The sequence below is a fragment of the Paenibacillus sp. GYB004 genome (assembly GCF_036577605.1).
Taxonomy (GTDB): domain Bacteria; phylum Bacillota; class Bacilli; order Paenibacillales; family NBRC-103111; genus Paenibacillus_AB; species Paenibacillus_AB oceani.
In genome coordinates this window covers 230,687-346,029 of the sequence record NZ_JARBDB010000040.1, presented here as the reverse complement: position 1 = coordinate 346,029, position 115,343 = coordinate 230,687, and the positions used below count along the sequence as shown (strand labels likewise).

86 protein-coding genes, 1 pseudogene and 1 riboswitch (2 of these 88 running past the window's edge) are annotated in these 115,343 nt (G+C 56.9%); of the genes and pseudogenes, 68 read left to right on the top strand and 19 right to left on the bottom strand.

The annotated features are described in order from the left end of the window. Window positions 1-78, bottom strand: partial view of a staphylopine-dependent metal ABC transporter substrate-binding lipoprotein gene (gene cntA, locus PV433_RS17715; protein WP_332073388.1) — the 5' portion only. It extends 1,530 nt beyond the left edge of the window; only the first 78 of its 1,608 coding nucleotides appear in the window; its start codon is at window positions 76-78; the stop codon falls past the left edge of the window. A 268-nt stretch (window positions 79-346) separates the two neighbouring features. Here cntA and PV433_RS34145 point away from each other — a divergent pair. From PV433_RS34145 to PV433_RS17700, 3 genes and pseudogenes are all read left to right on the top strand, one after another. Further along, window positions 347-446, top strand: a pseudogene (locus PV433_RS34145) (Rpn family recombination-promoting nuclease/putative transposase); the annotation flags it as partial. 111 nt (window positions 447-557) lie between these two features. Next, window positions 558-1,349 (top strand): aminoglycoside phosphotransferase family protein, encoded by a 792-nt coding sequence (locus tag PV433_RS17705; RefSeq protein ID WP_332073387.1) that lies wholly within the window; start codon window positions 558-560, stop codon window positions 1,347-1,349. Between the two features lie 38 nt (window positions 1,350-1,387). Next, entirely contained in the window at window positions 1,388-1,960 is a 573-nt protein-coding gene (locus PV433_RS17700) for a DUF1697 domain-containing protein (RefSeq protein ID WP_332073386.1), read from the top strand. Window positions 1,961-2,104: 144 nt separating this feature from the next. Here the strand turns inward: PV433_RS17700 and PV433_RS17695 are convergent, their stop codons facing one another. The 3 genes from PV433_RS17695 to PV433_RS17685 all read right to left on the bottom strand — a co-directional run bounded on the left by PV433_RS17695 (window position 2,105) and on the right by PV433_RS17685 (window position 4,565). Beyond that, the gene (locus PV433_RS17695; protein WP_190931959.1) at window positions 2,105-2,857 is read right to left on the bottom strand and encodes a suppressor of fused domain protein; all 753 of its coding nucleotides are present in this window, start codon (window positions 2,855-2,857) and stop codon (window positions 2,105-2,107) included. 442 nt (window positions 2,858-3,299) lie between these two features. Beyond that, a complete protein-coding gene (locus PV433_RS17690) occupies window positions 3,300-3,905 on the bottom strand; it encodes a pentapeptide repeat-containing protein (RefSeq protein WP_190931976.1) in 606 nt (201 codons plus the stop codon). Window positions 3,906-3,926: 21 nt separating this feature from the next. Then, complete coding sequence (locus PV433_RS17685) at window positions 3,927-4,565, bottom strand: pentapeptide repeat-containing protein (protein ID WP_332073385.1); 639 nt, start codon at window positions 4,563-4,565, stop codon at window positions 3,927-3,929. Window positions 4,566-4,763: 198 nt separating this feature from the next. Between PV433_RS17685 and PV433_RS17680 the strand changes: the two genes are divergently transcribed. From PV433_RS17680 to PV433_RS17670, 3 genes are all read left to right on the top strand, one after another. After that, a complete protein-coding gene (locus PV433_RS17680; RefSeq protein ID WP_332073384.1) occupies window positions 4,764-5,285 on the top strand; it encodes an ankyrin repeat domain-containing protein in 522 nt (173 codons plus the stop codon). Next, on the top strand, window positions 5,285-5,851 hold the full coding sequence (locus PV433_RS17675) for a 5' nucleotidase, NT5C type (RefSeq protein ID WP_332073383.1): 567 nt from the start codon (window positions 5,285-5,287) through the stop codon (window positions 5,849-5,851). The genes PV433_RS17680 and PV433_RS17675 overlap by 1 nt, the downstream gene beginning before the upstream one ends. 92 nt (window positions 5,852-5,943) lie before the next feature. Next, window positions 5,944-6,813, top strand: a complete 870-nt coding sequence (locus PV433_RS17670) for an ornithine carbamoyltransferase (protein ID WP_332073382.1) — start codon at window positions 5,944-5,946, stop codon at window positions 6,811-6,813. 88 nt (window positions 6,814-6,901) lie between these two features. Here PV433_RS17670 and PV433_RS17665 read toward each other — a convergent pair whose 3' ends face one another. Beyond that, complete coding sequence (locus PV433_RS17665; protein WP_332073381.1) at window positions 6,902-8,191, bottom strand: S8 family peptidase; 1,290 nt, start codon at window positions 8,189-8,191, stop codon at window positions 6,902-6,904. 200 nt (window positions 8,192-8,391) lie between these two features. Between PV433_RS17665 and PV433_RS17660 the strand changes: the two genes are divergently transcribed. From PV433_RS17660 to PV433_RS17650, 3 genes are all read left to right on the top strand, one after another. Continuing rightward, on the top strand, window positions 8,392-8,724 hold the full coding sequence (locus PV433_RS17660) for a hypothetical protein (RefSeq protein ID WP_190931954.1): 333 nt from the start codon (window positions 8,392-8,394) through the stop codon (window positions 8,722-8,724). Window positions 8,725-8,885: 161 nt separating this feature from the next. Next, window positions 8,886-9,701 carry an aminoglycoside N(3)-acetyltransferase gene (locus tag PV433_RS17655; RefSeq protein ID WP_332073380.1) on the top strand — a complete coding sequence of 272 codons (816 nt, stop codon included), beginning with the start codon at window positions 8,886-8,888 and terminating at the stop codon, window positions 9,699-9,701. A 128-nt stretch (window positions 9,702-9,829) separates the two neighbouring features. Continuing rightward, on the top strand, window positions 9,830-10,690 hold the full coding sequence (locus tag PV433_RS17650; RefSeq protein WP_332073379.1) for a DMT family transporter: 861 nt from the start codon (window positions 9,830-9,832) through the stop codon (window positions 10,688-10,690). Window positions 10,691-10,724: 34 nt separating this feature from the next. Here the strand turns inward: PV433_RS17650 and PV433_RS17645 are convergent, their stop codons facing one another. Next, the gene (locus PV433_RS17645) at window positions 10,725-11,333 is read right to left on the bottom strand and encodes a transglutaminase-like domain-containing protein (RefSeq protein WP_332073378.1); all 609 of its coding nucleotides are present in this window, start codon (window positions 11,331-11,333) and stop codon (window positions 10,725-10,727) included. A 167-nt stretch (window positions 11,334-11,500) separates the two neighbouring features. Next, window positions 11,501-12,241: a WecB/TagA/CpsF family glycosyltransferase gene (locus PV433_RS17640; protein ID WP_332073377.1), complete on the bottom strand. Its 741-nt coding sequence runs from the start codon at window positions 12,239-12,241 to the stop codon at window positions 11,501-11,503. Between the two features lie 625 nt (window positions 12,242-12,866). On the opposite strand from PV433_RS17640, the gene PV433_RS17635 reads away from it, so the two are divergent. The 9 genes from PV433_RS17635 to PV433_RS17595 all read left to right on the top strand — a co-directional run bounded on the left by PV433_RS17635 (window position 12,867) and on the right by PV433_RS17595 (window position 25,814). Further along, window positions 12,867-13,706, top strand: a complete 840-nt coding sequence (locus PV433_RS17635; protein WP_190931949.1) for a DegV family protein — start codon at window positions 12,867-12,869, stop codon at window positions 13,704-13,706. 422 nt (window positions 13,707-14,128) lie between these two features. Next, complete coding sequence (hisD, locus tag PV433_RS17630) at window positions 14,129-15,466, top strand: histidinol dehydrogenase (RefSeq protein ID WP_332073376.1); 1,338 nt, start codon at window positions 14,129-14,131, stop codon at window positions 15,464-15,466. 419 nt (window positions 15,467-15,885) lie between these two features. Next, complete coding sequence (locus PV433_RS17625; protein ID WP_332073375.1) at window positions 15,886-17,010, top strand: glycosyl hydrolase family 8; 1,125 nt, start codon at window positions 15,886-15,888, stop codon at window positions 17,008-17,010. Between the two features lie 20 nt (window positions 17,011-17,030). Beyond that, window positions 17,031-18,578, top strand: a complete 1,548-nt coding sequence (gene wsfD / locus PV433_RS17620; protein ID WP_332073374.1) for a glycan biosynthesis hexose transferase WsfD — start codon at window positions 17,031-17,033, stop codon at window positions 18,576-18,578. Next, window positions 18,565-20,127 carry a hypothetical protein gene (locus PV433_RS17615; RefSeq protein ID WP_332073373.1) on the top strand — a complete coding sequence of 521 codons (1,563 nt, stop codon included), beginning with the start codon at window positions 18,565-18,567 and terminating at the stop codon, window positions 20,125-20,127. The genes wsfD and PV433_RS17615 overlap by 14 nt, the downstream gene beginning before the upstream one ends. A gap of 10 nt (window positions 20,128-20,137) precedes the next feature. After that, window positions 20,138-21,388, top strand: a complete 1,251-nt coding sequence (locus PV433_RS17610) for a glycosyltransferase family 2 protein (RefSeq protein WP_332073372.1) — start codon at window positions 20,138-20,140, stop codon at window positions 21,386-21,388. Window positions 21,389-21,448: 60 nt separating this feature from the next. Beyond that, window positions 21,449-23,509: a cellulose biosynthesis cyclic di-GMP-binding regulatory protein BcsB gene (locus tag PV433_RS17605; protein WP_332073371.1), complete on the top strand. Its 2,061-nt coding sequence runs from the start codon at window positions 21,449-21,451 to the stop codon at window positions 23,507-23,509. A gap of 11 nt (window positions 23,510-23,520) precedes the next feature. Continuing rightward, on the top strand, window positions 23,521-24,375 hold the full coding sequence (locus PV433_RS17600; protein WP_332073370.1) for a diguanylate cyclase domain-containing protein: 855 nt from the start codon (window positions 23,521-23,523) through the stop codon (window positions 24,373-24,375). A 563-nt stretch (window positions 24,376-24,938) separates the two neighbouring features. Further along, window positions 24,939-25,814 carry a radical SAM/SPASM domain-containing protein gene (locus PV433_RS17595; protein WP_332073369.1) on the top strand — a complete coding sequence of 292 codons (876 nt, stop codon included), beginning with the start codon at window positions 24,939-24,941 and terminating at the stop codon, window positions 25,812-25,814. 119 nt (window positions 25,815-25,933) lie between these two features. Here the strand turns inward: PV433_RS17595 and PV433_RS17590 are convergent, their stop codons facing one another. Beyond that, window positions 25,934-26,371 carry a Ger(x)C family spore germination C-terminal domain-containing protein gene (locus PV433_RS17590; protein WP_332073458.1) on the bottom strand — a complete coding sequence of 146 codons (438 nt, stop codon included), beginning with the start codon at window positions 26,369-26,371 and terminating at the stop codon, window positions 25,934-25,936. Window positions 26,372-26,484: 113 nt separating this feature from the next. Between PV433_RS17590 and PV433_RS17585 the strand changes: the two genes are divergently transcribed. Next, a complete protein-coding gene (locus tag PV433_RS17585) occupies window positions 26,485-26,787 on the top strand; it encodes a cupin domain-containing protein (RefSeq protein ID WP_332073368.1) in 303 nt (100 codons plus the stop codon). Between the two features lie 285 nt (window positions 26,788-27,072). Here the strand turns inward: PV433_RS17585 and katA are convergent, their stop codons facing one another. Further along, complete coding sequence (katA, locus tag PV433_RS17580; protein WP_332073367.1) at window positions 27,073-28,521, bottom strand: catalase KatA; 1,449 nt, start codon at window positions 28,519-28,521, stop codon at window positions 27,073-27,075. Window positions 28,522-28,964: 443 nt separating this feature from the next. On the opposite strand from katA, the gene PV433_RS17575 reads away from it, so the two are divergent. From PV433_RS17575 to PV433_RS17565, 3 genes are all read left to right on the top strand, one after another. Beyond that, entirely contained in the window at window positions 28,965-29,714 is a 750-nt protein-coding gene (locus PV433_RS17575; RefSeq protein WP_332073366.1) for a class I SAM-dependent methyltransferase, read from the top strand. Window positions 29,715-29,791: 77 nt separating this feature from the next. Next, entirely contained in the window at window positions 29,792-30,778 is a 987-nt protein-coding gene (locus tag PV433_RS17570) for a Gfo/Idh/MocA family protein (protein WP_332073365.1), read from the top strand. A gap of 64 nt (window positions 30,779-30,842) precedes the next feature. Beyond that, window positions 30,843-31,304: a hypothetical protein gene (locus PV433_RS17565; RefSeq protein WP_332073364.1), complete on the top strand. Its 462-nt coding sequence runs from the start codon at window positions 30,843-30,845 to the stop codon at window positions 31,302-31,304. Between the two features lie 180 nt (window positions 31,305-31,484). Here the strand turns inward: PV433_RS17565 and PV433_RS17560 are convergent, their stop codons facing one another. Next, a complete protein-coding gene (locus tag PV433_RS17560; protein WP_332073363.1) occupies window positions 31,485-32,540 on the bottom strand; it encodes a LacI family DNA-binding transcriptional regulator in 1,056 nt (351 codons plus the stop codon). Window positions 32,541-32,757: 217 nt separating this feature from the next. Here PV433_RS17560 and PV433_RS17555 point away from each other — a divergent pair, with 217 nt between their 5' ends. Together PV433_RS17555 and PV433_RS17550 are read left to right on the top strand one after the other, a co-directional pair. Then, entirely contained in the window at window positions 32,758-34,053 is a 1,296-nt protein-coding gene (locus tag PV433_RS17555) for an extracellular solute-binding protein (protein ID WP_332073362.1), read from the top strand. A gap of 112 nt (window positions 34,054-34,165) precedes the next feature. Further along, window positions 34,166-36,397 (top strand): right-handed parallel beta-helix repeat-containing protein, encoded by a 2,232-nt coding sequence (locus PV433_RS17550; RefSeq protein WP_332073361.1) that lies wholly within the window; start codon window positions 34,166-34,168, stop codon window positions 36,395-36,397. Between the two features lie 253 nt (window positions 36,398-36,650). On the opposite strand, the gene PV433_RS17545 is transcribed toward PV433_RS17550, so the two are convergent. Then, complete coding sequence (locus PV433_RS17545; protein ID WP_332073360.1) at window positions 36,651-37,505, bottom strand: hypothetical protein; 855 nt, start codon at window positions 37,503-37,505, stop codon at window positions 36,651-36,653. A gap of 164 nt (window positions 37,506-37,669) precedes the next feature. Between PV433_RS17545 and PV433_RS17540 the strand changes: the two genes are divergently transcribed. From PV433_RS17540 to PV433_RS17520, 5 genes are all read left to right on the top strand, one after another. Further along, window positions 37,670-38,386, top strand: coding sequence for a response regulator transcription factor (locus tag PV433_RS17540; protein ID WP_332073359.1), 717 nt, complete (start codon window positions 37,670-37,672; stop codon window positions 38,384-38,386). Continuing rightward, window positions 38,383-39,777: a sensor histidine kinase gene (locus PV433_RS17535; protein ID WP_332073358.1), complete on the top strand. Its 1,395-nt coding sequence runs from the start codon at window positions 38,383-38,385 to the stop codon at window positions 39,775-39,777. Before PV433_RS17540 ends, PV433_RS17535 begins: the two co-directional genes overlap by 4 nt. 141 nt (window positions 39,778-39,918) lie before the next feature. After that, window positions 39,919-40,158 (top strand): hypothetical protein, encoded by a 240-nt coding sequence (locus PV433_RS17530; RefSeq protein WP_332073357.1) that lies wholly within the window; start codon window positions 39,919-39,921, stop codon window positions 40,156-40,158. A 62-nt stretch (window positions 40,159-40,220) separates the two neighbouring features. Continuing rightward, a complete protein-coding gene (coaA, locus tag PV433_RS17525; RefSeq protein ID WP_190931928.1) occupies window positions 40,221-41,141 on the top strand; it encodes a type I pantothenate kinase in 921 nt (306 codons plus the stop codon). A gap of 441 nt (window positions 41,142-41,582) precedes the next feature. Beyond that, on the top strand, window positions 41,583-42,920 hold the full coding sequence (locus PV433_RS17520) for an ABC transporter substrate-binding protein (RefSeq protein WP_332073356.1): 1,338 nt from the start codon (window positions 41,583-41,585) through the stop codon (window positions 42,918-42,920). A 593-nt stretch (window positions 42,921-43,513) separates the two neighbouring features. Here the strand turns inward: PV433_RS17520 and PV433_RS17515 are convergent. Together PV433_RS17515 and PV433_RS17510 are read right to left on the bottom strand one after the other, a co-directional pair. Continuing rightward, window positions 43,514-44,524, bottom strand: coding sequence for a phosphotransferase enzyme family protein (locus PV433_RS17515; protein ID WP_332073355.1), 1,011 nt, complete (start codon window positions 44,522-44,524; stop codon window positions 43,514-43,516). Window positions 44,525-44,871: 347 nt separating this feature from the next. Continuing rightward, the gene (locus tag PV433_RS17510) at window positions 44,872-46,293 is read right to left on the bottom strand and encodes an extracellular solute-binding protein (RefSeq protein WP_332073354.1); all 1,422 of its coding nucleotides are present in this window, start codon (window positions 46,291-46,293) and stop codon (window positions 44,872-44,874) included. Window positions 46,294-46,721: 428 nt separating this feature from the next. On the opposite strand from PV433_RS17510, the gene PV433_RS17505 reads away from it, so the two are divergent. From PV433_RS17505 to PV433_RS17495, 3 genes are all read left to right on the top strand, one after another. Further along, complete coding sequence (locus PV433_RS17505; protein WP_332073353.1) at window positions 46,722-48,068, top strand: ABC transporter substrate-binding protein; 1,347 nt, start codon at window positions 46,722-46,724, stop codon at window positions 48,066-48,068. A gap of 102 nt (window positions 48,069-48,170) precedes the next feature. Next, on the top strand, window positions 48,171-49,223 hold the full coding sequence (locus PV433_RS17500) for an alpha/beta hydrolase family protein (protein WP_332073352.1): 1,053 nt from the start codon (window positions 48,171-48,173) through the stop codon (window positions 49,221-49,223). 194 nt (window positions 49,224-49,417) lie between these two features. Next, window positions 49,418-50,017 (top strand): DUF2087 domain-containing protein, encoded by a 600-nt coding sequence (locus PV433_RS17495; RefSeq protein WP_190927606.1) that lies wholly within the window; start codon window positions 49,418-49,420, stop codon window positions 50,015-50,017. 100 nt (window positions 50,018-50,117) lie between these two features. On the opposite strand, the gene PV433_RS17490 is transcribed toward PV433_RS17495, so the two are convergent. Further along, window positions 50,118-50,387 carry a YciI family protein gene (locus tag PV433_RS17490; protein ID WP_332073351.1) on the bottom strand — a complete coding sequence of 90 codons (270 nt, stop codon included), beginning with the start codon at window positions 50,385-50,387 and terminating at the stop codon, window positions 50,118-50,120. Between the two features lie 235 nt (window positions 50,388-50,622). Between PV433_RS17490 and PV433_RS17485 the strand changes: the two genes are divergently transcribed. From PV433_RS17485 to PV433_RS17375, 23 genes are all read left to right on the top strand, one after another. Further along, complete coding sequence (locus PV433_RS17485; RefSeq protein WP_332073350.1) at window positions 50,623-51,129, top strand: hypothetical protein; 507 nt, start codon at window positions 50,623-50,625, stop codon at window positions 51,127-51,129. A gap of 221 nt (window positions 51,130-51,350) precedes the next feature. Continuing rightward, entirely contained in the window at window positions 51,351-52,496 is a 1,146-nt protein-coding gene (locus PV433_RS17480; RefSeq protein WP_332073349.1) for a winged helix DNA-binding domain-containing protein, read from the top strand. A 7-nt stretch (window positions 52,497-52,503) separates the two neighbouring features. Then, on the top strand, window positions 52,504-52,824 hold the full coding sequence (locus PV433_RS17475; RefSeq protein WP_332073348.1) for a thioredoxin family protein: 321 nt from the start codon (window positions 52,504-52,506) through the stop codon (window positions 52,822-52,824). Window positions 52,825-53,162: 338 nt separating this feature from the next. Beyond that, window positions 53,163-54,188, top strand: coding sequence for an NADH:flavin oxidoreductase/NADH oxidase (locus PV433_RS17470; RefSeq protein ID WP_332073347.1), 1,026 nt, complete (start codon window positions 53,163-53,165; stop codon window positions 54,186-54,188). Window positions 54,189-54,271: 83 nt separating this feature from the next. Next, window positions 54,272-54,532 carry a hypothetical protein gene (locus PV433_RS17465; protein ID WP_332073346.1) on the top strand — a complete coding sequence of 87 codons (261 nt, stop codon included), beginning with the start codon at window positions 54,272-54,274 and terminating at the stop codon, window positions 54,530-54,532. A 256-nt stretch (window positions 54,533-54,788) separates the two neighbouring features. Further along, window positions 54,789-55,850 (top strand): phosphotransferase enzyme family protein, encoded by a 1,062-nt coding sequence (locus tag PV433_RS17460; RefSeq protein WP_332073345.1) that lies wholly within the window; start codon window positions 54,789-54,791, stop codon window positions 55,848-55,850. Window positions 55,851-56,079: 229 nt separating this feature from the next. Next, window positions 56,080-56,212: riboswitch (cyclic di-AMP (ydaO/yuaA leader) on the top strand. Between the two features lie 2 nt (window positions 56,213-56,214). Then, window positions 56,215-56,688 carry a C40 family peptidase gene (locus PV433_RS17455; protein ID WP_190927592.1) on the top strand — a complete coding sequence of 158 codons (474 nt, stop codon included), beginning with the start codon at window positions 56,215-56,217 and terminating at the stop codon, window positions 56,686-56,688. 199 nt (window positions 56,689-56,887) lie between these two features. After that, window positions 56,888-58,348 (top strand): circularly permuted type 2 ATP-grasp protein, encoded by a 1,461-nt coding sequence (locus tag PV433_RS17450; RefSeq protein WP_332073457.1) that lies wholly within the window; start codon window positions 56,888-56,890, stop codon window positions 58,346-58,348. After that, on the top strand, window positions 58,342-59,469 hold the full coding sequence (locus tag PV433_RS17445) for an alpha-E domain-containing protein (protein ID WP_332073344.1): 1,128 nt from the start codon (window positions 58,342-58,344) through the stop codon (window positions 59,467-59,469). The genes PV433_RS17450 and PV433_RS17445 overlap by 7 nt, the downstream gene beginning before the upstream one ends. Window positions 59,470-59,478: 9 nt before the next feature. After that, complete coding sequence (locus PV433_RS17440; protein WP_332073343.1) at window positions 59,479-60,333, top strand: transglutaminase family protein; 855 nt, start codon at window positions 59,479-59,481, stop codon at window positions 60,331-60,333. A gap of 188 nt (window positions 60,334-60,521) precedes the next feature. Further along, entirely contained in the window at window positions 60,522-61,523 is a 1,002-nt protein-coding gene (locus PV433_RS17435; RefSeq protein WP_332073342.1) for an LLM class flavin-dependent oxidoreductase, read from the top strand. A 1,316-nt stretch (window positions 61,524-62,839) separates the two neighbouring features. After that, window positions 62,840-64,279, top strand: a complete 1,440-nt coding sequence (locus PV433_RS17430; protein ID WP_332073341.1) for an RtcB family protein — start codon at window positions 62,840-62,842, stop codon at window positions 64,277-64,279. Continuing rightward, complete coding sequence (locus PV433_RS17425) at window positions 64,280-65,608, top strand: ATP-binding protein (protein WP_332073340.1); 1,329 nt, start codon at window positions 64,280-64,282, stop codon at window positions 65,606-65,608. It abuts the gene before it with no gap. Between the two features lie 118 nt (window positions 65,609-65,726). Then, window positions 65,727-66,296: an RNA 2'-phosphotransferase gene (locus PV433_RS17420; RefSeq protein WP_332073339.1), complete on the top strand. Its 570-nt coding sequence runs from the start codon at window positions 65,727-65,729 to the stop codon at window positions 66,294-66,296. Next, window positions 66,296-67,093, top strand: coding sequence for a TatD family hydrolase (locus PV433_RS17415; RefSeq protein WP_332073338.1), 798 nt, complete (start codon window positions 66,296-66,298; stop codon window positions 67,091-67,093). The genes PV433_RS17420 and PV433_RS17415 overlap by 1 nt, the downstream gene beginning before the upstream one ends. Window positions 67,094-67,602: 509 nt before the next feature. Next, complete coding sequence (locus PV433_RS17410; protein ID WP_332073337.1) at window positions 67,603-70,926, top strand: S-layer homology domain-containing protein; 3,324 nt, start codon at window positions 67,603-67,605, stop codon at window positions 70,924-70,926. Window positions 70,927-71,528: 602 nt separating this feature from the next. Beyond that, on the top strand, window positions 71,529-72,221 hold the full coding sequence (pnuC, locus tag PV433_RS17405) for a nicotinamide riboside transporter PnuC (RefSeq protein ID WP_332073336.1): 693 nt from the start codon (window positions 71,529-71,531) through the stop codon (window positions 72,219-72,221). Then, window positions 72,214-73,245: an AAA family ATPase gene (locus PV433_RS17400; protein WP_332073335.1), complete on the top strand. Its 1,032-nt coding sequence runs from the start codon at window positions 72,214-72,216 to the stop codon at window positions 73,243-73,245. Before pnuC ends, PV433_RS17400 begins: the two co-directional genes overlap by 8 nt. Window positions 73,246-73,498: 253 nt before the next feature. Continuing rightward, a complete protein-coding gene (locus PV433_RS17395; RefSeq protein ID WP_332073334.1) occupies window positions 73,499-74,950 on the top strand; it encodes an SWIM zinc finger family protein in 1,452 nt (483 codons plus the stop codon). Between the two features lie 142 nt (window positions 74,951-75,092). Next, window positions 75,093-76,964 carry a HEAT repeat domain-containing protein gene (locus PV433_RS17390; RefSeq protein WP_332073333.1) on the top strand — a complete coding sequence of 624 codons (1,872 nt, stop codon included), beginning with the start codon at window positions 75,093-75,095 and terminating at the stop codon, window positions 76,962-76,964. After that, window positions 76,940-78,031: an ATP-binding protein gene (locus PV433_RS17385; RefSeq protein WP_332073332.1), complete on the top strand. Its 1,092-nt coding sequence runs from the start codon at window positions 76,940-76,942 to the stop codon at window positions 78,029-78,031. The genes PV433_RS17390 and PV433_RS17385 overlap by 25 nt, the downstream gene beginning before the upstream one ends. Next, window positions 77,989-80,658: a DUF5682 family protein gene (locus PV433_RS17380; RefSeq protein ID WP_332073331.1), complete on the top strand. Its 2,670-nt coding sequence runs from the start codon at window positions 77,989-77,991 to the stop codon at window positions 80,656-80,658. The genes PV433_RS17385 and PV433_RS17380 overlap by 43 nt, the downstream gene beginning before the upstream one ends. A 98-nt stretch (window positions 80,659-80,756) precedes the next feature. Next, window positions 80,757-81,944, top strand: coding sequence for a VWA domain-containing protein (locus PV433_RS17375; RefSeq protein WP_332073456.1), 1,188 nt, complete (start codon window positions 80,757-80,759; stop codon window positions 81,942-81,944). 585 nt (window positions 81,945-82,529) lie between these two features. Here the strand turns inward: PV433_RS17375 and PV433_RS17370 are convergent. Continuing rightward, window positions 82,530-84,935 (bottom strand): helix-turn-helix domain-containing protein, encoded by a 2,406-nt coding sequence (locus PV433_RS17370; protein WP_332073330.1) that lies wholly within the window; start codon window positions 84,933-84,935, stop codon window positions 82,530-82,532. 303 nt (window positions 84,936-85,238) lie between these two features. On the opposite strand from PV433_RS17370, the gene PV433_RS17365 reads away from it, so the two are divergent. The 4 genes from PV433_RS17365 to PV433_RS17350 all read left to right on the top strand — a co-directional run bounded on the left by PV433_RS17365 (window position 85,239) and on the right by PV433_RS17350 (window position 92,640). Beyond that, complete coding sequence (locus tag PV433_RS17365; RefSeq protein ID WP_332073329.1) at window positions 85,239-87,230, top strand: extracellular solute-binding protein; 1,992 nt, start codon at window positions 85,239-85,241, stop codon at window positions 87,228-87,230. A gap of 19 nt (window positions 87,231-87,249) precedes the next feature. Then, complete coding sequence (locus tag PV433_RS17360) at window positions 87,250-88,590, top strand: ABC transporter substrate-binding protein (protein WP_332073328.1); 1,341 nt, start codon at window positions 87,250-87,252, stop codon at window positions 88,588-88,590. Between the two features lie 162 nt (window positions 88,591-88,752). Next, window positions 88,753-90,819 (top strand): beta-galactosidase trimerization domain-containing protein, encoded by a 2,067-nt coding sequence (locus PV433_RS17355; RefSeq protein WP_332073327.1) that lies wholly within the window; start codon window positions 88,753-88,755, stop codon window positions 90,817-90,819. 90 nt (window positions 90,820-90,909) lie between these two features. Next, on the top strand, window positions 90,910-92,640 hold the full coding sequence (locus tag PV433_RS17350) for a glycosyl hydrolase family 28-related protein (protein ID WP_332073326.1): 1,731 nt from the start codon (window positions 90,910-90,912) through the stop codon (window positions 92,638-92,640). A gap of 694 nt (window positions 92,641-93,334) precedes the next feature. Here PV433_RS17350 and PV433_RS17345 read toward each other — a convergent pair. Together PV433_RS17345 and PV433_RS17340 are read right to left on the bottom strand one after the other, a co-directional pair. Continuing rightward, window positions 93,335-95,470: a beta-galactosidase trimerization domain-containing protein gene (locus PV433_RS17345; RefSeq protein WP_332073325.1), complete on the bottom strand. Its 2,136-nt coding sequence runs from the start codon at window positions 95,468-95,470 to the stop codon at window positions 93,335-93,337. 538 nt (window positions 95,471-96,008) lie between these two features. Further along, the gene (locus tag PV433_RS17340) at window positions 96,009-97,328 is read right to left on the bottom strand and encodes an ABC transporter substrate-binding protein (RefSeq protein WP_332073324.1); all 1,320 of its coding nucleotides are present in this window, start codon (window positions 97,326-97,328) and stop codon (window positions 96,009-96,011) included. A 1,045-nt stretch (window positions 97,329-98,373) separates the two neighbouring features. On the opposite strand from PV433_RS17340, the gene PV433_RS17335 reads away from it, so the two are divergent. The 5 genes from PV433_RS17335 to PV433_RS17315 all read left to right on the top strand — a co-directional run bounded on the left by PV433_RS17335 (window position 98,374) and on the right by PV433_RS17315 (window position 110,212). Beyond that, complete coding sequence (locus tag PV433_RS17335; RefSeq protein ID WP_332073323.1) at window positions 98,374-99,684, top strand: ABC transporter substrate-binding protein; 1,311 nt, start codon at window positions 98,374-98,376, stop codon at window positions 99,682-99,684. 73 nt (window positions 99,685-99,757) lie between these two features. Then, window positions 99,758-100,753, top strand: coding sequence for a hydroxyacid dehydrogenase (locus tag PV433_RS17330; RefSeq protein ID WP_332073322.1), 996 nt, complete (start codon window positions 99,758-99,760; stop codon window positions 100,751-100,753). A gap of 254 nt (window positions 100,754-101,007) precedes the next feature. After that, entirely contained in the window at window positions 101,008-103,797 is a 2,790-nt protein-coding gene (locus PV433_RS17325) for an FIMAH domain-containing protein (RefSeq protein ID WP_332073321.1), read from the top strand. A gap of 58 nt (window positions 103,798-103,855) precedes the next feature. After that, entirely contained in the window at window positions 103,856-108,577 is a 4,722-nt protein-coding gene (locus PV433_RS17320) for a hypothetical protein (protein ID WP_332073320.1), read from the top strand. Window positions 108,578-108,769: 192 nt separating this feature from the next. Continuing rightward, the gene (locus PV433_RS17315; protein WP_332073319.1) at window positions 108,770-110,212 is read left to right on the top strand and encodes an extracellular solute-binding protein; all 1,443 of its coding nucleotides are present in this window, start codon (window positions 108,770-108,772) and stop codon (window positions 110,210-110,212) included. Between the two features lie 295 nt (window positions 110,213-110,507). Here PV433_RS17315 and PV433_RS17310 read toward each other — a convergent pair whose 3' ends face one another. After that, complete coding sequence (locus PV433_RS17310; protein ID WP_332073318.1) at window positions 110,508-110,855, bottom strand: hypothetical protein; 348 nt, start codon at window positions 110,853-110,855, stop codon at window positions 110,508-110,510. A gap of 495 nt (window positions 110,856-111,350) precedes the next feature. Here PV433_RS17310 and PV433_RS17305 point away from each other — a divergent pair, with 495 nt between their 5' ends. The 4 genes from PV433_RS17305 to PV433_RS17290 are packed head-to-tail and all read left to right on the top strand — an operon-like array spanning window position 111,351 to window position 114,850. Continuing rightward, the gene (locus PV433_RS17305) at window positions 111,351-112,313 is read left to right on the top strand and encodes a metal ABC transporter solute-binding protein, Zn/Mn family (protein ID WP_332073455.1); all 963 of its coding nucleotides are present in this window, start codon (window positions 111,351-111,353) and stop codon (window positions 112,311-112,313) included. A 1-nt stretch (window position 112,314) separates the two neighbouring features. After that, a complete protein-coding gene (locus PV433_RS17300) occupies window positions 112,315-113,052 on the top strand; it encodes a metal ABC transporter ATP-binding protein (protein WP_332073317.1) in 738 nt (245 codons plus the stop codon). Next, complete coding sequence (locus tag PV433_RS17295) at window positions 113,049-113,972, top strand: metal ABC transporter permease (protein WP_190927524.1); 924 nt, start codon at window positions 113,049-113,051, stop codon at window positions 113,970-113,972. Before PV433_RS17300 ends, PV433_RS17295 begins: the two co-directional genes overlap by 4 nt. Beyond that, the gene (locus PV433_RS17290) at window positions 113,969-114,850 is read left to right on the top strand and encodes a metal ABC transporter permease (RefSeq protein ID WP_332073316.1); all 882 of its coding nucleotides are present in this window, start codon (window positions 113,969-113,971) and stop codon (window positions 114,848-114,850) included. Before PV433_RS17295 ends, PV433_RS17290 begins: the two co-directional genes overlap by 4 nt. Window positions 114,851-114,970: 120 nt before the next feature. On the opposite strand, the gene PV433_RS17285 is transcribed toward PV433_RS17290, so the two are convergent. Then, window positions 114,971-115,343, bottom strand: the 3' portion of a protein-coding gene (locus PV433_RS17285) for an AAA family ATPase (protein WP_332073315.1). 176 nt of this gene lie beyond the right edge of the window; only the last 373 of its 549 coding nucleotides appear in the window; its start codon lies off the right edge, out of view — the gene reads right to left on this strand; it ends in the stop codon at window positions 114,971-114,973.

The following is a 115,343-nucleotide window of genomic DNA, read 5'->3' as shown; positions in this document are numbered from 1 at the left end:
TTTGTCTCCGTTGCAGCCTGCGAGCAACAGCAGAGCGGCCATCGACCCCGCCAGCCAAGCCGTTAAGGTTCGTTTCATATTCGGTCCTCCTCGTATGTAGAGAAATATAAATAGTAAATATTACGATTTACGTAACGGATTATACCGAATCGGATGGGGAGGCGTCAATATGATCTTTAGGTTCGGGTTCAAAAAGTTTAGGCGGACTGTTGCGGACGATTCATCGGTTTTTGGGGGGATTTCCGCGCCAAATCGTTCTCTCAAGGGGGGATTCCGGCGGCAATGATTTTCCATCTCATCTGTTGAAAGTGTTATAATTTTACTACCACCGGATACCGAAAGGTTGAATTCCTGGGAGGTGCTGACCATGAAAGAACCGATGCTCAAAAAGGCGATGGATACATTGGAGTTTTTAAGCCAGGACGCTGCTGCACGTATGGCGTATAGTGGGAAGGAAGATTGGATTGGGTTTCCCTATAACCAAAGTGAAATGGATCGAAAAAAAGGAAATCCTCGACCGATTGCTGAATCGGCCGGACAGCTTGATGGAACATCCGATGTCACAAGGATTTGAAGCCGAGGTGACGAGGCTTGACTCGGGTCAGGCGAGCTATGTTCTGAAAGTCTGGAACAAAAGTTCCAAGCCGGACGTCCGTTTTCAATATCATTTGCTGAACGCTCTACTCGAGCGCGGGGTGCCCGTTCCTGCACCGATAGGATGGGGAATCGATGCAAATGGAGATCAGGTGCTGCTGACGACCTATGACGGCATGCCCGTTAAAAAGCTGCCTGCCCAGAAAATAATCGAGCTCGCGAAACTTTTAACGAAGATTCATCCTATTAAGGTGGAAGAGATCGGACATGTGCCGATTCCGAAATACGATTTCGCAGAATACTTCTTCCCTGGAGTAAGCGAACATGCCGATCTGGCCAATGCGCTTGCGGCTCTGCTGCAACTGACGGACATCAAGCAGGAGCGGCTGATCCATGGCGATTACCATCTAGGCAACATTGTGGAATCGGATCACCGGTTATCTGTGATCGATTGGACGAACGGGCAAGCCGGGGATGTCAGATATGACTTCGCCTGGTCGTTTATTTTGTTAGTTCTGTATGGTACCGAACGGAGCGCGCACGCCTTTCGCACCGCCTATGTATCAGAGCAGGATGTGAAGCCGGAAGAGCTGGAGGCGTTTGTAGCGCTTGCTTGCCTCCGATGGATGCTTCTGGCTAGACGAGGCGGTGCGCCGAAGGGGTCTAAAACGGTGGAGAGGATGAAGAAACTCTTGACGAATCATCCGTTTTTGAACGAGTTTGCGTTTAGCGACTTTGGAGCGCAAAGTGAATAAGTTTCCAGTAATAAAAAATGGAAAGCGGGGGAAATCGAATGACGATACATATCGCGCTGCTCAGAGGTATCAACGTAGGCGGGAACAATAAAATCAAGATGGCGGACCTCCGGGAAGCTTTGAACCGGATCGGCTTGGCCCGGGTCCAGACGTACATCCAGAGCGGCAATATTTTGTTCGAGTCGGATGAGGACGAGGCTGATCTGCGTCAGCGGATCGAACAGGTCATCACGGACGAGTTCGGTCTCTCGATTCGGACGATTCTACGAACGGCGGAGGAAATGAATGCAATCGCCTCGAGCTGTCCATTCACGGAGGAGCAGATCGCCAAGGCGGGGAAAGACTCGGTTGGCGAGGTATTGTATGTGTCGATGCTGCTCGAGGAGCCGCCTGCCGACCGCGTGGAGAGGCTGAAGGCGTTCGAGACCGATGGCGAGACGTTCCACCTGACCGGCAACAACATGTACCTCTTGTTCAACCCCAGCATCCGCAATTCGAAGCTGGCGATTCAGGCAGACAAGCTGGGCGTGCCGACGACCGTGCGAAACTGGAAAACGATCAACAAGCTGGCTGCGTTATCAAACGAAATGGCGGAAGACAAGAAAGCGTAGAGGAAAGGCGGGCGGCCGACGGGCGGCCTGGGATCGTCCAGAGCGGGCGTACAGCAGAGCGGGGAGAAAATAGCAAAGAGGGGAGTCTCCCCTCTTCGAGATGAATCGATGACAAGCAATGGCAATCGCTAGTGAACTGGCACCTTACTGCTTGCAAGTATTGATCCGATTCGGATTTAGAACCAGTGCATCATTTCCCAGCTCCAATAATTGATCCATCAGCGCATCCATGCCGTGTTCCAATTTGTATTCCATCTCCTCTTTGTACACCGGGAGCAGGAAATAAACGTTGATCTTATTGCCGTCTTTGGTTGCGATTTCGCTAATTCTCTCATTTAGCTGATAGATGACCACTCCATTTAAACCCGTGCTGTCGGCATAAGGCTCATAATGCTGGTAATTAGGCAAGGTATGGCCAAAGCTCAGCCACGTATTGTACTGATGGGGGAATCGGGCCATTTGTTTCATCAGTCGAATCGGCCAAAAGTTATTGTCATCTTTAACAGATTCCTCAGTCAACTCCCAGGAAGCCGGAAGAAACATCATCACTTCGGCCCGATCGAACTTCTCTTCAAGCTGTTCCTGCATCTCTTTCGGCAAAGTCATAGGCAAGTCGCTCATACCGGTCGTGTATAAGACCCAAAACGGTTCTTTTTCCGTCGGTTCCATAATGTTTACATCGATATGTACGAGATCGGACACAATCTCATGAAATACGCTGCTGTTTCTATCCGGAAACACATTATCGAAATGGGCTACGATTTCTTCCGCATATTTCATTTGGGCCGGCGGCGTAAAATCATTTGTCTCTTGTTCCTCATATTTATAGATCGTAGTGCCGTCTTTGGACTTCTCTCCGTTGTTAATACCTCCAAATAACTTTTTAAGAAAATTCATATCAATTCTCTCCTTTTGATTCTTCATCTAGCTGTTCCAACTCATAATACCACAATTCTCTACGTCGAAGGACTTGATTCGATACCTGAATTGGAAGAAAAGTGAAATAATGAGTGGAATTCCTCTTTTGGCAAAACCCTTCAGATCGCATGTTTACGTAACTACGAGCCCTCTGCCAACCAACAGATTTCATTCCTATATCTTTCGTACCGAGTATCGGCTATCGCAGGGGAGGAGCCGTGCTGAAATCTTAGGTTATGGAGTTCGGTCTACCGGATCGCAGATTCGGGGGCATAAAAGAGGGCTGATTGGGATCAGCGGAACGGCGGGGCTCAGCTGCGCAATGCTCGTTGTCGGCATGGAGTCTTTGTGGTTATTCGGAGGATTCGAAAGACTGCATTCAGAAAGCCCTTCCGGATTAGAAGGGCTTGTCCGTTACGACTCAGTCAACCTTCGCCCCGAAGGAACGCAAGAAAACGACAGCTTGAGCGGTATCCATGCGGGCTCCCTTGACGTCAAACGACTTAAAATCGACGCCGTCCATGACGGCCCCCCGCAAATCCGCCCCTTGCAGCTTCGCCTTGGCCAGATTGGTCCGGGTCAGGTCGCAGCCCCTCAAGTCGCATTTCTCCAGATTGGCCTCATACAGATCCGCTTCGAAAAAACGGATGTTTCTCAAATCTTGCTTGACCAGCCTAGCCTGTCGAAGATTGGTATACGACCAGTCGCCCTTCGTTAGCGTAATGCCGTCGATCCTCGCCTTCGTAAAGTCGGAGCCCATCATTTTGCAATCTACGAATTTGGCTACAAAAAGGTTGGCTTCCATAAAGCTGCAGTTTTCAAAAGCCGATTCCGTATGAATCGAACCGTTCATCGTCGCCCCTTGGAAGTTGCAATGTACGAACCGGCACCCTAGCGTGTTGATTTCCTCCAAGGAAGTATGGGTGAATGTGCAGCGTTCAAACGTGCAGCGGGTAAATTCGCTTTCCCTGAGATCCTCCCCGCTGAAACTGACCGCATCAAAATGCCGGTCCATCTGTTGAACCATCATCCAGTATCCTCCGTTCGATTATTTAATGATCAAACCCAAAAGACCTGCAAACGAGGAGGCTTGATGCGGCGCGATGATGCAGCCGTTCAAATCCTCGATGTCGACCATCAGCCCGCCGAAGTCACAGTCGCTGAGATCGATCCCTTCCAGTTTGCAGCCGGACAGATTGGCCTGGTCGATCCGGCAAGCGGTGAACCAAGTCTTGGGCAAGGCGGAATGAGAGTAGTCGGCGCTGATTAAGGAGCTGCTCTCAAAAGCGGCCTGCTTAAATTTGCAAAACCGGAATGCGGCGTAATCGCCCGAACAGCCGACAAATCGGACGTTCTGGAACCGGCTCCTTGTAAAGTCCGTCCCGATCAGCTTGCAATGCCTGAATTCCGTACGGTGAAAAAACGAATCGGTCAGGCACACGTTCGACAGATCGCATTTGTCAAAAACGACGTCCGTCAGTTCGAGCCCGGTCAGGGAGGAGTCCGTAACGGTTACATTCTTGAACACCGCCTTCTCGAACGAAACTTTCGCCGCCTCCTGACCCTCCAGGACCATATCGCTTATAGAGAAGAGACGGAACTCGTCCTTCGGCTGAAGCGGGAATACGTCACGATCCCATGGCGTCAAGTTGTCGGGAATTTTCGGTGCCTCGATTTTCGGCTTCATCTCACGGGTCCCCCTTGTCCTTTTTTTTTGCAATACGGGGTTGTTTGCTCCGGGCGTCTGATTGATTTCATTATCCCAAACGTATGTTCGAATGTCTAGCGGCGTTTCCTTTATCCGGCTTTTTTTATATAGTAGACGTAACCCTATACCACTACTTGGTCACCTGGATCTGATCATACCGAATCGGAGGAGAACGGAATGGAATCAACCCGGCTTACGAAGGAAGTTTTCCAGGCAGCACAGTCCAATGATGCTTCGCGTCTGCAAACGATTTTGGCGGCTCATCCGCAGCTTGCGAACGAGGGAAATGAAGACGGGCTTACGCCTTTGGGTTATGCGGCGCATTTCGGCAGCCGGGAGGCTGTGCAAGTGCTGCTGGATAACGGTGCGGAGGCGAATGCTATGTCGCATTCCAAACTTTCGTTCATCCCGTCGAATACCGCGCTGCACGCCGCTATAGCGGGGGCGCGGAAGATGGAAGTCATCGAGCTGCTTCTGGCTTCCGGGGCGCAGACCGATAGCTTCGACAGCAATGGCCATACCGCATTGCATACGGCCGCCTTCCATGAAGACAATCTGGAGATCATCCGGCTGCTCGTCAGGTATGGTGCCGACGTTAACGCGGGCAGCGAAGGCGGAGAGACGGCGCTGTCTCTTGCGCTTCGTCAAGGCAACAACAACGTGGCCGATTTGCTCCGCGAGTTTGGAGCGCTGCGCTAATGCATATCGGCATCGACTTGGACAACACGATTCTCGACGCGACCTCCCCCCACTTGCACTATTACAATATAGCGTCCGGATTATCGTTTACTCCGGATGATGTTAACGACTTTTATTTGTACCGGTTGTACGGGTGGAATCAGGATGAAATCGATGCGGTTTATATCAAGTACGGCCACGATATTCATTGGAATTCCTCCCCGCTGCCGATGGCCGTCGATATCTTGCAGGAGCTGTACGGCAGGCACCAGCTATCCATTATTACGGCCCGGCCGCCCTGTTTCCGCGAGGTTACGATGGACTGGCTGAAGCGCCATGACATTTCGTATCATCACATAGCGTTTGTTGAAAACAAGCTTCAGGCATGCATGAATGCGAAGGTGGACGTGATGATCGATGACGGCCCTCATTATGCGGAGCAGTTTGGCAGGGCGAACCGGCCTGTTATTTTGTACGAACAGCCCTACAACTTGTCCGTTGCCGGCGATCGGATATACCGTGCTGCCAACTGGATGGAAGTGCGGAAGCATATTGACTGCTTGGAAACGCAGCTAAACCTGGTTTAGTTCAGTGCTCTATTAACGGTTCAGGCCCTCACTTTGGCGACAAGGTGGGGGCTTTGGTTTTGGTATACGCCTGGCTCAGCGGAAGATTTGGATTGACAAATGTCCCCTCGCTAGGACTGGTCATCAAGAAAAGCCCGGAACAGTTTTACGAGGCGTGCAGGAGAAAGGGACTGCTTATGCTGTTTCAGAAAACGTCGACGAGAACAAGCTTGTCGTTTCAGTCCGGAATAAATCAGATGGGCGGGTATTCGGTTGTTATGGACTGGGACTCGAGCAATTTCAGCCTTTCGCCTATCCGGTATGAAGCCCGGTACGCGTCCAGGAACTGCGATGTCATCATGGCGAGATTGAAAAAACATGCCGATTTGCTTGAACTGGCCAGGTACTCCACAGTTCCGGTTATTAATGGATGCTGCGACAAGTATCACCCCTGCCAGGCGTTGGCGGACTTGATGACGATTTACGAAGTGTCCGGCACATTCTCGGGACTATGTCTTGCTTATGTCGGGGTCCACAATAATGTAGCGAATTCGCTGGTTGCGGGATGCATGACGTTAGGGATCAAGCTGCTGCTAGTGACCCCAATCCTTAACTCTCCCTCCTGGGATGAAGAACTGATGCAGACCGCGTATCGAAGCGGATACGTGGAGAAGGTCGATCAATTGTCGGAAGCCGTTGCGCGATCCGATTATATGTATACCGACACCTGGATCGATATGGAATTTTACCACGAGAGCCACTATCAAGATGAAAAGAAGCGGAGAATGGAGCAGATGCTGCCCTATCAGTTGAACAGAGAAAGTCTCAAAGGATACTCTCCTTACCTTATGCACGACATGCCCATCCATCCCGGATTCGAGATAGAAGAAGAGTTGATAGAATCCGAACGTTCGATCATCTATCAACAGGCTGAGAACAGAATGCACGTTCAGAAAGCTTTATTGTTACACCTGCTTAGATAATTAGATTGCAAAGTAAGATGCACGATATGCCCATGCCAAAAAAGCGGCTGGATCAGCCGCTATGGAAACACAACCTCTACCTGGGAACTCATCCTTTAGACAGTTTCCGCTTGCTGCGAGGATTTCTCCGCTTTAGCAAAAACCTCACATTCACAATGCCGCTCCCCGCTATATTGGGTCCAAGACCTAGACGGAAGGCGTTTTTTTTCAAAGCTTCCTTCACTTGTCGGGGAGATAGAGACGGATAACGCTGCAGCAGCTGGGCGGCTGCGCCGGAAACCAGGGGCGTCGAGATGCTGGTGCCGGACAGGATGAAATAGTCGGTACCAACCCGCAGGTATGGGTATTCGCGATCCAGCACGGAGCCGGGAGCCCGCAGCGAGACGATCGTTTCGCCCGGCGCTACGAGGTCCGGCTTGCTCCGCCCGCCTCGCGCGGGACCGCGGCTGGAATACCACATCACGTTGTCGTCGGCTTGCCGGATGCTGCGATGATCGTCCACCGCCCCGACCGTGATGGCCGATGGGGCGCTCCCCGGCGACTCGATCGTCCGGCGTCTAGGCCCGCTGTTGCCGGCGGCAATGACGGCGACGAGTCCGGCCCGGACTGCTTTTTCCACGGCCTGGCAGAGAGGGTCGTCGCTGCAGACGGTATTCACCGGGCCGCCCAACGACATGGACAGAATGCGCAGCTTTAACCGCCTCCGATGAAGGATGCACCACTCGATTCCTTTGATAATCGTGGAGTCGTAGCCGCTCCCTTGCCGATCCAGCACTTTAACTCCGACAATTCCCGCTTCGGGTGCGGGCCCCCTGTATTTCCCCTTGCTCTCCCGTCCGTTTCCTGCACAGTCGCCGGCGATATGGGTTCCGTGACCGTTATCGTCATACGGCTTTTTTCGCCCATGAATCCAATCCTTGAAAGCCACAATCCGGTTCACCGGCCGGGTCAGATCCGGATGCGGGTATACGCCTGTGTCGATCACCGCAATGTTGATCCCTTTGCCGGTAAGCCCCGTCTTCCTTCGGACGGCCGTTGCGCCGATGGAGGGCGTTGCAATATACAGCGACGTTTTTTTGATCCCGTCCAAATAAATTTTCCCGATCCCGTTCCAACTGCACATCCGTTCCAGACACGGCATCGAGACGTTGGACGCCACGGAGCGGATCAGCGGAAGACGCCGGATGATCGGGAGGGAGAGAGAGCCTATATGCTGCTGCAAGGTGTTCAGCCGGGCTGGAGTGACGCGGCGTTTCAATTGGATGATGACTCGGATGGCGGCGGAAGGATTGCCTCTCGTATGAATGTGCCGAACTTTGTTTCTTAAGGGACGATTCATTTTCGCTGAATAGGTTTGCAGCCAGCTTGGTCCGTCCATACGGGTCTTTCACCTCTTCGGTGTATTGTATGCGCGGGCGGCCTTGGCGGGTACGTCTCTCGCTTTCTGGGAGATAACCTCTTTTTCTAGCAAGTAGGTTATCGTGCGTTACAAGCTGACAGGTTCCTGCATTTACTATTATCATCCTAAGAGAAAGCGGTGAACCCGGAATGAAGACTATGAGCAGGACGAAAGCTCTTATGCTTAAAAAAGCGATTTTGCTGCGAAAGGCCAAAGCGGCGGCAACGAAAAAAAGAAGAAGAATCAGACAAACGCTGAACCGGTTCCATGTGTTCGCAGTTAACGCCAATGCGGGCAACACGCCCAAAGCTACTTCCGGCTGGACGGCTGTGTTAACTAGAAACGGCACTACGCTGACGGCTCAATTCGACGATTTCGGCGCAGCCAGATTCGATAACCTCAATACGCTGACGAACTTTTCCTATACGCTGCGAATCAGAAATGCGGACAACGAACAGTTATTCCAATCTAACGTCCCGGCCGATCGCGAATTTTATGTCGCCCGATTCTAGTCGTTGGATTCCGGTCAGCCTTCGGCTGGATTCGGGACAAGCTTTACCTGGCAGTCACCCGGTCTGCCGATAAAGGATTGAAGCCAGCCCCTCCTTCATGGAGGGGCTTTGGTATGGTACTATTCTCTATATAGCCTAGTAATTAATGGAAGGGGCGGCTTATGAAGGAGAAAGATGTGATCGGAACAACCCGCAGCCCTATCACGATAAACCAAATCATCGAGGATGCCGGACATCTTGGCATAAGCGGGAGCGACATGCTGCTGGTGCATTCCTCCTTATCGAGCATCGGTTGGGTTTGCGGCGGCCCGCAGGCGGTCGTTCAGGCGCTGCTGACAGCAGTCGGAGAGGGCGGTACGCTGGTGATGCCTGCACAGAGCAGCGATTGGAGCGATCCGGCCGAATGGGAAAATCCTCCGGTACCCGAGACATGGAGGAAAGCCATCTACGAGGAATGGCCCGCTTTCGACCCGGCCATAACGCCGACGCGGGGAATGGGGCGGATCGCCGAGCTGTTTCGAACGTTCCCGGGGACGTACCGGTCGAACCACCCGCAGGTGTCCTTCTGCGCGAATGGCGCTTTTGCGGCTTCGATCGTGGCGGATCATCCGCTGACGCCGCAGTTCGGCCCGGATTCGCCGCTGGGCAAGCTGTACGCTTGGCCTTCGAAAGCGAAAGTGCTCCTGCTCGGAGTAGGCTATGACTCCTGCACGAGTTTCCATCTGGCCGAGACGTTGCTGGAGGGGATGCCGCGAAAATCGATGGGGGCGCCGATCGCAGTGAAGGGCGAGCGCGTCTGGCAGCAGTTCGAGGACTATGACTACGATTCCGGCAATTTCGCCGAGATCGGACGTCGGTTTGACGAACAGGGCGAAGTGCGGACTGGTTATATCGGCCGTGCCTATTGCCGACTTTTCGGGATGAGGGAAGCGGTGGATTATGCGGGGCGCTGGCTGATGGAGAACCGTAAGGTGTAGCAGGTGCTCGATGTTCAAGCTGTACATAAGCCGTGCGGCTGAATGAGGCAGAAAGTTTAAAGCTTAAAGCCGCTACACGCCATACATGTTGAAGAGACGATGATCGACCGGCCATGGGGGGTTAGGGGATGGTTGGAACGGCGGTAGTGCTCGTACTCGGTTCGGGGTTCCTGCATTCGCTCTGGAATCTGTACACGAAGAAAAGTATCGACAAAAATGTGTTCCTCTGGTATTGCCAGCTTGTCGCGATCGTTCTCTTCTTGCCGTGGACGATCTTCGAATGGGACAGCAGCCGGCTGTCCGGCGAAGGACTGGTGATTGTGCTGGTCTCGATGGCGCTGCACGGGCTGTATGTCGTGCTGCTCGCAGCCGCTTATTCGGCTGGTGATCTGTCACAGGTATATCCGATCATGAGGGGGACGAGTCCGCTGCTCGTGCCAGTGCTTGGTGTGACGTTGTACGGCGAATCGTTATCGGCCGCGGGGTGGGCAGGGATAAGCTTGATCGTCGTCGGGATTGCGCTGCTGAGCAGCGTCAAGCCGGGGAGAGAAGCTTCGGCACGGGCGCCTGCTTCGTGGAAGGCGCCGCTTCTGGCATCGGCCGTGGGAGTTTGTATCGCCGGTTATATTGCGGTGGATAAGGCGGCTCTGGAGTATGTCCCGGCCGTCGTGCTGAATGAAGCGACCAATATCGGCAACCTGCTGGCTCTGTCATGGGCTGCGCTGCGTTCAGGAAGGATGAGGGAGGAGCTTCGGGCGAACGGGAAGGTTATCCTGCTCGGCGGAGTAATTGCGCCCGGAGGGTACTTGCTGTTTCTGTTCGCCTTGTCGATTGCGCCGGTCGCACAGCTCGCTCCCATGAGAGAGATCGGGACCGTATTCGGGACGATCCTGGGGGTCCTGATCCTGCGGGAGCAGCAGGGCGCCAGACGTATCCTAACGTCGCTTCTGATAACACTCGGTGTCATAACGGTCGGAGTATGGGGATAGGCAGGGCGCCCGCGGCTGTGACGCGAGTTTGCGTTTATAGCTCCGTTGGCAGGCCGTGCAGGTACATTTGTTTGCAATCGGTATGGTGAAGGAGCACGTCCATCGTTTTCGGGTGAGGCGCCTTGTAAAGGAGCGGGTAATCCTTCTCTCCATAATGATGGCGTATGGGAAAGGCCAGCCGCTCTTCGTTCAGGGAAAACTGGGCGTCTACTCCATCCTTGTTGCCGCGGGCATCCAGACGAATCCATTTGCCGACGGAGCGGATATAGCAGGCATTTAATGCATGGACCGCATAGCCCGTGTCGGGCGTGTCGCCTAATGTCAAGCGCTGGTAACAGAAGCCGGCAGGTATGCCCCGCCCCCGTAATAAAGCGCACAGCAGATTGGATTTGGCATAACAGATCCCTTCGCGATGCAGAAGAACTTCAGAGGCTGTACGCGTAATGCGCGAACTTCGGATATCCCACGAATGGGAGATGCCGTCCCGGACAAATTCAAAAGCGGCTTTTACATAGGCGATATCGTCCGGCGAGCGGCCATGCAATTCGGTGATTTTCTCTTGTATCGTATGGTGGCGGTAGTCGACTTCCTCGGTGTGCTCCAAGTAATCGTCCAGTCGGCTGGACTCCCGGATCCGGTTCATGGCTCATTTCCCCCAAGTACAAAATAGTTGAGAATTATTATGCATCATAATGGATTAATATTCAACGTTTTGTTTGGCGTGATGGCAGTACCGGGCAAACGAAAAGCCCGCCTGGATCATGCTCCAGACGGGCCTTTCCAATTATTCGCGAACGATCGTTAGTACCATTAACGTTCCCGGTACAGTAGCGCACTGACCGCAAACCGGGGTAGAATGAGCTGTCTGCGCCATCTCGAGGGCTGATTGATTAACCGGAATAACCATTCGGCATGCATATCCTGCCATACTTTGGGGGCGCGCTTCACTTTCCCGCCGATAATATCCAGACTTCCTCCGACTCCCATCGCAATTTTGGCGTTCAGACGCGACCGGTAGGTATGAATCCACCATTCGGCTTGCGGAGCTCCCAGCGCCACGATTAGGAAGTCGGGAGCCGCCCGGCGGATATCCTCCACAATCTTCTCGTCTTCCTCCGGGGTGAAATAGCCGTGGTGGCGGCCTGCGATCGTAACGTTCGGATACGTCCGGCCGATGGCTTCCGCCGCCTTGAGGCTTGTCTCTTCATCCGCACCGAGTAAGTAAAACGACCAGTTTTTCCGATTCCGGTTCCCGGTCTCGAGCAGCCGAATCAGCAGATCGCAGCCGGTGACCCGTTCCGGAAGATGCCCGCCCTTCATCCGGGATACCAGCACGATCCCGATCCCGTCAGCGGTAACCAGCCCGGCTTCGTCCACGATCGAGCGCAGCCCGGCATCATGCTGGCATCTCATTACGATTTCCGGGTTTCCCGTAATGACGTGAAAGAGGGAAGAGCGATTCTGCTCCACGACCTCGCTAAGCTTGCTTAAAGTTTGGTCCATCGTAAGTTTGGGAAAAGGGATGCCCATAATGTTGGCGACAGGTACCATCGGGGATGCTCCACCTCCAGCTTGTATTCCTTTCATCCTACCATGTTTTGGAGGGAGGGGCCATCCTGGCTGAAGGTCGGGCGGCAGGCAACTGGTTGGTGGTCGTTGTCACGCGCCGCGGCCTGTTGTGGGCGGTGTAATTGGCGGGTTGGGGGGGAGCGGCACAGCATACTACGCGCCGTAAGTGATGCGGGGTGCGAAATGAAGCCGTAGCTCGTGAAAAGGAAAGTTTAACCCCGCTAACGCGCTAAAGCGAAACGCAGGAATCGTTGTAATGATTACCCTCGAAGCCTTTTTCTGGATAGGGGCATAAGTGGATACACTATTTTTAACTCCATATATGGATTATAAAGGGTGAGAAAAATGTCGAAAAATTACTAATATTAACTAATATTTTCTATATAGTGGGAGTGAAATTGAAAGAAGTGTAATGATCTCCCCGCAGCGAAAGACCCGGTTTCGATCTGGCATATTTTAACCTTGGGGGAAACGTTTCATACCCTTTGTATTCTGCTAGTCCGGCGACATATAATAGGAGGAAGCACGCAGTACTTTTGTAATCGTTTATCGGGGGAACGACAAGAAACGACAATGCATTCGACAACGCGACGAACGGGAGAGATTCATGCATACGATTAAAATTGTTACCGATTCCACGACAGATTTGCCCAAGGAACTGCTCGAGCAATTTCGGATCGAGGTCATTCCTCTGCAGGTGGATATTGACGGAGAGAGTTACTTGGACAATGTCACGATATCGCCGCTTTCGTTCATAGACCGGATGAGGGAAGCGAAGGAATTGCCGAAAACGTCGCAGCCTGCGGTCGGAGTTTTTTTGGAAGCGTATAACCGGCTCGGCGCGGACGGGGATCTGATCTTGTCCGTTCATATGTCCAGCGGGATGAGCGGGACGTACCAGGCGGCCTGCATGGCTGCGGAGATGACAACCAGTCATGTGCAGGTAGTCGATTCCCAGATGATCTCGCAAGCGCTCGGCTTTCAGGTGATAGAGGCTGCGCGAATGGCGGACGAAGGGCTTGCGGTGTCGTCGATCGTGGACCGGCTGAAGCATGTTCTCGAACGGACGACACTGTTCGTAGTGGTCGATACGCTCGAGTATTTGGTCAAGGGCGGCAGAATCGGCAAAGCGACCGGCTGGATCGGCACGCTGCTGAATATTAAGCCGATATCCAGACTGCAGAACGGCGTAGTCACTCCGGTTGCGAGAGTAAGGTCGTTCTCTCATGTCGTCAAAACGCTGATGGACCATTTTGAAGAGGATACGAAAGGTAAAGTGATCCGGGGGATCGGGATCTCGCACGCCGACAACATGTCGATCGCGGAGAAGCTGCGCCAGAAGATCGAGCTGATTACGAGCGTGCCCGTCCGAATCTGTCCGGCTACCCCTGTTATCACGGCGCATACGGGACCCGGGGCGATCGGTTTTATGTATTACGCGGAATAAGGACTAGGTAGAGCTGGACCGGCCTTGGCGTTTATAGACCCGCTTGGCTACAACTGGACGGTTTTTCGCAAGAAACGCTGAATAGGATTGGGTTCGGAGTCCCTGCTCCAAAGTTTCCGCCCGATGAAAGACTCCTTTAACTTGTTAAAGCCGCCTTTACAACGTCCGTCGGTCCTTATATAATTAGCCCAACCTGTCGAGGAGGCTAGATCGATGAACGTTAACTTCCAAAGCTTCGCCCAATCGTATAGCCACAGCCATCATCACAGTTAGGCGTTTGTATTGCGGTCTTCGCGTCCGCAGGTACAAGCGCCTATTGGCGTTATACCTGCGGACTTGTTAGAGAGAGTCATGCGGGTATTTTTTTACCTGTATGGCTCTTTTGTTGTCGCCAAAAACAGTTTCCGAGGGAGGAAATTACGATGTCCACGATGATTTTTAATTTGCCGCAAGATCAGGAACAGCTGGATGAGCGGTTCAGATCGCATAACAAGCTGTTTGACCGCGAGGTGCTGACAGGAGTGCTGGCGATTTTCGACGAGGTGGCCCGTAGTGGGGACGAGGGTATAAGAAGTGCGACCCGGAAGTTCGATCAGGTGGAACTGGACCGGCTGGAGCTCACGGAAACCTGCACGGCGGCCTGCATCAACGGATTGCCGCCTTCCCTACGTTCGGCGATCGGGCAGGCGATTCGCCATGTGCACGAGGTGAATATGGAGCTGCGGCCCCGGTCCTGGGAGAAAGAGATCCGGCCGGGTACCGTAGTCGGGGAAATCGTGCGGCCGCTCGATTCGGTCGGAATCTGGATTCCAGCGAGAAAAGGGCCGCTCCTCTCGACTGCGATCATGCTCGTCGTTGCCGCCAAAGCCGCCGGAGTGCCAACGATCGTAGTCGGAATGCCGCCTCTGAAGGACGGCGCCGGCGACCCGGGGACGGTAGCCGCAGCCAAGTTGGCGGGAGCGGACCGGATTGTCATCGGCAACGGCGTCTCGATCATCGCCGCGTTCGCGCAAGGGACGGAGTCGGTGCCCGAGGTGGACGGCATCTTCGGCCCCGGTCCCGGGGGGATCGCCGCCGCGATGAGCGCGGCCATGATGTACGGCAAGAAGGCCGCGCTCGGACTCGGCCCGACCGAATGCGCGATTATCGCGGACGGAAGCGCCGATCCGGAGAGAGCCGCTTGCGACTTGATCAATGAAGCGGAGCACGGCCCGGACTCGTCCGCTGTTCTCGTCACCACTTCCGCCGCTTTGGCCCGTCAGATCGAAGAGCGGCTCGGGCTCCGGATCGGGGAGATGCCGGAGGACAGGCGCCGTTATTTGCAGCAGGTGTTCGGTCCGGCCGGGAAAGGAGCCATCGTCGTCACGCCAACGATCGAGGACGCTTGCGACTGTATCAACGGATTCGCGCCGGAGCATCTGATGGTGGTAGGCGAACCGCAGACGGAGCAGCGCGTACTTGAGCTGGTCCGCCATGCGGGCGAGATTCTGATCGGCGGCTACACCCCGTTCTCCGCCGGGAACTATGCGATCGGCATTACGGCCGTGCTGCCGACGAACCGGTTTGCCAAGGCGTTCTCGGGCGTCACGTGCAAAGATATGGTGAAAGTGTCGACGACCGGGCGGCTGACCCCGGAGGCGCTTCGGGAACTGGCGCCGGCAATTCGGGAGATGAGCGGCTACGAGCAGCTGCCGGGCCATAGGAAGGCGGCGGATATCCGGCTGGGAACGGAGCCGGCGGATTACAACGGAGGCGGTTAACGGAACCGGCGCTTAATCGGGCTGGCCGGCTCTGCACGAAATCCAACGGGCTTTACTTCGAATCGATTCTTCTATAGAAGGACCTCACACCTCCACTTTGCCGTGGACTTGGGGTCCTTCCCATTTGCGCCTCCCGCTCCACTCCCTGCAACCCGCTCCCCGAAGTCAAGGTTTGACCGCAAAAACAACCGATTTTCAGGAATTTTATATGAAATGTAAGAAGTGTGTAAGTTTTTGTCGAGTGATGTTAGATATAATGATTGTAGGGGTAAATACAGGTTAAAAGATGGGGGCACACCAGTAGGTAAATAATGCTCATTTATTATTCCATTAAGTTATGTTCAAATCAATAGTAAGGAATTGATATTTTTAGTAATCTTATTGTAAGAAGCTGAAGCCGGATGTAAGGAAGTGCTGTCGTGAGAAAAAAGAGCTTGCTGCTGATCAGCGTTCTCGCAGGGTTAACGCTGTTTTTTATTTATAAACAAACCGGCGGTCCTGCCGCCCCTCCGCTGCTTTCCTTGCCGGACCATACGTATGGCGCCCGGGCGAACGTTCAGAAGGAGCGGGACGAGCTGGAGACGTTTATCCAAACCAAGCTGACCGGGCCACACGGGGTGTACACCAACTATCTGGATACCGACCAGTCCCGGGAACTGGCTACCGGGCACGAAGTGCTCAGCGAGTCGGCTTCCCTCCGGATGAGAATCAGCGTCCTTGCGAAGGACAAGCCGTCCTTCGACAGGGAGTGGACGCTTGCGAAGCGGACCTTCGATCTGCAGAAAGGGTTCAGCTACCGCTACAGCCCCAACCAGCAGAAGCCCTATCCGATCAATGCCGCCGTTGACGACCTCCGGATGATCCGGGCTCTCTACGAGGCGGGACAAGCGTTCGGGGACGGTTCGTATACGAAGGAAGCGAACCGGTACGGGGAACGGTTTTATCAATACAATGTCAAGGACGGCCGGCTCTACGACTTCTATGACGAGAAGTACAACACGGCCAACTCGTTCGTCACGTTGTGTTATGCGGATTTCAGAACGCTGCAGCTGCTTCCGGCTCCGTCCAAAGCCCGGCAGACGCTGCTGTCCAACATGCAGGCCATCGTTCAGGACGGATATTTGGGCGACGAGTTTCCGTTCTATGAAACCCGGTACCACTACGATCGAAGCGCGTATTCCTCCGGGAATATCAACACGGTGGAGTCGCTGCTGACGATTCTGCATCTGGCCGAGGTGAAGGAGGCGAAGCCGGCGAGCATCCGCTACCTGAAGGAGCATGTGAAGGCGGGAACGTTGTTCGGCCAATATACGAGAGCAGGCGAACCGGCCAATTCCATCCGGTCGACCGCGATTTATGCCCTGACGGCGATGATCGGCTCCGAGATCGGAGATTATCCGCTGTACCTGGACAGCATCGGGCGGATGAATGCGTTCCAGGTCAAGCAGCAGGACAGTCCGCTGTACGGGGGCTTTGGAGACGTACATACGAATCAAGCGTATTCGTTCGATAACCTGATGGCGCTGCTCGCTTACTCGTATTAAAGAAATGAAGGTGAACCCAGGTGACAGACAAGGGGATAACTAAATGGATTCGCGGCGGACTCGTGCGGGTCGGCCGATATATATCGCCAGCCTCGTTAGCCGCCATCGGGGTTCTGCTCGTAACGGCAATAGCTTTGTTCGTCCCTCCCTACGTCGGGATGGCGGATAACGGAGACTTTTTCCGAAGCATCTACAGCACCGGCCTGTACTTCAGCGAACCGGGGTATGACGGTTTGCGGTTCGGGCATTTCGTCAAGCAATACGGTATCTTCCAATATTACAACGAAAACGGCTCGACGATCGCCTCGTCCCAGACTTTGTTTATTAAAGCTGCGATTGGGCTGAATCAGCTGCTGTTTGATCCGGTCGTTTTCGATATCCGTTTTCAGGCGGCGATCTTCACTTTGCTGCTGACGGCAGCGATCTACTTGCTGGTGGAGGCCATTACTTGGGGAGTGCCGAAGAAGCTCGGTTACCTCATCGCGGCGATCGCGATATTCATCTTCGGCGACACCGGGTACACGGCGTATTTTAATTCGTTTTATGGCGAAAGCATCGTGTTCGTCATGGTGCTGCTCCTGTCGGCGTCCTGGCTGCTGATGTACCGGAGACGGTATAACGACTACGCCATGCTGGCGCTGTTCGTCGTCAGCGCGCTGATTCTCACGACCTCGAAGCAGCAGAATGCGCCCGTCGGCATAATCGTCGCGGTGATGGGAATCAGCCTGTTGTGGATGCGCAAAGGGAAATCGTTCCGGATCTGGACCGCCGGGTCGCTCGTCCTGATGTTCGTGACCGGCCTTGCCACGTATGTGATGATCTCCAAGGAGTTCGTCAACATCAACCAGTATCATGCGATGACCCGCGGCGTTCTGATGCAGTCGGAGAATCCCGAGGAGACGCTAAGGAAGTTCGATATCGACGAGCAGTATGCGCTGCTCAAAGGAACGATCTACTACGAGCCGTTCGCCACGATCGACGTCAACTCGGCGGAGCTTGAGCGGCAGTTTTACAGCAAGTACAGCTTCGTGTCGATTCTGCAGTATTACGCCACTCATCCGTCCAAGCTCGGATCGATATTGAACATAGCGGCCAAGGACGCTTTCTCGATCCGGCCGCAGGCGATGGGCAATTACGAAGCTTCGGCCGGCAAGCCGTTCGGAGCGCACACCCCGTTTTTCTCCTTGTACAGCTGGCTGAAGGTGAAGCTGGCGCCCAAGACGTTCGGTTTTATCGTCATCTGGATCGCCGTCGTAACAGGGCTGTATATGCCTTCCTTCGTCGCCGCAGTAAGAGCGCGCGACTTCAGGCAAGCGCAGAGGCTGATCATGATCGTGACGATGATGCTGATCGGGCTGGCTGGCGTTCTCGTCTCGATTATCGGGGCGGGGGATGCGGATCTGGCGAAGCACCAATTTCTGTTTACGGCGGCGTTTGACGTCGTGACCTATATAATCGCGGCAGATCTGATCAGCCGGAGGTTATTCCGCGATGCGCCGACGACGATCGCACGGAAGGCGCCATATGCGTCCGGAGGCAAGGGGGTGACGCCGTTTGCTGCGCCATAAAGCGTACAAGCCCGGCCTGCTGTTGACCGTGGTACTACTTTTATGTTTCTGCTCGGTCCCGTGGCAGCCGGCTTCGGCCGCCGCCGCCGAGCGTCAGCCGGACAAGGTGCTGCTCCTGTACGACAGCTTGGCGAAAGGCACGTCCCGGGAAGGAAATGTGGCGGTCTTGCAGCAGCAGCTGGCGGCATACCGGGTACAGGTTACGACGATGAGTCTGGACCGATACCGGCAAGGGACGATGCAATCTTACGGGAAAGTGATTACCGTGATTAACGCTGCGGACCTGGATATTGCAAACGAGGCCTACAAAGCCGACCTCGCTGCTTATCCAGGCGAGTATATGCATATCGGAGGCAACCTGCCGGGACGGATCGCGGATATCGGACAAGGGGTCCTGACGCGGACGGACGGACGGTCGATCCGGCTGGAAGCGGGCCCTGACAGCCAGTCCTCTATTCATCCGGGACCTTTGGTGTTGATTGCAGCGCCAGATAGCGGAGTATATGGCACGATCACCGTGGAGGGAGGCTCCGAACGATTTCCTTACGGCGTCCGTGAAGGGCGGAATACGTACCTTCCTTTTATGGAGAAAGGCAATCTCAGCGAGCTGGCCGCGGCGCACGTTCTGAAGCGGTGGCTGCACGTAGAGACGGCGGGGCGCACGTATGCGGTGATTAAAGACATCACCCCGTTCTCCGATTTCAAGCTGCTGGAGGCTGTCACCGACCGGCTGTACGAGGCGGGCATACCGTTTGCGGGCAGCATACGTCCCGTGATCAGCAATACCGACTACCCGGCTATGAAACGATATATCGAGGCGCTCAAGTACGTACAGTCGCGCAACGGCACCATTCTGATCCAGGCGCCGGTCGTCCTGGACGGCGTCAGCCGGAGCGGGCAGCTGCTGCACAGCAGGATGGAGGATTTCATCGCCGTCCTTGCCGGGTATCAAGTGGCCCCGCTCGGCATAGGCGCCGAGCTGTATTGGTCGTATGACAAGGCTTATGCGGAGGGAGGAATGGGGTTCTTCAGCTCCGCGGTATTGTTCCCGGACGAGAAGCCTCTTCCGATCGAGCCGGCGGATACGTCCAAAGCGTTCTCCTCAGCCTTAACCAGCATGACGGTCAGCGATCTCAGGCGGATGGAAAGGTACGGCGGGGCGATACCGGCATTTCCGATGGATACGGCCGTCACGATTGCTTTCGTAGAGGACGAGCGTCAGCTCGCGGCAGCCGTTCAGACGCTGATCGATTCGAGAATTCCGTTCGCCGACTACAGGGACGGACGTCATGAGGTCCGCACGGACGCCCATCGCATCATTTCGGAGGACGGAGTGATCACGATCGACGGAAACCGGCTGCAGGCGGACTACGCTCCATCCATCGTCAGCGAAGACTACAAATATCAGGAAGAAACCCGCAAAAGCTTTACGCGCATGTTTCAGGTGCAGAACCGCTTCTTTATTGTCGTCATCGGCGCGGCTCTGATCGTATTCGGCGTCTTTCTGGTGGCGGGCCGCCGGTTGTATAGACGAAAATTTATGAAATAAGGAGACTCGCATGACGCTTCCCGACGTCTTGATGGTTATCGCCGTCATTTGTATCTGGTCCTTGCTTCTAGTCAATGTGGTCCTTATTATTGCCGGATATTTGTATTACATCGAGGGTGAGAACAAGCCGGTGCCGGACATCCGGGGCGAGCCTCCGTTCGTGACGATTATGGTGCCGGCGCATAATGAAGGGAAAGTGATAGGCAAGACGGTCGAGTCGCTGCTCGCCCTCGATTACCCGCACGACCGGTACGAGATTATCGTCATTAACGATAATTCATCCGACCGCAGCGCGGAGCTGCTGGCCGGAATCCAGGCAAGGTACCCGGGCCGCAATCTGATCGTGATCAATACCGATTCCGTTACCGGAGGCAAAGGAAAGTCGAACGCGCTGAATATCGGTTTCGCTCAAAGCAAAGGCGAGCTGATCGCCATCTACGATGCGGACAATACGCCCGAGAAAACGGCGCTGCGTTATCTCGTCGCCGAGATTACGAACGATTCGTCGCTCGGAGCGGTCATCGGCAAGTTCCGCACCCGCAACCGGGACGTCAACCTGCTGACCCGTTTCATTAATATCGAGACGCTTTCGTTCCAATGGATGGCCCAGGCGGGGCGGTGGAAATTGTTCAAGCTGTGCACCATACCCGGTACCAACTTTATTATGCGGCGGCATATCGTCGAGACGATCGGGGGCTGGGACGTCAAGGCGATCGCCGAGGATACCGAGATCAGCTTCCGGATCTACATGATGGGCTACAAGATCAAATTCCAGCCGCGCGCCGTCACCTGGGAGCAGGAGCCGCAGACCGTCAAAGTCTGGTTCAAGCAGCGCACCCGATGGGCGAAAGGGAATATCTACGTTATCGTCAAATATTGCAAGCTGCTGTTCCACCCTTCGGCCAGAACGATCCGGTTCGACATCCTGTATTACTTATCGATCTACTTCCTGCTGCTGATCTCGCTGGTCACGTCCGACTTGCTGCTGATCCTGCATGCGCTCGGCTACGTATATACGACGATTGCGGGCTTGAGCACCTTCCTGTGGCTGCTCGCCATCGTTTTGTTCGTAGTCGGAATCTACGTTACGCTCACGACCGAAAAAGGAGAAATGAACGTCTCCAACCTGTGGATCATCTTGCTGATGTACGTTTCGTACTGCCAAATGTGGCTCGTGGTCGTCGCTTACGGGATGTACCACTACATCCGGGACGTCGTCGGAGCGCGGGAAGTCAAGTGGTACAAAACTGAAAGGTTCTAATCAAACGCCGGCGATTCCAGGCGGTAGCTTCAAAACTGATAACGGGAGAAGGCCACTATCATGAAAAAAACGATCGCACTCCTCACGCTCCTCTCCTTCTGCCTCCTGTCGGCCGGGCAGGCGGCGTCGGCTGCCCCGGACCCGGACGGGACGCGGCTGCTGCAAACGGTATTTACCGACAACGAGACCAGCCTTACCGGCATGAGGAGCTCCAAACAAAAGCTGTTCCAGATCCCGGACTATTGGAACGTGCAGGAAGTGAATCTGAAACTCGATTACGTCGTCACGCCGCTGGCGAAGGAACTGATATCCAGCGTTACGTTGTGGATTAACGGCAAGCCGTTCCATTCGTTCCGGCCGGGAACCGGGGAGAAGGGCTTGCAGCAGCTGACGATCGCCGTTCCGAAGGAGTGGCTGAAGCAGGGCGACAATACGATCGAGATTCAAGGTTATGTCCGGACGGAGGACCGGCAGGCTTGCTCGATTGTCGAGGCGCCGGACCAATGGCTGCAGCTGCACAACACGTCCAGCATCGACGTACGCTATACGAGCCTGCCTATGGAAGGAACGATCGCCGATTTCGCCAAACGGTTTGCCGGTCCGGACACCGTCTATGCGGGCGGCAGCGTCATCACCGTACCCGACCGCAGCGAGACGGCCGAGCTTGAAGCGGCTGTGCACGTCTTATCCGGATTCGCCAAGCTGAATTCGTGGGACGACAAGGACATTCCGCTGCTTCCTTACAGCGCGGAAGCCTTGAAGGAGAAAGAACTCGTCGTACTGGTCGGCTTGTACGACCGGCTGCCGGATGAGATCCGAAGCCTTATCGGCTCCGAAGAGATGAGCGGCAAGGCGTGGCTCCGGCTTCTGAATCAGGAGGGCCAGCCAATGCTGGTCGTCACTTCCCAGAATGCGGAGCTGCTGAAGAAAGCGGCCCGGCTGACGGCGAATCCCGAGCTGATGAGCCAGATCGCGGGCGAGGCCAAGGCGGTGGACGAGAGCACGGACGTCTCTACGCCGGCGGTTTCCTTCAGCTCCCGGGTCAGCTTCACCGAGAACGGGGACGAGCTGAAAGGGCCGCACCATCAGGAACGGTCCTACTACATCAACCTGCCTGCGAACCGCTCGATTGCCGACAGCGGGCGGATCAGCCTGGATTACCGCTATTCGCAAAACCTCGACTTCAACCGCTCGCTGGTCACCGTATCGATCAACGATACGCCGATCGGAAGCAAAAAGCTGACGAAAGAAATGGCGAACGGGGACCGCGCGACCTTTGCCATCCCGACCGATCTGAACGTATCCGGCAACTTCGCGGTTACCGTCGGCTTTGATCTGGAGATGATCGAAGCGGCTTGTACGCAGAACGAGGAGCAGACGCCGTGGGCGTACATCTCGAACGAATCGATGATCGATTTCAAGACGAAGGACCGGACCGAGCTGCTGTTCAACCATTATCCGTATCCGTTCCTTCGCGACGGCGCCTACAATCAAGTGGCGGTCGTGCTTCCTCAGGAGCGCGATGCGTATACGTACCGGACGTTCTCCAACTTGTTCAATCTGCTCGGACGTTACGCCGCGGCCAATACCGGGGACGTCAAGGTATATCCGGATACGGTCCAGGAGAGCGAGCTGAAGGACCGCAACATTATCGCCATCGGGACGTATCAGGACAATAAATGGATTCGCGACCAGAACAAGAACCTGTACTTTCAGTACGACGACAAAGGGACGGCCATCCGGTCCAACGAGAAAAAAAGCATCGATTCCGAATACGGCGCACGGATCGGCACGCTACAGCTCCTTCCTTCTCCGTTCTCCTCCAGCACCGGAATGCTGGCCGTAACGGGAGCCCGCTCGGAAAGCTACTATCTGGCGTCCAAGCTGCTTGCGACGGAGAAAGCGAAGTGGAGCGTGTACGGCGACGGGGTGACGGCCGACAAGGACGGCAACGTAAATGCGTACCGATTCAAAAAGCAAGCCGGAGAAAAAACAGATTCGGTTATTGCCGATATAGCCAAACGAAGTGATGTGCTGGGCTTCCTGGCGGCGGTAGGGCTGGCTGCCTGTCTCGCGCTCGTCTCGCTCGCGCTGCTCATCCGCAAATACCGGAAGAAATGAGGCCGAAGACGATGAATTTGAATCGCAACAGCTTGGTGTCGGACGTCGCTTTCCTGGTTTTTCTGGGGCTGTGCATGATTTGCGTGACGTTTACGGCGGGGAACCCGAATGCGTATTTTCAAAACCTGATCCTGCTGAACCTGACGTTCTTTTTTGCCATCGTCACCTATTTTACGACGGTCACGACAGGGCTCGTCCTTAACGTGATCTTCATCTTCGGCTACGGGGCCTATATCATGTACGAGACCGTATCGAAAGGCGAAACGATCGGGGCCGGCACGTATTTCTGGCTGCTGGTCACGCCGCTTCTGACGATCGTAACCTGGTTGTTTACGTCGGGGACCCGGCGGCTGCAAACGGAGAACGCGGAGCTGCAGAAGCAGAAAGCCAGACTGGCCACCCTCGACGAAAATACCGATCTGAAAAACACGATCTCGTTCACCAAAGACGTCACCGTGTTCGCCGGCATCTCGACCCGGTACCAGATTCCGCTTACACTGCTCGTGCTGAAGGTCAAGTACTGGAAGGAACTGAGGCGTATGATCGGGGAAGACCAGCTGGCCGAGGCGATCATCGACTTGTCCAGAATCAGTCAGGCCAGCATCCGCACGAACGACTCGCTTTATTTGCTCGACCGGGGAGAGGCTACGTGGGGACTGCTGCTTTTTACCGACCAGGAGGGAGCGAAGGTGGTCATGGACCGGATTCGCCACAGCCTGGTGGAGTTTAATTCCAACCAGTTCTCCGCCAAATATAAGGTGGAGCTGGGGCTGAAGATGGGCGCCTTAGAGTATAACGCCCAGACGATCGAGTCGCCGCTCGACTTTATCGCCCAAGCGAAAAGACAGCTGGAGTACGATGTGTAAGCTTGCATCGTCTGCTCTGGCGGAAGCGCGCCGGCCGTGCGCGAAATGAAGAAGCCTGCGCTTCCTACGGGGAGAGTGGGCTTATTTTATGGCCAGAAAGTATATCGTGGGAGTGGCTCTTCATCTCGGTAAACGCCAGCGTCAAAATACGCCAGTAGGCGTACAACCAGACTCTAACGGACATGGTGGAGGCTATTTCGCTAAAAACAGTGTTTTAAAATTGTAACGGTCACCACAGCGCTTATTGACTCCGAAGCACCCCCAAAAGTGACGCCTCTCACCAAATAGTTGCATTTATGTCCGTTAGAAATCAAAATGATCGAAATGCATCACAATAACGGCCGCTGTGTCCGTTAGAGTTTTTGTTTCATGGGTGCTGGTGCCAGGAGCAGCGCTATATACCCTGATCTGCTGCGACAGGGAAGCGAGCTTCCGAGGCTGGGACTATTAACAATTTGACGAGTGGTCCGTTGTGAGCGAAGATAGATTCATATGCATACCGAACAGGGATACAAATACGGGTAACTGAAGAACCGATGGATATGGGAATGGGGAGCAGCAACTTGAAAACATTCAAAAAAGTTTATATCGAGATTACGAGCGTATGCAACCTTGCTTGCAGCTTCTGCCCGCAGACGGAGCGGAAGGCCAACTTCATCAAGCCGGAAACGTTCAACCGGATTCTCGATCAGATCCGCCCGCATACAAAGCACATTTACCTGCATGTCAAAGGCGAGCCGCTGCTGCACCCGAAGCTGGATGAGCTGCTGGACGCGAGCCACGCCAAAGGGTTCAAGGTGAATATTACGTCCAACGGGACGCTTCTGCATAAAGCGGCGCCGAAACTGCTCGGCAAGCCGGCCTTGCGGCAAATGAACTTCTCGCTTCACAGCTTCGACGGGCATGAAGGATCGGAGAACCGGGAGAAGTATCTCAGCACCGTATTTTCGTTCGTCCGCGAAGCGGTGCAGCATGGCGTCATCATCTCGTTCAGGCTGTGGAACCTGACGCAGGATAATGAGATCAACCGGCAGCGCAACCGGAACCGCGAGACGCTGGAGATGCTGGAGAAGGAATTTAACCTCGACTACCGGATCGAGGAGAAGGTCATACCGGGCGGCGGAATCAAGATCGCCCCGAACGTTTATTTGAACCAGGAGTACGAGTTCGAGTGGCCGAGCCTGAGCGCGCCGGAAGACGACGGCAAAGGGTTCTGCCATGCGCTTCGCAGCCAGGCGGCGATCCTGGTCGACGGAACCGTCGTGCCGTGCTGTCTCGACGGGGAAGGCGTCATTAATCTGGGCAACGTAAACGAGACGCCGTTCTCGGACATAGTGGAGAGCGAGCGGGCGAACAATCTGTTTTACGGCTTTTCCCGCCGGGAAGCGGTCGAGGAGCTGTGCCGCAAGTGCGGATACCGGAAAAGATTCGGCGCCTGAATCCGGCGCCGCTTCCGGGACCGGCCGCCGTGCCGCACCGCATCACGGCGGGCCGGGAGCGGCGGTGCGAATCATTCGGCAGTGTCCAGGAAACCGACCAGAATAGTCCCGTCAAACTGCTACTCGTTGCGCGTAATCCGTTTGTTTTTTTGCGAGCTGGAATGGGTTATATTGAGATCGATCTCGATATGCCGGATCGCATCCTCGGTCAGCAGCGGCTCCTGCTGCTGGGGCAGAGCTTTCCACTCGCGGTACCGATTGCGGTAGAGGGTGTGCTCCAGATTGAACACGTCCGTCTGTTTCTTCCGTCCGTTCTCGTACGGTTCCCGGATTTCCCGCTCGATCGCCTCTTTGGTCTGGGCGGTTAACGGGTCGAGTCCGCGCGTCCGGTTATTGACCCGGTTTACGACGTATGCGGTCGCTTTCATGTTTATGTCAAAATACAGCTGTTCTCCGGCCGAAACGGGCTTCAGCTTCGTTTTCGGTTCGTCGACGACGATCTGCGCCGTCGAGTCCGACTCGCTCCCTGAAAATCGATGAACTGGAAGGGTTAAGATTTAATCGGAGATGTGAGTGCAATCACACGCGGGCGCCGCAGGATCGGATATAATAAGACCTAGTGACAACTATTATCAATTAGCAACAATAAAATCGCAAAGGAGCGATCACGATGGAAACGATAAAGCTCGAAAGTCACCTGGGGGCCGTCCCTAAACATATCGGCAAATTGGTGGAGTTTGGGAAGGCGGCGGTCATGCAGCTGCAATTGCGGGCGGGAGAGACGATCCCGGAACACCGGACGGAGGCTGACGTGCTGATCGTCGTCCAGTCGGGCCAAGTCGTGTTTGGCTTTCAGGACCGTCAGGTGACGCTTGATCCGCGCATGCTGCTGCACATCCTGCCCGGGGAAGCACACAGCGTGCGTGCGGCGGACGGGGATGCGGAGCTGCTTGTTATCAAGGTCGCACGCTAGTAAGGGCGGGATCGAAGGGGCGAAAGCCCGGATCGCTTTGGATTCGAATCCATGCCAAATGGGCGGGGTCAAAAGGGTCCGTATAAGCTGACGGGAGCCCTTGCCGAGTTGCCGCGCGGAGGGAGCGATAGGAGAGACCGTCTACCGTTATGTTCCCGGAGATAACAAAAACCTCCAGTCCCTGCTTTCCGCAGTGATGGAGGTTTTTTGGTTGTTACCCGATGCAGTCCCGGACGGGCCGGATCAAGCATGCCTGCTACTCGGTCGGTCCGTATAAATCTGCGCTTATTGTCCGGCCAGTCCCAGTCCCTCGGCCACGCGGCGGCCGTATTCCGGGTCGGCTTTCGTGAAGTGGGCGATCTGGCGAAGCTTGATCTCGTCTCTCTCGACCGGCGCCATAGCGGCTACGATATTGGCTACGAGGCGCGTGCGTTCTTCTTCGCTCATCAAGCGGTACAAGTCGCCCGGCTGCGTGTAGTGATCGTTGTGATCGTAGGCGACACTGTCGGCCTGACCGGATACGGCATAGGCCGCCGGTTTATGCTCCGGCGACTCGGCCGGTCCGCCGTAGCTGTTCGGCTCGTAGTAGACGGAGCTGCCGCCATTGTTGTCGGATCGCATCTGGCCGTCGCGCTGGTAATGGTTCACTTCCGCTTTCGGACGGTTGATCGGCAGCGTATTGTGATTGGCGCCGACCCGGTACCGGTGCGCGTCGGAATAAGCGAACAGACGTCCTTGCAGCATTTTGTCCGGCGAAGCCTCGATGCCGGGTACGAACGAGCCGGGGGAGAACGTCGCCTGCTCGACTTCGGCGAAGTAGTTTTCCGGATTGCGGTCCAGCACCATCCGGCCTACTTCAATGAGCGGGTAATCTTTCTGCGACCATACCTTCGTCACGTCGAACGGATCGAAGCGGTACGTATCGGCGTCCTCCAGCGGCATAATTTGCACGCACAGCTTCCAAGCAGGGAAGTCCCCTTGATCGATCGCATTGAACAAATCTTCCGTATGGTAGTCCGGATTTTCGCCTGCCAGCTTGGCGGCAAGACCCACATCCAGATTTTGAATGCCCTGCTCGGTTTTGAAATGATATTTTACCCAGACGGCTTTGCCTTCGGCATTCACCCATTTGAACGTATGACTTCCGAAGCCGTGCATATGTCTCAGCGTAGCCGGTATGCCGCGGTCGGACATCAGAATCGTAACCTGGTGCAGCGACTCGGGAGAGAGCGACCAGAAATCCCATACCGCGTTCGGGTTTTTCAGGTGAGTTTGCGGGTGGCGTTTCTGCGTATGGATAAAGTCCGGGAATTTGATCGCATCCCGGATGAAAAAGACCGGAGTATTATTGCCGACGAGGTCATAGTTGCCCTCATCCGTATAAAATTTGACGGCGAATCCGCGCGGGTCGCGGACCGTATCGGCCGAGCCGAGCTCGCCAGCGACCGTAGAGAAGCGAATGAACATAGGAGTGCGTTTTCCGACCTCGGACAAAAAGTCGGCCTTCGTATAAGCGGATAAATCGTTCGTCACTTCGAAATAGCCATGCGCCCCGGCGCCTTTGGCATGTACGACGCGCTCCGGGACGCGTTCCCGGTTGAAATGCGCCAGCTTCTCCAGCAAATGAACATCCTGAATCAGAGTCGGGCCGCGCGAACCGGCGGTCATGGAGTTTTGGTTGTCCCCGACGGGAGCGCCCCAGCTTGTCGTCAGCTTGTTTTTATTCGTGGTCATCGTAAGAATCACCCCTAATGTGGTATTGACTATTACTATAAATACTCCCGTTTTTAAAATCAATGACTTTTTGAAATAAATATTTTATTAAAATTATTTTAATTAACAATGACGCGGTTTTCGTTTTATTTGGTAAATAATTGATGACATGAATCGGCGCTGCAAAGCCGTCCGGGGGGCTTCGAACCGGAAGCGGTACTTGCCGCTTATTTGCTCCCGAACCGGTCCAGGCTTTATAATGGAGACAATCTTTCTTTCCAGTGAGGTGAATCGGATGTCGCGCCGGATCGTTCGAGGTAGATAAAGTCCGGGCTGGGTCACACGCGTACCAGCCGCCAAGGGGGGAGTCTGCCCTTTTGGGGTTAAGCGCCGGACCGGAACGGCAAGCCTCAGATCGAGCGGGACATTCAGGCAGGATCATCCTATGGGAAGGTGAAGACGATATGACAAAGATCGATTATAAAAGCTTGTACGACCGGCTTGGAGCGATAAACGGATGGGATTTCAGCAAGGTGAAGTGCCTGTCCGAAGGAGTCGCATGGGATTACGGAAGCGAAGTGACCCGGGCGTGCACCGGGACGGAAGCGCTGCTGGATATCGGTACAGGCGGCGGAGAACAGCTGCTGAAGCTCGCCGGTTTCGTCCGGCAGGCGGTAGGCATCGACAACTCTGCGGCGATGATCGAGACGGCCCGCAGCAACGGGCGGAAGGCGAATCAGCCGGACGTCGCGTTTCTCGAGATGGATGCGGAGGCGCTTGATTTTCCCGACCGATCCTTCCAGATCGTCATATGCCGGCAAGCCCCCTTCGAGGCGAAGGAAGTGGCGAGGGTATTGGCGGACGACGGCGTCTTCATCACCCAGCAAGTGGGCGGGAGAGATAAAATCAATCTGATCGAAGCGTTTGGCAGAGGGCAGTCGTCCGGCGCGTCTATCGATTGTTTGCAGGATCAATATATAACGGAGTTAAACGAAGCGGGTTTTACCGACATCCGGTCGTCCCGCTACGATGCAGCGGAATATTACCAGACTGCGGAGGACTTGATCTTCCTGCTCAAGCATGCGCCGATTATCCCGGACTTCGGGCAGGCGGAAGGCGATTTTGAGGTGCTTCGGCAGTTTATAGAGAATAACCGGACGGAGCAGGGGATACGAACGGATGCGCACCGGTTCCTGATCGTCGCAAGGAAGTAGAGAACGAGAAGCCGATCCCCTCCTCCCGGCGGAGAGAGGGGATTGGACTATACATACGGATACGAAGGAGCTCCCCCATGATCAGATTCGGCATTATCGGTACCAATTGGATTACGGAGTCGTTTTTGCAGGCGGCGCGGCATGTGGAGCATTTCAGGTTGACTGCGGTTTATTCGCGGACGGAGGAGAAGGCGAAGGAATTCGCCGAGAAGCATGGCGCTGCATTTACGTATACGGATGTAGAGGAGATGGCCGCGAGCGGCGAGATCGATGCGGTTTATATTGCGAGCCCCAACTCGTTTCACGCCGGACAAGCCGTCCGCTGCATGAACCGGGGCATCCACGTGTTGTGCGAGAAGCCGATCGCTTCGAACAGAGTGGAGCTGCAGGAGATGATCGACGCGGCCCGCAGCAACGGCGTCGTCCTGATGGAGGCGCTGAAGTCGACGCTGATGCCGAATTTCCAGGCGATTCAGGACAACCTGCCCAAGCTGGGCCGAGTGCGCCGGTTTTTCTCGAGCTACTGCCAATATTCCTCGCGTTACGATGCTTATAAGCAGGGCACGGTGCTGAACGCGTTTAACCCGGCCTTCTCCAATGGAGGCTTGATGGACCTGGGCATCTACTGCCTGTATCCGCTCGTCGTCCTGTTCGGCAAACCGGAGCGGATTCAGGCGAACGGCCTGCTGCTGGAATCCGGCATTGACGGGGAAGGAAGCCTGCTGCTCGGTTATCCCGAGATGGATGCTATCATTCAATATTCCAAAATTACCGACTCCGCCCTGCCTTCGGAAATTCAGGGGGAATCGGGCAACATGCTCATCAGCAGGATCAGCCAGCCCGATAAGGTGGAGATCCGCTACCGGGGCGGAGCTTCGGAGGACGTGACCCGCGAGCAGGCGGACCACTCGATGATGTATGAGGTGGAGCATTTTATCGGCTTGATTCGGAATGGGGACAAGGAATCGCCGGTTAATTCGCTGACCCGCTCGTTGTGGACGATGGAGATTATGGACGAAGCGAGACGGCAGATGGGGCTCGTTTATCCGGCGGATCGGCGATAGGATGCACAGTAATAATACTACTGCCGCCGTTACTGGCGGCTTTTTTATAAAGGAGCTAAACTACATGAGAAATTCTGCAGTTGCAGTATGTCTAATTTCCGGGTTTAGTTTCGCACCGTTATTTATATTGTCGTTTTATATATCATCATACACCTATCCGCTATTTATGGATATTCCGGCTGATCTATCAAGAAATACATCGTGGTTTTATTACGGTATTATTTTTTCCATATTCCCTTATCTGGTTTTAGGAATGCTCTTCGGGTTATTAAACGCCAAAATACATAAAACCGCCATTGTCACTATTATTACTACTTTTATTATAGAAAAAATAGGATTATTGTTATTTGCATCTATAATCAGTCAAAGGGCTAGTGGCTATAATCTCCTTTGTGAGGAACTCCCCTTCTACTGCTCAAACTACACTTACCCCTATATGCTGGGTAGTGTTGTTATTGGAACACTGTCATTTTACAGCGGGTATAAATTAACTAAAAAGATTGGGGTATATATGAAATCGAAGTAGTAAAACCCAAGTGAACCCGCTCTGCAGTCTCACTTTAGATCCCGGTATCGGAAAAAAGTACCGGGTCTTTTTTTACGATTCCATAGGGAGTTCGCTAAAGCAATAAAGCGACTTAAATATTCTGAGGCAAGACAAGCCCCCGCTTACGAAGCTTTTCTTATTGGATACAGGCCGAGTTATTCATCGTTGGGAAGTTTTCTCCAAGCTCGCCGTCGTACTGCCGATCTTCAGCTCCCCTTGGATGCGGATATGTTCGTAAGGCAGCGACGGATTGGCGATCCGCCAAAGCATCCGGTCGGCGGCCCGGTAACCGGTCTCGCGAATGGCCAGCAGAGGCATCGTGAAGGGCGGCAGCGAATCCGGCTGCTGATTCAGCAGGCCGATGATCGACAGATCCTCGGGAATGCGCAATCCCAGCTGCTCGGAGCAGAGACGGTACACTTCAGGAACTTCACCTTCGATTCCGCATAAAATGGCGGTCGGGGCATACCGGGCAAGCTTCTCGGACAGCTCCCCCTTCCACAAAGCCTGGCTTGTCCGCACGCGGATCGAATGGGCGTCCGGATCGACACGGGCGCCGAATTCGTTCATGGCGTGAAGAAACGCTTGCCAGCGCAAAATATATCCCCTTTGCTGAGTCGTATCTCCCACATACATAATGTTAGTATGGCCGATCGAACGCAAATAGGCGACAGCCTGATAGGTCGCTTCGTAGATGGCCCAGATGACGCTGTCCACCCGGGTTCCGAGAGGGGGGAAGTTGAGCAGTATTTTCGGAACCGGCAGGCGGAGCAGCTTCGGCTCCCACTCCCTCGGCATGATGCTGGGAGCGATGAACAAGCCGTCGGTATAGGCGAGACCGCGCTGCTCCAACCAGCCGTCCATCTCTTTTTCCTTGACGGAGGAAGGCAGCAGCAGCACCTCGATATGATGGCCGAACGAAGCGAAGCGCTCGTAAAGCCCTTCCAGCAGCAGCTTGTAGTAGCTGACGGATTGCGTCGTTTGTACGAGGAAAAATCGTTTCCTCTCGAGCGGATACGGGAGGATATGTTCGGCTTTCAAGCTGCGAATCTGCTCTTTGGTAAAATAGCCGAGCCGTTCCGCCGTCTGAACGATCAGGTGACGGGTCTGCTCGGACATGCCTGGTCTTCCCTTCAATGCTTTGGAGACGGTGTTGACGGTCAGTCCGAGCTCATTGGCAATCGTGCGAAGCGTAACCGACTTAATAATAGGCATGGAAGCACCTCGTCAACGGAAAATGGTATACCCTCATCGTAACATCGAACAGACCCGAAAGAAAGGGCTTACAGCAATTCACGAAACCGCTCCGTAACCGCCTTTTTGCTCCCACTAAAATGGAACTGGAAGCGCTCCGGAAGACGCTTATAATGAGTATCAGATGAACGATCAACCGTGTCTCCGCACCATATAGGAAGCAGAGGAGGGGCAAGGCATGACGATAAAATGGGGAAAACCCGCCGTGTGCTTGTTAGTATCGGCCACGATTGTAAGCGGTTGCGGGGGAAGTGGAGACGGAGGAAAGGGAGAACTAGGAGGACAGGTACAGCCAAACGGTGGGGAAGCGCTTAAGCCGGTGACGCTGACCTTGTACAATGCGCAGCCCGGGGCGGTAGATTTTGAGAAGATGGGCATTCTGGAAGCGGTAAAGAAGAAGTTCCCTCACATTACGCTTCAATTGTTCAAAAGAGAGAAAGGCATGGAATACACGGACTGGATCACCGCCCAAACCGCAGTCGACATCATTTACGACTCGACGGCCTTTACGGTCAGCTCGATCAAGCAGAACGGTCTGCACGTCGACCTGCAGGAGCAGATCAAGCTGCATAACTTCAAGCTGGATACGTTCGAGCCGAACGTGCTGGCTCACGCCATGTCGACCAACAGCGAAGGGAAGCTGTACGGACTTCCGTTTACGATGAACCGGTATGGACTCTTCTACAACAAAAACTTGTTCGACCGTTTCGGGGCGGCTTATCCGAAGGACGGGTTGACCTGGGACGAAGTGTATGATTTGGCGAAAAGGCTGACACGGACCGACGCCGGCACGACCTACTACGGATTTACCGCCGTGCCGAACAACATCATGCTGAATAATCAGCTGTCGCTTAGCCCGCTGGACCCGAAGGAAGACAAAGCGGCGATGAATACGGACGGCTGGAAGCTGCTGCTGAACAATTTGCGCCGGTTCGGCGAAATCCCGAACAACAAATTCGTACCCGTCACCGAATCGGTCAAAGGCACGGTGGCGATGGTGCTCGATTCGGGAGCGGTCAGCCAAGCGGGCTCCGATCTCGATTGGGATGTGGCGTCGGTGCCGGAGCTGCCGCAAAAGCCGAAGACCGGGTTCAAGCCGGCCTCGCTCTCCTTGTTCCTGTCGTCGACGTCGCAGCATAAGGATGAGGCGTTTCGGGTGATGGCTTTTCTGGTGTCGTCGGAATTTCAGGCCAAGCTGACGAGGCAGGCGGTCGGAACGCCGCTCGCCGATCCGGAGGTCCGCAAAGCGTTCGGCCAAGATTTGCCGCAATGGAAAGGCAAAAACGTACAAGCGCTGTATTACTATCCCGATGCGCCGGCATTCCCACCGCGGGCTGAGCAGTTGACGAACGTGGGCGTCAATTTCACCAAGCTGCTGGAAAGTCCCGACGATACGAACACGATCCTGCGGAACTTCGACGAAGAGATCAATAAAGCGATTCAGGCAGAGAAGGCGAAGTTGCAGGCTAAATAGGTAAGTGGAGCGGTTAACCGGTTGGCCCGGGTGGAGCGAATGGCAGTTGTTTGCAGGAAGAGACAGAGATTCAGTCCGACTGTACGTGTGAGTACATGAAGGAGGGATATAGATGTCGAATGAAAAGATGGGACAGCGCGCGGAAATTAGCACGGTGCAAGACCGGCCGCAGGAACCGGGTGTCCAGGTAAGCCGCAGAAAGCTGCTGACTGCGATGGGGATGGCGGGAGCGGCGATCGCCGCGGGCAGTATGCTTCCCGGACCCTCGGCGGCATTCGGCAAGGGCGAACAGTCGGTTGGCGGTTCCGTCTATGACGGGCCGGACGGCAGAAGCATATGGCCCGAGCTTAGAACGGCGGGCTTGATCGTTACAACTACGGTTGCCGAGCTTCGGGCCCATACTCGTCCCGATTCGAGACTGCTCTATTTTGTACGGGATGAAGGGCAGGAGGGACATTTCGCCTACGACCCGGCGGACACGACTTCGGCGGACAATACGGGGACGATACTCGCAGCCGCATCCGGTGCCCGGTTCAAGCGATTGATGGCTGACGATTCCGTCGATGTCCGGTGGTTCGGGGCGAAGGGAGACGGAACGACCGACGATACGGCGGCGATTCGCCTCGCGATCGGCTATGTATCCGCCGCTTTTCCGCAAGGGGGCATACTCTACTTCCCGAATGGAAAATACAGAGTGACAGACGGGTTCTCGCTTACGGGACAGAAAGTCAGCTTTCTGGGAGCCCAAGCGGAGATTTTCTTGGACAACACATCCGACACCGTTACGGTGCTTTCGTTCCTGGGCTGCTCCGACTTTTTCGTGGAAAGTCTGAAAATATCCAGCTCGAAAACATCGAAGCTGCATTCCAAGCAAGCCTTCGGGATTTATCTCAAAGATTCGGGCAAATTCAGGCTGTCGAAGCTGGACATCTCTTATCGGACCGATGCGATTCATATCCATTTTTGCGATAACTTCACGTTGGAGGGCAACGATGTTTACTTCCTCGGCGAAGAAGGGATCAGGATCGGCGGAAGCCGGAACTGGCGGGTCGCGAACAACAGAATCCACCATCATAACGGCGACGGTATCCTGCTGAAGCATGCCGGCAACCCGGAAGGCATGTATAACGGGGAAATTATAGGCAACTTCCTGTACGACGGCGTAAATACGTTCGGACTTACCTCTACGATTGGCGGCGGCGTCACTTCGAATGAGGAAGTGTCGGGAACGGCCGAGCGCAACATCCACAATCTAGTTATTAGCGGCAATACGTTCAAAAATTTACGTTACGGGATCGGCCTCTCCAGCGTTACGAACTTTACGATATCCGGCAATACGATCCAACATGTCAAAATGGCCGGGATTCGTATGGACAACTCCACGGTTAACAATCCTTCACGCAACCCGGGCGGCGAAAGCTCGATTACGGGGAATACGGTCGAGGACGTAACAGCGGGCGAGGGCATTCAGTTTATGACGAATCAGGCAGTCGTGGACAAAGTGGCGATCACGGGCAACCATGTCAGGCGGGTTATGCATGCGGTCTCCCACTACCCGGGCATAGCGGCGTCGAATGCGTCCGTCTCCGGCAACATGGTGAGCGAGTGCAAGGTGCTCCTGCAGGCGAGTAATTGCACGATATCCGGCAACCGTTTTCAGCAAGGCGGCTTTCCCGCTTCCGAGCTGGCTTCCAATGCGATTAAGCTGTTCGAAACGTTCGTATTTACCGGCAATACGTTCGAAGATGTGAGCGGCCATATCGGAATCGGCAAAGGGGCAGGCATGATGACCGGCAATTCGTTCAAAACGGGCTCCAGCTTATGCGCGATTCTTTTCCGGAACGACCCGATAGGCAACGTCTATATGCTGAACAACAGCTACGACTGCCCCAATATCGCCGAAAAGATAGCTTACGAACCGGCCGTGACGCCGAAAGGCAAAGGGAAACTAAGCGGCGACTTTACGCTCGGCAGCGCCATTCAGCGTTACGATACGGCCATTCCTGCAGCCGGCGCCTATTCGCCGATGTCCGTTATATGGAATAAGGACGTGGGAAGAGGCAAGCCGCTCGGTTACGTCTGCATCGAGGGAGGCGAACCGGGTACGTGGGCTCCGTTTGGCTATATCGGTGCAGTCAAGAACGGAACCGCCACTATACACGCGAACGCCGATTCGGTCTACATCGAGCACAATCTGGGAGTCGTCCCATCATACGTTTCTCCAACTCCTCTCGGTAATACGGGACATATCTGGGTAACGGACATGACGGCTACGCATTTTACGGTGCGCTGCTCCCAGATTCCGGCGGCGGATACCCCCATATTATGGGAAGCGAAAGCATAGCTTCGGCAGTTCGTCAGGCTCTAACGACTCCGGTTCGCCGGCAGAAAGCGGTACAAGGGTTGCCTCTAAGTCTGCATAAGACCTAGGGGCAACCCTTTTTGTGTCAGAGGCCGGGAAGGCGGTCGTCAAGCCAAACCGGGGCGGCAGCGATGCTAGAACGGTCTATGGCAGAGCCGTCCCTGCTGCACGGTTTCGGGCCCAAAGTACGACCCGGGCCGGCTTAGACGGCAGTCTTCCCGCACAGCTGCATCCTTTATTCTGTGTCTGCGGATGCGGCCGGAACGGCAGGGATTGCCGGAATTGCTTGCAGCGCAGTCACGTTCGTCTTCGCCTCTCGCAGCTCCGTAATTCTCTGCTTGTACAACTCCAACTGATTAGCTAACGCCTGCTTGATGGCTTGTCCGTCATCGGATTGTACGGCTTCTTCAAGCTGCTTCCAGCCTTCAGCGAAGGCGCTGGCGCCGATCGTCGAGTCCACGACGCTTGCAGACGAGATCGAGAAGCTGACCTTATCGGCAGCGATTGCTTCGGCGCTTGGATCAGTGATTGTATCACCGGCTTCGGCGGAAACCTTGAGGGCCGGAACGGCAGTTACCGAGATGGTAACGGCTGCCTCGTTCAAGCCTCCGGCTTCTGCTTCGTCCCCGCTGGAATCCGCAGTTGCCGGCTCTATGGCGAAGGTATCGTCATTAACCCGCTTCACCATCGTAACCGTTTTGAAAAATTCGTTTCCGTCAAGCGGCTTCATCTCCTCAAACTTCACGTCGGCTTTTATGGCGAACTGGCCTTCGACCGCCACAGCCTCGCTAAGCGGCACCGTTTGAATGTTCAGCGGCTGGCCATCGGCACTTTCCGCCCAGAACAACATTTTCGGGGTGAGCGACGTATACGCGTCCAGCGTCTGTTTCCAGTCTTCGACCGTTTCCGGGGCATACGTTTCGGCCAGCTTGAGTGGGTCCAGCAGCTTTTTGGCAATGACCGTTTCGGCCATTTGCACCGGCTTGGCGTTCGTTTGATCGGCAGTTTCGGCCATGGCGGCCGGGGCTCCCACGGCAGACAACAGCAAGGTAGACAAAGCGGTGGTTTTCAACATTTGCTTGTAATTCATCGGTACAGCACTCCTTTAAGGTTGATGGGTGGTTACAGGCTTCAGTGTACCGGCCGTTTGTGGCAAATCGTTCGAGAAATTGTGGAAAAACGATGGCAGATCGCTACTGCGGCTGCGGTTTTGCTACAATATTAATACGAAAGGAACTGCAGGAGGCTGGATGGATGAACAACTACTTAATCGCGATCGTAGACGACGATCCTCATATACGCGAACTGGTGGAAGCCTATTTGAAAAAGGAGCAATACCGCACGGCCGCGCTCGCCTCCGCCGAGGAAGCCTGGGAGCAGTGGAGGACGGCTCCCCCGGATATGTGGGTGCTCGATATTATGCTGCCCGGCATGGACGGTTACGAGTTTTGCAGGCGAATCCGCCGGGAGGCGGAGGTGCCGATCATTATGATTTCGGCCCGGGATACTGAGGTTGACAAGATATTAGGTTTGGAGCTGGGGAGCGACGATTATATGGTCAAGCCGTTCAGCCCCCGCGAGCTGGTCGCCCGGATCAAGAGGCAGCTGCAGCGCACGCAGAAACTGAAAACTTTGGAGGACATGAAGCAGGGCGAGGCGCTGGTGCTTCAGCTCGGAGCCGGCCAGCTGCAGCTCGTGCAGGAAGAGCGGCGGGCGTTCTGGTGCGGGGACGAGATCGACGTGACGTTTAAGGAATTCGCGCTGCTTCAGGCGTTCGCGGAACGTCCGAACCGCGCATTCGCCAGGGACGAGCTGCTCACCCTGGTGTGGGGGGACGACTATTTCGGCAGCGACCGGGCCGTCGATCATCTGGTGAAGCGGCTGCGCAAAAAAATCGAGCAGCTTCCCGTGGAAGCGGTATGGGGACACGGCTACCGGCTGCGCATGGAAGCGGAGGTGGCGGGGGAATGAAGCTGCTGCACCAGATAAATTTGGCGTTCGGCTTAATGCTTGTGTTGGTGCTGAGCGTGACGGCCGTTATTTTCCACTATGTGTTAATGGATCACTTTATCGAGGTTCAGAAAAAAGATATGACGGCGATCGAACGGTCGATCACGTCTACGATTGCGGTGGGCGATCTAACCTTCGTCGAGCAGGGCGGGGACAATGCCGTCGCCTCCATGGCCGCTACTATTACGGCTGCGCCGGTTGCGGGTGTCGGGGCGGTCATCACGGATTCCACCGAAAATGTAGTATTCAGCACGGTGGACGCGGTTCCGGTCTGGACTTCTACGTTCGGCACGGCTACGGCGGCGGCCGCCCCCGGAGTGGTGAGTATCCAGAAACTGCGGGAAGCCGAGGATATCCAGTACCTGGTTTCCAAAAGCTCAATTCCGCAAGGGACGCTTACGCTTTTTACGCCGATGAGCAAAATAAAAGAGATCGAGCTGTCGCTGCTGGGCCGGCTGCTGATCGTGTTGTTCGTCGGCGGAGGGCTTGTGTTTTTGCTGAGCCTCTTCATTACAAGGAGACTGATCCGTCCGCTGCTGCAATTGCAGGGCGAGCTTCAGAAGGTGGAGAACCGCAGGTTCTCGGAAGTCCGGCTCATTCAGGCCGGAGGAGAGATCGGCGATGTTGCGCAGACGGTATACAAGCTGGCAGGGGAACTGGAGAAATATAACCGCATTCAGAAGCAGTTTATTCAAAATGCGTCCCATGAGCTGAAAACGCCGCTCATGTCGATAGCCGGTTATGCGGAAGGAATCCGCGACGGCGTATTCGAAGGCGAGCAAGCCGGGAAAGGGCTGAACGTCATCATCAGCGAGAGCGCCAGACTGCGGAACATCGTGACGGAGATGACGCTGCTTGCCAAGCTCGACGGCGAGGAGGACAGCTTCCGGTTCGGCGCTGTTGCGATCCCCGAGCTGATCGAAGAGACGGTAGAGCGGCTGAATCCGATTCTGGTGCAGAACGGGATCACGATTGAGACGGTGCTGGACACAAATGATAATGACCGGCTGACGGTTCGGGCCGACCGGGACAAGCTGCTGCAAGCTTTGATTAACGTCGTGGGTAACGCAGCCCGCTATGCGAGCCAACGAATCCGGATTCAGGTGCGGATTCAACATAAACAGCTCGTCATCGCCGTCGTCGACGACGGGCGGGGGATACCGGACAAGCTGCTCCCGCACCTGTTCCACCGGTTCGTGAAAGGAAAGGACGGGGAAACCGGGCTCGGGCTGGCGATATCCCGGGCGATCGTCGAGCGTTGCGGCGGCCGGATCGCGGCGAGAAACATTCCGGAGGGAGGGGCCGAGATAACGATGCGTTTCCCCGGAATGGCGACCGCGGCGACCGCGTGAGTGCCAGCGGCTGGTCGGCCGTTCGCGCTCACGGCGCCATCGTGCCGGGCTCTGGGCGGGCGGTGTGCACTCCCGCCGGCCGGTTTGAAGTCGGGCCGTTTCGTCCATACTGGCCGATGAAGCGGCTTGAGTGGTCCAAGCATGCCGGCACCGGTAGCAGGGCGGGGCCGTGAGCTGCGGCAGATGGTACAGACGCAGCCGTTGGCCTGCAGCCGGGAGGAGGCGTCCCCGGCGGGCCGTATTTCGGCGGATTCAGCGGATCTTTTATACGCGATCGCGGCGGTTACCGCTCCTCACCGCTCCCGCCGCCTGCAAATCGCAGGGGAGGAAAGCCGGATCTTGCGTTCTGGCGGCCGATTGGCGAGGTTAAGTTTTGCTTGACGTGCCGCTCCGCCTCGTGCATACTTTTTTTCAGTTACTACAGATCGGTGGAGAGCGCATACATGAATCGCCATTCGTTGTACATGGAGTTTAGCCGGGAGGAGTGGTCGGCGATCCGGGACCATACGCCGCTTCCGCTCACGAAGGAAGAATTCGAGAAGCTGAAAGGGTTGAACGACCAGATTCCGTTCCAGGAAGCGGAGCAAATCTACCATCCCATTACCCGGCTGATTAATTTGTACGTGGCTGCCTCGCAGCAGCTGTACAAGTCGGCCGCTTATTTTACGGGCAGCCAGGAAGCGAAGTCGCCATACATTATCGGGATCGCCGGAAGCGTCGCAGTCGGAAAAAGCACGGCGGCCCGTCTGCTCCAGCTGCTGCTGTCCCGGTGGACGAATCACCGCAATGTGGACCTGATTACGACGGACGGCTTTTTGCACCCGAACCGGGTGTTGCAGGAACGCGGGCTGATGAAGAAAAAAGGGTTTCCCGAGAGCTACGATATTAAGCGGCTGCTGCAATTTTTGACCGAAGTGAAGGGCGGCAAGCCGGAGGTTACGGCCCCGGTTTACTCCCATCTTGTATACGATATCGTGCCGGACCGGGCGCAGGTCGTCCGCGCTCCGGATATTCTCATCGTCGAAGGCATTAACGTGCTTCAGGTGAACAAGGAGTCGCAAGTGTTCGTCAGCGACTTTTTCGATTTCTCGATCTATCTCGATGCGGAGGAGAGCGACATCAAGCGGTGGTACATCGAGCGGTTCCGGATGCTGCGGGATTCGGCGTTCCGCAATCCCGACTCGTACTTTCACCGGTACTCCACTTTAACGGAGGAAGAGTCGGTCCAGACCGCTACGCAGATTTGGGAAGAGATTAACGCCGTTAACCTCCGCCAAAATATATCCCCGACCAAAGGGCGCGCCCAACTGCTGCTGCAGAAGGGCTCGAATCACGAAATTCGCAAAGTGCTGCTCCGCAAGTAGGGGCGGCGCTTTGTTTTTATTGCAGGGTGGCGCGGGGAGGACTCGGGGAGGATGGGGGCCGCCTGTGTGGGCGGGTGATCTAACCGCTGTAAGGCGCGGCACAATGGTGCGAGTCTGTGCCGTGAGAAAGGGGGCCCCATTCGCAGGGGCGGGGGCAAGGGCCTTAGGGCCTGTCCCCCAGTCGTCATGCGACGCCGGGCACCCGCACGCTGGGGGCATAGCGCGTCGCCGGATAAGGGCGGTTTGCACCTCTCCGGGGCAAGGGAGTACAACGATTCGCCCGGTAGTTCGTTTTTTTAGGATGTCAAAAAACTGTACTGGATCTTAAATATGTGAAATGGTGCGGCGGTCCGTGATCCGTTACATATGGAGTATGCCGAATCTTCAAGTGAGGATGGCTGGCATACCACATACAGGAGAAAAGGACGGTCGATTCGATTGATGGCACAACGAAAATGGAAGACAGGTATGATCGGGATGTCGCTCGCGGCGTTGTTGTCCGCTTGCAGTGGAGGGGGGACGTCACCGCAGCCGGATGCGTCCGGCGAAACGCCGAAGCCGGCGGAGAAGCCGCCGGAGCCGATCGAGTTAAAGATTCATGCTTCCGGCGTTGCGGAGCAAGAATTCGATACGCGGTTCAAGGAGGTGCTGCAGAGGAAGTTTCCCCATATCAAAATCGTCTGGCTGCCGACCAGCGGTACGGCCAACACGATTCAGGAGTACGTGGCCCGCGGCGAAATTCCCGATATCATCCGCAACATTTCGAGTACGGTGCATAATAACTATTTGAACATGGGGCTTGCCTACGATCTGCGGGAGATGGTCAGCAAGTACAAGTACGATCTTAGCCGCTTCAATCCGATCTTTATCGACGGCTTCATTAAGCTGTCCGGGCAAAGCGGGGAGTTGTACGGTCTTCCGGTATCGCCATTCTTCTCGAGGGTGCTTTATTATAACAAAGACGTGTTTGATAAGTTCGGCCAGCCTTACTTGAAGGACGGCATGACGTGGGACGAGGTGTACGAAGTTGCGCGTAAGCTGAGCCGGGTGGAGGACGGGGTTACCTACCGCGGATTTTCCGGCAATGTTGCCACTTATCTGACGTACAATGAATATTCGCTTTCTACGCTCGATCCGGCCAAAGACGAGCTGTCCAGCTTTGATACGTGGAAAAAGATTTTCGACAACTATATCCGGTTTTATCAAATTCCGAACAATCCCATTGCCGCTACGCTCGCGGAAGAGCAAAACGCGTTCAAGAACGGGACCGTTGCGATGCATGCCGATATTTACTCCCCGTATCTCGATCTGAGTATGGTGAAAAACTGGGATATGGTGTCGATCCCGATTATTGAAGGGGCGCCGAAAAAAGTAGGCATCTTCCCGCCGGGGTATCTGCTCCTTACGAAGCAGAGCAAGCACAAGGACGAAGCGTTTCAGGTCATGATGGAGATGTTGAGCGACGACGTGCAGATGAAGGATGCGCGGAACGGATTTTTGCCGACGGTTGCAAACAAGGATATGATGGCTGCGCTCGGACAGGACAACGCCGTGTACAAAACCAAAAACATGAAGGCCGTCGGCCATTACGAATTTGCCCCGATCCGCCCGGCGCGCGAAAAAGGAAAAACGGTGATCGATACGGGTGTCGCGGATACTCATTTGCGCAACGCATTTTTCGATGCCGCTCATGGGAAAGACGACGCGAATACGGTGCTGAGAAGAACGGACGAACTGCTTAAGCAGGAAGTGGAAAAAGAGAAGAGCAAAACGAAATAGGGGAACGTATCAGGTCGAGTTGAGTACGGGCGTGCCGAACAATGATAAGGTAAGAACCTCCGATGCTCTTTTTATTAGCGGTTCCGGGGGTTCTTTTTGTTGCGCGGTGCCGTCTCTCTATATATGTAGAGGAAGTCCGGCTTCCGTTATTAGGCCGGAAATGCTTGAACAAGCCGGTTAGCGGAACAAACGTTTCCGTTATTTCGGCGAAATTCGTAAAAACCGGTCGCATTGTCGCGAATAACGGAAGTAAAAGTTCCGCTAACAGGCGGTTTGCCGACTTCATAACGAAATAGAGGAAGTGTTTGTTCCGGTAAAGAAACGGACAAGTAGGAAAGGAGGCATGGGGTCGGGTCAAACTTGAAGGTTTCTCCAGGGGCGCCCCAAAGGCGACTCCAAAGGCACCCCAAAGGCGATCCAAAGGCGGCTCCAAAGGCGGCTCCAAAGGCGCCCCCAAAGGCGCCCCGAAGGCGGCTCCAAAGGCGGCTCCAAAGGCGCCCCCAAAGGCGCCCCCAAAGGCGACCCCCAAAAGCCAGCCTCAAACCCAACCCCAAACCCAAACCCTAACATACAGCCTCCTAAGGCTGTTGTCCTCACCAATCCCCAAACAACTCGTCCAGCCGGTCCCACTGCTCGGTTAGCCAGATCAGCTCCTCGGCGAACCGTTTGGGCGGTATGCTGGCATGGGTCAGCATGGAAGCACGGAGCCACCAGTGCGCTTCGCGGCACCATAGCAGCTTCAGCGCAACCGGCAGCCGGCCTGCGGGGAAATCGTGCTGCTCCCGGTAGCCGGTCAGGAAAGCTGCGGCCGCTTCCCGCTGAAGCGCGCCCTCGTGCCAGGCGCCGGACAGCAGCGCCCTTGCCGTATCGATTTCCGGGTAGCTGTATTGCACCGTATCGAAATCGATAACCTGCACGTGATCGTCGGCGTCGAACAGGAAGTTGTCGACCCAAAAGTCCCAGTGCGCCCAGCCGGGCTCCAGACCGTCGAACATAGCCGGGTCCAGCGTCTGCAGAATGTCGTCTTGCCGTTCGATCGCCCGGATAACGGCCGGATGAGGTTCAGCCGACGCCAAGGCGGCTTCGTGATTGGCCTGCCATTTGCCTCTAATCCCGCCAGGCGAAGGTTTCCAGGGCGTCCCTTCCGCCGGCAGCGTTTGCAGCAGCGTATGCATCTGCCCGGTTACCCGGCCCAGCCGATACATCCGCGCAGCTCCGACTTCGCCCGCCTTCGGGGGTGCGCCTTCCGCCGGCTGCATGACGGCGTAGTAATACCCTTCCGGCGATTGCTGCAGATGCCGCCCTTCTGCACTGTACACATCCGGGCAGATCCCGCCGCGAAGGTGCAAATCGTGCTGGACCGACAACGAGCGCTCGACCTGCCGGTTCAGATCCGGGTCGCTCAGATTGTACCGCTTCGGATGATAACATTTGACGAAGAGGGGCCCGTCAGCTGAGCTTACCGTCCATTTCATATTCAGCAGGCCGAGAAATGTCTGGGTATATCCGGTGACGGTTACGCCAAACGTATCGGCCATATGCGCGAACACGGACTCCCGGTACGCCGGATCGGTACACACCCGGGTTTCATCGTGGGAACTCATAACAAAATCACGCCTTTCGGGCGAATGTATGTTCGAATGTGTGTATTATACCATAATGTGGGGGAGGTCGGAGGGACTTCAGGGCGTGTCCGAAGAACGAATAGTTCGATCCTATTCTAAAAAGAGGGGCTGTCTGCAGAACCAGTTATTTTGCGATTTGGTAAGCCTCGCTTATAATCGATTTCCTTCGAGAAAAAAGACCCCATCCTCCATGTTTAACGTGGAATTTGAGGTCCTTTCGTATGGAAATGGGGACGCTCCCTGTCACACGAGCGCTTTTGGGGCAACCCCTCCGGGGTACGACGTACTAGGCAGTCTCTAACCCGAGCGCAGCATTCGTAGCCGGGCTAAGGCATCGCCGGAGACGGAGAAAGAGTCGTATCGGCCGAGCTCCCCGACAGCTCTTCCACGCGCCTGCACAACGTTGCTTCATCCTGCAAGCCGGCCCAGTACAGGCGCAGCTCGCTGAACAGCCCGTGCATCTCGCTTTCGAGGAGGTTCAGATCCGAGAAGAGCCGGTAGCTCGGAATAATCTCGCGGAACAAGGAGAAGCGCGACGGCCGGTTGATCACGCCGGAATCGGGTCCGGACCATTCTGCGGCGGTAACCCGCGCGGGAAGGCTGCACGTATTTTGCCGGATCGCCAGCTGGGCTTGGGAAGAGATCATAAAATCGACGAGCTTTTTCGCAGCTTCCTTGTTTTTGGAATGCCGGTTCACGGCAAGTCCGATGACGATCAGCACCGTAAGCGCGTCCCCGAGATGCGGAACCGGGGCGATGTCGTAGTCCAGCTCGGCGTCACGCAGATGATTTAACGTAAAAAAACTGAGGATGGCGATCGACAGCTTGCCTTGGCGGAGCATCTGGACTTTCTCCGCTTCCCAGTTCATGAGGCTGTTCGGCAGTGAAGGAATATGTTCATACAGCTCCCGGCTGTAGCGGATCGCGTCCATCATGCGCGTACCCGCCAGCTTGAGCCGGCCGTCTTCGCGGCGTTCGAAGGAGCCCCCCTTCTGCAGCAGCATGATGCTGGCCCGGTTCGGGGTGGAGAAGTAACAGTGAAAACCGACCCGCTCGCCCGGGATGTCCAAGGCAGAGGCGCATTCGATCAATCTCTGCCAGTTCCAGCTGCTGTTCGGCTCCTGCAGTCCCTGCTGGATGAAGTGGGCGCGATTGTAGCACAAGACGAGAGGCGAGAAGGTAAAAGGCTGAACCCGCAGCTGGCCGTCCTTCGCGAAAGCGTCGGAGAGGAACGGATACAGGGCGTCCTGCCGTTCGAGAATCTCGAAATCGTCCAGACTGCCGTGCTCGGCAAATTGCAGGTAACTATTGTAGTTCATCGTGACCACGTCCAGCATCCCGTTATCGAGATACGGCTTGAATTGATCGTACAACTGGCCTCCCAGCGGAACGGCCTGAACGTGAATATTCGGATGCTCCCGGTGGAACATGGCGATCAACCTGTGGATATCCGCATCGTCCGGGATCGTAGGCGAATACCCGAACCGGATCGTGACCGCTCCTTTTTCCGCGGGATCGAGAACTTTGCTGCCGATCTTCGGAATTTTGACGATCATACGCTCGCTTACGAGCAGATCAAGTCCTTTGCGCACCGATTGCACGCTTAACCCGTACAGCTCGGCAAGCTGCTTCTCCGACGGCAAATATTGCTCCGGCTCCAGGCTGCCGGTAAGGATATTGTTGCGGATCGATGTGACCATTTCGTCCAGACGGGGGCGAAACGTTTTGCGGCTTGGACGTCGCACCATATACGTATCAACCTCTTAAAGTGCTATGATTATTGATCATAGTAGATCATTAGTAGCTTGTCAAACAATGGTAATTCATAACAGTGTTAGCGAACGCGATATACATATCAGATAAATATCAATTATGCGAAAATTAGCGTATTTATATCGGTTTAATATCCAATTTTCAATATTTATTTTTGTGTATTGACATTAACTAACTTCTAAAATATAGTTTTTGTTGTAAGTTAAGTATCAGTTACGTATTAGAAAAGAGGTTTGTTTTATTTATCCTCCTAAGCTCAGTCAGTCAGAAGGTTTCCGATCCATGTACGGAAAGGAGTGTTGTAAGCGTTTCACATTAGACCGATTCGCATATCGCCTTCAAGGTAAAGGTGCTTGAGATGCAGGCTGCCTATTCAAACCAGAGAAAAGGAAGGTCGATCCTATTGGTTACTAACACGAGGCTGCTGGCCGGCGTGGCCGGTTTGCTGCTTATTGGAACGTTGGCCGCTTGCAGCGGGGGAGAGACGGCTCCTAAGGTTGCCGATCCCGGCGCGAAGGAAGCCCCTAAGCAGGCGGAGAAGCCGCCCGAGCCGATCGAGCTGAAAATACACGCTCTCGGCGTATCCGAGCAAGAGTTCAACACCCGCTTCAAGGACGTATTGCAGAAAAAATTCCCCCATATCCGAGTAGTCTGGCTGCCGACGGCCGGAGCAGCCAACACGATTCAGGAGTACGTCGCCCGCGGCGAAATTCCCGATATCATCCGCAATATCTCCAGCACGGTGCACACCAACTATTTGAACATGGGGCTCGGCTACGACCTGCGCGAGTTGGTAACGAAGTACAAGTACGATCTGAACCGGTTTAATCCGATTTTTATTAACGGCTTTAAAGATTTAACGTCGCAAAACGGAGAACTGTACGGCCTTCCGGTGTCGCCGTTTTTCTCAAGGGTGCTCTACTACAATAAAGACCTGTTCGACAAATTCGGCCAGCCTTATTTGAAGGACGGCATGACTTGGGATGAAGTATACGAAGTCGCCCGCAAAATGACCCGGGTCGAGGACGGAGTCACTTACCGCGGCTTTTCCGCCTTTGTCGCTACGTTTATGACCTACAACGAATACTCGCTCTCCACGCTCGATCCGGCCAAAGACCAGTTGTCCAGCTTCGATACGTGGAAAAAGATTTTTGACAACTACACGCGGTTTTACCAAATTCCGAACAATCCGATCGCCCCGACGCTGGCGGAAGAGCAGAACGCGTTCCAGAAAGGGACGGTCGCGATTCATGCCGATATTTACTCGCCGTACTTGGATCTGAGCATGATCAAAAACTGGGATATGGTTTCCATTCCGGTTATCGAGGGGGCGCCCAAAAAAATCGGCATCTTCCCGCCGGGGTATCTGCTCATCACGAAGCAGAGCAAGTACAAGGACGAAGCGTTCCAGGTCATCATGGAGATGCTGAGCGACGAGGTGCAGATGAAGGATGCGCGGAACGGCTTTTTGCCGACGGTCGCAAGCAAGGACATGATGAATGCGCTCGGCCAGGACAGCGCCGTGCATAAGAGCAAAAACATGAAGGCCGTCGGGTATTATGAATTCGCCCCGCTTCGCCCGGCGCGGGCCAAGGGGATGACGCTGATCGATACGAACATCGCGGACACGCATTTGCGCAGCGCGTTCGTGGAAGCCGCTCAGGGCAAGTCTGATGTGAATACGGTGCTCCGCAAGACTGACGAACTGCTCAAGCAGGAAGTGGAGAAGGAGAAAAGCAAGACGAAGTAGCGGCACGAAGCGAATGACCGCAGCCGGCTCCGCCGAGGTCTCCGGTATAACCTCGGCAGCAGCACGGCAGCGGCAAATCATACCCAAACAGGAGAGACACCAATGGCTTACAACTTATACGAATTGAATCGGGGAGGCGTCCCGAAGCTGCTGGACGGATTGGAGGAGACGCAGGACTGGGAGCGCAAGCGGAGCGGAATTCGGCAGCAGTGGCTGGATTTCATCGGCGGCGTCCCGGACCGCGTCCCGGTTTCCTGCAAGACGCTTGGCGAAACGAAGGAGAGCGACCATACGAGGATTCATCTCCTGTACGATACGGCGCTGGGCGATACGGTCACCGCCTACCTGCTGATCCCGGATGATTCCGTGGGCGGAGCGGGACCGGACGGACGGCGCCCCGCCGTCCTGGCGCTTCACCCGACGCATGAGAGCGGGAAGGAGAACGTTGCTACGGCTGACGGCCGGGAGAACAGGCGATACGGGCTTGAGCTCGTCTCCCGGGGCTACATCGTGCTCGCCCCCGATGCCTTGACGGCCGGGGAGCGAATCTACGAAGGACTGTCCTCCTTTCGCAGCAAACCGTTTTATGAGCGGTATCCGGAATGGTCCACCGTCGGCAAAAATGTGCTTGACCATATGCAGGGCGTCGATCTGCTCTGTTCGCTAAGCGGCGTGGATGCGGAGCGGATCGGGGTGATTGGGCATTCGTTCGGCGGCTACAACGCTTATTTCCTGGCCGGATTGGACGAACGGGTCCGGGCGGTCGTCAGCAGTTGCGGCTTCAGCCCCTTCTATGGCGACCATCGTCCGACGCATTGGGGCGTCCGCGACTGGTATACGCATCTGCCGAAAGTAACCGCGGCTTTAAGCCGGTACGAGGTGCCTTTCGAATTTCACGAGATTGCGGCTCTCGCGGCTCCGGTGCCTTCGTTTCACTACTTCGGTCAAAGCGACCGGATATTCCCGCACTGGAAGGCGATCGGCGAATGTATGGAGGATCTTTACAAGCTGTATCAGTTTCTCGGGGCGGACGACCGGTTCCAGGCCGTTATGACTGTGAAGGACCATGATTTTCCGCCGGACATTCGCCATATGGCATACGCCTTTCTGGACCGCTGGCTGATGGGGGCCGGGAACGGGCAAGGGGCGGACTGAAAGTAAGCTGCGCTGCCTTGCGCTTCGCGTGTATAGGATAGACTGTACCTCTCTTTAGGGGGCGGTCTTTTTTTTGTTAGCGCCAGAAGAGCGAAAGAGCTTGAAAATGCAAAGAGATTAGATTAATATACAATTAGATATATAGCGAATTAGATTTGTGTCGAATTGTTGCTGATGGAGGGCGGAGGGGTCCCGTGCAATTAGAGAAAATCGTCAATTACCATAAAGCGTTGGCCGATCCGACGCGTATCCGGCTGCTTGTCCTGCTGGCGGATGGCGAGCGGAACGGTCAGGAGCTTGCCATGAAGCTGTGCATTTCGCCGGCGACCGTCACGCATCATGCGGCGAAGCTGCGCGAGGTCGGCTTGATCAACGAACGGCGGGACAAAAATACGATTTTTTTCTCGCTGAACCGGTATTTTATACAAGCGCACAGTACGGCCGTCCTCGAACTGATCGATAAGTCCGCAGGAGAGGAGGAGAATGCAGTGGATGAGGCTCAGATGCGTCTGCAGCAGTCGGTGCTGAAAAACTTTTTTACGGCCGACGGCAGACTGAAACATATTCCCGCCCAATTGAAGAAAAAGCTGATCGTGCTCGAGCATCTCGTATCCGGGCTGGAGCCGGGGAACACCTACACGGAGAAAGAAATCAACGAGTACATCGGCCGGTTCCACGAAGATTATGCGACGATTCGCCGGGAGTTCATCATGCACCAATACATGTTCCGGGATAACCAGATCTACGAGCGCAACCCGAAGGAACTGTGGGCCAGATGGGAAACGTTGTCGTAACGGAAGGTGCGATGATGTCCCGGCTATACCGCGCAACTACCAAAAAACGCCTGAGACAGGAGATCCTCCTGCTCGGGCGTTTTCTATAGGGGGTCCCGCCTCAGGAAAGCGGGAACGAAAGCGCATTCCATTCGCGCAGCTCCAGCGTACGGGCGCCTTCCGCTACGACCGGATCGGCCTCGGCCAGAGCCCGCGCTTCTTCAGGGGAATCGGCGCGGTAGATGACCATGCCGCCTTTTTTATCCGTGAACGGACCGGCCATCACTACTTTGTTTTCCTTGTATAGTCTGTCGAGGTAGTCAAGATGGGCGGGACGGACTTTAGCGTTTAATTCTTGATCGATAATCGTCAGCAGAGCGACGTAGTGCATAACGGATCGGACTCCTTTCGAATTGGGCCGGGCAGGTCGTCCCGGTCTAAGCTTCTCTTGCATTGTACCTTTTCAATCGTCCGGTGAAAAGGGAGGCGGGCATATTTTCGCGGACAGGCCGTAAGGGGCTGCAACTGATGCAGGGCTTCCGCTTGCGGTTGTGTATCGGGGAATCGAACGTTACTATAAAAGTATAGAAGGACGAAGCGAAGAATCGCACGGGAGGTGACCCGTAATGACGAACAGACATAATGTCGAGAAACGAATGCTGGAGCGGGCTGCCGTCCGGGAATTTATCCGCCTGTACAACGGACGCCACCCTGTCAAGCTGCGGCTGTTGTACCAGCACGACCGGCCGGACGCGATTCTGCAGGATTCCCGCGGAACGAAGCTCGGTCTGGAGATTACGCACCTGTTCTATGATGCCGCAGAAGCGAAGGCGCTGCTGGGCCGTCCGGACAACGGCGCTAGCGGACCGGCCAGTCCGCTGTCGCTCGCTCATCTGATCGCGCAGCTCAATGCGCTCATCAAGCGGAAGGAGTCGAAGAAGCAGTCGTACGATCCGTCCTATCCGATCTCGCTGCTGATCCGCAACGCCTCGCCGACTTTCCGGCTGAGCGAGATTTGGGCGGCGCGCGAGCATATCCGCAAACCGAACGACCAGTTTATGGACACATGGTTTTTGACGCGCGACGGCACGCCGGACTGGAAACTGATCAATTTGGACGATTTGAGCCACTGAGCAGGCGGACCGGACGATACGAAAAAGGCGCAACCGGAGCCGCCGGACGTCTTGTCCGCTTCCCGGCCGGCGGCCGGGATGGCACCGGCATCCGTACGGGCGGAGGCCCAGTTTGTCGAGCTGCGGATAAGCGTGGTATACTTGCACCGAAAGTGAAATGAAGCCTCCGGCGTACGGTTTGACGCAAGCCGGCAGGTACACGGAAAGATGGGGTAATCGATATGTCCGCAAAAGGATTGACTGGGGAGCAAGTCGCCGCGTGGCGGTTCGAACGGCAGGGGCTTCTTCGCCGGAAAGGCAAGGAAGACTGGCTGGACGCGGTCCGCAAAATCGGCGGTGTGCACGCCCAGGTCATGTCGGCGGCGGAGCTTGCGATAGGGGCGCGTGCCGACGACATACAACCCGAGCATATACAACGCGCTTTATGGGAAGAGAAAACGCTCGCGAAAACATGGGCGATGCGGGGAACGCTTCATCTGCTGCCGTCTGACGCCATGCCGGGAATGTTGAGCGGATTACGGGAAAGCATGTCCGCATTTTACCGCAGACCGTCCTGGCTGGCGCACCATGGGGTGACACAGGAGCAGATGGATGCGATAAGCGACGGTCTGCGCAGCCGGCTGGGAAGCGAGCCGCTCACCCGGGAACAGCTCGCGGAGGAAATTGTCGCACATACCGGCCATGAGTCGCTCCGGGAGCTGCTGCTATCGGGCTGGGGAGCGCTGCTCAAGCCTGCGGCGCACGAAGGGCTGCTCTGCTTCGGGCCCAGCCAAGGGCAAAATGTGACGTTCGTGCGGCCGGAGAGCTGGCTGCCGAAGTGGCGCGAGCCGGCCGAGTCCGCAGAGGCGCTGCTGCGCGAGGCCGGACGGCACTATTTGTCCGTATTCGGGCCTGCCCTATACGAAGATTTCGGCCGCTGGTGGGGAATCGACCCTTCCAAAGCGAAAAAAGTGTTCCGCAGCCTGGAGGGCGATATCGTCTCCGTTCCGGTCGACGGCCGGGAAGCATGGGCGCTTCGCTCGACCGTGGAGGATATCCGGGCCGCTTCGATTCCGGACAATACCGTGCGGCTGCTGCCGCATTTCGACCCGTATACCGTTTCCTTGTCGCACCGGTCGGACTACGTGCTGGCCGAGCAGCACAAGCCGCTCGTCTATCGCAATCAGGGCTGGATCTATCCGGTTGTGCTCGTGAACGGACGGATGGCCGGCAACTGGGAGCTGGAGAAAAACCGGAACCAGATCGAGCTGAAGGTGGAATGGTTCGATTCGTCTTCGAAGATGAAACCTGCTGTCCGGGCGGGGCTGGAGGACGAAGCGGCGAGACTGGCCGCATTTTACGATACCGATATTATTATGAGGGGTTGAGTCTGGGATGGATAACATTCAAAGCGTCGAGCAGTTTCGGGAGTTGACGGGCCGGGACGAGCTGACTGTAGTGAAATATTATACGACTTGGTGTCCGGATTGCAAAAATTTGGACCGGTTTCTGGACGACATCATCGCCGAGCATTCGGATAAGACGTGGGTCAGCATGGATGCCGAGAAGTTTCAGCCGATTGCCGAGGAGAACGAGGTGCGCGGCATACCGAGCCTGCTCGTCTACCGCGGCGGACAGAAGATCGCCCATCTTCACAGCAAATTCGCGAAAACGCCGGATCAGGTGCGGGAATATTTGAACTCGCTGCCGGAGTAAATGCAAGATACGGCCCGCTTCATTCCTCCGGGGAATGAGGAGCGGGTCGTTTTTTTGTAGCGGATGCCTGTTAGTAGTAAAATAAAAGGGATTGGCTCCGGTGGGGTAATGCGCACCGGCTAATACGATTAAAGTGCGAGTTCAAAAAGTCCGGTTTTCAGCACCGAGAAGATGGGATGAAGCTAGGAAATGAGGAGCGGAGCGTAGTGGGACCTACGTGAGCACCGGAAGTTCCGGCTGAATTCCATATTCGATGTCGAGCAGGCTTCCAGATCGGCTTCGTGATCAAAAGTGGACTTTTTGAACAACCTCTTAAAAGATGTTTTGGAGGGATCTCTATGAACCGTTTGCATACCCCGTTTACGTATAAAGGCTTGCAGCTCCGCAACCGCATCGTGATGCCTCCGATGTGCCAATATTCGGTTGATACGAAGGACGGGAAGCCGGGAGATTGGCATTACGTCCATTATGCGTCGAGGGCGGTCGGCGGCGCCGGACTGGTTATCGTGGAGATGACCGACGTCGAGCCGGACGGCCGGATTAGCGATTATGATCTCGGTTTATGGTCGGACGACCACATCGCTCCTTTCGCCCGCATCGTGTCCGCGGTTCAGGCGCATGGAGCGAAGATCGGCATCCAGATCGCCCACGCCGGCCGCAAAGCCGAGGACGCCGAAGTGCCGGTCGCTCCGTCCGCGATCCCGGTGGCGCCGGGGTCCAAAACGCCGCGTCCGCTAACGACGGAAGAGACGAGAGCGATGGCCCACAAGTTCCGAGATGCGGCGCGCAGAGCGGTGGCGGCGGGAATGGATACGATCGAACTGCACGGCGCTCACGGGTATTTGATCCATCAGTTCCACTCGCCGGCGCTCAACCGCAGAGAGGACGAGTACGGGCAAGATTTGTCGCTGTTCGGCGTCCAGGTTATCCGGGCCGTCAAGGAAGTGATGCCTCCGGATATGCCGCTGCTGCTCCGTATATCGGCTGTCGAATATATAGACGGCGGATACGACCTTGAGCATTCGCTCGCCATCGCGCGCAAGTACAAGGAGGCGGGAGTGGACATCTTCCATGTGTCGAGCGGAGGCGAAGGTCCGGCAGGCAAGCGCAGGCCCGGCAACTATCCGGGTTACCAGGTTCCGTTCGCTAGGGCCTACAAGGAGGCGCTGGACGTGCCCGTCATCGCAGTCGGCATGCTCGATCAGCCGGCGCTGGCCGATTCGGTTGTTGCCAGCGGCGATGCCGATCTGGTCGGGGTAGGGCGCGGGATGTTGTCCAATCCGTACTGGGCCGTTCACGCGATCCGCGCTGCGGCCGGCAAGGAGGCGGCACCGGTGCCGAAAGCTTACCTGCGCGGGTTTTAAAGCGGGCGTACGGAGCAGGCGGCCGGATCGGGTACGGTGCTTGTATGGAAAAGCGACATGTTTTTAGGTTGGAGGATCATACGATGAAAAAATACGATAACGTAGCGGAAACGGATTACGAGGCGATACGCGAAGCTTTGCGCCGGTTGCTTCAGGAGGCGGGCCGCGAAGGCAGCGGGCTGCTGCAGTTCGTGGATGAGGCGGAGCGGCGGGAGGCGGCGGACCGGGAACGAACGGCGCAGCTGATGGCCGAGAACGAACGGCTGAAGCAGGAGGTTCGCAAGCTCCGGGTAGCCCAGGCCGGCACGATGTCCAGCAGGCTGCGGGACGCTTTGCGGGAGTAGGGCGGGGTAAGGACGGCGGGGCCGCCTTACAGAATCGTTATAACGAAACGTTCCATGGAACAAGGCCGATCGATCGGTTATGATAAAGCTAACCTTCAGAAAGGAGTGATGCAAATTGACTACAAAGGTGATTTCGGCTTAGCCGAAACAGACGGGCCACGGCGGCGACGCCGTGGCCGCTGATATTTTACGAGGGTACTCCGCCATAAGCGGGCATGGTCGGCTGTGGCGGTTCAGTTCATAGATCGGGAGGCATATGGTGACGACGGCAAGCTATAGAACGTACGAGAATCTTTTTCTGCATGAAGCTGCGAAACGTTACGGGTTCGACCCGGACCGCATCCGGCACGTCGGTGGGTTTGAAAATCTGGTATACGAGACGGAGAGGGACGGCCGCGAGCTTATTATACGGATTACCCCAAGCACGAAGCGGACGCCGGACTACGTGGCGGCCGAACTGGACTGGATGCTCCGGCTGGCGGACTACGGCGTTCAGGTGGCGAGGCCGGTCGAATCGCTGAACGGACGTTTGATGGAGGCGGCCGAGACGGAAGCCGAGCCGCTGCTGATGGGCGTATTCGAGAAAGCTCCGGGCGGGCATGTCGGAGCGGATCACCCGTTGTGGGGGCCGCGGCTGTTCGAGCAGTGGGGACAGCTGACCGGGCGGATGCACCGGCACAGCGAAACCTATGCCCCCCCGGAAGGCATTCCCCGCCGGCTTGGCTCGGCGCTCGATGAAGTGTATCCGGAGCCTTCCGATGAGGAGGCGCCGTCTGCGGACCGGGACCGGGAAGGAACCGATGAGGCGGGACCGGAAGCCGTCAAGCAGGCGCTGGCGCGTGTATATACTCGAATCGCCGCAGACGTCGAACGGCTGCCGAAGGACGGGGGCCGGTACGGAATGTGCCATCGCGATTTGCATCATGGCAACTTTTTCGCGGACGAAGCGGGCCGGATGACCGCCTTTGATTTTGACGACTGCGGGGACGATTATTATTTGCAGGATATCGCCATGCCGGTTTATTATGCGTCGGTGTTTGCGAGCTGGGACAAGCCCGAGACCGATCCGGGCCGGGTGTCGGACTTTGCGGGCCGGTTTCTGGACGATTTCCTCCGGGGTTATGAACGGGAGCGGCGAATCGGTTCCGGCTGGCTGAAGCAGCTGCCGATGTTCGTCGAGAAGCGGCGCCTCGACCTGTGCCTCATTTTGTTCGACATATGGGGATCGGAGAAGGCGACAGCGGGACAGCGCGAATGGATCTCCGCCAATTCGAAGGCGATCTTGCGGGATATTCCTTGTATGTCGCTTCACCTTTAAATCGGGTATGGCCTAGTATGGACAAGCAAGCCGTTTCGGGAAACCGGAGCGGTTTTTTCTGTTGCAGTTGCCGTTATCCTTATCGTTCCATACCGCCACGCCACCGGTTGAACCTGTGCATGCAGCCGGAATGGAACGTTGAAGAGTTTGCAGGTTTGTCATTTTTTCGTACGCGAAATTAGCAGGATTTGGTCGAATGGAGTCGAATGTAAGCAAAGCGCCACGTTTTAAACAATAATTGCCGAATTCCTTTACGGGAAGCGGGGGAACCATACCGGGTGAATTGGTCTCGCTTCAAAGTGACCATAGGGAACCTTCAACCGAACCCTGAGCTAACCTCGCAGGCACTGGAAGGAGCAGGGTTTTGAAGAAGATTGGTTCTGTTATGCTGCTCAGCTCCATGCTGTTCGTAGCGGCGGCGGGTACGGCTTATGCCGAAGATACGCAGCTGGATCGAGCGGTGGAGGAAGTCGTAGGGACCCCTTACAAATGGGGCGGCACTACGATTAAAGGGTTCGATTGTTCCGGATTCATGCAGTACATCTTCGACGAGTACGGCATCGAGCTGTCGCGTACTTCGAGGGACCAGGCCAAAATGGGAGTGGAAGTCGCCAAGGCAGACCTCCGGATCGGCGACCTGGTGTTCTTCAATACGGACGGTAAAGGAATCTCTCATGCCGGCATCTATTTGGGGGACGGCGAATTCGCTCATTCGGCCAGCAAGGTTGGCGTCAGCATCAGCAAGCTGAGCGACAGCTACTACAAGAATCGTTATGTCACGGCGCGCAGAGTCGTGGACGAGGACACGTTCCTGAAGATGAGCGATGTGAAGCAGTGAATCCGTAAGCGCAGGAAAATCGAACCGGCCCGAGCGTTCTCGCCTGAGAACCTCGGGCTTTTTCTATGCTCACCCCTTTGCCCGATCCGGATCGGAAAGGGGTGCGGCTTCATGCGCGGGAGGGCCGCTTTGTTTGAACGCCGGCGGAAACGGTTAATGGAAGGGTGTAACCGATCTGATTTCGAGAGGAGCCGAGATGATGTTCATGCCTTATGAAACCGGAACCTATTATGATGAAATGCTCGAACCCGGCGGTACTCCGAAAACTCATTACGAAGCGGTATACCGGGCGCTGCACCGGCTGTCGGCAGACGAGCTGCGCCGGAAGCATGAGACGGCCCAACTTCGTTTTTTACGTCAAGGCGTGACGTTTACCGTATATAGCGACAACTCCGGGACGGAGCGGACGATGCCTTTCGACCCGATCCCGATCATTGTGCCGGCCAGTCCGTGGAGCCGGATCGAGCGGGGGATGATTCAGCGCGTAACAGCGTTGGATCTGTTTTTGGACGACGTGTACGGCGATCAGCACATCGTGCGCGACGGAATCGTCCCGTCCCGGCTCGTGACCGGCAATCCTTCGTATTACTCCGGTCCGGCCGTGTCTGCGAGGGCGCCGAAGGGCAGCCGGATCTTTCTGGCCGGCATCGATCTGATCCGCGACGAGCGCGGCGAATACCGCGTGCTGGAAGATAATTTGCGCAATCCGTCCGGGATTTCGTACGTGTACCAGAACCGCTCTGCGATGAGACAGGCGTTCCCGGAGCTGTTCCGCCGGCAGAGCGTGCTGTCGCTGGACCGCCAGCTCGGCATCCTGCATGAAACGATGTTAAGCCATGCCCCGCTCCGCCATTACGGCGCGAGCGGTCCGAGAGCGGTGCTGCTGACGCCCGGGCCTTACAACTCGGCCTATTACGATCATGTGTTTCTGGCTCAGCAGATGGGGATCGAGCTGGTGGAAGGACGCGATCTCGTCGTGCTGGACCATGTCGTCTACGAGAAGACGATCCGCGGCTTGCAGCGGGTCGATATCGTCTACAGGCGAATCGACGACGACTTCCTGGACCCGCTGGCGTTCCGGCCGGATTCGATGCTGGGCGTTCCGGGCTTGCTGGAGGCGTTTCGCCGCGGAAATGTGGCGATTCTGAACGGGATCGGCAATGGGGTGGCGGATCATAAAGGCGTCTACGCCTACGTTCCGGATATGATCCGGTATTACTTGAACGAGGAACCGCTTATCCCGAACGTTCCGACTTATCTGCTGGACGATCCCGAACAGCGGGATTACGTATTCCGGCATATCGACCGGCTGGTCGTCAAAAACGTGGGAGCTTCCGGAGGCTACGATATGCTGATCGGCCCGCATGCGTCGGAGGAAGAAATCGAACGGTTCCGCGTCAAAATCAGGGCCAGCCCCGGACAATATATCGCCCAGCCGACCGTGAAGCTATCGAGGGCGCCGTCGTACCATAACGACAGGGTGTACCCCTGCCATATCGATCTTCGCGTCTTCGTGATGCATGGCGAGAGGACGCATGTGCTGCCCGGAGGGTTGTCCCGGGTCGCGCTCAAGGAAGGTTCGCTTGTCGTCAACTCGTCGCAGGGCGGCGGCGGCAAAGACACCTGGGTGCTGAGCGAGAGGGGAAATCGCGTATGCTGAGCCGGGTGGCCGATACGTTGTATTGGATGGCGCGCAATATCGAGCGGGCGGAGAACAATGCGCGGATTATAGCCGCGAGGCTAAGCCGGATGCCCGAGTCTTGGGAAGAGGGGGAGGGGACGGCTGGAGCGGCTTCTGCCGGATCGGATCGAGCGGACGGAACGGAGAGCGGCGCAAGATGGGCTCCGTTCCGTTCGTTTTCGGGAGCGGGAGCGGATGGACTTGCTCAGGGCGTCCCTCAGGAGGCGGATCTGAATCTGGCCGGCGATTGGGAGGAACTGCTGGAAATCAACGCGTCGCTCGCCGACTACCTGGACAACCATTCAGAGCTCGTACCGGGTGAGATTTTGCACTATTTGACGTTTTCGGAGAGCAATCCGAACTCGATCGCCAGTTGTATCGCCTATGCGCGGAACAATGCCCGGTCGGCGAGGGATTCGATCCCGCATGAGCTGTGGGAGACGCTGAACGACATGTACTGGAATGTCCGCAGGGCGGCGGAGGAGGGCGGAGAGCTGCGCGACTATTACCCGTTTTTGCAGGCGGTTAAGGTAGGATCGTTCACGACGCAAGGCGTCATCGAGTCGTTAATGCCGCGCGGCGCGCCTTATCTGTTCGTGCAAACCGGCAAATGGCTGGAACGCGCCGAGAAGACGGCCCGCATCCTGAATGTCGTCTGCGCCAAGGCGATGAAGCCGGAGGAGCAGCTTCCTGCGCGTCAATATGTGTACTGGCTGACGGCTCTGGAGCTGGTGGGCGGCAGCGACGCCTTTTTGCGGCAATATCCTCCGTATATGCATCCGAAGGATGTACTGGCTTTTCTGATGGCCGACCGGGCTTACCCGCGTTCCATCCGGTATTGCGTCGATCATTTTGTGCAGGCGATGTACCGGCTGGAGGACGAAGGCGTGACTTTGTATACCGGTCCCCTCGTCGCCGCAGTCGAGCAATTGTCCGAGCAGTTCGGCCAAAGCCGCATTCATGAATGGCCGCTGCACGATTTGGAGCGTGATCTGGACCGGTTCCAGAACCTGTGCAACGAGATTGGGGCGCTGGTTACGGGGACGCTGCGTCCGGACGACGGTTTCCGCTATGAAGCTATGATGTGTATACAGGAGTGAGACGTTCTGATGATTTACCAGATTGAGCATACGAATACGTTTACTTACGAGAGTCCGGTCGATCAAAGTCTGAATCACGTCCGCCTGAAGCCGAGAACCGATGTGTGCCAGAAGCTGCTGTCGTACCGGACCGAGATCAGCCCGATGTCGATGTCCAAGGAATATACCGATTTGTGGGGCAACCATGTCGAGACGTTTTTTATCCCCGAGCAGCACCAGACGTTATCCGTGTCGACGACGTCGAAAGTGAGCGTACAGCGTAGCCCGTTTATTCGCAAGGTGGAGCATTCTCCGGAGATGCGGGATATTTTCCGCTCGGCTTTGTTTCGTCAGCATTATTTGGCGTTTCTGAACGAAACACCGTATACGTATATGGAACAAGGGCAAGTGGACGCGATTATGGCCGAGGTGGGGGAGACGGACAACCCGGTCCGGCTGGCGCTGACGCTGATGGACTACATTCACACAACGTTTGCCTACGAGAAGGAAGCGACCGACGTTCATACGAAGGCGAATGAGGCGTTCGGTATGAAGCGCGGGGTGTGTCAGGATTTCGCCCACGTGATGATCGGGGTGCTGCGCTCCCAAGGAGTGCCGGCGCGGTATGTCAGCGGGTATTTGTACATAGGCGAAGATTCGGGCTTTGTCGGCGATGCCGCCACGCATGCGTGGGTCGAGGTGATGATTCCCGGAATCGGCTGGGTCGGACTTGACCCGACGAACAAGGTCGAGGCGCTCAGCTCGCATATCCGGGTCGGAACCGGACGCGATTACGCCGACGTTAGTCCGCTTCAGGGCGTATACCGGGGCGGACGTCACAAGCTTGATGTGAAGGTGGCTGTGAAAGTGCTGGAGAAGCTGTAGGATCGTGGCGGCTGAAGCAGGAAACGGAAAAGCCGGGACTGCGTACGGAAAGTTACCGGCTTGTTTCTTTGCGGGGGACCGTTCGCCGCGTGCAGGAGCAGCCCAATCGACCGTATACGGACGGGAGACAAATGTGTTAAACTGTACATATTAAACATACAATAAGATAGGCGGAAGGAGATTATGCGATGCTTCGATTGGGAGTGCTGGACCAAACGCCTGTCCTGACGGGCTCTAATGCGGTGGAAGCGATGAAGCAGACGGTAGAGCTGGCGCGGATTACCGAGAAGCTCGGTTATTCGAGGTATTGGGTATCCGAGCATCACGATACGATTTCGCTCGCGGGGTCGTCGCCGGAAGTGCTGCTGGCGGCGATCGGCGCCCATACGTCACGCATCCGTATCGGTTCCGGCGGAGTGATGCTTCCGCATTACAGCCCGTATAAAGTGGCGGAAAATTTTCGCGTGCTCGAAGCGCTGTATCCGGGACGGATCGATCTCGGCATCGGACGGGCGCCGGGAGGAATGCCCGCTGCGACTAGAGCGCTCCGGTACGGGCGTCCTCCGGAAATCGCCGAGGCGTTTCCGGCTGCGCTCGAGGAGCTGGGCGGTTATTTGCGTCCGGTCCGCGGGGCGGCGGAGGTTCGTCCGGGCTCCGGCTTGCAGGCGACGCCGCTCGTGGAGACGAGTCCGGAAATATGGCTGCTCGGTTCGAGCGATTACAGCGCGCGCCGGGCTTCGGAACTGGGCGCTTCTTTTTCGTTCGCTCATTTTATTAACGGAGAGGGCGGGCAGGGCGCGGTTCAGCATTATTACGAGACGTTCCGTCCGGGACCGCTCGGCGCCGAACCCCGGGCTAACGCCTGTGTCATGGTCCTGTGCGCGGATACGGATGAAGAGGCGGATCGCCTCGCGGCGCCGCTCGATCTGAAGCTGCTGCTGCTGGAGCAGGGCCGGTTCGGGATCGACATTACACTGGAGCAGGCGCTGGCTTACCCTTACACGGAGTTTGAGCGAATCCGCATTCGCCATAACCGCAAAAGGATGCTCGTCGGCGGTCCGGAGAACATCAAAACGCAGCTCCTCGAATTCAGCCGCTCTTACGGCGTGGAGGAGGTCATCGTCAACTCGATCACCCCTGACTTTGCTTCGCGCGTCCGTTCCTACGAGCTGGTCGCGGGTTTGTTTTGAGAGCTGCGGCGGCCGGCAGGAATGAGCGGCTTTCCCGAGCGAGGCGGTTCGGCCCCCCGGCTGGTTCACGAGCTTAAGAGCGATCTGGAGCTCTTATTTCGAGGGAAATTGCAGGTTTTCGGCATATAAAAGCGGTTTGCACTTCTTATTTTTGTTCATGTACAGGGGATAGAGGCTGTACGGCAGAAATAAGGGCTGCAAACCGCTTTTATTTTAGCGTATGTGCTTGTTTTCATCGAAATAAAGGGTGCAAATGGCTCTTAACTTTACGCTCCCTGTTAAGGGGCGGAAAGCTTTGTGCGCCGAACGATGCTGATTGACCGATCCCCGTCACGCAGCGTAGCTCCGGATGCTGGATTCCGGGGGCGGATGTTGGAGGCAGATGTAGGATGCTGGGTGCCATGACGGATGACGGATGACGGATGGCGGATGACAGATGACGGATGACGGGGGTGGTGAGCCGTTCGCGATACGATAAAAACGACCCGGCGTTGGCTTAGGGAAGGGCCGGTGTCTGCTCTAGGGGGGCTTCACGGGGTGTCCATTCGGTGTCGGGGGAAAGTGGTTAATCGTATAGTATGATAATCATTTTCTATCGGAGTGATTGATTTTATTTATTTTTTCCCGCCGAATCTATTGACACTTTAGGGGCATCCCCGTTATGATGAAAACTATATTTTGGAAGGAGGTCGAAGACAATGATCCGCGATATTCGTTCGAATCAACAGACACGCTTCATTTCCGATTCCACAATCGCATATATCCGCTCATTCTTCATCGGCCTCTCCGGGTGCAGTGCCGGATAACGGTCGCCGCTTGTTCGTGCACATTTATTTGTGCGTATGTCGGCCGTTTCCTTTGCTTGATCCGCTATGGACGTTTGGAGTCCATAGCTTTTTTGCGTTTCCGGCGATCGGGTCCGGGCGCCGCGGGCGATGCGGAACATCCAGAAGTGTCGCAGGTGAGCGAACCGGATGGGCGGCTACAGGGATTAATTCCAGCTTGAGGACGAGGGACCGAGCCCAAGTACGGGAATTTGGCGCAACAGAATAGCGAACCAGCGAACCAGCGAAACAATGAAACAACGAAACAACGAAACAACGAAACAACGAAACAACGAAACAGCGAAACTGCAAACCGCAAACCGCAAATCAACAGAACAGCAAAATAGCAAAATAGCAAAATAGCAAAATAGCAAAATAGCAAAATAGCAAAATAGCAAAATAGCAAAATAGCAAAATAGCAAAATAGCAAAATGCTAAATAACGATCGTTCGTTATCTAGACTCCATCCATTTTGAAAGGACTAATCCATATATGTTTACACTAACCGCACATGAAAATAAAACCTATTACCGGCAAGTGGAGCTCCCCGCAGGACCGCTGCACGTATACGCCGGAGACTCGCTGTACAGCGCCATGGAATACAAAGTATTCGAGATGGCAAACAACAATTTGCAAATTCCGAACCGGGTGTACATGAGCTATACGCCGGACGTCCATGTAGGCGTAGGCACGTGCATCGGCACGACGGCCGTCTGGAAGTCGCGGGACGGGTATGTGTCCCCGTCGATCGTCGGCAGCGATATCGGCTGCGGCATGCGCGTCCATCTGACGAACCTGCATGCAAACGAGCTGCGCGAGGTGAAGCTTCGCCGCAAGCTGGTGAAGGCGATCGAAGCGAAGCTGCCGGTGGAGGAGCACGCCAGAGGATACTTCTCGGACATCCGGCTCGAGCATGTCGTGAAGAAAGGACTGCACGGCCTGCCGAAAAAGTACATTCCGGACGGTTACACGCCGCGCAAGTCGACCTCGCTTACCCATGTGGAGTGCGCCAAGTTCGGTTTCGACGAAGCGTATCTGGACCGGTTCCCGGAAACGGTCTGGCATCGCTCGCACCGGCAGCTCGGGACGCTGGGCAGCGGCAATCATTTTGCCGAAATTCAGGAGATCCGGATCGATGAGAGCAACCGGGCGATCGCAGATGCATGGGGACTGTTCGACGGTCAGATCGTCGTTATGATTCATTCCGGCTCGCGTTCCTGGGGCGGTGCGGTCAATCAGCACTGCGGGACGGAGATCGCCAAGACGATGCGCGCTCTCGGACTCGGAACGGCCGACCCGAAGCTCGTGTTCGCACCGCTCGACTCGCCTGCCGCCCAGTCGTACGTGCATCTGATGTACTCGGCGCTTAACTACGCGGTCGTCAACCGCCATCTGATCGCTTACGGCATCCGCGAAGCGCTCCGTGACGTGATGGGCCCGAAGGTAGAGCTGTCGACCTTGTACGACCTGATGCACAACTATGCATGGGAGGAAGAGCACGACGGCGAAGCGCACTTCATTCACCGCAAAGGCGCTACCCGGGCGCTTCCGGCGGAACATCCCGACAATCCGGCGCCTTATCTTGCTACCGGCCATCCCGCATTGATCCCGGGATCGATGGGCACGTCCTCTTACATCATGGTTGGCGCAGCCGGAGGGAAAGCCAATTATTACTCGATCTGCCATGGAGCGGGACGAATTCGTTCGCGCAGCGCGACCAAAAGACTCGTTTCCGTAGAAGAGTTTAAAGCATCGCTGGGGGTAGGCACCGAATCGGAAATCGTAGTTAATCAGCGGACGCTGGAGTCGATCGTCGACGAATCGCCGCAAGCTTATAAAGATGTAGATCAAATCATCGAAAGCGTCGCAGGAGCCGGACTTGCCGGCGTAGTGGCTAAATGCAGGCCTCTTGCGACCGTAAAAGGAGTATAAATGACGATACCAACTATTATGAATCAACAAGCGGGGCTGTCTCATGCGACGGCAAGCACGGTCATCTCGTATCAGGAAGGAAACGCAGCGGCTTTGCCGGAATATGCGGATTATGCCCGGGTCGTACACCGGATTCGGGAAGTGTTGAAGACGAAATACGGAGCCGACTTCCATCTCTATGTGAGCGAGGACAACGGCCGGGAAGACTTCTGGGAGCTGCTCGAGGAGGATGTGCAGGACGGCTGCCCGGAAGTCGAATATGTGGCGCGTATCTTCGATCTGATCGAGTCGCGTGCGTTCTCTTACAAAGCCGAGCCGGAAGCGGCCGGCTACCGGGTGTACCCGTCGCAGCGCAATAACGTGTTTGCTTACCCGCAGCTGGGCGTGGCGCTTGCTCACATTCCGGTGTTCCGCGACCACGGCATCTTCTGCGATCAGGTTCTGTTTGCCGAAAACGACGTTGCCCTGCACCGGTTTCTGGCCCATATGCAGCGCAGACGCCAAGACCGGGACAGCAGCCGGGTGACCGTGTTCAGCGATACGCGGCACGGCATCGACCAGTCCCAGGAGCCGATAACCCGTCAGGTGGATCGCGACGAAGTGATTATGGACGAATCGCTCAAAACGGACATTTTCCGCTCGATCGACGAGTTTTTCGCAGAGGACCGGGGGTTTTTCCGCGAGTTCGACATCCCCTACAAGCGGGGCATCCTGCTCTATGGCAAGCCGGGCAACGGCAAAACGACACTGGTCAAAGCAATCGCCGGAAGCGTGCGCGCGCCTGCCGCTTACTGGCAAATTACGGAGCATACGAGCAGCGATTCGGTGCAGGAAGTATTCGAATCGGCAGTCAAGATGGCGCCGATGGTGCTGATCATCGAGGATATCGATTCGATGCCCGAGCATGTGCGCTCCTTTTTCCTGAACACGCTGGACGGAGCCACTTCCAAGGAAGGCATCTTCCTGATCGGCACGACGAATTATCCGGAGAAAATCGACCCGGCGCTCATGAACCGGGCCGGACGGTTCGACCGTGCCTACGAGATCGCGCTTCCCGATACGGCGGCGAGGGCAAGGTATTTGAAGCAGCGCGGGCTGGCGCGTCTGATCGGCGACGAAGCTTTGCCGGAGGCAGCCAGGTTGACCGAGTCGTTCTCGCTCGCCCAGTTGAACGAGCTGTACGTATCGGCGGCGCTGCATTGGCACTACGAGCGGGAGGTCCGTCTCGAATCCCTCGTGCGAAGCATGCGGGCGGATCTGAACAAGGGCCGTACCGGAGGCTGGATGAAGGAACCGGCGGACGGCAAAGTGGGCTTTATCCCTGCATAAAAGATGGCTGGAGGGGCCGCTGCCGGATTGCAACCGGCGGTGGCATGTCTCACCGGCCTTACAATAGAAGTGTGTAATACTCGGATACGTTAGTTAGGATTGGAAAGGATTGTACGTGATGTTAAGCAAAGAATACGAAACAAGTTTAAGCAAAAGGATGACCAAAATACTCCGGCACGATCCGGCTTCGTACGGCCTTGCGTTGGACCCGCACGACGGTTCGGTGCCGGTGGAGGAGCTGCTTCATGCGCTGCGGAGGCTAAAGGGCTGGCAGACGGTGACGATGGAAAATCTGCGCCAGGTCGTCGCCAATTCGGATAAGCAGCGGTTTGAGATTACAGGCGACCGCATCCGCGCCCGGTACGGCCACAGCGTCGAACGGGTTGCATACGAAGCGGGGCAGCCTCCGGCGGTACTGTATCATGGGACGGGAAACGGTACGACCGCGGTCATCCTGAAGGACGGGATTCGCCCGATGGGCAGGCAGTACGTTCATTTGTCGGAAGGGCTGCAATTCGCTTCGCTCGCGGGCAAACGCAAAGGGCAATTGGCCATCGTCGCAGTCGATACGGCGAAAGCGGCGGGTGAGGGCGTCATCTTTTATTTCGCCGGCAACGAAGTGTGGCTCGCGGACTATGTCCCGGCGGACTGCTGCAGCATCTATAAACCGGAAGCGAGGAAAAGGTAATGGCGGCTCCACTTGTAGATATCGGTGTTAACCTGATGCACCGATCGTTTCATACCGACAGGGAGGAAGCCCTGGGCCGCGCGGCTGAAGCCGGAGTTACCCGGATGATCATTACCGGAACGAGCGTACGCAGCAGCGAGGAGGCGGCCGCTTATGCGGGAGGACAGCCGGCGGGTACGCTGTATTCCACTGCCGGCGTTCATCCGCACGACGCGAAGAGGTGCAATCCCGGCACGATCAGCCGGCTCCGGCGATTGGCGGTGCAGCCGCACGTAGTTGCGATCGGCGAATGTGGTCTCGACTACAACCGGGATTTCTCGCCGCGCGACGTGCAGCGCACCTGGTTCGACGCACAGGTGAAGCTGGCGTGCGAGCTGCGGCTGCCGTTGTTTCTGCATGAGAGGGAAGCGTTCCGCGACTTTGTGCAGATTTTGCAAAGCTATGGGAAGGAGCTGCCGCCCTCCGTCGTCCACTGCTTCACCGGAACGGGAGCCGAGCTTGACGCCTATGTCAACATGGGGGTGTACATTGGCGTCACCGGCTGGATCTGCGACGAGCGGCGCGGCCAGCATCTGCGGGAGCTGGTCGGGCGGATTCCCGCCGACCGCCTGCTCGTGGAGACGGATGCGCCGTTCCTTACGCCGCGCGATTTGCGTCCGAAGCCTGCCGGGTCCCGCAACGAACCGGCTTATCTTCCGCATATCGTGCGGACGATTGCGGAGTGCACGGGGCGACCGTTCGAGGAGATCGCGGCACAAACGACGCAAAATGCGGTCCGGTTGTTCGGGCTGGCTTGACGCTGGGGCGAGCTCGCCAGTCGTATGGAAGGAAGCGGCGTACCCATCGGCGGTTGCAAGAAGGGATAGCGGCTCAATTCCCTTAGATTTTCTATATTGGAAATATAAGCGGTTATTGCTAGATAGTAGATTATCATCGGAGAGGCTAACTTCTGGGTTGCCCATACTCCCGCCGAACGGCTTCGATCAGAGGCCGGCCGTTCTTTTTTACGCCAGAATGTGAGTTCGCTAAAGCGTTAAAATGGACCGAGGCATTCTGAACCAAGGAAAGCTGCCTCTTACGCAGGGCATTGATCGTGGAAAAGGATTTGCACGTAAAAGGACCGTCGGGGCCATTTCTCCGGCGGCTTTTTCTCCATGAGCCGATTTTTCAAACTGTGACTTTAGTCATGGATTATTTGATGAAAAGGAGTTGAAATCTGCATAAAACATATTCCACGATTCGACAAAATCCGTTAAGATGGTTGTAGTTCCTGCTTCATACTCTCAGTCATTAGGAAGGTGAACCTATGATCGGTTCCGCAATGAAGAGAAAGATAAGCGTCTTTATGATTATGGCGCTGTTTGCAACGATGCTGTGGTCTCCAAATTCATGGGCCATAAGTACGATCCCCAACGGAAACGGGGTGAATCAAAGCGCCAGAGTGGAGCCGAATCCGCTCGGGGAAAATGTAACAGCAAAGGTGTACGGCGACGAATTGCCCATACTTTTTAACGCTTACGGCGGCGCTTTTGACGGCCAGTATATTTGGTTCGGGGACATGGGGTTGACGGGGAAAATCGTTCGGTTCGATCCCGTCACAGCGACTTCGGCCACTTACGATCTGCCTAGCGGCATAACGAGCGGATTTTTCGGAACCGTATTTGACGGCCAAAACATCTGGTTCATTCCCAATACGGGCGGCAAGCTGGTTAAGGTAGACAAAGATACCGGTACCGCTACGGGATATGATGGATGGCCGGCCGAAGTATCTTCGGGCTCAAGGCATTTTACGGGCGGCGCTTTTGACGGGCAATATTTGTGGCTTGCTCCCGGCGGTAACGGCTCTAACATAGTGGTACGGGTAAAGGTCTCCGACGGCACCATGACGGGCTACCCCTTGCCAGTCGGCGTTGCCGGTTCATTTTTCGGAGCCGTCTACGACGAACAAAACGTCTGGCTGATTCCTAACGGCGGCAACGCGCTAGTCAAGATCAATCCTGCCAACGGTACGATGACCACGCATAGCAACTGGCCTGCGGGTTTTACAACAGCAGGCTCTTTCTCCGGAGGAATCTTTGACGGTGAATACATATGGCTGATTCCCGCTGGTGCTGACCGCATCATCCGATTGGACCCCGCTACGAATACCATGACGGGTTATAATAATTGGCCTGACGGATTTAATAAAGCTCAGAACATTTACTTTAGCGGAGCATTCGACGGGCAGAACATCTGGTTCACGCCTTTCATCGGCGGACAAATGCTGAAGCTCGACAAAGCTACAGGAGAAATGAAAAGCTATGATATTTCAGGCTGCTCCAATCCAAGCTTTTTAGGCACGGTGTTTGACGGTCAACAGTTATGGCTCACTTCTCTTTCAGCATTATCAGCGACATTAACCCGGGTGTCCACTGCAGGGCCAGGCTCCGATACCGGCGCGCCGGTTGTCGCCAACGGAACTTTGACCCCGTCTTCGTTGACGTTCAGCAGTGCCGGCTTGTCCTGGGCGAAGGCGACGGATGACATTACTCCGGATTGTAAGCTCGAGTACCTGGTGTACCGCTCGGACAGCCCGAATATCAGCACAGTGAGCGATATGGAAACGAACGGTACCGCGGAGGGGGCTTTCGCAGCCGATATCGCGACCAAGACCGTTACGGGGCTTACTCCGGGATCGACCTATTACTTGAACGTGATGGTCAAGGATCAGAGCGGCAATAAAACCGCTTATACGATGGTTCCGGTGACGCTGCCGGCCCCGACGGTTGCTTTGAGCTATAACGGGAACGGTCATACGGGAGGGTCCGCACCGGTAGACGGATCGGCCTATACCAACGGACAATCGGCTTCCGTAGCCGGCAATACAGGGAGTCTGGTCAAGGAAGGTTCCGTATTCCGGGGCTGGAATACGTCAGCCGACGGCAGCGGAACCGACTACGCTCCGGGTTCGGCCCTGACGATGGGCCTTGCCAACGTGACGCTATATGCCAAGTGGGAGCTGCTTAGCGACGAAGCACGTCTTGGCTCGCTGGTGCTCTCGGGGGTGACGCTGTCTCCTGCATTCCATTCCGACACGGCCGCTTACAGCGCAACTGTAGGGTATGATACCCGAAGCACAACCGTGACCGCAACCGTCTACAACGAGCAGGACGCCGCCTCGATAGAGCTGAATGACGGAATCGCGCTGACCGGCGGGCAAGCAAGCGGTCCTGTCAGCCTCGCGGTAGGCAAAAATACGGTAACCGTGAAGGTGACGGCAGAGGACGGACAAACTCAGCTTACTTATACGGTGGAAATCACGCGAGAAGAAGAAAGCGTCTCTCCCCCGGAAACGGGATCGGGACCGGGACCGGCCGTTTCTGTGCCTCCGAAGGAGGACGGCTTCCGGGTGATCATCAACGGACAGCCTCAGGAGCAGATTGCGACCGCCGTTAAGGAAAGCGCGAACGGGCAGTCGAAGCTCGTCGTGACGGTGGATGTGGACAAGCTGACCGCGCAGCTGGCCAAGGAAGGCGATAAGCCTACGATAATCATTCCGGTCAGCTCCGGCGAGGATCAAGTGTCTGCAGTGTTAACCGGAGCAGCGGTGCAAGCGATGGAGAACAAGCAGGCGGTTCTGGACATTCAGACGCCTCTGGGCAGCTACACGCTTCCTGCGGCCGAGGTCTTTATCGGCAGGTTGTCCGAGCAGTTCGGCAGTTTGGTACAGCTGGCGGATATGGAGGTTCGGGTCGAGATCGGGAAGAGCGGCGAGGCCGCGGCGGCGCTTATGAATGAGGCGGCTTCGAAAGGCGGCTATGTCTTGAGCGCTCCTCCTGTCGATTTCACAGTCAGCGTGAGCTACAAAGGGACGACTTTGACGATCGAGAAGTTCAGCACCTACGTGAAGCGGGAAATCGCCCTTCCGGAAGGGGCGGACGCGGGCAAGGTGACGACGGCTCTCGTGCTACATGCTGATGGCACGACCCGCCATGTGCCAACGTTCGTGACTTCCCGTGAAGGCAAGTCGTACGCGGTAATCAACAGTTTGACCAATAGTACGTATGCCTTGGTGTGGAGTCCGAAGACGTTCGGCGACATGGAAGGCCATTGGGCGAAAGCGGCCGTTCACGATATGGCTTCCAGATTCGTAGTGAACGGGAAATCCGCTACGGACTTTGCGCCGGATGCAGCCATTACCCGCGCCGAATTTGCCGCGATCGTGGTCCGGGCTCTCGGATTGTCGGATACGGGCGAAACAGCGGCATTCCAAGATGTGTCCGACAAGGACTGGTACGCCGGCTCCGCAGCGGAGGCGAAGGAGTACGGGCTGATCGACGGTTATGAGGACGGCACCTTCCGTCCGGACCGGTCGATCACACGTCAAGAAGCGATCGTGATTCTGTCTCGGGCGATGAAGCTGGCCGGGCTGGAGACAAGCGTGTCCGCCGGTCAGGCGGATGCGGCGCTTGCCGCTTTTGCAGATCGTCAGGAGCTGGCGGATTGGGCGAAAGAAGCTGCCGCGGCGATGGTTCGGGGAGGCATGCTTGCCGGGAACGGGACCGGCTTGACCCCGTCGGCCGACATCACGCGTGCCGAGACGACTACGATGGTGCAGCGTGTTCTGAAGGCTGCGAAATTGATCGATTAAGCTAGGCAGGGGCTGTTCCGAAAAGGCATTGGAGAGTGAGCAAGTCCCATATGAGGTGTAGAGACGCTTCCATAACCACTGTATAGGTGGGGATGGAGGCGTCTTTTTGTTTTGCTGGCCAAAGTGTAGTGGCGGGGGGAAGAGGTTGAAAGCAAATAATAACAGGCCCTCGCACGGACTCGCCAGTTCGAATCGTTTTTTGGAAGAGCAGGGAGCTGCACCGGCGCGCAGTCGGACGGCTAACGGACATGGGGGCAGCTTAGACGTCAAATGGAGGGGATCAGACCGGCTAACGGACAGGAGAGCAGCTTACGCGGCATTAGACGCCAATAGTAGAGGGTAATCGACTCCTAAGCGTCTGTGGTGACCGTTATGGAGCGAATTGGAGCAAAAGTGGCTCCTAAGCAGCTGTGGTGTCCGTTAGAGGGGCTGTGCATGTACCTACTCCAAGAACGGTCCGCAATTCCCGACAGTTCCTAGCGACCCGGAAATCGCAGCTGCATCTTCCTCCAAATGTCCCATTGACAGCTGAAAATTAATATGTCATTATGAAAATATCAAAATGACAATATTGTTTCCATTACCGGAAGGGAGTTCTCATCATGAGCAAAACTATGAACAACGTATTGCAAGCTGTCGGGCTCGTCATCGGTATGGCGCTTATCGGCTACACCTCTTCGACGGTTTTGGAGGCGGCGGCTTCGATTACGGGGCTGCTCAGCGTCTGGCTGACCGCGCGGGCGAATATATGGGCTTGGCCGACAGGACTGGTGAGCGTCGTCTGCTTTTTCTACATCTTCATGGATGTAAAGCTGTATGCGGATATGACGCTTCAAGTGTTCTTTTTCGTCCTCAGCATCTACGGCTGGGTCGTATGGCTGAGCGGCAGGGGGAACGCCAAAGTACGGCCGACGACCCGGATTACAGGCTGTCTTGCGATCTTGCTGATCGTATTTCTGATCGCGGCTACCGCAGGCTGGGGATATGCGCTGGACGGGTACACGGATGCGGCCGTTCCGTATCTGGACGCTTTCATCGCCGTGCTGAGCCTGATCGCCCAATATTTGTTGTCGAGAAAAGTGCTGGAGAGCTGGTACGGCTGGATCGCCGTCGATGTGCTGTCGATCGGGATGTACGCCTACAAAGGGCTGGACGCGGTCGCCATCCTGTATGTCATTTTCCTGGGGATCGCGATCTACGGACTGGTAGGCTGGAGAAAAGAGTACACAGCCTTATTTGGCAAAACGCAACCCCCAACCCCAACACAAGGAGAAGGAGGCGGAATCCGTGTCTGAAACGATAGGACTAACGCTTGGCAAATTCGCGCCGTTTCATAAAGGGCACCAGCTGCTTGTGGAGACGGCGCTGCACGAAACAGACCGGGTCATCGTCGTGATCTACGATTGTCCGGAGACGACTCCGGTCCCGCTCACGGTCCGCGCCCGCTGGATTCGCACGTTATATCCGTCCGTAGAGGTGATCGAGGCGTGGGACGGCCCGGCCGAAACCGGTTATACGCCGGACATTATGCGGAAGCAGGAGCGTTACATCCTGGATTTGCTGGGGGAGCGCAAAGTGACGCATTTTTATTCCAGCGAAAAGTACGGGGAGCATATGAGCGAAGCGCTCGGCGCGGTGAACCGGCAGGTGGACCCGGACCGGGGGCGGTGTCCGGTATCCGGTACGGCGGTTCGGGCGGCGCCATATGAACATCGGCACCTGGTCGATCCGCTCGTATACCGCGATCTGGTCGAGAAGGCGGTGTTCGTAGGCGCCCCATCCACCGGCAAAACGACGACGGCCCAGGCGATGGCCGCCCGGAAAAACACCGTCTGGATGCCCGAATACGGCCGGGAATACTGGGAAAATCATCAGGTCGAACGGCGTCTTACCCCGGAGCAGCTCGTCGAGATTGCCGAAGGGCATCTGGAACGGGAGAATGCGGCGTTAACCGAAGCCCGCGACTATTTGTTCGTCGATACGAATGCGATCACCACGTATATGTTCGCGCTGGACTATCACGGCTTCGCGCTGCCGCGGCTGAAGGAACTGGCGGAACGTGCGGTGTCCCGGTACGATCTCGTGTTTGTATGCGGGGACGATATCCCGTACGACGATACGCCCGACCGGTCCGGCGACGTCCACCGGCATACGTTTCAGAAAAAAATCGTCGCGGATCTGCTGGAACGGAACGTCCCGTTCATCCCGCTGAAGGGAACGGTGGAGCAGCGGTTGGATCGGGTGGATTCGGTGCTGAGCCGGTATGCGAAATACAGGAGCTTGGGCGAACTGGTATTGGTCCAGGAGCACCCCCTCTAAAGCGGAAAGCGGTGCCGCCATACAGCCAGGCGAACGTCGGGCTAGTCCAGGAGCGCGCTTTTCCCCGGATGGTGTACGGATTGTAACGGAACTGCAGGCGATAACGTACAAGTAAGGGCGGATGAAAAAAATGAGCCGCAAGTCTCATTTTCGCTGCCGGACGTCCGACTGGCCCTGTTTCAAACAGGAAAATCCGATCCGGTTGTGGAAACATTTAGTCAGATCCCGATAAAAGATGCAGCGAGGTACAAGTGTGATAGAGATAACCGAAGCTTATATCGATTCGATGGCTCCCAATGCAGGGGCGATCAAAAACGGCCGCGATCTGGTGAAGAAAAACAGCTTTCCGAAGCTGTGCCGTTCGGAGGACGGGACGCTGCTGTTCGGAGAGTGCAAAGGAAGCGGCAAAGATCCGTACCGGTGCTCGGCCGACTTCGTAAAGCCGGAAAGTCCGGTGTTCCGGTGCAGCTGTCCCAGCCGGCAATTTCCGTGCAAGCATAATCTCGGGCTGCTTTACGCATATGCGGGGGGCAAACCTTTCACCGTAGAGGACGTTCCCGAGGATGTAGCGGATAAGCGGAGCAAGATCGAGCAGCGCGAGGAGAAAAAGAAGGAAGTAGCCGAATCCGCGGCGGCGGGGGGCGAGACGGCAACCGCCAAGCGCAAGACAAACAAGTCCGCACTCGTTAAAAAGATGGCCGCCCAGCTGGAAGGGATCGAGCTGCTCGACAAGCTGGTCCGGCAAATCGTCCAATCCGGCTTCGCCTCCCTGGACGCGAAAACGATGAAGATGCTGGACGACCAGGCGAAGCAGCTCGGCAACTACTACGTGCCGGGACTGCAGAGCGCTTTCCGCGAGCTGCTGCTCGTACTGGAAAGCGGGGACGACCAGGAGCGGATGTATACGGAAGCGATGGACAAGCTGACGCTGCTCCATATGCTGATCCGGAAAAGCAGGGACTACATCGAAGGCAAACGGCAAAATCCGGAAGGCCCGATGGACACCGTCTCGCCGGTCGAGGAGTCGATCGGTCATGCGTGGCAGGCGGCGGAGCTGAAAGAATACGGGCTCATCCGCTCGGATGTCGAGCTGCTGCAGCTGGCGTTTCGTTCTTATGGAAACGAGGCGCGGGGCGAATACGTGGACGAGGGCTGGTGGATCCGGCTGGACACGGGCGAGCTGCACACCGTCCGGACGTACCGGCCGTATCGCGCGGCCAAGTATATGAAGGAAGAGGACTCGTGCTTTTCCGTCGTTAAGGCGAAGGAATTGTTCGTTTACCCCGGACAGTGGACGCCAAGGGCCCGCTGGGAAGAGATGACGATGCGGGACACGACGCCGGAAGACCGTGCCGCCGTTATTTCACATGGCAAACGATTATTCGCGGAAACGATTAAGGCGGTTAAAAACGAGCTGAAAAATCCGCTGTCCGACAAACGTCCGGTCGTGCTGCTGTCCTATGCCAAGCTGGGCGTGGCCGGCGGGCGGTACGTGCTGGAGGACGAGGCCGGCAAAAGGCTGACGCTCGGAGACATCCGCTCCCTGTCCCATCCCGGCATGCAGCTGCTGCCGCTGCTCGGGGAGCACATATGCCGCGATCAGGCGATGCTCGTTATGTTCGAGCAAGATTTGCTGGACGGCAGTCTGATCGCCCAGCCGCTTTGCCTTGTCACCGGGACGGAGACGGTGCGGTTCATTTACTGATCCGGAAGCTTCAGATTTGTGATAGCGGGCCTCCGTTAAAACGGACTGTGAGGCTGCGGATTCGAAAAAAGCGCCTTTTCCGCGGGGCATTCAACGTGGCGAGGGCTGCGATTAGACAGTTTGAAGAAAGGAGCACGGACCGTTGAGCATTCAAGTATTAACCGATTTGCACCGGGAAGTGCGCCGGTTGTTCATAGCGGGAAGCGGCCTGGCGGCGGGGGATTTGCGTCTGGCCAAGCTGGTGCCGCAGCTCCGGCATCTGTCCGGCACCGCTCCGGTGCTCGGGAAGGTGGCCGACGCCGTCTCTCAGCTGTGCGAGGCCGACCGAGAGCGGGCGCCGGGCAAGCTGCTGGAGCTCGGCGCGCTGCTGCACGCGATCCTGTATACGCAAGGCGATGCCGATACGAAGGGCGAGTTCCGGGAGTTTGAGCCTTACGAACCTCTTGGCGGCGATGCGGGGAGCGGAGCGTTCGCTTTGGCGACGCCGGCGACGTTCCGCCAGTTGAAGCCGCTGATTGACGCGCTGACCGAGCGGGGATCGGGACGGCTGGAGGTGATCCGGCAGGCGTGCGAAGCCGGGCTGTTTGCAGATATGCGGACACATGTGCCGGCGGTGATCGCCTTGGAGGACCCTTCGTCCGAGATTGCCGAATTCGTCTCGGTCCATGTCATTCCGGCGATCGGGACGCCGGCGCTGCCGATCCTGGATAACCGGCTTGAACTGGAGGGAGGCAGGGGCGACGCCCGCAAGCTGCAATTGATTCACCGGCTGACTAACGCCGGAGCGGAAGAGCTTGTCGTGCGTGCTGCAAGAGAGGGCTCCCAGGAAGTCCGGATCGCGGCGATCGAGCTGCTCGCCGATTACCCCGGCCAGGAAGCGTATATATTGGAGCAGTCCCGGGATAAGAAAAAAGAGGTCCGTCGTGCCGCTCTGCATGCCTTGGCCGGTCTGGGAACCGGGGATGCGGCGGCCCGGCTGCTGGAGGCGCTTCGAAGCAAAGATCAGGATATCGCCGTCGAACCGGTCCGGCTGTGCGGCAATGAACGGTTGACCGCAGAGGTGATCGGGTATGCGGAGGCGCTCTCCTTGCAGCTCCGCTCGGAAGGGCAAGTAGATGCTTCTGCGGACAAAGCGGCGAAAGAAAAGGCCGCCGCCGCTGCGGCGGAGAAGCTTCACTACGCGCTGCAGGCGCTCGACGGGAAACGGGAGCCTGCGGTCGCCGCCTTTCTGATGAATCTGGTACCGGACACGACGCTGCCCGCGAAGGAAGCGGCGAATCTCCGCGAGCAGGCGGCCGGGCTGCTGCTCGATATGGAGACGTCCGGGACGGACTTGTTCTTGCACGATTTGCGCGACCGGCGCGATCTGCGGTTGCTGTCGTACAGTTTCCGCGCCGCTATGCGCGTCCTGACGGCTGCCGAATGGTACGACGCTTACGAGCCGTTCGTACGCAACCGGAAGCAGGCCGAGGCGAAGGAATTGCTTGGAGTGATGCGGAATACCGCTTTGCGTTTCGACATCCTGGAGGATGGCAGCGAGGAGCGGGAACATCCCCTGATGGAATGGGACGGCCGCTGGATATACCGGTTCGTCGAGCTGGACGAGACAGAGCTCGTCTGCCGTCTGGTGCAGGGGCCGGATGACAAAGTCGAGGCTTACTTGCTCGGCAAATTTGCAGCCGAGCCGAAGCTGGCCAAGCACGGGACGGCGCACCTCTTGCTCGCCTTGTTCAGGCTGGGGCATGCGGAAGCGGCCGAGCTCACGATGAAGGCGTTCGAGGCGATGACCTCGAGACAGCTGTATTATCTTGACAGGGAAAAAGCCGCGCTGCTCCTGCAGCTGCCGCGCACGTATGTGGACAGGCTGCGCACTTATGCCGAAGGACTCGCCTATGAGGGCGTTAAAAATGAAATGCTTGAAATCGCCGAGCTGATCGGAGCGAAGCCGGAACAACCGGAACAAACCACTAAAGGAGCGGGATGGATCGAATGGATCAAACGCAAAATGTACTAAGATTGCCGGCTGAGAAACTGTATGAGTCGGAGCTGCAGGCGCTGAAAGCGATGGACCGGGATGCGAAGCCGGCGGGATGGCAGCTGTCGCCCAAGGCGGTGCTGACGTTCCTGACGGGCGGCGAAGTCGGAGGCGTCCAGATTACGCCGAAATATATCGGCAACCGCAGACTCGTCGAGATCGCGATCGCTACGCTGCTGACCGACCGGGCGCTAATGTTGATCGGGGAGCCGGGGACGGCAAAGTCGTGGCTATCCGAGAATTTGACCGCCGCGATTCACGGCGATTCGTCCAAAGTGATTCAAGGAACGGCGGGGACGAGCGAGGAGCATGTCCGTTATTCGTGGAACTATGCGATGCTGCTGGCGAACGGACCGTCCGATCAGGCTTTGCTCAAAAGCCCGATCTATCGTGCGATGGAAACCGGCGGTATCGCCCGGTTTGAAGAAATATCTCGCTGCGCTTCGGAGGTGCAGGATGCGCTGATCTCGATTTTGTCCGAGAAAACGATCGCCATACCGGAGCTGGCCCGCGAGGTGTCGGCGGCGCGCGGCTTCTCGATCATCGCTACGGCCAACACGCGGGATCGCGGCGTGAATGAGATGTCGGCGGCGCTGAAGCGCCGGTTCAACATCCTGGTCCTTCCGGCGCCGAACGAGCTGGAGACGGAAGTGGACATCGTCCGCAAGCGGGTGAGGGAGATCGCCGCGAGCTACGAGCTGAAATCGGCGCCGCCGGAAGAGGAGGCGATCCGCAAAATCGTCACCGTATTCCGCGAGCTGCGCGTCGGCATGACGCTCGACGGCAAGGAAAAAGTGAAGCCGCCGAGCGGCGTCATTTCGACAGCTGAAGCGATCTCGCTCTTGACGAACAGCATGGCGCTGGCGGCCAGCTTCGGCGGCGGGTCTATTGCCGACGAGGATCTGGCGGCGGGCCTGCAGGGCGCGATCGTGAAGGACGAGGAGAAAGACCGGATCGCTTGGAAGGAGTATCTCGAAAACGTCATGAAAAAGCGGGGATCGGAATGGCGCAGCCTGTACAACGCATGCCGGGAGCTGAACGATTGATCGCGGAGAACAGCCGGGAAAAGGAGTGGACGGACATGCGGGCAGGTGCTGAACATTCGGGCAAGGCGGCTGTTGCAGCTGCGGCTGTCGCAACAGAGGAGCGGAAGACAGGGTCCGGTGTAGACGGCAGCGGGGATGGGCAGGGCGTGCACGTATTCGGCATCCGGCATTTGTCCCCGGCAGGGGCGCTGCAACTGCGCGCTTTTCTCGACCGGGTCCGGCCGCAGCTCGTCCTCGTGGAAGGGCCATCCGACGCGACGGGCCTGATCGGCCAAGTGACAGCGGCCGGGGTAGTGCCTCCGATCGCGATTCTCGCTTATACCGACCAGCTTCCGATTCGTACGCTCGTATTTCCGCTGGCGGAGTATTCCCCGGAGTACCAGGCGTTCGTCTGGGCGACGGAGAACGGCGCGCGTGCGGAGTTTATGGACTTGCCATCGGATGCCGCCGTCGTGCTGTACGACCGGGCGAGGAGAGCGTCGGCGGAAGCGGCGCTGGAGGAGGAAGCTGCGGGGTTGCGGGGCGATGGGGACGCAGGCGAAGCCGGTGCTGACGGCAGCGTCAATGCCGGTGCCCATGCCGATGCCGGTGCGGATGATTCGCAAGGCGATGCGGGCGATAACGGGCATGCGGGGGGACGCGGGAGCGATCCAGCCGGTGCGGATAACCGCCGCCGGGACTATTATATCCGCCAGAACGGCTTGTACGAGCGGATTGCCGAACTGGCGGGGGAGCACGATTACGAGAGCTACTGGGAGCGTCATTTCGAGCATAACGACCGGTCCGATACGTACCGGCAGTCGGCCTATGCATTCTCCGCGCAGATGCGCAGTCTGATGGAGGCGGAGGAGCGTATCGCCGATCCGCGGGAAGCGGCTTACAATGCGATCCGCGAATCGTATATGCGCCGCCGCATCGCCGAAGCGCTTAAGGCCGGATACGAAGCAGGACGCATCGTTGTCGTGACCGGGGCGTACCATGCGTCCGCACTCGATCTATCGCTTCCAGCGATGACCGACAAGGAGCTGAAGGCGCTGCCCAAGGCAGCGACGAAAATGACGTTGATGCCGTATTCGTCGTACAAGCTGTCTACCCATTCCGGCTATGGGGCGGGCAACCCGGCCCCGGCTTATTTCGGACTGATGTGGGACTGCTTGAGACAGGGCGATGCGGACAAGCTGCCTTCGCTGTACATGTCGAAGGTGGCCGCTTCGATGCGCGGGGAAGGCACGTTCCGCTCAACGGCTTCGGTCATCGAAGGGGTCCGGCTGGCCGAATCGCTTGCTTCGATGAGGGGCGGGCGTCTGCCGGTCTGGAAAGATTTGCGCGATGCGGCGATCGTCTGTCTCGGCTTCGGGGAGCCGTCGGCTGTGGCGGAAGCTTTGGCCCGGACGGACGTAGGCACCGCGATCGGTTCGCTGCCGGAAGGCGTCAGCCAGACGCCGATTCAGGACGATTTTAACCGGTATTTGAAAAAGCTGAAGCTGGACAAATACAAATCGGCCGTAGCGGCCGATCTCGAGCTTGATCTGCGCGAGAACCGCCGCGTCAAATCGGAGGAGGCCGCTTTTATCGATTTGGCCCGTTCGGTTTTCCTGCACCGGCTCCGGCTGCTGGAAATCGGCTTCGCCCGCAAACATAACGTTCGTCAGGACGGGGCGACCTGGGCGGAGCATTGGGTGCTGCAGTGGACTCCGGAAGCGGAGATCCGGATGGTCGAATCGACGCTGAAGGGCGAGACGGTGGAGTGGGCGGCCGCTTACGTCATCCGCGAGCGTCTGGAGAGCTGCGCAGACATCCGCGAAGCGTCCCGCATCGTCAGGGAGGCGTGCGAATGCGGACTGCCCGAGGCGATGGACGACGCCCGGTCGACGCTGCAGCGGCTCGCCGTGGACGGCGGCAGCGTGCCGCACCTCGCGGGAGCGGCGCGCGAGCTGTCGGTGCTGCTGGGCTATGGCGATATTCGCCGGATGGATACGGCGTCGCTGGAGCCTCTGTTGCAGCAGCTGTTTCTGCGCGCTTCGCTGCTGCTCGTCGATGCGGCGGCTTGCAGCGACGAAGCGGCCGGCGAGATTGCGGCCGCGATGGGCGAGCTGCACCGGGTGTCGCAGGAGTTTCACGAGCTTGTCGACGACGGCGCCTGGCTTCGCCAGCTCCAGATGCTCGCCGAGCGGGACGACCGGAACGCGAAGCTGTCCGGACTTGCCTTCGCCATCCTGCTTGAGCGGGGAGAGACGGAAGACGAGCGGGTGGCGCGGGAAGTGTCGCGCCGGCTGTCTCCGGGCATCCCGGCGGACGTGGGAGCGGGCTGGTTCGAAGGGCTGTCGATGCGCAACCGGTATGCGCTGTTGTCCCGGGAAGCGTTATGGCGTCAGCTCGACGCTTACATCCGGTCGCTGGACGGCGATCAGTTCCGCCGGGCGCTCGTCTTCCTGCGCCGTGCGTTCAGCCTGTTCGAGGCGCGGGAAAAAACGTCCGTTGCCGATATGATGGGCGAGCTGTGGGGAGTCGGCAGCGAACAGTCGGCGAATATGCTGCTCGGACCTCTCAGCGAGGAAGAAAGAGAGAAGCTGGAAGAGCTGAACGAGTTCGATTTTACGGAGTTTCTTCACGATAAGGAAGGTTAACCGCCTTAATCAAACATGACCGAAAGGAGGAACATCCATTGACCGATCAACAGCTTGTACCGGATAACGGCTCCTCCTCGAAGACAGGCGAGCCCGAACTGGAGCATTTGCGGCGCTGGCGGCTTATTTTGGGACGCGATTCCGAAGAGAAGCTTAGCGGCTTTGCACAGGGTGCGGGGCTGCTCGACGAGGAAGCCGGCATGATGGACGAGGCGCTGGCGGCGATCTACGACGATACGGCCGGAGACGGTTCGGGGGGCGGCCCGTCCGGGCGAAGGTCCGCCGGGCTGGGCTCCTCCTCGCCCAGGCTCGCCAAATGGCTCGGCGACATCCGCACCTTCTTCCCGTCGGACGTCGTGTCGGTCATCCAGTCGGACGCGATTGAGCGCAAAGGGCTGAAGGAACTGCTGTTCGAGCCGGAGACGTTATCCCAGGTGAAGCCGGACTTGCGCATGGTTGCGACGCTGATGTCGCTGCGGGGCAGAATCCCGGAGAAGACGAAGGATACGGCGCGGCAGCTTGTCCGGACGGTCGTCGAGGAGATCAAGAAGCGGCTCGAAAGCGAGCTTCGCAGCGCCGTGACAGGCGCTCTGAACCGCCGCAGGCATTCGCCGCTTCCGTCGATCAGCAGCATGGACTGGAAGGCGACGATCCGGCGCAACCTGAAGCATTACGATAAGGAGAGCCGCAGGCTCATTCCGGAAAAGTTTTATTTCTTCGACCGGGCCAGACGGAGCAAGGAGTGGACGGTCATTCTCGATATCGACCAGAGCGGCTCGATGGCCGATTCGGTCATCTACGCCTCGGTCATCGGCTCGATCTTCGCCAGCCTTCCGTCGCTTGACACGAGAGTCGTGGCGTTCGATACGGAGGTCGTCGACCTGAGCGAGCAGTGCGCGCACGACCCGGTCGATATGCTGTTCGGCATCCAGCTCGGCGGCGGGACCGATATTAACAAGTCGGTCGAGTATTGCGAGCAGTTCGTCACGGAGCCGAAGAAGACGCTGTTCATCGTCATCTCCGACCTGTACGAAGGGGGCAATCAGGCGGCGCTGCTGCGGCGCATGGAGGCGCTCCGGCAGGCGGGAGTAACCGTCTTGTGCCTGCTGGCTTTGTCCGACAACGGCAACCCTTCATATGACGAGAACGTGGCACGCAAGCTGGCCGGCTTCGGCATCCCTTGCTTCGGCTGCACGCCCGACCGTCTCCCCGAGCTGATCGAGGGGGCGCTGAAGGGCAAGGACCTGCAGGCGCTGGCCGCCGACGTCGGCGCGAAGGGCAAGTGAGCGGGGACGGGGTAAGCGGGGGCTGAAGCCGGGAGCTGGAGAGGCGGGAGCGGCAAGGCCGGACGGCGGGCCCGCCCCCGGCGCAAGGCGCGGGTGGCCGCGGCACGTCGCCCAAGAGAGCACGCTTGCTCTGATTAGCAAACGGCTAGGCGAGTCATGGCGAGCCTAGCCGTCATGGCTGAATTAGCCGGGACAACCGGCAGCTCCCCATTCCCCCTTCGTGGCAAACGTAGGCTGCTCAATAAGAGCGGTTTGCAACCGTTATTATCGAAGAAATCCGGTGATTTGCACAAATAGGAGATGTTTGGAACTCTTATTTTAGCGAATCGCCGTTTTTTTGCTATATGTGCTAAGAATAACGGTCCCAAACATCCCTTATTTAGTCTGGACTACCGAACTATGAGAATATGAGAGCTGCGACAGACCGTTAGTTTGTTTAAACCCGCCTGGCAGTCCGAGCGAGCAGGGACCTATAGCCGTTTCCTTCAACTCGGGTTCCTTCAACCGGGGTTCGTTCAAGCCCGTGAAGTGAGGCCATACGACGTCCGGACGCCAGTGCGTACATGCAAGGTGCCAAGTCCCCGGCTATCCCTCTGCCGCCATCCGCCGCTCCCGCCGGTATTCGAGCGGCGTAAGTCCGGTCAGCTTGCGGAACATGCGGGTGAAGGAGTTGGCGTTCTGGTAGCCGACCAGCGAGGCGACCTCGTTAATTTTGCAGTCGGTTGCTTCAAGCATCTCTTTCGCTTTATTGACGCGAACGTCGTTCAGCAGGTCGGTGAACGTGACGCCGCTGCGGCTTTTGATGTAATTGCACATATACCCGGCGGAGATGTTCAGCTTGCCGGCGACGGTCTCCTGCTGAATATCTTCCCCATAATGGGATTCGACGTAACGGCGAATGAAGTCGAGGATCGGGTCGGTCTCGGACAATTTGCCCTCGATCAGCGCTGCGGCCCGGCCGGTCCACGTATCGAGAAAATCGGCATATTCTTCGGCGGTTGCCAAATCCCTGGCTAACTCGTATATGGGAGTTTCCCCGTGCCATTCCACCGGATCGATTCTCTGCACGGTAAGCGCCATCAGCAGCTTGGAGACGATCTCCTGCGCGAACTGCCGGTATTGCCAAGCGGTGGCGTCGGCTTTGCCCATTCGATGCAACATTCTCCGGACAAGCTCCACGGCGGCGGACGCATGACCGGACTGAAGCGAAGCGGCGAACTCGCGCTCCTCGGCGGGGCTGAAATGAAGGTCGTCCCGCACCGGATGTTTCTCCCGTACAATCTGCGTGAGCGGTTCCAACCGCCGCTGGCGCAGTAGCTCCATCCCGTCCTCGTAAGCGGCGGTGAATTCGCTTGCGCTTCGCAAGGACGGATTAAAGGCGACCGTCAAATAATAAAAGCCGCCGTCCCGGTCGAACACCTGCTTCATACGGGCAAGCTGGTCCATCAGCTCGCCGCGCAAGGCGAAACCGTCTGCGCCGTCCCCCCTGTCGCGCTTGCTGCCGGCTACTTCGGTCTCCCGGCCCGAATTCTCCTCATACACGTCCGGCGTCGATTCGCCGTCGCTGCCCGCCGTCTCCGCGAACACGATCGCAAACAGCAGATCTTTCTCGCTCTGGGCGGTAATCGCCCCAGGGAACCGCTGCTGCATGCTCAGGTTAATAAACTCCACGATATAACCCGTCAACTGCTGGTCGCCGATGCCGAGCTCGCGGAAACGCCGGGTCCGTTCGATTTGAAACAGAATGAAATAAAACGGCTTGGACGTATCGACCAGCGAGCGGACATCCTTGTGGTTGACATTTATTCGTTTGACGAGATCCAAATAGCCATATTTCTCAAGCATTTTCGTCTTCTGGTGCAAATCGTCGCGAATCTGGTTCCCGGAAGCGATCAGATCCTGAAGGCGGTCGCCGATCAGCTTGAATTCGGAGATCGTACTGCGCAGCTGGATGTCCGGACTGCTTCGCTGCAGCGAATGGACGAGCTTCTGGATCGGCTGCTTGAACTTAAAGCTTAAAATGACGGAGAGAAGAAAGCTCACCAGAACGGACAAGACGAGCAGCACGAGCCATACGGCATTCAACCGTTGCAACTGGGCGGTAATCTGTTCGTTCGGGACGAAATTGACGTACGACAGGCCGGTAGCTTGCCCATGGATTTGGAATATATAGTTGCCGCTTTCGGTAAAATAACCGCCGTCCGTCCCCATACCCGTTCCCGTTCCCGTTTGCGGAAGAGAGGTTGCGTTGGCAGCGTTTACAACGGAGGCCGGGTCGGAGCTGAAGAGCAGCCGGCCGTCAGCCCCGGAGATTTGGAACACGTCGCTGCCCGACAGCGAATAGCTTCGAGACAGCGCCTCCGCATCCAGCAGCACGCCGATGTAGAAGGTCTGATTGATCTTATGTTTGAAGATGACGGGAAAATACAAGCCCGTCTGCTCATGCGAGCCGTCCAACTGCTCCTTGTCGAAACGGACGGCAGGAAAGATGCGGCTCCGGTACGGCTCGCGGAAAGGCTCCGACCAGAAAGCTTCGCCGTAATCGGAATGAATGTATTGACGCATATAGAAGTCCTTCGCCGGCACAAGACCGGTCTTGTCGATCAGCAAGTCCTTGTCCTGAAACGCAATGAACACATTATAAACATACAGATTGTTGGAGGCGGAGGAAAGCTTGGCGAATTCTTCGCGCAACGCGTTTACTGCGTTAAAATACCCGTATTTGTCGGCTTCGCCGGTAATGGCCGCGAACCTGGAGCTGTTCAGAAAGGGGGCGACGGCCTCCTCCAGCTTGCGGAAATGGTCCTCGTATTTGGCTACGGAATAGTTCATCCGCAGGTCCGTGTTTTTAACGATTTCCGAACGGATGCTGCCGATGAAGATGTTGGAAGCGAACATATGGAACAGAAACGGAACCGACCCGACGATCAGGAAGGCGAGCAGCAGTTTGGTAAAAAAAGAATGGCGGTGTGCTTTCCAGCCGGATGCCATGACCGATCCCCCTATCCGAAGCTTTGTATGCAGATGCAGCGAGTTTAGTCCCGGGTAAAGTGCTCTCATTCAAATCGTTATTCTTATTATATAAAACATTATATATAATTTGAATATCAATTATGGTACGATCTTCCCAAATTCATTATTTATTCCCCGATTCACTTTTGTTCGTCTTTTCCCAAACCGGGTGCGAAATGTGGAAACTTGCGGCTTCCGAATCCGGCCGGCTTCGGCTAATCTACAGGTGCCGGCAAACGAGTTTCGGGAGGGGATCGGGCACAGAAGAGGAGACAGCAGACGATGCGGAAAAACATATACGGCTCTTATGTCATCAGAACGGCTGATAGCCCAGATAATGGTGCAAACAACAGCCGCACAGCTGCAAGTGTACTCGGCCCAACAACCGGCCAGACGCTCGGCAGCTCCGCCGAAAATGTGGTCAGCTGTGCAGGAGGCCCGACGGCCATCCATACGGCTGACAACATGGCCAATAATACCGTCCCGGATTCACACGAGAAACGGATGACGGTAAAAACCTCCGCCGCCCGCACCAAGTCGATCTTGTTCCGGCACGGGCGTGCCGTACCCAAGCCGTATATCCGGCTTGTATCGCGCCTGCTGCTGCTGGCGTTCCTGTTAAGCGCCTGCGAGCCGATCCCGGGGCGGGACGTGATGCCGTCGGCAGCCGGTAGTGCCGGCGACGGCCATGCTCCTGCGGCTTTACCGGCGACGGAAGCGGTATGGAGCGGTGACGGCCATGATAACAGGAAGTACGATCCGCCGATCACGCTGCGAACGATTCGGATGAATGAGCCGGGGCTGCGGTTTGCGCCGGGCGATTCCTTCAATAATAATCCGTGGACGCGCGCTTATGAGCAGCGGCTCGGCATCCGGATCGAGACGCTCTGGTCCGACGACAGCAACCAGTATAACCGGAAGCTGGATCTGATGATCGCCTCCGGGGATATCCCCGATCTGTTCCGGGTGAACGCTGCCCAACTGCAGCAGTTGGCCGAGAACGGGTTGATTGCGGATTTGACGGATGTGTATGCCGCCCATGTGTCCGAACGGACCCGAAAACTGCTGGATGACCGGGGGCCGGATGCGCTCCGGCTGGGTACGATCGGCGGGAGGCTGATGGCCATCCCGTGGACGAGCACGCTTTCCGAAGCCGCGCAGGTGCTTCACGTCAGGACGGATTGGCTGAGAAAGCTGAATTTGCCGGAACCGGGATCAATCGCCGATGTGATGGATATTAGTGCGGCCTTTACGTCCCGTGATCCGGACGGCAACGGCATTCACGATACGTACGGGCTGGCGATGGACCGGAATTTCAACCTGGCGGCCGGTTTTTTCAATGGCTTCCATGCCTACCGGAATCTATGGATCGAGGCGGGCGAGGGGCTGGCCTACGGGACGGTGCAGCCGGAGATGAAGCGGGCGCTCGCCGGTTTGCGGGAGCTGTACGCATCCGGACAGATCGACCCGGACTTCGGCGTCAAGGATGAATTGAACGTATTCGAATCCGTCGTGGACGGGAAGATCGGGATGTTTTACGCCTCTCCGTTCGCCGGTTCGTATCCGCTGCATCAGGCCAAGAAACGGGACCCGGCCATGGAATGGAAGGCGTACCCGCTGCCCTCGGTCGACGATACGAAAGCGCGCCCGCAGGTTCCTTTGGATGTAAGCGGTTACTGGGTCGTCAGCAAGGAAGTGAAGCGTCCGGAGGCGATATTGCGGCTGCTCGATTTCTGGATCGAGACTTATTACGAGAACAACTCCGAGCAAGCGTATTACGAATTCAATCAATCCAGAGAGAATAATCCGGTATGGAAAATGGCTCTGGTTTCCCTGACCAAGCAGTACAAAAATGTGGACGAAAGCCTCCGGATTATCGAGGCGATGGAGACGAACGACCGCTCCAGGCTTACTCCCGAAGATAAAGGAGTGCTGCAGCGCATCGAATCGTACCGAAGAAACGGCGAGACCGACGGCTGGATGTGGGACTATATGTTCAGCAAAGGCGGGTCGTTGTCGGTGGCCGAGTATTACCGCAAGCAAGATTTGTATAAGCGCGAGCGGCTCGTGTCGCTCCCCCTGCCGGTCACTCAGCGAAGAAGCGAAGCGCTCGGCAAGCTGCAGTCGGAGACGTTTATGAAAATCGTACTGGGGCTGCAGCCGGTTGAAACCTTCGAACGGTTCGTCGAGCAGTGGGAGACGATCGGCGGCCGGGAGATGACGGACGAGGTGAACGCATGGTACCGGGAGCGCGGCAACCCATCAACCAAGTAACGTCAAGGGGGATATACGAATGGCTCAGAAGAAGCTGGCTTTGATCAGTATGGTGGCGGCGATTGCCGTGGTGGCCGGATGCGGCGGGACAGGCGGCAGCGGTACGGGCGGCGGCACTGCGGAAGGGAACGCGGACAAAGAAGCGGCAGGACAACCCGCGCCTAAGCCCGCACAGCCGATCGAGCTCGTCATCCACTCCAATTCCGGAGATAACGAAGACATGTTTAACGGGCAGTACGGCAACGCGCTCCGCAAAAAATTTCCCGATTACACGATCAAATATATTCCGCACAGTCAAGGAAAAACGCTGAACGAGCTGCTGGCTCAGAAGCAGCAAATCGATATTATGTACCAGTCGATCGCCTATTACCCGCAGTTGTCGGAAACGGTCGGTCTCCAATACGATATGAGCGAGCTGGTCAAAAAACACGGAGTCAATCTGGGGGCGTTCCAGCAAACGCTGATCGACGGCATCCGCAGCTCCGGAGGAGGGAAGCTGCACGCGCTGCCGGTCACCAATACGGTGCAGGTGTTGTATTACAACAAAGGGCTGTTCGACAAGTTCGGAGTGTCTTACCCGAAGGATGGGATGTTCTGGGACGAGACACTGGAGCTGGCCAAGAAACTGACGCGCAAGGAGGATAAGCAGTACGTCGGATTTGCCGCTTCGGCTCCGCATTTGCTGGGTAACAACCAGCTCTCGCAGCCTTATCTGGACACCGCGGACAAGGCGACGTTCCAGACCGACGTCTGGAAAAAGATGATCTCGGCTTATTTCCTGGACCCCGGAGCCGATCAAGGCTACAAAGACCGTGTGACGGCGTTGAAGGCCGTCCCGTACCGGCTGGAGCTGACGAACAGCCAGGAGCTGGCGATGTTTGCCTTCCATTCGCAATTCCCGTTTGCGGTGCCGAAGGACATGGAGAAAATCGATTGGGACCTCGTCTCGCTTCCGACCTTTCGGGATAAGCCCGGCGTGGGATCGCAGATGGCGCCGTTCGTGTTCGGCATCACGTCGATTTCCCCGAATAAAGACGCGGCGATGGAGGTCATCAAATATCTGGTGTCTGCGGAACAGCAGATGAACTTCTCCAAGCAGGGCATTATGCCGGTAATCGAGGATGAGAGCATAAAGAAAGCGTATGCCTCGGAATCCGCCTTTAAGGATAAAAACTGGAAGGCGATTTTCCACAACAAGCCGGCCCCGATCGCCCCCAAATCGAAATACCAGCTGTCCGTGGAAGGGATACTGACGAAGCGGATTCCCGATATCGTCAAAGGGACGGTCGATCTGAACACGGCGCTGCGCGAAGCGGCGGAAGAAGCGGACAAGGCGGTCGCGGAGGCGAAGCGAAACTAATCCCGCCGACTACAGAGGGAAGTCCCGGCGCCGGCCGGGACGATCCCGATCGGCGTGCGCAACCGAGCCGCGGCAAGCGGCCGAATAACGGGTGTGCCGCAGCAACGTTCCGATCCATCAGGACGAATGAACGAATCCGAAAGAAACAGGAGCTGACCAATAATGAGCTTGTATCGCACAACACTTCGAAGAGGGCTGCTTGATTTCCATATCGGGGAGGCCGTGCCGGAGATCGCCTTCGACGTTCCGCGTTATATGCGGGAGATGGCCGAGGCTGGGATGCAGACGCTGACGTTCATGACCAAGGACGCGTTTGGAACTTCCTACTACGACACCCGAATCGGCAAAAAAAACGCGAAGCTGGCGGGCAAAGATCTGCTGGAGGAAGCGGTAACGGAGGCGCACCGGAACGGCATCCGTCTGATCGCTTATTACAATGTCGGACTGAACAGCTACGTCGCGGGCGCCAATCCCGACTACCGGCAGCGGGATAAGGACGGCGCGCCGGTCACGAACGCATTCGGCTTCTACGATCTGCTCTGCCTGAATTCCCCGTACCGGGATTACGTGGCCGCACAGCTGTCGGAGATTGCCGAGCGTTATACGGTGGACGGCTTTTTCTTCGATATTACGTACGTCTGGCCGTCTTCCTGCCACTGCGACTACTGCCGCAAATGGTATGTGGAGAAATATGGGCAAACGCCGCCCGTCTCGCCGCCTCCGGGCTCGGCTGACCTGCGCAGATGGCAGCAGTTCCAGCGGGACATTCGCGCCGACTTTTTGCGGTTTATAACCGGAAGGCTGAAGAAGCTGAATCCGGATCTGGAGATCGGCTGGAATCATGCCGGGGACCTGGCGTTTGCGCATATGGAGCCGGATGAGCGGGCGGATTATTTAACCTCCGAATTTCATCCGCCGATTTATTTGTACGGCAGCCTGCTAGCCAAATGGAAACGGACGAAAGGCAAGCCTTTCGAGCTGATGATGCCAAGCGAGATGGGGAGCTGGGGGGAGTGGACGCTCGCCCCGGCGGCGACGCTGAAGGCGGCAGCGGCGATTACGGTATCAGGCGGCGGCTCGATCAGCTTCGGCCACGTGCCGCTTCCGTCGGGCGCGCTCAAGGGGGCGCTTCCCCCGCCGGTCGTAGAGGCGATCAAGGAGGCGAACGATTTTATCCGCGAGCGGGAGGAGTGGCTGCTTGGAGCGTCCAGCGTCCCTGACGTAGCGGTGCTGCACGGTGTTCACAACCGGCGCATGTTCGAAGCCACGTCGCTGCCGAATCACGCGGACGACGCCCTGAACGGGATCAACCGGATGCTGATCGAAGGGAACGTCCACTTCGACGTGTTATCGGAACGCGATCTGGTGAAGCAGCTCGGCGGATATGCCGTACTCGCGATGCCGGACCAGGCGTACGTGTCCCCGGAGGTCGAGGAGGCGGTTCGCGAGTTCGTCCGCGGCGGGGGCCTATTGATCGCTACGCACCGGACGTCCCTTTACACCGAAGAAGGGGTGCGTAAAGCGAACTTCGGGCTGTCGGACGTGTTTGGCGTAGACTTCGACGATACGTCGAGGTACAGCGTTAATTATATGGCCGATTTCGATAAGGACGTGTTCGGCAGTGTTCCGGAGATGCCGGTGCTCGTGAAAGGGACGAATACGCCGGTGCTGCGGGTGCGGCCGTCTGCGGAGGCAAGGGTGCTGTCCGTATATATGGAGCCGGCCATGGAGACGAAGACGCATCGGCACGTGTACCATCAGCATGCCCATCCGGCGATCCGGACGGACGATCCGGCGGTCACGCTGCATCGCTTTGGCCAAGGCGCCTGCCTGTATCTGTCCGCTCCGCTCGAGGCGTCGTATTGGAAGACGGGCTCTCCATGGCTGCGCCGCATCTATATGGACAGCTACAAGCTGCTTCGTCCGGATCCGCTGATCGAGGTCGACGCGCCGATCGGGGTGGAGGTTAATCTGATGCGCCAGGCTTCGCGGTGGATCGTGCATCTCGTACAGGTGCGCGAGGAGAAGGCGGCGGGCTCGAAAACGTTTATGGAGGAAATATGGCCGCTTCACAACATTAAGGTGCGCATCCGGGCCAAGCCGGCGCGGCTTTATTTGGCGCCGCAGCTGGAGCCGCTTCCTTTCGACGAAGAGGGGGACGGCATCGTATTTACGATCCCGGTGCTGGAGCTGCATGCGATGGCCGTACTGGAGGACGTGCAAGTGTGAGTAGATCGTGCAAGGTGGGTGTAGGGAAAGGCAGCGCCGGTAATGTCGGGCGAAGCGCCCAGGGAGATTCATAATCTGGGAGGGAAATATATGGATCGTTTAAATAGGGAAGAGTCAGGCGCACCGGCAAGCCCGAAGCACCCGTTAAGCCGCAGAAAGCTGCTCACCGCGATGGGGATGGCCGGTGTGGCGCTGGCCGCAGCCGGAATTCCGGGCGAACCATCCGCCGAAGCGAAAGGCAAAAAAAGCGATGAAGATTGCGTCATCGCCGTTCCTTCCGTGACAGACCTGCTCGCCCTCGATACAAGCTCGCTGTCCGACGGCCAGATCGTCCGGGTATTGTCCGTTTTTGCGACGCATCCCGGCGGGGCCTCCGCCCTTTCCTTGCCGGCGGACATGAATGGCGGCGGGGAGTTTGTGTGGAAGGCGACCGAGCCCAAGTCGGGCCATAACGGAGGAGTCGTCATCAGCCCTACCGTTCCGTGGAATGGGACGGTGGCTAATCTGCCCGCCTTCCTGGCGGGAACGGGCGAGACGAACCCGACCGGGATGGGCTGCTGGCTTCGGGCTTCCGGAGGCGCGGTGAACCCGACCTGGTTCGGGGCGATTATGGACGGCTCGACCGATAACGGCGTGCCGCTGACCCGGGCGATTGCCTACGCGGTAGCCAGCGGCCGGCGTTCGATCGTCCTTCCGAAGGGCATCTGCGTCACATCGGCCAGCCCGAACTGGGGCTACTCGTACTTGTCGGTCAGAGGAGCGGGCAAGCACGACACGGTTCTGAAGTATACCGGATCGGGGAGGGCCTTTGTCGCGGACGGCAGTCCGTTCGGTCCGTCGGTCATCTACGGGATTACGGTCGAGAACTTGACGATCGAAGGCAACCCGGCGATCACCGATTTATTGTTTACGGAGAACGCTTCGCATCTGGTCGTCCGGAACGTGAACCTGCGCGAGGCGAACGCGGCGACGGGCACGGCGCTGAAGCTGAATTGGACGGTGGCCAGCATATTCGAGAGCGTCACCTGCTCGGTGAACGAGCAGCCGATGGCGAGCAAGCCGTACACGGGCATTCATATCGGCAAATCGCCGTCGCGCAACCTGCGCTCGACCTGCAATACGTTCATCAACCCGATTATCGAAGGATTGACCGGGATCGGCATCCGCATCGCGGACGGGGACCAGAATACGTTTGTCGGCGGCACCTCGGAAGCGATCGGCATCCACGGGGTAGTCGTCGCGCCGGGCTGCAGATTCAATTCATTTACCGGGCTCGGCTTCGAGGGCAACGGAACCGATGACTTGATGGATCAGGGCGAATTTACGAAGCTGATCAATTGTTATTCGGCGAAAAAGCTGCACTTTGCCGTCGGCTCGCTGAATGCCGAGGTGAGCGGGGGGCTGCATGAGCGGATTCAGACCGATGCGGGGGCCCGCCGTACCCGGATTGAGAAATTAACCGTCAACTACTGGAATACGTCGGCGGGTGGGGTGTTCGACAACGGGGCGGACTCGACGATCCGCGATATTTTCGACCACGATACGAGCCAGTTTATAACGGTTGCCAAGCCGAGAACCGGCATAACGGTCGGGGCGTCGCCGTTTACATATGCGAATAACGCAGGCCATCTCCAGCAAGTGGCTGTGCGAGGCGGGACGGTGACGCTGGTGCAGTTCAAGCGCGGGGGCGACCAGACGGTTGTGGGCGGCGGCACGTCCGGGCTTCCGGTCAACAACTTGTACGCCCTGATGCCGGGTGACGAGCTGATCGTATCGCATTCCGCGGCACCGGAGATGTTTGCGATTCCGCTGGGCGTTTGAATTTGCCGCTGGTCGGCGGTAGCTGCGGCGGCGCTGAACTGTGTGTAATTCAGCGTCGTGCGCAGTCTGGCGCCGTGTGTAGTTCAGCGCTGCGTGCAGACTGGCGCCCAGCGCGCGGTGATTTGCCGCATGACGGCGGGCGGTCCGCCGCGTGCCTGATTGCGGGCGGCGGACTGCCGTCCCTTTTGAAACGGCGATAGACGCACCGCGGTACTCTGAACCAAGCAAAGCTCCCGACTAGGTATCATCTAATCTAAAATGTCTTAGAGTGGCCGTGGAGTAGGGGCATCCATAGAAGTAGCGGAAGAAAAACTTTCGTTATTTCCGCGATGTACGTAACTTTCACGCTGTAGCGGAAGTATGGCTTCCGTTATTTCGACCTAGTAAGAGGATATAGGCGGTTTTCCTGGAAATAGCGGAACCAATAGTTCCGTTACATGATTATTTCCTGCTGCCAGAAACAAATAGCGGAAGTTTTATTTCCGGTAGAACTTCACAGGCAACAGCTGAAGCGGGTTTTTGCCGCATTTCTCCAAATGACAACACTGCACAACGAGCGGCTAAAGTGAATGTATCAGTTCCTTCCCATCGCGGGCGGGAACGATCGGACTGGAGTTTGTCAAAGACGAAGCGGGCCGATGGCGGCCCGCTTGTTTCAGGTTTTTCCCGAGGCGGTGACAAGGGAGGCGGCTTGCTAGGGAGCGGCATTAGCCGATGGAGGAGACTGGGCGATGGCCGCGGCTCCGGGGATTGTCCCGGTTTCCGTGGAATATTCCAGCAGCAGCATCAGGAATGTATCCAGCTCCGGCACCGTAAAGGATACCATACCGTTCTCGGAAGTGAAGCCGATCGGCTGTCCGTCGGGTGCGGTTCGGAGACGAAGCGGACGTTTGGCGCCGACATGCAGGTGGACGCCGATCCCATGGACGGGGATGTTGGGCAATTGCTGCTGGAAGTTAAGCAGGTGAAGACGGTAGCGGTTCAGGTGCGCATCGTGAAAGAGGGTGATCTCCACACACTTGGGCGCATCCGATTCATAATGGAAAGGCTTCGAGCGTAGAGAACGGATCAAGCTGGCGAATAGCTCGCGCTGGCCTTGGTGCGGCGAGCTTTCAATGTCCCCCGCTGCGTACACGACTTGACCCTGCCCGTAGCGGTGACGCGTAATCGCCGGCCAGGACGTCGGTTTCCCCGGCGGATTGCTTATGGCCGAAGCGAACGCATCGACTCTTTGCGGATTGACGTAGGGAAGGGTGATGGTCGCTTCCAGCCGGGTGTTCTCCGATGGCTCGACGAGCAGCTGCGTCCCCCTCAGCATGGCGGGATAGGCGGCGTTGAACGGCTGCAAGCTGCAGGTGCTGTCCGGGGAAGGGGCGATATACGTGACCGTTTCTTCCGTTTCACCCTTCCAGGATACGCCGAACAGCTCGGACAGCTGAAAATTTCCCAACCGGACGCCGTCTTTGTTCATCAGCGACGTGCGTTTGCTGGCGTAGAGACTTCCTCCGTTCTGCACATACCGGGTGAACGCTTCCGTTTCCTCCTGGTCGAGCATCAGCACGTTCGGCAGGATGACAATCTGGCATTGCGCCAGCTGCCGCAAATTTTTTTTCGTTAGTACGCCGTAAGGGATATTAGCGTCGCTAAGGGATTTTGCCGCGCTGGTAGCTCTGCTCATGTAGGAATCCTCGCCGTCGTACGCCTCGATCGCGGATTCGAAATTGATATAGATGGCTGCGTCATAACAGAATTCGGCGTTGTGATCGAGGAACGGCTCGAACGGCTCGAGCTCCTTGTACAAGCGGCCCATCATCTCGTATACGCGGCGGTCCAGTGTCCCGGACGGGTCTATGGCGTCGATAAACAGGAAGGCGCCTTGATGCGCCAAGGCGGAAAACATCTGCGCGCGCAGCAGCTCGGCGGGCTTGGTCGTCGTATGATCGCTCAGATCGGGACAGCGGGAGGTCATAAATTCGAAAGGCCTGTTCTCGCTTAACTCGTACAAAGCTTTGCAAGTGAACGACTGATGCAGCGCATCTCCGTAAAAATCTCCGCTGGCGTAGTCGCTGTTGCGGAAAGCGGCGTTGGTCATACCGGTTCGCCAGCCGGTCGACCATGCCGAAAATTGATGGCCGAAGGAGGCTTCAGGACGTTTGCGCCTTACGACGGCAGCCAGTTCGCCGATGAATTCCGCCAGCCAGGCTTCCCGGGTTCGCTGGAAACGGACCCAGCCCGGTTCGGCCCAATCGGCCTTGAGCGGCAGCTCGGCTCTGGTTTCTTCGCGGTATCGCTGCTTGCAGCAGGAGCAGTGACAGGGCGAATACGGCCAGAAGATCATGTCGATCCACATGCCGTCAAACGCGTAGCGGTCGCACAAATCTTCGATTTGCGCCAGCATGAACCCGCGGTAGGGCGTATTGAAGCAGCAGACGCCGTAGCGGCCCTTGGTCCATAAATAGTCGGCCGTACCCTTGCCCTCGGCGGAGATGAACCGCCACTCGGGGTAGTTGTCGTAGGCCCACTTGGACCAAAAGTTGTAATACACGATCGCGTTGATTCCGCGCTCCCGGCAGCCTGCGACGATCTCCCCGAGCACGTCCCGGCCTTGAATGCCTCGATGCATATGGCCGAATGGGGTCGGCCAGTAGCAGATGCCGAGGCAGGAGTCGGCATAGATCATGGCGGTATCGACACGGGCGAGGGTCATCAGGTCCACGTAGGCTTGCGGGTCCAGCTCCGACAGAAACCGTTCGTCCCAGTCGGGAATGTGCATATCGATCAGGCAGCGCCGGAAGCTGCTTTGGTACCACGGCATTTTTTGCAGGCTCATGGTTAGCCCTCCTTGTTTGGGTAAAGGGAGCGGCAGCCGGCGCGGGTTCGGGGCCGCCTCACCCGCGGCATGGCCTATGTCCTCGCTTCGCCGCCTGGTTCACGGGAAGCGGAGGGGCTCCAGCATCCTTCGTTTGGAGGGGCAGAAAGGGAGCAGAAAGGGGGCAGGGGAGCGGGAATCAACCATTGGACCGGTATAAATGAAATCGATCCTGCGAGATGATCCAACATCCCCAGCGGCGTCCCATGGCCCATAGCGCCCTATAGCACTCCGAAACACTCGTTCGACTTCCTGTTCCATAGCTACCGATTCCGCCCCATAGTTTCATGAAGCTCCGGGAGGAACTACCCGCCAATTCGTGTCAAAAGAGCATTCGTTCGACTACCTTCCCCTCAGCTACCAGGAGCGTCCTGGCGACCTCCTGCCCCTAAGCTTCCAGGAGCGTTCTGGCGGCTTACCGCTCCTTGGTGCCATGAACTCCCCAGCAACTCCCCGCTCCACAGCCCCGTTTCCCCTCGAACAACCGAACCCCCGCCACCTACTTCAGGAAAGCCTTCGTATCCTGCTCCATCAGCTCGTTTGCTTCGCGCAGCGCCGTGTTGATGTCTTTGCCTTGGTGCAGCACCTCGTTAAACGCGGTGTTGATTCGAATGACCGGCAGAGTGGGGTAGTCGTAGACGAATGGCTGGATTACTTGCAGCTTGGCTTTGGTAAGAGCGGCTACATTTTTATTTTGGAAGGCGGTGATCGCTTTGCCGAATTCGTTGTGGATGCTCGTGTCCTTCAGGACGGACATTTTCCCGTTGCGCGACCATTCCAGCTGCACTTCATCCGACAGAACGACGGAGATGACCTGGAAGGCGGCGTCTTTGTTTTTGCTTTGCTGCGTGATCAGCATATTGTAGGTGTCCGCCCGCTGGCCGAAGCCCGGTGCTTTGTTGTTCGACGGATACGTGAACACGTTCCAGTTGAACGGGTTCGTCTCGCGCAGCTTCTGCAGCGTTCCCATATGGCCGAAGGCGATCGCTACCTGCCCGTCGAAGAACAGCTGCTCATAGTTCGTACCGGCCGGGGGCATCAGCGCTCCTTGCGTATCGTACAAGCTCTTCCACAGCGCCAGCACGCTTCGCCAATCTTCCGTGTCCAGCATCGCTTTTTTCTTTTCTTTGTCCAAATACGGCAATCCGAGCTGATACCCGCCCCACATCGCGTCGCCGGCCCACAGTCCGATGTACTTCTTATCTCCTTCCTCCCTCGTGAGCTGTACAGCTTTCTTCTGAATTTCTTCCCACGTCATCTTGTCGGTCGGGTAGCTGACGGCGAATTTGTCGAACAGGTCGGCATTGTAAAATAAGCCGAAGGCGTTGTTGTAAAAGGGGAGCGATATCATGTAGTCGAGGCCGGTGGCGGTTTTCAGGGAGTCGATGAGTTCAGGCAGGAGGCGGTTTTTATCGAATTCATGCTTGCGGATCAGGTCATCCATGTTTTGGGTGACGCCCAGCCCGATTATTTTCATCAGCGCATACGGTGCATCGACGAGGATGTCCGGAATGTTTTTGTTCACGACCATTTCTTCTACCGTTTGAGTTCCTTTCGGCATGTCGTTGGACCGGACTACGGTAATGTGCGGATATTTTTTCTTCACGGGGTCGGCTACGTACTTCTTCAGTTCCTCGTCCGTCAAAAAGAACGGATTCGCTCCGATCGTGACGGTCACCGGCTCGGTTTGGACGGCCGGTTTCGCGGGTTCGCCAGTGGCGGGCTCTTGAACGGTAGTGCCAGGGGATTTGTTGCAGCCGCTAAGGATCAACACAACGGATAAAGCGGAAAATATCAAAGGCAATGCCGATTTGCTCACTTCGATCACCCCATGATTATTTTGGTAAATCCGCTTGCTTGTTAGCGAAGTGCGATGTTGTCAGACGTGCGAAATCTTACCTCTTTCCGGCTTGGACCGCCGACGTGCGGCCGGGCTCCGTTCGCGGTGCGGACTTGGTTCTCTCCGGTGTGGAAACAAAAGTGCGATTGTCGGATGGCAGGGCGCATTTGTTGCTGGATGGACTCCTCCTTTCCTGGGCGATGCAAACTGTGCGGACCTTCCCTGTTGCTTTTCTTATTTATATGCGTGAATAAGGATATCAACTATCATTTATAGATTATATATAATATATTATATTTCCCCTGAAACTTGTCTGTCAATACAAATATATGGATGATTTCACGTGAAACACATTAGGTATTTAAGGGTAAATAGGTATTTTATTGATGTTAGTCGGGCGTTCCGTAATATGCAATGGACAAACGGGGGCGTGATTCCAAGACAAGTTCCAAGTCATAATGCCAGGACGCGATTTCAAGATATAGTCCAAGGCATAGTTCCAAAGCGTAAACCCAAAGCGTAAACCCAAAGCGTAAACCCAAAGCGTAAACCCAAAGCGTAAACCCAAAGCGTAAACCCAAACATAATTCCAATACGTACCTAGTAAATCCGTGCCTAAAATATGCCTGCCAGTTCTTACATAGATCACTTTTCCCTGGTTCCTTTTTAAAATCAAAAGAAAACCACAATTATAGACCGGACATTTTTGAAGAAGGTCGAAAACTTGCAGATAAACCAAAACAAACCCTTATTTTATAAGGGTTTGTTTGCGAACCGTCCTAAATCAGTGTCTTTATATAAGGCTATAAGTAAGGAACCAGTTGACAATAAATAAAGCGCTTTCTAAAATAAACGTTAGAAACATTGGAACTAGAAAGACACCACAACCCGATTCAATACACGATGACCGGCGGGACTACAGAACGATAAGGGGGATGTTTGTCCGTAAGGGGTCGAAGCGAAAGAAGCTGTTTTCGCCGTATTGAAGCACAACAAACAAGACGTTTAGGGGAGGGTGGTTGCTATGGTTAAAAAGAAGGGGTATATCGCTATAGCTGCTCTGATGTCCGTTCTGGTGTCCGCCTGCGGAGCTCAGGGTACGAAGGAAGGAGGCGATCCGGCACCGGCGGCGCCGAAGCCGAAGGAACCGTATACGTTGAAAATATGGGGCGGCGGCGTGTCCGCGGCGGAATTCGACGAGCGGTTCAAGGCGATGTTCGCTCAGAAGTTCCCGCACATTACGGTCGAATATATCGTCAACGGGAAAGGAACCACGATGCCGGAGCTGGTGGCGGCGGGGGACATCCCGGATATTATCCGGTTCGACGTGCCCAGTATCCGCACGAGTTACCTCGATCTCGGGATCGGCTACGATTTGTCCGAGCTGATCAAGACGAACAAGTACGATACGCAGCGATTCGTTAAAGTGTTTATGGACGAAGTGATCGACGCCGGCCGTTCGGAAGCGGTGTACGGGCTGCCGATGCCGCCTTATTTCCCGCAAGTGCTGTATTACAACAAAGATTTGTTTGATAAATTCGGCGTCGCTTATCCGAAGGACGGCATGACCTGGGATGAGATCTATGACATCGCCAAGAAGATGACACGTGTGGACGGAGGCGTGGAGTATCGGGGCTTCAGCTCCAATCCGGTTAATACGCTGCGCGACAATCCGTTCTCGCTGCCGATTCTCGATCCGGCCCGGGATCAGCTCGCCGACCCGGAGAAGTGGAAGCTGCTGTTCACTAATCTGAAGCGGTTTTATGAAATTCCGAACAACAAGATCGAGGCGACGAATACGAATGAAAATGCCGCCTTCTCCAAAGGGAAAGTCGCGCTCATGCCGAATCAACACAGTGTCTACTTGACGATCCCTGAGTCCGTGAACTGGGACATGGTGACGTACCCGATCATGGAAGGAGCGCCGAAGCTGGCGCCGCAGCGGGGACCGGCCTATCTGGGTCTCTCCAAGACGAGCAAGCATAAGGAAGAAGCGTTCGAGGTCATTACGGCGATGCTCTCGGACGAGATTCAGCTGGCCGATTCCAAGCGGGGCATCACGACTACGCTGAACAGCAAGGAGATCGAAGGTGCGCTCGGCACCGGACATCCGGTATACAGCAAGAAAAACATGAAGGCTGTTAACCATTACCCGCCGACACCTTATACGCAGAAGCGTAAGGCTGATCTGCTGGACGTTCCCGGCGCGACGCAGCAAAACCTCGTCGGCACGACGTTCATCGAGGTCGCTCAAGGCAAGGTCGACCTGAACACGGCGATCCGCCAGCTCGAAGAGAAGCTGAAGGCGGAGCTCGACAAGCAGAAGAACAAATAAAGGAACGAACGGGCATAAGCTTAGTGGGCCGGGTACGCCGGACACAACTTACAGGGATGGAGATGGAGAGAAGATGGGAGTTCGAATAGCCGTACTGGCAGAACCTCGAATACAGCAACGGATTTTTGGCGAGAAACACTGGGAGCAGCTGAACGCGCTCGGGGAGGTCGCCCGGATCGAGCAGGAAGGGCCGATGCAGCCGGATGCCATGATGGCGGTTATCGAAGGAGCCGACATCGCGATTACCTCGTGGGGGTGCCCTGCGCTGACCGGAGATATTTTGGAAAGCGCCCCAGAGTTAAAAGGAGTGCTCCACGCCGCAGGTACAGTGAAAGGGATCGTCACCCCGGACGTTTGGCGGCGAGGCATCCGGGTATCGAGCGCCAACGGACCGCTTGGCATGGGCGTAGCCGAGACGGCGCTCGGCTTCACGATCGCTTCGCTCAAGCATATGTGGTGGCTGTCGCAGTCGACCCGACAAGGCGGCTGGGGCTCCGGCAAAGATAGAGTGCGCGAGCTGTACCAGGTGACGGTCGGCGTCATCGGCGGCGGCAAAGCGGGCGGCCACTATATCCGTCTGCTGCGCAATTTCGACGTCCATATCATGATCTACGATCCGGTGATGACAGCCGAGCAAGCGGCGGCTATGGGAGCGCAGAAGGCGGAGCTGGAAGTCGTGCTGGCCGCAAGCGACGTTGTCTCCATTCACGCTCCGTCCCTTCCGGCGACGTACAAGATGATCAACCGCGAGCGGCTGGCCGTCATGAAGGACGACGCGATCCTGATCAATACGGCCCGGGGCTCCATCGTGGACGAGGAGGCGCTGGTCGAGGAGCTCCGCAAAGGGCGGCTGTTCGCCTGCCTCGACGTCACCGACCCGGAGCCGCCTGCACCGGATCATCCGCTGCGGAGCATGCCGAATTGCATCTTGACGCCGCATATTGCGGGAGCGGTTAATAACGGGGTGAAGCGGGTCGGCCAATTTGCGATCGACGAATTGAAGCGGCTGCTGGCCGGCACGCCGCTCGAAGGCGAGGTCCGCGAAGAGCAGATGAGCACGCTGGCGTAACAGAAGAGGGAGGCCGCCGTCTACCGCAGGGGAAAGCGGCGGCCTTTTATTAACGGAAAGGGGTGATGTCCATTACCAACAAGTTTGTCTGAGGTGCCGTCCAGTCCTGAACGAAAAGGATGACGCGTGAGGCTTTTCGACCAACGGGGCTGACGGGTGCCGGCTAAGCTTGTCCGCATGTGAAAGCTGCCAACACCATGACGACATCGACGAATCGCATCCCGGAACTTAATCAGGAAAGTGGGGATTCGCTTATGTACGTTCGAAACGGGGCTAAAAACGGCCTCATCTGCTGTCTGGCCATGCTGCTGTGCCTCATCTCGGTTATGGTGCCGGGCAAGGCCGGCCTGGCCAGCTCTCCGGCGATAGCGATTGTGAACGCGGGGTTCGAGCAGCAGGCCCCCGGAGGCGTGATTCCGGGCTGGAGGCAAACGTACGGCAACGGCGTGGCTGCGGCTACGTATGGGATTACGAGTACGTCCAAGTATAGCGGGAGCTTCAGTCTTCATCTGGATGACTTGTCTCCTACGGCGGCGCTTGGGGTGGAGAGCGACAAGTTCGCGATCGTCCCGGGGACCGCTTATTCGGCGTCGGCTATGTATCAGGTGGAGCGCGGGGCGCTGTCTATCTATTTGCAGTTTTTTAATGAAGCCGGAACCCGGGTGGCGAACACTTCGGCCGGTGTAGATATGACGGGCGGGGAATGGGTGAAAGGCGGCGTGTCCGGCATCGCTCCGGCGGATGCGGTGACGGCTTCGGTGCTGCTGTATTCTTCGACGACAGGACAGGGGGCGGGTCATATCGACGACGTGAAGGTCGAGGTCAATCCAATCGGTACGTTCGAGCTGTTGGGACAGCCGATTATGAATTTCATTAATCAGGACGCCGCGATCGGACGGGAGCAGGGTAAGGATGTCGCGTATACGGTGGTGAAGGGCGCCAACGACAGTACGGTATTTGCTGTAGTCGACCTGCTCACTGCCGATGTGATCAAAACGATCCCGATGCCCGGCGTCACCGGAGCGTGGGGCGTCAAGGCGGCAAGCGACGGTAAAATCTATGCGGGCACTCATTATGACGGCCATCTGTATCAATACACCCCGGGCAGCGACAGTATCGTCGATCTGGGACGGCTGAGCGCGGAGACGCACATCTGGGCGCTGGTGGCCGGGGCGAACGGTAAAATCTATGCCGGCACGTATCCGAATGCCCACGTGTTCGAGTACGACCCGGCGACCAATCAGGTAAACGATCTCGGCCGGGTACATCCGACGGAGAAATACGTCCGCTCCATCGCTTACGACGGCGACCGCAACGTTGTGTATGCAGGCGTCGGAGGGGTGACGGCGGGGATCGTCAAGATCGATCTGGCCACCGGGACTCACGAAGAAATTTTGCAGACCCTCCTTCCCGCCGCTTACACAAACTACGATTTTACTTCCAATATGGGTTATGCGCTCGGCAAGCTGTTCGTCAGGCTGAACAAGCCGGATCACCTGCTGATCGTGGATGTCGCCACGGAGACGGTAGAATATTACGACCCGAACGGTCTCGGCATGGGATCGAGGACGCTGGCGGTTATGCCGGGCGACGATCAAAATATTTATTTCGGTGGCTACGTATTGCGCTCGTATAACGTGGTGACCAAAACGTTTGCTGTAGAGTTTGCGGACCCGAACGCGAGAGCGTTCAACTTCTTCGACGGCAAATTTCTGCAGCTGAACGATCCGCAGCGGCCGGGGTATACGTTTGTCGGTTTTAGCGAGAAAGGCCAGATCTTTTTCAACAACAAGCAAACCGGCAATCTGTCTACTCTAAAAGTCGACAATTACGGCTCCCCGATTCTGATTCAAAGTTTGCATACCGGCTATGACGGCAATATATACATCGGCGGTTACTTGGGGGCTACCGGCTTTACATCCTATCGTCCGGCGGACGGCACGTTCACGGACGTGCAGCAGTTCGGCCAGGTCGAATCGGTGGCGAGCGTCAACAACAAGCTGTATATCGGCACGTACGGGAATGCGAGGGTGCACGAATATGATCCGACCGCACCGTGGACGTCCACGAATCCGCGAAGGGTAGCCGAGCTGGTCAGCCACGGCCAGGACCGTCCGTTCGCGATGGTCGGCATCGACTCGCTCTCCAAGCTGTATGTCGGCTCCGTCCCCGATTACGGTTCGCTGAGCGGGGCGCTGACGGTTTATGACGTGCCGACCCGGCAAGTCCAGGTGCACAAGGATATTGTGCACAACCAGGGTGTCGTTTCCTTGGCGCACAAAGACGGTCTCATCTACGGCGGAACGACGATTTACGGCGGTCTTGGCACGAGCGGGCCGTCGGAGACGGAAGGCAAGCTGTTCGTATTCGATACGGCGACGAACAGCAAAGTATTCGAAATCGTACCGGTCCCCGGCCGTAAAGTCGTGAGCGGCTTGCTGGACGGCCCGGACGGCCTGATCTGGGGCGTGGCGGAGGATACGATCTTCAAGTTCGATCCGGACACGCGGCAGATCGTCTACAAAGCGGCGAGACTCGGACGGTACGGCACCGGCACGGTATGGGTCGACGCATTCCTGGAGGTTGGTAAGGACGGCAACGTGTACGGGACGAACCGGCAAAAGACGCTGTTTATGATCAAGCCGGATACGATGGAGTTTGTTCGAATTAAAACCGGCGCGGGCAATTATTTGACGCAGGACCATCTGGGCAATTTGTATATGGCGAACGATGCGAATCTGTGGAAGTATACGCTGCCGCAGGAAGAGGAGGAAGTAAGCCTGGACTCGATGCAGGCGGCAGTCGAATCCCATCAGGCTGCGGGCGGCATTAACGGCACGTTCGCCGCCGAGCTCAAGTACCGGCTGACTATCATCGGCATCTTGTCCGGTCAGGGAGCGGCAGGCCAGGCGGCTGCCTACATGCAGGACTTCGTCAGCCATATTCAGGACCCGGCTGTTTTGCAGCAGGGGCTCATATCGGCGGCGGCATCGGAACGTTTAAGCGCGGATGCGGCCGTGCTGATCCAGGCGTGGACCGCTTAAGGAGCTTCGCCCCCGCGAAGGGGAGAAGCGGCTTTCCAAGTGATCGGAGGGGAAAAGGATGGGAAGCACAGGACAGCGCGGCGTGCGTTTGCGGACGGCAAAGGCGGCACTAAGCATTCTGCTTGCGTTCGCCGTCGTATTCGGCGGCAGCTTCGGCGCCGGGATCGGACTCGGTCCGGCGGAGGTCCGGGGAGAAGCGGCGGGCGAACGGTTTTACGATTTTGAGAATTTCGCAGTAGGCCCCTTGAACGGACAGCACGGCTGGACGAACGCCGGGCCGGAGGTGACGGTGACCGATCAGGTGTATGCCGTCAGCGGCGCCAAGACGATGAAGATTGCCGATAACGACAAGACGAAGGCGATGGGAGCGAGGGTGTCGTTCGATCCGATCGAACGCGGCAGCGTCGAGTGGTGGGTGAAGGCGGACACCGCCGACCGGCTGGTCATGCTGCTGGAAAGCACGGGCCCGCAAGGGACGAAGCCGGTCGAGTGGATCGGGCTGCTGGCGAACCGGACGATCGAATATTATGACGGGGCTGTCCGGACGAATTCGAGCGAAACATACGAGCCGGGGAAATGGTACCGGTTCCGGGTCGACTTTGACGCTGCGGCAGGCAAGAAGACGATCACGGTTCTGAGTGATGACGGCTTGCTGATGTTCCGCCAGGATACCGCCTTTCGGGATACTTCAGCTTCGATGGTGAATGTGTTCCGGTTTGCGACGATCTCGACCGGTCTCGGCACGTTTTATGTGGATAACGTCCGGATTCGCGATGCCGCGCTTGCCGATCCCGGCAGCCTGAGCGGTCTCCGCGCCGATCCGGAGTCCGTGCAGGTGGTGGCGGGGCAGACGAAGAAGGTGCATATGCTGGGCAGTTATACGAATGGAGATGTACGCGTAATGGATGGTGGGACTGTGAACTATACGTCTGCAAATCCCGGAGTAGCGACGGCGAGCGGCGGTATCGTGACCGGCGTATCGCCGGGGGCGACCGTGATAGCCGCCGTATACGAAGGTGCGCAGGCGATGCTGGACGTGAACGTGCTCGATCCGAACGATGTGCCGCCGTACAAAGATTTGCCGCTGCGTCCCCTGCAGCGGACGACGGACCTGAACGGGCTGAAGATCGTCGTGCCGGCCGGCCAGGAGTGGCAGGCGCTCGGCGAGCGGATCGCCACCGCGCTCCAGACGAGATGGGGCATTCAAGCCGTAATGGCGGCGCCGGACCGCGACCATTTCCGCGACGGCTGGACCGGCAATACGCTGCTGCTCGGCTCGCTGGGTAACAACGACCTGCTGGCCCGGCTGTACGGGATGCGCGCGTCGTATGCCGACGCCGTCTATCCGGGGGACGGCGGTTATCAGCTGCTGACGGCGATCGACCCGTTCGGTCTCGGCGGCAATACGATTATCGTCGGAGCGGGCGATACGGCGGGAGCGGCGCTTGGCGTCGACCGGCTACTGGAGATTATCGGTCAGCAGACGACCGCGGTTCTCCCTTGGCTGGCGGAAGCGAAGCTGTCCGATCAGGCGGCTTCCTATCTGCAATATGACGGCCACCCAAGCCCCGCCGATATTCAGTCGGCGCTGGCCGCTGCGGGGACGCGCCTGTCGAAGCTGAAGCCGACGGCGAACAACGAGACGGATGCCAAAGCATTGCATTCCGTGCTGTCGGCGATCAAAATCTACGGCGAAAACTACCAATTGACCGGCAATCCGGGCTTCGGCGAAGTGTACCGCAAGCTGCTCAAAGGGTATGCGTCTTTCCTGAACCGGCATCCGGCGGAGGCGAAGGCGCAACTGAACGAAAGATCGAACATGTGGACGGACGGCGACACGTTCATTCAGAACTGGACCATCATGGAGGCGTCGCCGCTGTTCACGCCGCTCGAGCGCAAGCAGATCGTCTCCGCCCTGTACCTGACGTTCGAGGCCAATGCGAGAGACGGCTACTTGACGGGGGCCGCAGCCAGCGGTCCGCGCTGGAACCATCAGATTTTCCCGGCCTTGTCGCTGATCGCGGGGAGCGATTATTTCCTCCGTTATTACAGCCTGGCCGAAGCTTCGGGATGGAAGCAGCTGGGCGAACGGATTTTTACGGGAAATACGTCGTACATCAGCCTGGACGAAGGCTCGGATTACCTGATGCACGTGCCGATGACGAATATCGATTACGCCATGGCGACGGGCAATCTGGATTTCATGCAGCGGAGCTTGCGTCCGAGCGCTGATCTGAACGCGCTGATGATCGATAATTTGGGCGTGATGGCCGGCGGCGGGGACACGTATCCGTTCGGCTACAGCAGCAGCGGGTTCTCGTGGGGACACTCCCAAGTGATGAACGCCGCGACGTGGCTGTACGGCGATCCGCTTTACCGGTTCTTGCTGGAGCGGGCGAGAACCGGACCGTTCCCGGATCAGCGGATGGGCGATCTGGATTATCCGATCCACCGGTATATGGCGGTGAAGCCGGATGAGTCGGCCGGTCCGCCGGAGGGAGCGTACCCAAGGGTGCAGGCGTCCTCCATCGAGCCGGGCATCTATGACGACTTGATCGAGAAAGAGCAGGCGCCGCTCGACGTAGCGCTGGAGGATACGTTCCATAAGCTGACGTTCCGCGAAGGGTTCGGGCTGGATGACAGCTATCTGATTCTGGACGGCTTCTCGGCCGGAGCGCACGGCCATCAGGACGGCAACGCGATTCTCAATTATACGGCGAACGGCAGGCTGTTCCTGACCGACCGGGATTATATCGAGAATACGCCGGAGCATCACACCGGGCTTGTCGTCACGAAGGACGGGGAGCAGCGGAAGAAGCCGCCGCTTGCCGAGCTACAGTGGTCGGCGGACGTAGACGGCATCGGGCTGAGCCGCAGCATCGTGCCGAAATACAACGGAACGGACTGGCAGCGCTCGGTTGTAAGTCCGAATGGCAGCTTTTACGTGATTTACGACGATGTCACGGTGAACGAAGCCGGCGACTATGTTCTGAAAAATCTGTGGCAGACGCTGGGAACGCCGAATATTCGCGGCGGCGACCGCTTCGAAGCGGAGCAGCAGGGCGTGACGATGTCGATCCACAGTCTGGACGCTTCGGATCTGCGCACGCAGGACCGGTACGGCCATTTCCGCAAATATTGGAAGTCCGATTACCCGTATCCGTATGCCGATCAGGAAACGGTGCTCAGCGAAGTGTTCGAGGAGCGCGGGTATGAGGCGGGTGAGAAGACCGGCTTTATCAACGTACTGTCCAGCCGTAAGAGCGGTCCCGCGCTTCAGACTCGGCGGCTGAACGAAACGACGCTGGAAATCCGTCAGCAGGGCGAGCAATGGCTGGCCGTCCAGTCGGAGCTGACGAGCAGCGATTTCGCTTCGGACGGGAAGTTCCATCTGATCGGCGAAGGAAAGCTGCTGGCGGCCGAGGCGACCCAGATCCGGATCGGCTCGCAGACGCTGGCGTTCGCACAGCCCGTTATGTTCTCGATGGATACCGCCACCGGGGAATGGACGACGCATTCGCTGCGCAAAGACCGGGTCGTCTATGATGCCCAGGGCGAACCGGTCCGGGAGGAAGCGCTTGATTCCGGTACCGCGGTCTGGTCGAAGCAGATGCTGCATCGGCTGGAGCGGACGGTGAAGGACCGGGAACATCCGCGCGAGTGGAAGAAGCCGCGGCCGGATCATCCGGAAGGGCTGGCCGACTGGCAGCGGGTACACCGGTTCCCCGAGCAAGTGACGGACAGCGCATGGGGCGAACTGAACGGAGACGGCACGGAGGAGCTGGTGCTTGGAGGCATTCAGGGCGCAGTGCAGGCAATCAACGATGCCGGCCAGGTGATGTGGAGCTTCGCGGCTGCCGGGCGCGTCAATGAAGTGACGATCCAGCAGTTGAACGGGCAGCCGGTCGTATTCGTCGCTACGGAGAACTGGCACGTGCATGCGCTGAATGCGCAGGGCCAGGAGCTGTGGAGTTACGTATTCCCGAGCGGAGCCGCACAGCGCGAGCGCAAGGGGAATCTGCTTGGCGTCACGAACGTCCGGGTCGCGCATGTGAACGGAGCCGATCAACCGCCTTGGGTGATGGTCGGCACCCAGTACCGGTACATTTACGGGCTGGATTCGAACGGAACGCTTCAATACGAGGACTTGTTGTATTATTACGGAATCGAAGATATGGCGTTTGCCGACTTTGACGGCGACGGCAAGGAGGAAGGCGTCTACGCGCTGGAATATGCGTATTACGCTTATTGGAACGAACGCGTCGTTACCCGTGGCGGCAGCGGCGGCGGTCCGGGCTGGAAGGTGGCTGACGTGCTGGAGCAGGGCGGCAGCGGAGGTTTGCCCGCTTTCCTGATGGGAACGAAGCAGAATGAAGTGCGTCTGGCCGGGTATAACGGGAAGCTGCAGGAGCTGTGGCAGCGGAACGTCGGCGGTGAAGTGAATGCGATCCGGCATGGCGATTACAACGGGGACGGACTGCCCGAGATTTTGGCCGGCTCGGACGGCTTCCAGTTCTATGCGCTGAATCCCGACGGTACGGTCCGGTTCCGCAAGGCGCTGGAAGACCGGGTGCGGCACGTGGACGGCTGGAGCCGCGGCGGCGTAACCGAGTATTGGGCGGCTGTGGACCACGGTCAGCTGGTTCAGTTGTCCGGCCAGGGCGAGATCGCCCAGAAGACCCGGTTCCAGCATCCCGTCGCGGCCATTCGGGCGGGAGAGGCGCAGCCGAAGCCATGGGTCGTGCTGGAGAACGGAGACGTGTACCGTTACCGGCGCTGACCGGATTATTTTACGGATTCTTTTTTTAGATTGCCGCTTGATTCGTCCGTTTACGCGCGCCTGCACCTGTGTGCCGGCGCGGGAACGGGCGGTCAAGCGTTTTTCGTTCCCAATTCTTCGTTAACGGCCGGCGTATCCTTATGTTATATTGAAGAGATAAGAAAACTAACGAACAGTGATGGCGGGATTAACATGAACGAGAAACCGAGCCGTAAAACGTTTCACGCCCGACTGGAAAAACTGGTCGACGAGATTCGCAGCGATATTGTACAAGGGGTATTGCGGGAAGGAGAGTTCCTTCCATCGGAAAAAGCGTATGCCAAGCAGCACCGGCTCAGCAACAAGTCGGTGCGTCAAGGGCTGGAAGTGCTGGTCGCCGAGCGGCTGATCGAGAAAATACCGCGGGTGGGCAACAAGGTGGCGCGGTACGCCCGGAGCGAGACGGTGGTGCTGAAGTTTGCCTGCCATACTTCGCTGCCTAAGGAAGCCGCGATGAAGACGCTGGTTGCCGAATTCCACAAGCGGCATCCCGGCATTCGCGTAGAATTCGTCACCTATAGCGGGGCGATCAATACGTTCCGCACGGTCAAGCAGCTGATCGAGGAAGAAGCGGTCGACGTGTTCACGATGAACTACAACGGGTATGACGACTTCAAGCGCAACGGCGGTCTTGACTATTTGGAGACGCTGGAGCCGAATCCGAATATTTATCCGTTTCTGACCGATGTCATGACGACGAACGACGGGCAGCTCAAGGGGCAGCCGTTTTTGTTTACGCCCCTCATCCTGTGTTACAACAAGGATCATTTCCGCGAGAAAGGCGTGCTGGAGCCGGACAGCGGCTGGCGCTGGGACGTGTTGTTCGAGCAGGCGTCGAAGCTGGCGGTGGAGAACGAGAGGCTGGGTTTTTATTTTCACTTCCCGTCGAGCAACCGGTGGCCGGTATTCTTGCTGCAGAGCGGCATCCGCTTCGACCGCGACGAGCGGAACCGGTTCTCCATTGGCGGCACGCAGCTGCTCGACAGCTTGAGGGCTTGCCGCAAGCTGATTCATATGCAGAAAGGGTTTCCGTTGTTTCTGTCGGAGAAGGATGCCGACGCGGAGGATTTGTTTTTCCGGGGCAAAGTATCGATGATTATGACGACTTATCTAAGCTTGAATCATCACGAGCGGCCGGAAGGTCTGGAGTACGACGTGGCGCCGCTGCCGTATCTGAATGACCCGAAGACGCTGTTGATGACGATCGGGCTGGCGGTGAACGCCTCCTCCAAAGTGAAGGACAGCGCCAAGCTGTTCGTCGATTTCCTGGTCTCGTACGAAGCGCAGCTGATGATCCGGCAGAAAACGTTAAGCATCCCGAGTCTCAAGCCGGCGGCGGAATGGACGGGCAAGGAGTCGATGTACCGGCCGTCGCGCTTTCATATGTATCGCGATATTATTCCGGCGTTCCGGACGTTCGGCACCTTGAACATGTCGATCAAGGAGCTGGATGCGGTGTATGGGGAAGCGAAGCTGTACTGGTCGGGGCTGGAGACCGAGGAAGGGGTGGCTGCGCGGCTGGAGCAGCTGCTGGACCGGTTGGGCGGCAGCGGGAGCGGTCACGGAGAGGCCGGAGCGGCGAATCTCCCGGTTTGAAAGCGGGAAAGTATGAGGGCGTCCTGCTGCAGGGAGGGGCGCCCCTGACTAGAAACGAACACGCCAGGGCGCTGCTCGCTTTGCGGGCGGATGGCGGTTCGGCTGTTATTCACAAAAGTCCAAGTACCGGAAGGGTGCTTGGGCTTTTTGCCGTTGAGAAAACCGTCATCGGCAGCCGCTGCCGCACGCAACCTGATAGTGACCCTTGCCTTGTGTGCTGAAATTTCCGTGCACGCGGCGGTCCGTCTTCATTCCCCAGTCTTCAATCCTCAATCCTTCCGACCCGGCCCTGCATCTACTTCTGCTTTATCAGAACGACGCCCCCCGCAATCAGACCAAGGCCGGCCCATGTTTTCCAACTGGTCGTCTCCTTGAAGAACCAATACCCCATCAGCAAGGAAATCAGAATCTCCATACACTTGGCCGCCACAAGCACATAACTGAGCTGGTGAGTCGCTTTGTACCCGAACCGGACCCCGTACCCGATGCACAGATTGGCGAGTAGAAACAAGGGGAGCATCAGCGTCTGAAACTTGAACGTGCTCCAGAAGTGAGGATCGATCTGCTTGCTCTGATAAGAGAAGATCGCGTTAATGACGGTTAATCCGGTGAATAAAAGCCCGGCGCTGTACAAATATATCATCCGATCCTCCGCATGCCGCTTATGATGGTTTTAGTGTTTCCCTGTGCCAACTTTTTTAACCGCGCGCAGAAAAACGGTCGTCGGCGTCACCGTGGAGCGTGTCATATTGGGACGTCCGGGCTGCAGTCTTGCCCGATCGGAATAAAGGGCGTGAGCTGCCGCCGGGTTGCATTTCCCCGACTCATTCCTTCGAGTACCTTAACCGTATCTCGTCCCTCCGGCAGCGGAGCCGCTTTGCGATAAAACGCGGCAAAATAAATTTTGGGCGGGTAAACTATGTTTCCCTTAGGCAAATGCGGAAGTTCCCGTCGTTCCAAGCGATTTTCACTTTTTGGCTTATCGGAATGTTCGAAAAAAGTATTGACAAATTGCTCGTGGACAATTAATTTGTATATAACAATAAATTTTGCCCTAGGGAAAAACATTTGTCGAAGTACAAGTTACATAATCATGCCTAACGGCAACTAAAGGAGGAACAAGACAGTGGTGAGAACCATGCTGAAGACATCGAAATTATGGGGGATCGGATTGTTGCTGGCTTTATCTGTGGTCGTAACGGCTTGCGCATCCGATTCGAGAAATACGGCAGGCGAGCCGGGCGGATCAACCGCCGGAGGCAAACTTAACGTCATTACGACGATCGCCCAGATCGCCGAGCCGATCTCCGTCATCGGCGGCGACAAGGTCAACGTCCAGAGCTTGATGGGTCCCGGAGTCGATCCGCATCTGTACACAGCCACGCAAGGCGATATTAAGAAGCTGGAGAGCGGCGACATCATTTTCTACAGCGGTTTGCATCTGGAGGCGAATATGGTGAAAGTGTTCGCCGAGATCGGCAAGAAAAAGCCGGTGCTCGCGATCGGCGAGACGCTCCCGAAGGAGAAGCTGCTGAAGGACGAGGCAGGCGCAACCGACCCGCACATCTGGTTCGACATCGATCTGTGGAAGCAGGCGCTCGGAGCCGCGACCGAAGAGCTGAAGAAGGCATCGAAGGAAAACGCCGATTATTTCGAAGCGAACAAAACGAAGTATTTCCAGCAGCTGGACGATCTGAAGAAGGAAGCCAAGGAGAAACTGACGCAAATCCCGAAAGAAAAACGGGTGCTCGTAACGGCGCATGACGCGTTCGGCTACTTCGGCCGCATGCAGGACATCCAGGTCGTCGGCCTGCAAGGCTTGAGCACGGAAGCGGAAATCGGCCTGACCGACATCGAGGATACGATCAAAATTTTGGTCAAGCACAAAGTTCCTGCCGTATTCGTGGAAAGCAGCATCAACCCTGCATCCATTAAGGCTGTAATCGAAGGCGCCAAGAAGCAAGGGCTTGACGTGAAGCTGGGTGGAGAGCTGTTCTCCGACGCCATGGGCGATGCGGGGACGAAGGAAGGCACTTATATCGGCATGTACCGTCACAATGTCGATACGATCTATAAAGCGTTAAGCGGAAAGGGTGAGTGAAATGACTCCGGTACTGAACGTAAACGGCTTGTCTGCCTCGTATCGCAAAAATCAGGTGCTCGACCAGGTGCGGTTTCAAGTGCTGCCGGGGACGATGACCAGTATCGTAGGCCCTAACGGAGCGGGGAAGTCGACGCTGCTCAAGGTGATGCTGGAGCTGCACCCCAGACTTTCCGGATCGGTCTCCTTTTTCGGAACGACCTATAACAAAGCGAAGTCCCGGATCGGCTACGTTCCGCAGCGCGGTTCGGTGGACTGGGATTTCCCGACCAATGCGCTGGATGTCGTCATGATGGGACTGTACGGGCAGATCGGCTGGCTGAAATGGCCGAGACGCACGCACAGGGAGCTGGCGATGAATGCGCTGGCCGAGATGGGGATGGAAGCTTATGCCGGACGGCAGATCAGCCAGTTGTCCGGCGGGCAGCAGCAGCGGGTGTTTCTCGCCCGTGCGCTCGTGCAGGACGCGGAGCTGTACTTCCTCGACGAGCCGCTGGCCGGCGTCGACGCGGCGACGGAACGCGCCATCATGGATACGCTGAAGAGGCTGAAGAGCAAGGGAAGAACCGTTATGGTCGTCCATCACGACCTGCAGACGGTGGAAGACTACTTCGATCACGTGCTGCTGCTGAACCGGACCGTCGTCGCCCACGGCGCGACGCAGGATACCTTTACCAAAGAAAACATTTACCGCACCTACGGCGGCACGCTTCGATGGATGGGGGAGAAGTTCGGATGATCACGATGTTGTCGCACAATGCGCAGTGGGTGTTATTAAGTACATTAATATTGGGCACGGCAGCCGGGATCATCGGCTGCTTCTCCTATTGGAAGCGGCAAAGCCTGATGAGCGATGCGCTGTCACACGCGGCGCTGCCCGGAGTGATTGTCGGCTTCGCCATTATGGGCTCCAAAAATTTGTCGGTCATGATCGCCGGAGCCGCGGTCAGCGCCCTGCTCGGCGCCCTGTTGATTCATTGGATACGCTCATCCTCGCGCGTGAAGGAGGATGCGGCGATGGGCATTATCTTATCCGTATTTTTCGGACTCGGCATTATGCTGCTGACGTTCGTCAACCGGACAGCGGGGGGCAGCCAGAGCGGACTGGACAGCTTTATTTTCGGCCAGGCGGCATCGATGGTCAGCAAGGACGTAGTGACGATGTCGGTGCTGGCGCTGCTCGTTATGCTCGTCGCCGTGATCGGCTACAAGGAGTGGAAGCTATTTCTGTTCGATGCCGCCTTTGCCAAAGGGCTCGGCTTGTCCAGCCGCTTGATGAACAGCATCTATATGGCGGTACTGGTGCTGGTTATCGTCATCGGCATTCAGGCGGTAGGCGTCATCCTCATGGCGGCGCTGCTCATTATACCGGCCGTTAGCGCCAGGTATTGGACGAATTCCTTTAAATGGATGGTGGTCCTCTCCGGTCTGTTCGGCGGAGGAGCCGGGATGACGGGCACGCTGATCAGCGCGGCAGGCAAGGGCTGGCCGACAGGTCCGTTCATCGTCATAGCCGCTTCGACCCTGTTCGTCTTTTCGTTGGCGTTCGGACTGCGCAAGGGACTGATCGTGACGTACTTGCAGCAGCGAGCGCAGAAGAAACGTTTGCTGCAACCGATGGCGGGTCAGACAGTATTGGACGGGGGGGTGACCAAATGAGCTACGCAGGCTGGATTCTATTAACCGCATCGCTGGTCGGACTGTCCTGCGGATTTATCGGCGTCCTGCTCATCCTGCGCCGGATGGCGATGATGGCGGATGCGATCAGCCATACGGTCTTGCTTGGCATCGTTACGGCATTCCTGGTCACCCGGGAACTGAGCGGCATCCATATGCTGATCGGGGCGATTGCGGCCGGACTGCTGACTTCCGTGCTCGTGCAATGGTTCCATGCGCGCGGCGTCCAGCAGGAGGCTTCGATCGGCGTCGTATTCACGACCTTGTTCGCGATCGGCGTCGTCTTGATCGCCACGAAGGTCGGGAACGCGCATCTTGACGTCAAGCATACGTTGATGGGCGAGATTACGTTTATTCCGTGGGAGAAGATCGAGCTGCCGCTGATTGGGGAAATTCCGGAAGCGGTGTTCATCTTATCGCTTGTATTGATTGTCGTGCTGGTGGTGATACTTGCGTTTTATAAAGAGTGGAAAATTACGTCCTTCGATCCCGCGCTCGCCGCAAGTCTGGGAATACCGGCCGTGCTGATGCATTACGTGTTCATGTCGCTCGTCTCGGTGACGACCGTTGCCGCCTTCGACGCGGTAGGTGCGATCATGGTGGTCGCCATGCTGATTACGCCTGCGGCGGCGGCATACCTGTGGACCGACCGGTTGTCGGTTATGCTGATTCTCAGCGGGTTGTTCGGCGTCATCTCGGCCATAACTGGCTATTATATCGCGACTTGGCTGGATACGTCGATCTCCGGATCGATGGCGTTCTCGACGGGCCTTCTGTTTGCCTTCAGCTTCCTCTGTTCGCCCAAGCACGGCGTAATCGCCAAATTCATTCGTCCGGCGGAGACGAAGCTTTCCGCTTGATGGGCGATAGACGAACGCGGAGCTGTGAATCGATACGTGCAACGGTTACCAATAAAGCGCTGCAGAGCTGCGGTCCTTCCGCTTCCTCTGGAGCGCTTTATTCCTTTACCCTGCGAACCTTTAACGGTCTGAAATTAATCCTTCCCGCCAAATGCGCTTTTCGATACTTGCGGCTGTCTCCTCCGCCGTCAGATCGGACGAGTCGAGCCACATGCCGATCCGTGGCGTTTCGTCGCGCAGCACGGCGTCCAGCGCTTCCACCGTCCATTCGCCGTATCCTTTTTTGGAACGGGCGGCTTCTCTTGAGGCGACGGCAGCCGGGTTCGGACACAGCACGACCACATAGAGCGGGCGGTGGCGGACATAGGAAATAAAATCGTCAAGCACGCGGCCGACCACGACATCCTGTACAACGGCGTTGAATCCGGCTTCCCGGTAAGTGTCCGCGGTCTGGGCCGCCAGGCGGTATCTCAGCCGCAGCTGCTCCATTTCG

What these genes read in the sequence shown, in the direction of transcription:
- PV433_RS17705 (WP_332073387.1), top strand. Translation starts at nt 558, where the DNA reads ATGTCACAAGGATTTGAAGCCGAGGTGACGAGGCTTGACTCGGGTCAG.
- PV433_RS17700 (WP_332073386.1), top strand. Translation starts at nt 1,388, where the DNA reads ATGACGATACATATCGCGCTGCTCAGAGGTATCAACGTAGGCGGGAAC.
- PV433_RS17695 (WP_190931959.1), bottom strand. Translation starts at nt 2,857, where the DNA reads ATGAATTTTCTTAAAAAGTTATTTGGAGGTATTAACAACGGAGAGAAG.
- PV433_RS17690 (WP_190931976.1), bottom strand. Translation starts at nt 3,905, where the DNA reads ATGGTTCAACAGATGGACCGGCATTTTGATGCGGTCAGTTTCAGCGGG.
- PV433_RS17685 (WP_332073385.1), bottom strand. Translation starts at nt 4,565, where the DNA reads ATGAAGCCGAAAATCGAGGCACCGAAAATTCCCGACAACTTGACGCCA.
- PV433_RS17680 (WP_332073384.1), top strand. Translation starts at nt 4,764, where the DNA reads ATGGAATCAACCCGGCTTACGAAGGAAGTTTTCCAGGCAGCACAGTCC.
- PV433_RS17675 (WP_332073383.1), top strand. Translation starts at nt 5,285, where the DNA reads ATGCATATCGGCATCGACTTGGACAACACGATTCTCGACGCGACCTCC.
- PV433_RS17665 (WP_332073381.1), bottom strand. Translation starts at nt 8,191, where the DNA reads ATGGACGGACCAAGCTGGCTGCAAACCTATTCAGCGAAAATGAATCGT.
- PV433_RS17660 (WP_190931954.1), top strand. Translation starts at nt 8,392, where the DNA reads ATGCTTAAAAAAGCGATTTTGCTGCGAAAGGCCAAAGCGGCGGCAACG.
- PV433_RS17655 (WP_332073380.1), top strand. Translation starts at nt 8,886, where the DNA reads ATGAAGGAGAAAGATGTGATCGGAACAACCCGCAGCCCTATCACGATA.
- PV433_RS17650 (WP_332073379.1), top strand. Translation starts at nt 9,830, where the DNA reads ATGGTTGGAACGGCGGTAGTGCTCGTACTCGGTTCGGGGTTCCTGCAT.
- PV433_RS17645 (WP_332073378.1), bottom strand. Translation starts at nt 11,333, where the DNA reads ATGAACCGGATCCGGGAGTCCAGCCGACTGGACGATTACTTGGAGCAC.
- PV433_RS17640 (WP_332073377.1), bottom strand. Translation starts at nt 12,241, where the DNA reads ATGGTACCTGTCGCCAACATTATGGGCATCCCTTTTCCCAAACTTACG.
- PV433_RS17635 (WP_190931949.1), top strand. Translation starts at nt 12,867, where the DNA reads ATGCATACGATTAAAATTGTTACCGATTCCACGACAGATTTGCCCAAG.
- hisD (WP_332073376.1), top strand. Translation starts at nt 14,129, where the DNA reads ATGTCCACGATGATTTTTAATTTGCCGCAAGATCAGGAACAGCTGGAT.
- PV433_RS17610 (WP_332073372.1), top strand. Translation starts at nt 20,138, where the DNA reads ATGACGCTTCCCGACGTCTTGATGGTTATCGCCGTCATTTGTATCTGG.
- PV433_RS17605 (WP_332073371.1), top strand. Translation starts at nt 21,449, where the DNA reads ATGAAAAAAACGATCGCACTCCTCACGCTCCTCTCCTTCTGCCTCCTG.
- PV433_RS17600 (WP_332073370.1), top strand. Translation starts at nt 23,521, where the DNA reads ATGAATTTGAATCGCAACAGCTTGGTGTCGGACGTCGCTTTCCTGGTT.
- PV433_RS17585 (WP_332073368.1), top strand. Translation starts at nt 26,485, where the DNA reads ATGGAAACGATAAAGCTCGAAAGTCACCTGGGGGCCGTCCCTAAACAT.
- katA (WP_332073367.1), bottom strand. Translation starts at nt 28,521, where the DNA reads ATGACCACGAATAAAAACAAGCTGACGACAAGCTGGGGCGCTCCCGTC.
- PV433_RS17575 (WP_332073366.1), top strand. Translation starts at nt 28,965, where the DNA reads ATGACAAAGATCGATTATAAAAGCTTGTACGACCGGCTTGGAGCGATA.
- PV433_RS17570 (WP_332073365.1), top strand. Translation starts at nt 29,792, where the DNA reads ATGATCAGATTCGGCATTATCGGTACCAATTGGATTACGGAGTCGTTT.
- PV433_RS17565 (WP_332073364.1), top strand. Translation starts at nt 30,843, where the DNA reads ATGAGAAATTCTGCAGTTGCAGTATGTCTAATTTCCGGGTTTAGTTTC.
- PV433_RS17560 (WP_332073363.1), bottom strand. Translation starts at nt 32,540, where the DNA reads ATGCCTATTATTAAGTCGGTTACGCTTCGCACGATTGCCAATGAGCTC.
- PV433_RS17555 (WP_332073362.1), top strand. Translation starts at nt 32,758, where the DNA reads ATGACGATAAAATGGGGAAAACCCGCCGTGTGCTTGTTAGTATCGGCC.
- PV433_RS17550 (WP_332073361.1), top strand. Translation starts at nt 34,166, where the DNA reads ATGTCGAATGAAAAGATGGGACAGCGCGCGGAAATTAGCACGGTGCAA.
- PV433_RS17545 (WP_332073360.1), bottom strand. Translation starts at nt 37,505, where the DNA reads ATGAATTACAAGCAAATGTTGAAAACCACCGCTTTGTCTACCTTGCTG.
- PV433_RS17540 (WP_332073359.1), top strand. Translation starts at nt 37,670, where the DNA reads ATGAACAACTACTTAATCGCGATCGTAGACGACGATCCTCATATACGC.
- PV433_RS17535 (WP_332073358.1), top strand. Translation starts at nt 38,383, where the DNA reads ATGAAGCTGCTGCACCAGATAAATTTGGCGTTCGGCTTAATGCTTGTG.
- PV433_RS17530 (WP_332073357.1), top strand. Translation starts at nt 39,919, where the DNA reads ATGCCGGCACCGGTAGCAGGGCGGGGCCGTGAGCTGCGGCAGATGGTA.
- coaA (WP_190931928.1), top strand. Translation starts at nt 40,221, where the DNA reads ATGAATCGCCATTCGTTGTACATGGAGTTTAGCCGGGAGGAGTGGTCG.
- PV433_RS17520 (WP_332073356.1), top strand. Translation starts at nt 41,583, where the DNA reads ATGGCACAACGAAAATGGAAGACAGGTATGATCGGGATGTCGCTCGCG.
- PV433_RS17515 (WP_332073355.1), bottom strand. Translation starts at nt 44,524, where the DNA reads ATGAGTTCCCACGATGAAACCCGGGTGTGTACCGATCCGGCGTACCGG.
- PV433_RS17510 (WP_332073354.1), bottom strand. Translation starts at nt 46,293, where the DNA reads ATGGTGCGACGTCCAAGCCGCAAAACGTTTCGCCCCCGTCTGGACGAA.
- PV433_RS17500 (WP_332073352.1), top strand. Translation starts at nt 48,171, where the DNA reads ATGGCTTACAACTTATACGAATTGAATCGGGGAGGCGTCCCGAAGCTG.
- PV433_RS17490 (WP_332073351.1), bottom strand. Translation starts at nt 50,387, where the DNA reads ATGCACTACGTCGCTCTGCTGACGATTATCGATCAAGAATTAAACGCT.
- PV433_RS17485 (WP_332073350.1), top strand. Translation starts at nt 50,623, where the DNA reads ATGACGAACAGACATAATGTCGAGAAACGAATGCTGGAGCGGGCTGCC.
- PV433_RS17480 (WP_332073349.1), top strand. Translation starts at nt 51,351, where the DNA reads ATGTCCGCAAAAGGATTGACTGGGGAGCAAGTCGCCGCGTGGCGGTTC.
- PV433_RS17475 (WP_332073348.1), top strand. Translation starts at nt 52,504, where the DNA reads ATGGATAACATTCAAAGCGTCGAGCAGTTTCGGGAGTTGACGGGCCGG.
- PV433_RS17470 (WP_332073347.1), top strand. Translation starts at nt 53,163, where the DNA reads ATGAACCGTTTGCATACCCCGTTTACGTATAAAGGCTTGCAGCTCCGC.
- PV433_RS17465 (WP_332073346.1), top strand. Translation starts at nt 54,272, where the DNA reads ATGAAAAAATACGATAACGTAGCGGAAACGGATTACGAGGCGATACGC.
- PV433_RS17460 (WP_332073345.1), top strand. Translation starts at nt 54,789, where the DNA reads ATGGTGACGACGGCAAGCTATAGAACGTACGAGAATCTTTTTCTGCAT.
- PV433_RS17450 (WP_332073457.1), top strand. Translation starts at nt 56,888, where the DNA reads ATGTTCATGCCTTATGAAACCGGAACCTATTATGATGAAATGCTCGAA.
- PV433_RS17445 (WP_332073344.1), top strand. Translation starts at nt 58,342, where the DNA reads ATGCTGAGCCGGGTGGCCGATACGTTGTATTGGATGGCGCGCAATATC.
- PV433_RS17440 (WP_332073343.1), top strand. Translation starts at nt 59,479, where the DNA reads ATGATTTACCAGATTGAGCATACGAATACGTTTACTTACGAGAGTCCG.
- PV433_RS17435 (WP_332073342.1), top strand. Translation starts at nt 60,522, where the DNA reads ATGCTTCGATTGGGAGTGCTGGACCAAACGCCTGTCCTGACGGGCTCT.
- PV433_RS17430 (WP_332073341.1), top strand. Translation starts at nt 62,840, where the DNA reads ATGTTTACACTAACCGCACATGAAAATAAAACCTATTACCGGCAAGTG.
- PV433_RS17425 (WP_332073340.1), top strand. Translation starts at nt 64,280, where the DNA reads ATGACGATACCAACTATTATGAATCAACAAGCGGGGCTGTCTCATGCG.
- PV433_RS17420 (WP_332073339.1), top strand. Translation starts at nt 65,727, where the DNA reads ATGTTAAGCAAAGAATACGAAACAAGTTTAAGCAAAAGGATGACCAAA.
- PV433_RS17415 (WP_332073338.1), top strand. Translation starts at nt 66,296, where the DNA reads ATGGCGGCTCCACTTGTAGATATCGGTGTTAACCTGATGCACCGATCG.
- PV433_RS17410 (WP_332073337.1), top strand. Translation starts at nt 67,603, where the DNA reads ATGATCGGTTCCGCAATGAAGAGAAAGATAAGCGTCTTTATGATTATG.
- pnuC (WP_332073336.1), top strand. Translation starts at nt 71,529, where the DNA reads ATGAGCAAAACTATGAACAACGTATTGCAAGCTGTCGGGCTCGTCATC.
- PV433_RS17385 (WP_332073332.1), top strand. Translation starts at nt 76,940, where the DNA reads ATGGATCAAACGCAAAATGTACTAAGATTGCCGGCTGAGAAACTGTAT.
- PV433_RS17380 (WP_332073331.1), top strand. Translation starts at nt 77,989, where the DNA reads ATGGCGCAGCCTGTACAACGCATGCCGGGAGCTGAACGATTGATCGCG.
- PV433_RS17370 (WP_332073330.1), bottom strand. Translation starts at nt 84,935, where the DNA reads ATGGCATCCGGCTGGAAAGCACACCGCCATTCTTTTTTTACCAAACTG.
- PV433_RS17365 (WP_332073329.1), top strand. Translation starts at nt 85,239, where the DNA reads ATGCGGAAAAACATATACGGCTCTTATGTCATCAGAACGGCTGATAGC.
- PV433_RS17360 (WP_332073328.1), top strand. Translation starts at nt 87,250, where the DNA reads ATGGCTCAGAAGAAGCTGGCTTTGATCAGTATGGTGGCGGCGATTGCC.
- PV433_RS17355 (WP_332073327.1), top strand. Translation starts at nt 88,753, where the DNA reads ATGAGCTTGTATCGCACAACACTTCGAAGAGGGCTGCTTGATTTCCAT.
- PV433_RS17350 (WP_332073326.1), top strand. Translation starts at nt 90,910, where the DNA reads ATGGATCGTTTAAATAGGGAAGAGTCAGGCGCACCGGCAAGCCCGAAG.
- PV433_RS17345 (WP_332073325.1), bottom strand. Translation starts at nt 95,470, where the DNA reads ATGAGCCTGCAAAAAATGCCGTGGTACCAAAGCAGCTTCCGGCGCTGC.
- PV433_RS17335 (WP_332073323.1), top strand. Translation starts at nt 98,374, where the DNA reads ATGGTTAAAAAGAAGGGGTATATCGCTATAGCTGCTCTGATGTCCGTT.
- PV433_RS17330 (WP_332073322.1), top strand. Translation starts at nt 99,758, where the DNA reads ATGGGAGTTCGAATAGCCGTACTGGCAGAACCTCGAATACAGCAACGG.
- PV433_RS17325 (WP_332073321.1), top strand. Translation starts at nt 101,008, where the DNA reads ATGTACGTTCGAAACGGGGCTAAAAACGGCCTCATCTGCTGTCTGGCC.
- PV433_RS17320 (WP_332073320.1), top strand. Translation starts at nt 103,856, where the DNA reads ATGGGAAGCACAGGACAGCGCGGCGTGCGTTTGCGGACGGCAAAGGCG.
- PV433_RS17315 (WP_332073319.1), top strand. Translation starts at nt 108,770, where the DNA reads ATGAACGAGAAACCGAGCCGTAAAACGTTTCACGCCCGACTGGAAAAA.
- PV433_RS17310 (WP_332073318.1), bottom strand. Translation starts at nt 110,855, where the DNA reads ATGATATATTTGTACAGCGCCGGGCTTTTATTCACCGGATTAACCGTC.
- PV433_RS17305 (WP_332073455.1), top strand. Translation starts at nt 111,351, where the DNA reads ATGCTGAAGACATCGAAATTATGGGGGATCGGATTGTTGCTGGCTTTA.
- PV433_RS17300 (WP_332073317.1), top strand. Translation starts at nt 112,315, where the DNA reads ATGACTCCGGTACTGAACGTAAACGGCTTGTCTGCCTCGTATCGCAAA.
- PV433_RS17295 (WP_190927524.1), top strand. Translation starts at nt 113,049, where the DNA reads ATGATCACGATGTTGTCGCACAATGCGCAGTGGGTGTTATTAAGTACA.
- PV433_RS17290 (WP_332073316.1), top strand. Translation starts at nt 113,969, where the DNA reads ATGAGCTACGCAGGCTGGATTCTATTAACCGCATCGCTGGTCGGACTG.